This is a genomic window from Streptomyces sp. NPDC029041 (genome assembly GCF_040637515.1).
Classification (GTDB): domain Bacteria; phylum Actinomycetota; class Actinomycetes; order Streptomycetales; family Streptomycetaceae; genus Streptomyces.
In genome coordinates this window covers 1-112745 of the sequence record NZ_JBEZWO010000001.1, presented here as the reverse complement: position 1 = coordinate 112745, position 112745 = coordinate 1, and the positions used below count along the sequence as shown (strand labels likewise).

The window sequence follows — 112745 nt, the reverse complement described above, 5'->3', positions numbered from 1 at the left end:
CCTCTGGTACGAGAACTTCGACCAGCTGACGGACGAGGACGTCATGGAAGCGCTGCACGTGCAGCTTTGACCCGTTGTTCACCTGACAGGGGTGGCGGAAACCAGCCACACCGGACAAGGATGTCCCCTCCCCACACCTGCATCAGGAGTAACAAGTGAACGTCCCGCCGGCCGTGTGGCTGCTGACCGTGGCCGCCCTGTGCGTGCTCGTCGCCGTCGACTTCTTCATCGGACGCAAGCCGCACGACGTGTCCATCAGGGAAGCCGGGACGTGGACGGTGGTGTGGGTCGTCCTGGCCGTGCTGTTCGGCGTGGGGCTGTGGTTCGCCGGTGGGAGCGGACCCACGGGCGAGTTCTTCGCCGGGTACATCACCGAGAAGTCGCTCAGCGTCGACAACCTCTTCGTGTTCGTCCTGATCATGGGGAAGTTCGCGGTGCCGTCGCAGTACCAGCAGCGGGTGCTGATGATCGGCGTCCTGATGGCCCTGGTGCTGCGGGCGGCGTTCATCGCGGCCGGGGCGGCGATCATCTCGGCCTTCTCCTGGGTGTTCTACCTCTTCGGCGCGTTCCTGATCTGGACCGCCTGGAAGCTGGTGCAGGACGCCCGCAAGCAGGACCACGACGAGGAGTACCAGGAGAACAAGCTGCTGAAGCTGGCGGAGCAGCGCTTCGGCGTGGCCGACCGCTATCACGGCACGAAGCTGTTCATCACCGAGAACGGCAAGCGGATCATGACCCCCATGCTGGTCGTGATGCTCGCGATCGGCTCCACCGACGTGCTGTTCGCCCTGGACTCCATCCCGGCCATCTACGGCCTGACGCAGGACCCGTACATCGTGTTCACCGCGAACGCCTTCGCCCTGATGGGCCTGCGCCAGCTGTACTTCCTCATCGGCGGCCTGCTCAAGAGGCTGGTCCACCTCTCCTACGGCCTGTCGATCATCCTCGGCTTCATCGGCGTGAAGCTGGTGCTGCACGCCCTGCACGAGTCGGGCGTGCACGTCCCCGAGATCGGCATCCCGTTCTCGCTGGGATTCATCGTGCTGGTCCTGGCGGTCACGACGTTCACGAGCCTGCGCGCGTCCCAGCGGCAGGAGGCCGAGGGAGGCCCGGCAGCCGAGTCCCGCTAGGGCGCGAGGGAGGGTCTGCCGTCAGACGACCCCGTCGGCGCGCAGGGCCGCCACCTCCTCCTCGGTGCGGCCCAGTTCGGCGAGGATCGCCCCGGTGTGCTCGCCCACCGCCGGCACGGGGTCCATGCGCGCGGGCAGACCCGCAAGGTCGGCGGGCGGGAGCAGCGCCTCCACGGTGGCGCCCGGCACCTCGACCTCGCTCCAGCGGTCCCGGGCGGCCAGCACGGGGTGGTCCAGGAAAGCGGCCACGTCGTTGACCCCGGCGCAGGCGATGCCGATGCGCTCCAGATCCTTGAGGACCTCGTCGGACCCGGAGCGGGCGCAGCGCTCGGCGACTACGGCGTTGAGCTCTTCGCGATGGGCGACGCGATCGGAGCCGGTGGCGAACCGCGGATCGTCGGCCAGCTCCGGACGCCCGAGGAACTCGGCGCACAGCGCCACCCATTCCCGCTCGTTCTGGATGGAGAACAGCACGTCCCTGCCGTCGGCGGCCGTGTACGTCCCGTACGGCGCGATGGTGGCGTGCTGAGTGCCCAGGCGCGGGGGCTGGGTGCCTCCGTACCGGGTGTAGTAGGCGGGCTGGCCCATCCACTCCGCGAGCGCCTCGAACAGCGACACCTCCACGGGGTGGGCCTCGCCGGTGGTGGCGCGGGTGTACAGGGCCGTGAGGACGCCGCTGTAGGCGTACATCCCGGCGGCGATGTCGGCGACGGAGATCCCGGTCCGGGCGGTGCCCTCGGGGGTTCCGGTCAGCGACACCAGCCCGGTCTGGCACTGCACGAGCAGGTCGTAGGCCTTGCGGTCGGACCAGGGGCCGGTCGTGCCGTAGCCGGAGATCGTGCACGGGATCAGGTTGGGCCGGCGGGCGGTGACGGCGGCGGCGTCCAGACCGAGCCGGGCGGCGGCGCCGGGGGCGAGGTTCTGCACGAAGACGTCGGCGCCGTCGAGGAGGTCGTGCAGGATCTCGTGACCGCGCGGGTCCTTGAGGTCGAGGGTGAGGGACTCCTTGGAGCGGTTGAGCCAGACGAAGTAGCTGGAGTGGCCGTGCACGGTCGTGTCGTACCGGCGGGCGAAGTCGCCGCCGCCCGGCCGTTCCACCTTGATCACCCGGGCCCCGAGGTCGGCGAGCTGCCGGGTGGCGTAGGGGGCGGCCACGGCCTGCTCCAGACTGACCACCGTGACCCCGGCCAGGGGGTACCGCTGCACGCTCATGCCTCAAGCTCCCGAATCGTGTACGGAGGGCGCTCGGACAGTCTGCCGCAGGCGGGGAGCGGGAGGGCGTGCCGCCGACGCGATCCGGATCACGCCGACGGCCGGTTTCGAAGGGCAGCGCTGTCGCTGACGTGCTGCTTTCCCAGGCGTTTCTCACCACTCGACTGCGTCATGCGGCCCGGCCGCCGCGCAGGGCCCGCCGCCGGTCACACCTATACCCTTTCCTATTACTTAAGCTGTTTGATGCGGTTTGACGGTCATCCGGCAGGGATGAGAATGCGGTGACGAGGGACCAGCAGACGTCCGGGCTGCCTGGCGCACACAGCGCGGAGCGGGTCGACGGGCTGCCGTTCCACACACGCGCCCTCGCCACCGCGCACCGGGTGGCCGGGGCCGCCGCCGTGCCGGCCGGCCTGCTGGGCCTGGTGGGCCTCATCGGATGGATCTCGGGGGCCGATGCCCTGAAGGAAGTGCTCCCCGGCGCGGTGGCCATGAAGGCCAACACGGCTGTCGCCCTCATGGCACTCGGCCTTTCGGTGTACGTGGCCGTGCGAGGCGGCGCCCGCCCGGGGGCGCTCGCTGTCTCCCGCGTGGCGGCGGTCCTCGTCGCCCTGCTCGGCGGGCTCACCCTCATGGAGTATGTGACCGGGGTGGACCTGGGGATCGACGAGCTGCTCTTCGTGGACGACACCGCCCACCAGGGAACGGGACCGCCGGGCCGGATGGCGCCCCACACGACCGTGGCGCTGATGGCCGCGGGGGCGGGTTCCGTCTGTGCCGCTGCGCCCCGGGTTCCCGCCTGGGTGAGTCAGGTCCTGGGACTGGTCGTCGGCGCTCTCGGCATGCTGAGGCTGTACGGGGCCGCCTACGCGGTGCCCGAGCTGGAGCAGATCGGCCCCTACTCGGGCATGGCCCTGCACACCGCGGTGGCGCTGGTGCTGCTGGGGACGGCACTCTTCCTGGCCCGTCCGGGAGAGGGCTGCGCGGGGCTGCTGCTGAACGCGGGGACGACGGGCGCGCTGGGACGATGGCTGTTCGTCACCGTCCTGGTCGTGCCGCCGCTGCTGGGTCTGGCCACCCTGGCGGGTGAGGACGAGGGCGTGTTCGGGTCCCGGCTGGGCACCGCGCTCCTCGTCTGCGGCCATGTGGCCGTGTTCACGGCGGTGATCTTCGCGACCCTGGCCGTGGGCCGTCGTGTCGAGGTCGCGCACGGTCGTCTCGAGTGGCAGGTCCGCCAGAACGCACTGCTGCAGGCCTTCATGGACCACACGCCCGCGGTGGTGTTCATCAAGGACCTGGACGGCCGCTACCTGGCGGTCAACACGACGTTCGAGGAGAGCTTGAACCTGTCCCGGGACCAGGTCCTGGGACGCCGGGACGTCGACGTCATGCCGTCCGACCTCGCGCGTCAGGTGCGTGCCGCCGACCACGCGATGCTGGCGGCGGGCAGGCCGGTGCAACGAGAGGAACGGCTCGCCCTGCCGGCCGGTGCCCGAGATGTCCTCTCCACCCTCTTCCCGCTCAGGGACGCCTCCGGCTCGCCCTACGCCCTGTGCGGTGTCGTCACCGACATCACCGACCGGGTCGCGGCGCAGCGCGAGGTCCAGCGGTCGCACCGGCGGTTCCTCGCGCTGCTGGAGTCCGCTCCCGACGCCACCCTGATCACCGACGGCGACGGCACCGTCCTCATGGCCAACCCGCAGGTGCAACGCCTGTTCGGGCGTGTGCCGGGCGACCTGGTCGGCACCGATGTGATCGGCCTGGTGCCCGCCGCCCGGCGCAGACGGCACGGCGCCCTCCTGGACGCGTACTTCCGCCGGCGCGCTCCGAAGCCGACGGTCCTGGACACGGACCTGTTCGGGCTGCGCGGCGACGGCTCCGAGTTCCCGGTCGAGGTGAGTGTCAGCAGTCTGCGGTCCGAGCAGGAGACTCTGGTGGTCCTGACCGTCCGGGACATCACCGAGCGCAGACGGCTGGAGGCCGAACGCGCCGAGCGCTACGAGCAGCAGCGGCGCATCGCCTACACCCTGCAGCACAGCCTCATGGGGGAGCCGCCCCGTCTGGCCCACCTGCCGTGCGCCTACCGGTACCTGGCGTCCGTCCAGGACCCCGGAGTCGGCGGCGACTGGTTCGATGTCATCCCCCTCGACGAGCGCCGCACGGGCGTCCTCATCGGCGATGTGATGGGGCGGGGCCTGGAGGCCGCGGCCGTCATGGGGCAACTGCGCGCCGCCTCCCACGCCCTGGCCCGCACGGGTGCCACGCCCAGCGGGCTGATGAGGGCCCTCGACACGTTCGTCGGCGACCTGGCGGGCCAGCTGGTCACCTGCGTCTATCTGGTCCTGGACCAGATCAGGCACGAGGTCACGCTCTGCTCGGCGGGGCACCTGCCCGTCATCGTCCTGCCCCCCGACGGACCGGCCTGCCGGCTGACCTCGCCCGTCGGCGTGCCGCTGGGTGTCAACGACGCGGCCTCCGGGGTGCCGTTCGAGGAGGCGACCAGGCCGCTGCCGCCGGGCAGTGCCCTCGTGCTCTACACCGACGGGCTGGTCGAAAGGCCCGGCACCGACATCGAGGCGCAGATCGACGTCCTCACCCGCACCGTCGACCTCGCGCTGAAGGGCGCTCCCGTGGACGACCCGGGCACCCTCGACCAGGCAGCGGACCGCCTGGTCGGGACGCTCATCGCGGACACGGACATCTCAGACGACGACGTGACGCTGCTCCTGCTGGGTGTGCCCGGCACGGACGCGAACGGGCACCGAGCCTGAGCCGGGCGTCACCGGAGCGCGCCCCGGTCGGTACCACCGCGCCTCTGTCACGGTCCGGGCACGCCTCGCGCACGCTTGTGGCCACGCAACCGCAGTGGCCGAAAAATGTGTCTCCGAACGTGGCCGGCCGCTGGGGAGCGGCTGCCTTTGGGGGGATGGACATGAACACATGGGCGGTGCCCGGATACACCGAGTCGCTCGAACTCGGGTCAGGGGCAAGCGGCCGGGTCGTCCTCGCCGTGCACGAGGAGACCGGCCTCCCGGTCGCCGTGAAGTACCTCAGCGACTCGCTGCGCACCCGGCCCGGGTTCGTGCGCGACTTCCGGGCGGAGGCACGGCTGCTCGGCGGGCTGGAGAGCCCTCACGTCGCCGTCCTGTACGAGTACGTGGAGAGCCCGGACGGCGCGGCCATCGTGATGGAGCTGGTCGACGGCGTCCCGCTGCGCACGCTGCTCAGGAAAGAGGGCCCCCTTGCTCCCGAGGCCGCGCTCGTCGTCCTCAAGGGGTCGCTGCTCGGCCTGGCCGACGCGCACCACCTCGGCGTCGTCCACCGCGACTACAAGCCGGAGAACGTCCTGGTCGCGCCGGACGGGTCCTCCAAGCTCGTCGACTTCGGCATCGCCGTGGACGCGGGCACCAGCGCCGGCGTGGCGGGAACCCCCTCCTACATGGCCCCCGAGCAGTGGACCGGCGCACCCGCCTCGCCCGCCTCCGACGTCTACGCGGCCACAGCCACCTTCTTCGAGTGCCTGACGGGTCACAAGCCGTACGACGGCGGCAACCTAGCGGAGCTCGCGCTGCGGCACCTCGACGCGCCCGTCCCCGCCGAGGAGGTCCCCGAGGCGGTGCGGGAGCTGGTGCGGCGCGGCCTGGCCAAGGACCCGGCGAAACGGCCCGCACAGGCCGAGACGTTCGTCGTCGAACTGGAGTCGGTCGCCGGCGCCGCCTACGGCACCGACTGGGAGGAACGCGGCCGGGGACGGCTCGCCGCGCTGGTGGCCCTGCTCCCCCTGCTCCTGCCCTCGGCCCGCACGGCTCCCCGGAGCACCACGGACACCGCCCGCACGGTGCTGAGCCGGACGCCGGGCCCCGGCCGGGCCCACCCCTGGCTGCCCGGCCGCGCCGGAGTGCTCGTGTCCGCAGCCGCGGTACTGCTCGGTGCCCTCCTGACGTACGGGCTGCCGTACGAACCCGGGACCGCGGCGCAACGGGCGGCCCAGGCCCTGGCCACCACCAGCGCCGGGTCCGGTGCGGGCCCGGCGGCATCTGCCAGCCCGGCCGGCTCCTCCCCGTCCGCCGCCCCCACGGCCTCGGCCACTCCCTCGGCGTCCCCCACCCTGTCGCCCTCGGACCCGGCGACCACCGCCGCCGGTGCGCCCCCGGCCTCCGCCGCCCCTCCCGGTGGCGAGGAGCCAACCGCTTCCGCCGCGACGACCACCGCACCCCCCACCGCGACGACGCCGACGACCACGGCCCCGGCCCCGCCCATCGGGCCCGCCGTCAAGGACGTCACCGTCTCGGCCTTCCGGCAGACGGGCCCCACGACCGCTACGGCGACCCTCGGCGTCACCACGGACGGCACCGGCCCGGTCTCCATCACCGTCTCCTGGTTCACGGGCGACACCGCGGGGCAGCCGGGCACGGCCGACGGCGCGTCCGAGACCTTCGAACGCAGCGGCGCCACCCAGTACACGCTCAGCGTCGACCACACCTTCCGGAACCTCGGCTGCTACTGGACGGTGCAGGCCACCACGACCCCGGCCGCCGCCGACGGCGGCGCCTCGCAGCAGCTCCTCACCAGGCGGTGCGACCTGCGATGACCGCACACGACGACGACCGCACGACCGAGTCGACCGACGACGAGCGGACGGCGGTGCTCGGTCGCGCCGGCGAGCAGACCGTGGTGCTCAGCAGCGCCGGCGAGCAGACCGTGGTGCTCAGCAGCGCCGATGAGCAGACCGCCGTGCTCGGTCGTGACGACGAGCGGACGGCGGTGCTCGGTCGCGCCGGCGAGCAGACCGTGGTGCTCAGCAGCGCCGACGAGCAGACGGCCGTGCTCGGTCGTGACGGCGAGCAGACGGCGGTGCTCAGCAGCGCCGACGAGCAGACCGCCGTGCTCGGTCGTGACGGCGAGCAGACCGCCGTGCTCGGTCGTGACGGCGAGCAGACCGCCGTGCTCGGTCGTGACGGCGAGCAGACGGCGGTGCTCAGCAGCGCCGACGAGCAGACCGCCGTGCTCGGTCGTGACGGCGAGCAGACGGCGGTGCTCAGCAGCGCCGACGAGCAGACGGCCGTGCTCGGTCGTGACGGCGAGCGGACGGCGGTGCTCGGTCGTGACGGCGAGGAGACCACCGTGCTCGGGCACTCTCGCGGCGGTGAGCAGAGCGAGGTGCCGGGGAGGACCCCCGACCGTACCCGGACGCTGGGAGCCGATGCGGAGTACAGCGCCACCGTCCTCGCCAGCCACTGGATCCAGCGGCCCGAAGCCGACGAGGCCACCGCGGAGCAGGCGGCGGAGGCGTCGCCTGCCCGGTCGGCATCCCCCGACCGGGTCGGAGGAACCGTGCTGCGTTTCGGCCCGGGCGTGAGCGCCGTCGTTCACCACCGCAGCCACCGGACGCTCCCGGCCGTCCCGTCGCCTTCCGCACCCCGGGAGCGACGGCTGCGCAGACATGCCCTGCCCGCACTGGTTGTGCTCTGCGTCCTCGCGTTCCTCGCCTGGCAGCGCCTCGGGCCGCCCCTGGCGGTGAGCGCGGTGACGGTCACGGCCCGGCCGGCGTCCCTCGGCTGCGACGGCACCGCGGACCTGGTCGCCCTGGTCACCACCAACGGCCGCCCGGGCACGCTGTCCTACCGCTGGTCCCGGAGCGACGGCACCGCCTCGGGTGTGCTCAAGGAGGTACTGGCCCCGGGACAGCGGCAGGCGCGCCTTCACCTGCGCTGGACCTTCCAGGGCACGGGACACCGGACGGCCCGGGCCGAACTGCGCATCCTCTCCGGGACGCCGCGCACGGTCACCGCCGGCTTCACCTACGACTGTCCCTGACCTCCGGCAGCCGCCCCCACGCGCAGCCCGTCCATGACGAAGTCCAGCAGGCGGGTGGCGCGGGGCTGCCAGTCGGTGCCCGGGGGCAGCGTCCAGAGCCCGCCGATGAGGAGGAAGAGGTCGTCCGCGGTGATCCCCGGGCGGATGGTGCCGGCCCCCTCCGCGGCCCGCAGCAGCAGCTCGGCCGCCTCGGTCACCGGCGCGTGCCCCGGCTTCGCCGGCTGCCCCGGTGCGCTGGTGGCCTGCCGGAGTGCGTCGGCCAGGCCCGCCTTGGCCAGGGCGAACCGCGCGAGCCGGTCCATCCACTCGCGCAGCGCCCTGTCGGGCTCCCGGCTCTCCAGCAGCGGCGCCGCGGTGTCCGCGACCTGCTGCATCTCATGCCGGTAGATCTCCAGCACGAGGGCCTCGCGGGTGGGGAAGTGGCGGTAGAAGGTGCCCTGCCCGACGCCCGCCTTCTTGGCGATCGTGCTCAGCGGGACGTCCGCGGAACGGGTCAGCTCCTCCAGCGCCACTTCGAGGATGCGCTCGCGGTTGCGCTGCGCGTCCGAGCGCAGCGGGGCGTCCTTCTTCTGCCGCACTCGTACTCCTCGCGGGCCGCGGCCTGAACCGGACCTTGCTAAGCGGACAGCTGTCCGTTACGTTTCCGTGGGAGCGGACAGTTGTCCGCTTGTTCCATCGTATCGGCGGGCCACCCCTGCGGACAGACGCCGGACGCGCCGCGCGCGGGCGCGCCCTCGCATCCCGCCCGGTCGCTGACCGGCACGACCACCCGCAGCGCTCCCGCCCCCTCATCCGGCGATGTCAGAGAGAAGGCTTCCATGCCCCCATCGACGTCCAGCGACCTCACCCTGTCCGTCAACGGCGAGAAGTACACGCTGACCGTCGACCACCGCACCACCCTGCTCGACGCGCTGCGTGAACGACTCGACATGACGGGCACCAAGAAAGGCTGCGACCAGGGCCAGTGCGGTGCCTGCACGGTCCTGCTCGACGGCCGCCGCCACCTGGCCTGCCTCCAGCTCGCCGTGGCCGCCGAGGGACGCGAGGTCACCACCATCGAAGGCGTGGCCGACGGCGAACGACTGCACCCCGTGCAGCAGGCGTTCCTCGACCTGGACGGCTTCCAGTGCGGCTACTGCACGCCGGGCCAGATCTGCTCGGCCATCGCCGTGATCGAGGAGCACGCGGCCGGCTGGCCGAGCGCGGTCACCGGCGACGTCCGGCCCGAGGCGGGACCACCACCGCTCACCCCGGAGGAGATCCGCGAGCGGATGAGCGGCAACCTGTGCCGCTGCGGCGCCTACGTGTCGATCGTCCAGGCCGTGGCCCGGGCCGCCCGGGAGACGAAGGGAGCGGTGGCATGAGGGAGTTCGGCTACCAGCGGGCGTACGACGTCTCCGGCGCCGTGGCGCTGCTCGACGGCGACGGGGAAGCCCGGTTCCTGGGCGGCGGCACCAACCTCGTCGACCTGATGAAGACCGGCGTCGAACGGCCCGCCCGGCTCGTGGACATACGCGAACTGCCCCTGAACCGCGTCGAACCGACCGAGGACGGCGGACTGCGCATCGGAGCGACCGTCACCAACAGCGACCTGGCCGCCCACCCCGAGGTCCGGCGCCGCTACCCGGCGCTGGCGCAGGCGGTGCTGGCCGGAGCCTCCGGGCAGCTGCGCAACATGGCCACCGTCGGCGGCAACCTCCTCCAGCGCACCCGCTGCGGCTACTTCGCCGACATCGACTCCCCCTGCAACAAGCGTGATCCCGGCAGCGGCTGTCCCGCCATCACGGGCGAGCACCACAATCACGCCGTCCTGGGCGCCTCCGGGCACTGCGTGGCCACCCATCCCTCCGACATGGGTGTGGCGCTGGCCGCCCTCGACGCGAGCGTGTCGTACGAAACGGCGGCCGGACCGGGCGAGTTGGCGCTCGGCGACTTCTACCTTCCGGTGGGGGAGAGCCCGCATCTGGAGACCGCCCTGCCGCCGGGCGCGCTCATCACCGGCGTGACCCTCCCCGCCACCGCCACGGCGGCCAACTCCCGCTACCGCAAGGTGCGCGAGCGGGCCTCCTACGCCTTCGCCATCGGCTCCGTCGCCGCCGCGATCGACGTCCGGGACGGCCACGTCCACGACGTGCGGCTGGCGTTCGGCGCGGTCGCCTCCCGCCCCTGGCGCGCCCGCACGGCCGAACGGGTCCTGACCGGCGCCAAGGCCGACGCCGGGAACTTCGCGGCCGCCGCGGACGCCGAGCTGGCGGCCGCCCGGCCCCTGCCCCACAACGGATACAAGGTGACCTTGATGCGCAACCTCGTCGTGGCCGTGCTGAGCGAACTCGCCGAGGAGGCCACCCGATGACCACCGCGACCCGGGGCGGCACCGGCACCGCGCACACCCGTGTCGAAGGCCGCGACAAGGTCACCGGCGCGGCCCGCTACGCCGGCGAGATCCCCTTCGCGGACCTCGCCCACGGCTGGCTGGTGCTCTCGACCGTGGCCCGCGGCCGCGTCCGCGCCCTGGACGCCGACGCCGTGCTCGCGATGCCCGGCGTCCTCACCGTGCTCCATCACGGCAACGCCCCGCGCGTCGACACCGCCTTCACCGGCATGATGGGCGTCCCGCCGGACCCGAGCACCGGCCTCCTCCAGACCGACCGGGTGCCCCACATGGGCTGGCCGGTCGCCCTGGTCGTCGCCGAGACGTCCGAGCAGGCCCGGGAGGCCGCCGGCGCCCTCGTGGTGCACTACGACCGGGAGCCGCACGACGTCGCGTTCTCCGCGCGGCGCGAGTCCGAGGCCTACCCGCTCGACGGACACATGCCGGCCGTGGTGGAGAGGGGCGACCTGGAGGCCGGAATGGCGGCGTCCGCCGTCGTGGTGGACGCGGAGTACACCACTCCCGAGGAGCACCACAACCCGATGGAGCCGCACGCGGCGGCGGCCCGGTGGGAGGGCGGACGGCTGGAGGTCGTCGACTCCAACCAGGGGACGGGCTGGGTCGCCGACGAGCTCGCGCACCTCTTCTCCCTCGACCCGGCCTCCGTGCGGGTCCGCTCCGAACACGTCGGCGGCGGCTTCGGCAGCAAGGGCACCCGGGCGCACCAGGTGGCCGCCGTGATGGCCGCGACCGTGCTGCAGCGCCCCGTCCGGGTCGTCCTGACCCGCCGGCAGATGTTCTCCCTCGCCGGCCACCGCAGCCCCACCGCCCAGCGGGTCAGGCTCGGCGCCGACGCCGACGGGCGGCTGCGCGCCCTGGAGCACCGGTCCCTGAACCAGACCTCGACCGTGCACGACTTCGTCGAGCCGAGTGCCGCGGCGAGCCGGTCGATGTACGCCGCCGACGCCCACCACACCGCCAGCCGGCTGGTGAAGCTCGACGTCCCCACCCCGACCTGGATGCGCGCACCCGGCGAGGCACCGGGCTCGTTCGCTTTGGAGTCGGCGCTCGACGAACTCGCCGAGCGCTGCGGCGTCGACCCCATCGAACTGCGGGTGCGCAACGAGCCCGCGGTCGGCCCGGTGTCCGGACTGCCGTTCGGCAGCCGCAACCTGATCGCCTGCTTCCGGGAAGGCGCCCGCAGGTTCGGCTGGGACGGGCGCGATCCGCGTCCCGGGGTGCGCCGGGAGGGCCGCTGGCTGCTCGGCACGGGGACCGCGGCTGCCTCCTTCCCCGTGATGGCCATGCCGTCCACCGCGGCCGTGACCGCACAGGCGGACGGCACCTTCACGGTGCGGATCAACGCCGCGGACATCGGTACCGGCGCGAGGACCGCGCTCACCCTGATCGCCGCGGACGCCCTGGAGGTGCCCGCGGACCGTGTCCGGGTGCGGATCGGGGACAGCGACCTCGGCCCCGCGATGATCGCCGGCGGCTCGGCGGGCACCCGCTCCTGGGGCTGGGCCGTCACGGCGGCCGCCGGGGAGCTGCGCCGGAGCCTCGCACCCGGCGCCGACCTCCCGCCGGAAGGCATCACCGTACGGTCGGACACGGCCGAGGCCGTCGGCGCCCTCGCCCACAAGGAGCGGCACGCTTTCGGCGCGCAGTTCGCCGAGGTCGCCGTCGACCCCGCCACCGGGGAGATCCGTGTCCGGCGCATGCTGGGCATCTTCGCGGCCGGCCGGATCGTGAACCCGCTCACCGCCCGCAGCCAGTTCGTGGGCGGCATGACCTGGGGGATCTCGATGGCCCTGCACGAGGAAGCCGTCCGCGACCGGGAGAGCGGCGGCCTCTACGGCGCCGACCTCGCCGGATACCACGTCGCCGCGCACGCCGACGTTCCGCACATCGAGGCCGACTGGGTCGACGACCCCGACCCGGACGACCCGGTGGGCATCAAGGGCATCGGCGAGGTCGGCATCGTTGGTGCTGCCGCGGCGGTCGCCAACGCCGTCTGGCACGCGACCGGCGTACGCCACCGGAACCTGCCGATCCGGCCCGACCGCGTGCTGGCGGGCGGCGATGCTTGATCTCGCAGGGCCCCTGCACGAGTGGATCGAGGAGGGCCGGGACTTCGCCGTCGCCACGGTGGTCGCCGTCGGTGGCAGCGCCCCGCGCCCTCCCGGCGCCGCACTCGCCGTGTGCGCCGACGGCACGGCCGTCGGCTCGGTCTCCGGGGGCTGCGTGGAAGGAGCCGTGTACGACCTGTGCCTCCAGGCCCTCCAGGACGGCGAGATCGTGGTGGAGCGGTTCGGCTACGGCGACGAAGACGCCTTCGCGGTAGGACTGACCTGCGGCGGAACGATCGACGTCATGATCACACCGTTCCGGGGCGGTCGTCCGGCCGAGACGGCTGCCCTGGCAGCCGCCGCCCGGCGGGACCCCGTGGCCCTGGCCCGCGTGGTCCGCGGCCCGTCCGGCCTTCTCGGCCGGGCCCTCCTGGTCCGCCCCGACGGCTCGTACGACGGCGGTCTCGGCGGCACGCCGGACCTGGACCGCGCCGCGCTCGACCGGGCCCGCGCCCTGCTCGCCACCGGGCGCACCGGCACGGTGGAACTCTCCGAGGACGGGACGCACTGCCCCGGCGGTCTCACCCTGCTCGTCGAGTCGGCCGCCCCCGCGCCCCGCATGATCGTCTTCGGCGCCATCGACTTCGCGGAGTCCCTGGCACGGATGGGGAAGTTCCTCGGCTACCACGTCACCGTGTGCGACGCCCGCCCCGTCTTCGCGACCCGGGCCCGCTTCCCCGAGGCCGACGAGATCGTCGTCGACTGGCCCGACCGCTACCTGCGGCGCACCGGGACCGACGGGCGCACGGTGCTGTGCGTGCTCACCCACGACGCGAAGTTCGACATCCCCCTGCTGACGGAGGCGCTGCGGCTGCCCGTCGCCTACGTCGGCGCCATGGGCTCACGCCGCACCCACGAGGACCGCCGACGGCGACTGCGGGACGCGGGCGTGAGCGAGCGTGAGCTGGCCCGGCTCAGGTCCCCGATCGGTCTGGACCTCGGCGCCCGTACGCCCGAGGAGACCGCCGTGTCGATCGCGGCGGAGATCGTCGCGGTACGGCACGGCGGCACGGGGGAACCGCTCACCGGCTCGGGCAGGCCGATCCACCGGCCTATCCACGAGCCACAGCCCCAGCCGGTGTGAGTGCGAACCGCAGCCGTGGCCGTTCCGGTGTGAGTCGCAGCCGGCCGGAGCGGCTGCGGCCGATGTGGATGTGTTGGAGGGCCGGAGCCGTTTCCGGCTCCGGCCCTCCGTGGGTGCAGGCCGAGGCGTCAGGCCGCCGCGGGCTCCGAGGCGTGACCGTGCAGACGGGCGATGACCTCGGTCAGCTGCTCGGCGACCTCGGCGTCGTCGGCCGGGTGCGTCTCGGCGAAGCGGGTCATCGAGCCGGGGATGGACAGCTTGACGTCCTCCAGGACCTTGCCACCGGCCACGCCCACGGACTTGCGGGTCTCGTCGTGCGCCCAGACACCGCCGTACTGACCGAACGCGGTGCCCACCACGGCGACCGGCTTTCCGTTGAGGGCACCGGCACCGTACGGGCGGGACAGCCAGTCGATGGCGTTCTTCAGCACGGCCGGAATGGTGCCGTTGTACTCGGGAGTGAAAAGGATCAGGCCATCGGCGGCGTTCGCGGCCTCGCGCAGCCGCGCGGCGGCGGCCGGGACGCTACCCTCCACGTCGATGTCCTCGTTGTAGAAGGGAATCTCGGCCAGACCCTCGAACAGGTCCACCTCGGCCCCTTCGGGGGCGAGCTTCACGGCCGCCTCGGCGAGCTGACGGTTGTGCGAACCGGCGCGGAGGCTGCCGACGAGGGCGAGGATACGAACGGACATGCTGACTCCCACATCTGAGGCACTGCTCTGACAGACTGCTGAGGATCCGGACCGGGGTCCGTTTAACTTTCTAGCACCTTAACCGGACCGCGGTCCAGTTTTCTTCCCGATGCTTTACGCTGGCTTCATGTCCACCGCCCCGCCCCCCTTCCCGACGCCCCAGGAGCCCGTCGGTCATCCCGAGCTGCTTCAGCTCGGCACCGCCCTGGAGGGCGACGAGCCGTGCCTGCGGGCCGACGCCGCGCGCAACCGTGCCCGGCTGCTGGAGGCCGCCGGGCGGCTGGTGGCGGAGCGTGGCGCGCAGGCCGTCACCATGGAGGCCGTGGCCGCCGAGGCCTGTGTCGGCAAGGGCACGGTCTTCCGCAGGTTCGGCGACCGTACCGGCCTGCTGACGGCGCTGCTCGATCACTCGGAGAAGAAGTTCCAGGCCGCTTTCCTCGGCGGACCGCCGCCGCTCGGACCCGGAGCGCCGCCCGTGGAGCGGTTGCGCGCGTTCGGCTGCGCCATGCTGCGCCGCTCCGCCGACGACCTGGAGCTGCAGCTGGCGGCCGAGCCCGGCGCGGACCGCCGCTTCGTCGCCCCCGCCCGCCGTGTGCTGCGGCACCACATCGAGATGCTGCTGCGCCAGGTCGTCCCCGACGCCGACTGCGATCTCCTCTCCCACGCGCTGATGGGTCAGCTGGACCCGGCGCTCGTCCACCACCTGACCAGGCAGTGCGGGACCCCCCTGGCCCGGCTGGAGGCCGCGTGGGTCGACCTGGTCGACCGGGTGACCGGCGCGGGAACCGCCTGCCGGTAACCCGCCCGCTGCACCCCGTGAGCGCTCACGAGTTTCTCACAACTCCCCCGCCGGACGGGCGCATTGGGGCTTCTGCCAAGATGCCGTACGTCATGGTGCAGATACCGAAAACGCCCGCGCCCCCGTCCCCCGCACCGTCGCGCTCCGTGCCCACGAGCGCCGATGTGGCCCGCCTGGCCGGCGTCTCGCGCGCGACCGTCTCCTACGTCCTCAACAACACCAGCGCCGTACGGATCAGCGAACCCACCCGCCGCCGCGTGCACGAGGCCGCGAGGGAACTCGGGTACGTGCCCCACGCCGCGGCCCGCAGTCTGCGCGCCGGGCACAGCCGCATGGTCCTGATCCCCGCGCCGACCTTCCCCGTCGGCCCGCTCTACAGCCGGTTCCTCACCGACCTCCAGGGATCGCTCGCCGCCCTGGACTACACGGTCGTGCAGCACGGAACCGGCAGCCCGCACGGCGACGAAGCCGCCCGGTCCTGGGCCGAGTTGCGGCCCGTGGCCGTGCTCGTGCCCGGCTCCGGCCTCGGCCCGCGCGGGGTGGCGGTGCTCAAGCGCTCCGGAGCGCGGGCCGTGGTCACGCTCGGCCCCGAGACCATCGAGGGCGCGCACGCGCTGCTCATGGACCACGACGTCGTCGGCCACAGCGCGGGCGCCCACCTGTACGACCGCGGCAGGCGCCGGATCGGCGTGGTCGTCCCTCAGGACCCCGGCCTCGAGGCGTTCTCCGCACCCCGTCTCGACGGCGTGCGCCAGTCGGTGCGCGGCACGGACGCCACGGTGACCGAACTGCCCCTCGCCTACGACGAGGAGGCCGCGGCGCGTCTCGCCGGCCGCTGGCGCCGGCTGGGCCTGGACGCGGTGTTCACCTACAACGACGAGTACGCGATGCTGCTGATGCGGGCCCTGCTGGACGAGGGCATCCGCATCCCCGAGGAGACGGCCGTGATCGGGGCCGACGACCTGATGCTCGGGCGCTTGCTGAGGCCCCGGCTCAGCACGGTCCGCCTGCACCTGCCGTCCGGGCGCGAACTCGCCGAACTGGTGGACCGGACGGTGCGCAATCCCGCCACCGAGCCCGAGGCGCACAAGGTGCTGGGGGCGACGGTGCTGCACCGGGAATCGAGCTGACCCGGTGGGTGTGACGCTCCGTCAGGTGTCGGGTGCCGTAGGCCGGACGGCACCGACACCGGCTGAGGGCGAGCGTCGGGCGCCGGGTGCGGGACGTCGTCGCCGATCGGCAAAAGGCCCTGGGCGAAAGGCGATTCGCGGAACGGCAATCGGCAGGCGGTCCGGTCGGCGTGCGCGGCATGGCTAGGATGTTGCATGCTCAACAAAACGGGGACGCGTTCCTGCGCGGGCCGCGGCGCACACCGCCGTGCCCGCTCGGTGCGTTCCGCCATGTGACCGCCGAACCGGCCGCGCACGCACGGGAGTTCCGCTCGCCCGTCAGCCGGTGACCGATCGATCGGAGAGCCGCCATGCCGTTGCTCGACACGAAGACCTGGCAGCCCCGCAGCCTCGCGGGGCCCGGGTACACCGTCACCGAGCCCGCCACCGGCCAAGCCCTCGGCACGCTCGCCCTCGCCGGCCCCGAGGACGTGGAAGCCGCTGCCGGGCGGGTCGCCACCGCCCAGCCCGCGTGGGCACGCGCCCCGCACTTCGCCCGGGCCGCCGTGCTCCGCAAGGCCGGCGACCTGTTCACCGAGCACGCCGCCGAACTGCGCGCATGGCTCGTCCGCGAATCGGGTTCCGTCCCCGGCAAGGCCGACTTCGAGCTGCACGTCGCAGCCCAGGAGTGCTACGAGGCCGCCGCGCTCGCCTCCCGCCCGGCCGGCCAGGTGCTGCCCAGCGAGGCGCCGCGCCTGTCCTACACGCGGCGCGTCCCGGCCGGCGTCGTCGGCGTGATCTCGCCGTTCAACGCACCCCTGATCCTGTCCATCCGCTCCGTCGCACCGGCCCTGGCGCTGGGCAACGCGGTCCTGCTCAAGCCGGACCCGCGCACGGCCGTCTGCGGAGGGCTGTCCCTCGCCGCGGTCTTCGCCGCCGCGGGCCTGCCGGAGGACCTGCTGCACGTCCTGCCCGGCGGCCCGGACGCCGGACAGGCCCTGGTCGCCGACCCGCGCGTGCCGATCCTCTCCTTCACCGGATCCACCGCCGCCGGACGGGCCGTGGGCGAGGCCGCCGGCCGTCACCTCAAGCGTGCCCACCTCGAACTGGGCGGCAACTCGGCCATGATCGTCCTGGAGGACGCCGATCTCGACGCGGTGATATCCACGGCCGCCTGGGGCTCGTTCTTCCACCAGGGACAGATCTGCATGACCACCGGACGTCATCTGGTGCACGCGTCCCTCTACGACGAGTACGTCGAGCGGCTGGCCGCCAAGGCGGACTCGCTCGCCGTGGGCGACCCGCACCGGGAGCAGGTCCACCTCGGTCCCATCATCGACTCCGGCCAGCTCGCCAAGATCAGCGGCCTGGTCGAGGCCAGCACGGCCGCGGGCGCCAAGCTCGCCGCCGGCGGCACCCACGACCGGCTCTTCTACCGGCCGACAGTCCTCGCCCACGTCGACGACCGCACCCCCGCCTACGCGGAGGAGGTCTTCGGCCCGGTGGCGCCCGTCCGCTCCTTCCGCACCGCCGACGAGGCGGCGGCCCTGGCCGCGCAGAGCGCCTACGGCCTCTCCCTGGGCATCGTCACCAGGGACCCGGCCCGCGGCCTGGACCTGGCCGAGCGCATCCCGACCGGCATCGTCCACATCAACGACCAGACCGTGAACGACGAGGCCGTGGCGCCCTTCGGCGGCGTCGCCGCCTCCGGCACCGGCGCCCGGTTCGGCGGCGAGGCCAACCTGGAGGCGTTCACCGAACTGCGCTGGACGACGGTACGCGGAGACGTCGCCCCGTACCCCTTCTAGGGCTCCACGTGCGCGGGGGCGGGTCCGGGAGGCCCGGTCGTCCGGGCCCCCGGCTCGGGTCACTCGGCCCAGGCTGCCGGGTCACTCGGCCGACTGCTGGGCCTGCTGCTCGGCGACCGCCTTGCGGACCTCGTCCATGTCGAGGTTGCGGGCCTGCCCGATGACGTCCGTCAGGGCGGCCTCGGGCAGGGCGCCCGGCTGCGCGAACACGGCGACCTGGTCACGGACGATCATCAGGGTCGGGATGGACTGGATACCGAAGGCCGCGGCCAGCTCGGGCTGCGCCTCGGTGTCCACCTTGCCGAACACCAGGTCCGGGTTCTCCCCGGCCGCCTTCTCGTACACCGGGGCGAACTGCTTGCACGGCCCGCACCAGTCGGCCCAGAAGTCGATCAGGACGAACTCGTTGTCCGTGACCGTCTGGTCGAAGTTCTCCTTGGTGAGCTCCACGGTGCTGCTCATGGCGTACATCCCTACTTCCTGGTGTGGGGTCAAGCCGTCGGCACAACACGGCCGACCGGACACGTATTCCGCGCCCCTACCCATGTGGCCAGGGCGCACACCACCCACCAGACTGACCCCATGACGGAAACGGAAACCAACGCGTACGACGTCGTGGTGCTCGGGGCCGGGCCCGTGGGGGAGAACGTCGCCGACCGCACCCGGGCCGCCGGACTGACCACCGCGGTCGTGGAGAGCGAGCTCGTCGGCGGCGAGTGCTCCTACTGGGCGTGCATGCCCAGCAAGGCCCTGCTCCGGCCGGTCATCGCCCGCGCCGACGCCCGCCGCGTGCCGGGTCTGCGCCAGGCGGTCCAGGGCCCCCTCGACGCGGCCGCGGTCCTCGCCCACCGGGACTACTACACCTCGAACTGGAAGGACGACGGTCAGGTCGGGTGGCTCGACTCCATCGGCGCCGACCTGTTCCGCGGCCACGGGCGACTCACCGGCCCCCGCACGGTGACGGTCACCGGCCCCGACGGCGGCGAGCGCGTCCTGACCGCCCGGCACGCCGTCGCCGTCTGCACCGGCAGCCGGGCCGCCCTGCCCCGCCTGCCCGGTCTCGACGCCGTCAAGCCATGGACCAGCCGGGAGGCCACCAGCTCCAAGACGGTGCCCGGCCGGCTGATCGTGATCGGCGGCGGCGTGGTCGCCGCCGAGATGGCCACGGTGTGGCAGGCCCTCGGCTCGCAGGTCACCCTGCTGGTCCGCGGCAAGGGCCTGCTGCCCCGGATGGAGCCCTTCGCAGGGGAACTGATCGCCGAGGCGCTCACGGAGGCCGGCGCGGACGTCCGTACGGGCACCTCGGTGGAGTCGGTGACCCGGGAGAACGGGACGGTCGTGGCCGTCACCGGCACGGGGGAACGCATCGAGGCCGACGAGATCCTCTTCGCCACCGGCCGCGCCCCCCGCACCGACGACATCGGGCTGGAGTCGATCGGCCTCGACCCCGGCTCCTGGCTCCCGGTCGACGACAGTCTCCGCGTGTCCGGCCACGACTGGCTGTACGCGGTCGGCGACGTCAACCACCGTGCCCTCCTCACCCACCAGGGCAAGTACCAGGCCCGCATCGCGGGCGCGGCCATCGCCGCCCGGGCCACGGGGGAGAACCTCGCCGCCGAGCCCTGGGGCGCCCACGCCGCGACCGCCGACCACGCCGCCGTCCCCCAGGTCGTCTTCACCGACCCGGAGGCGGCGGCCGTGGGCCTGTCCCTGGCCGAGGCGGAACAGGCGGGGCACCGGGTGAAGGCCGTCGACGTGGACCTGTCCACCGTCGCCGGGGCCGGCCTGTACGCCGACGGCTACCAGGGCCGCGCCCGCATGGTCGTCGACCTCGAGGAAGAGATCCTGCGCGGCGTGACCCTCGTCGGGCCCGGCGTCGGCGAACTCATCCACTCCGCGACCATCGCGGTCGCCGGCCAGGTCCCGGTCGGCCGCCTGTGGCACGCCGTCCCGTCCTACCCGACGATCAGCGAGGTGTGGCTGCGGCTGCTGGAGGCGTACCGGGACGCCTGACCGCGCGGGCCGGCGCCCGACGGCGCCGGCCGGCCTCATGCGTGCGCGGGCACCACCAGCTCCCGGTAGTCGTCGTCCCACAAATCCTCCTCGGCCTCCGGAAGCAGCAGCACCCGGTCCGGCCGCAGCGCGTCCACGGCGCCCTCGTCGTGCGTGACCATGACGATCGCGCCCGGATAGGTGCCCACCGCGGCCAGGACCTCGGCGCGGGACGCCGGGTCCAGGTTGTTGGTGGGTTCGTCGAGGAGCAGGACGTTCGCGCCCGAGTGCACCAGACCCGCCAGGGCGAGCCGCGTCTTCTCGCCGCCGGACAGGACGCCGACCGGCTTGCCGACGTCGTCGCCGGTGAACAGGAACGCGCCCAGGACCTGGCGGACTTCACCGTCGGACAGGTGCGGCGCGGCGCCGGCCAAGTGCTCGCGGACCGTCGACTCCGGCTCCAGGGTGTCGTGTTCCTGTGCGAAGTAGCCCAGGCGCAGACCGTGTCCGTGGACCACCCGGCCGCCGTCGGGCCGGTCCTGCCCGGCCAGGATGCGCAACAGGGTGGTCTTCCCGGCGCCGTTGGGACCGAGTACCACCAGCCGGCTGCCCCGGTCGACGGCCAGGTCGACACCCCGCAGCACCTGCTGACCGCCGTACGACCTGCTCAGGCTCACCGCGCCGAGCGGGATGCGGCCGCAGGGCGCCGGCTCGGGGAGCCGGATCCTGGCCGTCCTCTCGGTGCGCCGCGCCGGTTCGAGGTCGGCGAGCAGCCGGTCCGCACGGCGCGCCATGTTCCGCGCGGCCACCGCGGTCGACACCCGGGCCCGCATCTTGCCGGCCTGGGCGTGCAGCGCCGCCGCCTTGCGCTCGGCGTTCGCCCGTTCGCGCGCCCGCCGCCGCTCGTCGGCCTCTCGCTGCGCCAGGTAGGCGTCCCAGCCGGTGTTGTGGACGTCGAGCGCGGCCCGCCCCGGGTCCAGGTGGAAGACCCGGTTCACGGTGCCGGCCAGCAGCGACGTGTCATGGCTGATCATCACCAAGCCGCCCTGATGACTCGTCAGGAAGGCGCGCAGCCAGGCGATCGAGGCAGCGTCGAGATGGTTCGTCGGCTCGTCCAGCAGCAGGGTGCCGTGCCCGGCGAACAGGATACGGGCCAGCTCCACGCGACGGCGCTGACCGCCCGACAGCGCGCTGAGCGGCCGGTCCATCACGTCCGTGGGCAGGCCGAGCCCGGCGGCGACCCGGGCGGCCTCCGCCTCGGCCGCGTAACCGCCGCGCGCCTGGAACTCGGCCTCGGCCCGCACATAGGCGTTCATCGACCGCTCCGTCCCGTCGGCCATCGCGGCCTCGGCGCCGCGCAGCGCCCGCACGGCCAGGTCCAGGCCGCGCGCGGACAGGATCCGGTCGGCGACGGTGACCGACTGGTCGGCGGCGCGGGAATCCTGCGGAAGATGCCCGACACCGGCCGCGCGAAGAACCGAGCCGGCGGCGGGCCGCAGTTCGCCCGCCAGGGTGTGCAACAGGGTCGTTTTCCCGGCGCCGATGGGGGTACCTCCCTGCTCGAGCGAAGCCGAGAGCTTGGGGGAGGCCGACCAGGCCGATGCGGTCGCCGGGGGAGACGTGGAAGGAGACGCCGGACAGCAGCAGACGCGCGCCCACGCGCACGTCGACGTCACGAACGGTGATCATGAGAAAACGCTCCGAACAAGCAAGAGGACACACGGGTGGCGTGGAAGCGGGTCCTCGGCTAGGAAATTCGGGGCGTAGACATGCGGCCACGGTAACGGAGGCACCGCGCCGGGCGCCTCCGAATTTCTGGGCCACCAGGTCGGAAGGCCCGCGGGCCTTCCTGGCTACGGCAGCGGGAAGCCCAGTGCCCGCGCCGCCTCCTGTGGTGTCGGCTGGCCCCAGCGTTCCGCCATCGCCTGGCTGGAGGCCAGCGACCGTGGCTCGGCACGATCCAGGTAGAGGACGCCGTCCAGGTGGTCCGTCTCGTGCTGCACGATCCGCGCCGGCCAGCCCGTGAACACCTCGTCCAGCGCCCGTCCGTGCTCGTCCTGCCCGCTCAGCCGCACCTCGGCGGGCCGCGCCACCACCGCCTGCCAGCCCGGAACGCTCAGGCAGCCCTCGAAGAACGCGGCCCGCGCGTCCCCGACCGGCTCGTAGGAGGGGTTGACCAGCACGCGGAACGGCTGCGGCACCCGCCCACGGATGAGCCGCACCTCCTCCGGCACCGGCGCCGGATCCTCGATCACCGCGATCCTGAGCGGCACACCGACCTGCGGCGCCGCCAGGCCGACCCCGGGCGCCGCGCGCATGGTGACCCGCAGGGCCTCGATGAACCGGGCCAGCAGGGCGGGCTCCAGCTGACCGTCGTACGGCACCGTGCCCTGGCGCAGCACCGGGTCACCGGCCGCGACGATGGCCAACGGGACTCCCCCGTCGAGGAGTTGCCCGACCCGCTCGGCCAGGGGTGCGCGATCGCCCGTTGTTCCCATCGCGTCAGGATGACACGCCACCCCCCACCCTCACGTGGCGCACATCACACCTGCGCTCCGGGAACTGAACGCGCCGCCGTCCCGACTACTGCACCGCAACGGCCACCGCTCACACCGCAACGGCCCAGAAGACCTCCCCGGAGAAGCCCGCCGATGACCACCGCTCCCTCGACCACCACGGACGAGGCCCCGCAACCAGCCGCCCCGGCACCGCCGAAGAACGGCTGGGCCTCCCTGCGCCCGCTGATCCTCCGTCTGCACTTCTACGCCGGTGTGCTGGTGGCGCCGTTCCTTCTCGTCGCCGCCGTCACCGGTCTGCTGTACGCGGGCTCCTTCCAGGCCGAGAAGCTCGTGTACGACCACGAACTGACCGTCCCCGTGGGCGAGAAGAAGCTGCCGATCAGCGAGCAGGTGGCCGCCGCCCGCAAGGCCCACCCCGAGGGCACCGTCTCGGCCGTACGCCCCTCACCCGAGGCCGACGCCACGAGCCGGGTGATGCTGTCCGGCGTCCCGGGCGTCGGCGAGGGCCACGCGCTCGCCGTGTTCGTCGACCCGTACACCGCACAGGTGCGCGGCTCCCTCGAGCAGTACGGCTCGACCGGCGCGCTGCCGCTGCGCACGTGGATCGACGAGTTCCACCGGGACCTGCACCTGGGGGAGCCGGGGCGGCTGTACAGCGAACTGGCGGCCAGCTGGCTGTGGGTGATCTCGGCGGGCGGGCTGGCGCTGTGGTTCTCCCGGCGCCGCGCCCTGCGCAAGGTGCGAGGGACGAAGGGCCGGCGCCGCACCCTCGGACTGCACGGCACCGTCGGCGTCTGGGCGGCGATCGGGTTCTTCTTCCTCTCGGCTACCGGCCTGACCTGGTCCGCCTACGCGGGGGCCACCATCGACGAGCTGCGGACCTCGCTCGGCCAGGCCACCCCGTCGGTGTCGGCGGCGGCCGGCGGTGAACACGCCGGCCACGGCTCCGCCGCCGGGCAGGCGGGCGACGCCGCGCACGGCGTCGGCCTGGACAAGGTCCTCTCGGCGGCGCGGGCCGAGGGGCTGGGCGACCCGGTGGAGATCGTGCCGCCCGCTGACGCGAGCTCGGCGTACGTGGTCAAGCAGGTGCAGCGCAGCTGGCCCACCCGACAGGACACCGTCGCGATCGACCCGGCCGACGGCCGGGTCATCGACGTGGTGCGCTTCGCGGACCACCCGGTGCTCGCGAAGCTCACCCGGTGGGGCATCGACCTGCACACCGGCGTCCTGTTCGGCCTGGCCAACCAGATCGCCCTGATACTGCTCGCGGCCTCCCTGATCCTGCTGATCGTCTGGGGCTACCGCATGTGGTGGCAGCGCGGCCGGGGCACCTCCTTCGGCCGTCCGATCCCGCGCGGTGCCTGGCAGCAGGTCCCGCCCCAGATCCTCGTGCCACTGCTGGCGGGCATCGCCGTACTCGGCTACTTCCTGCCCTTGTTCGGCATTCCGCTGGCGGCCTTCCTCGCCGTCGACATCCTGCTGGGGGAGATCGCCCACCGGCGGGGGCGGCGGTCGTACGGGACGCCGGTCGCGTAGCGGGACGGCAGACGACGGCGATGCCCGGCTCCGCACGGAGCCGGGCATCCTCGGGTGCGGCGCGGGTCAGCGCTGGTCGAAGTCACCCGCGAGTGCCGAGGCGATCCGCAGGTGCGACTCCGCCTCCTCGTGCCGGTTCTGCCGCTGGAGCGTGCGGCCGAGCATCAGCCGGGCGTAGTGCTCCACGGGGTCGCGCTCGACGATCGTCCGCAACTCGCCCTCGGCGCGCTGCAGTTGAGCCGAGTGGTAGTAGGAACGAGCCAGGAGCAGCCGGGGCCCGGTCTGCTCGGGCACCTCCTCGACCAGCCCGACCAGGACGCGCGCGGCGGCGGCGTAGTCCTTGGCGTCGAAGAACAGCTGCGCGCGCTCCCAGCGCTCGGCCGGGGTTCCATGGGCGTAGTACGTGGTGTCCTGGGTCGTGTTCACTCGGTGCCTCCTTCGAGGCCGACAACCAGGCCCGTCGGCCGGATATTCCGCTGGTCGGACGGGGGCGCGACTATCGGGTCAGGGCGGCCGGCTCGGCACCGGCCCGCTCGGTGATCAGGCTCAGCACCCGGCCCGTGACGGCCAGGTCTTCCGCCGGGATGCCGTCGTAGATCCGGGCCGTGACGGGAGCCGTCTCGCCGGAGGTCGTGGCGTACAGCTCCCGCCCGGCGTCCGTGATCCGCACCTCCGCCGCCCCGTCCGGGGCCAGCCACTGTGCGGCGATCAGCTGGTCGAGCACGCCGTGCACCTCCGAGGCGTCGATCTTCAGCGCGCCGGTGACACCGTCGACGAGCTGCTCGCGCGCGACCGGGCCGTCGGCGAGTGCGGCGAGCCGGAGGGTGACGGACTGCTGGAAGGTGATGCCGTGCCGGGCGAGCACGTTCTCCAGGAGGGCCCGGCCGGCGTAGTGGGCCAGGGCGATGACGCGGGGGTCGACGAGGGTGGTGGTCATGGCTGCTCCGTCTCGGTCTCGTTGAAGGGATCAAGGGGTGCGTCGAGCAGGGCCGTCAACTCCCGGGTGAACGCGCGGGTGCGCTCGCTGCCGAGGCCGCCGAGCGGGTCGAGGAGCTGCCCGAGGAGTCCGTGGACGACTTCGATCGCCCGCCGGGTGACGTCGAGGCCCCGCTCGGTGAGGGCCAGCTGCACGGCGCGCGGGTCCCGTGGATCCCGGCTGCGCTCCAGGAGGCCGGCCGCCTCCAGGGCGCGGGCGAGCTTCGACACGTAGAGCGGTTCGAGCCCGGTGTGGTCGGCGAGGCGGCGCTGGCTGGGCCGCTCGCCGGAACGCTGCATGCCGTGCAGCGAGGCGACCAGCGAGTACTGCGCGTGCGTGAGCCCGAGAGGGGCCACCGCACGGTCGACCGCGACCCGCCACTTCATCGACAGCCGCCACACCAGGAACCCGGGCGTCGCGCCCTCGTATCCGTCACTCATGGCGATACTGTACATAGCTACTATGTACATGGCTACTGTTCGCTCGCCGTTGTCCGCCCGCCGCCCCCGAGGCGCCCTCGCGCCACGGCCCGAACATGACGCTGACGCAAGGCCGTGCGCCGGACTAGGTTGTGCGCCATGAGCAATCTTGAGCGCGAAGCGGCCCCCTCCCTGTGCGGCGGCCGTGGCTTCGTGGTGGCGGAGCCGGTGCGCGAACTCCTGAGCCCTCGCAGGGTGAAGCTGGGCGAGTCCAGCGAGGTCCGCCGGCTGCTGCCCAATCTCGGCCGCCGCATGGTCGGGGCCTGGTGCTTCGTCGACCACTACGGTCCCGACGACATCGCCGACGAGCCCGGCATGCAGGTCCCGCCGCACCCTCACATGGGTCTGCAGACCGTGAGCTGGCTGCACGAGGGGGAGGTGCTGCACCGCGACTCCACCGGCAGTCTCCAGACGATCCGCACGCGCGAACTGGGACTGATGACCTCCGGCCGGGCGATCAGCCACTCCGAGGAGAGCCCGCGCTCGCACGCCCGCTTCCTGCACGGCGCGCAGCTGTGGGTCGCGCTCCCCGACGGACACCGCCACACTGACCCGCGCTTCGAACACCACGCCGATCTGCCGGTCGTCACGGCCCCCGGCCTCACCGCCACACTGATTCTCGGCGACCTCGACGGAGCGACCTCACCCGGCACCGCGTACACCCCGATCGTCGGCGCCGACCTGGCCCTGACCCGAGGCACGGACGTCCGCCTCCCCCTCGAACCGGACTTCGAGTACGCCGTCCTGTCCATGTCCGGCGAGGCCCACGTCGACGGCGTCCCCGTCCTGCCCGGCTCCATGCTCTACCTCGGCTGCGGCCGCCGCGAACTGCCCCTGCGGGCGGAGTCGGACGCGGGCCTGATGCTCCTGGGCGGCGAACCGTTCGAGGAGGAACTGATCATGTTCTGGAACTGGATCGGACGGTCGCAGGAGGAGATCGTACAGGCCCGGCGGGACTGGATGGAAGGGTCGAGATTCGGGGACGTGAAGGGGTACGACGGGGACCCGCTGCCGGCCCCCGAGCTGCCGTCGACGCCTTTGAAACCGAGGGGAAGGGTGCGTTGACCTGCGGAAACGAATGATCCCTCGCCGCCAACAGGTTTTATCCCCTGAGGTCGGCCCCGTGCCCGCCGGGATGGTCCGACGCCCGGCTCCTTGCAGGTGTGGTGCAAATCGGCAGTGCTCGCGGGAGTGCCGAGCGTCCCCCGCGAGCGCGGGGCCGACAAGGATCGTTCTCAAGGGCTCACCGAGTCAGCCATCAAGTTCGCCCAGCACCACCAGCTCATCACGGCGTGGCGGACTGGCTGGTCCTGGTGCCGCACGGGACGGGCCGTGGTGATCGTCGGATTCACCATCGCGGAGTTCACCCTCCGGCAGAGCGTTGCCGTTTGGGCGGGAGCGGCCTGACACAAGCCGCTGTTGTGAAGATCGGCATCATCTGCGCGGGCGATACCGGTGGCAATCTCGCCCGGCGGCTGACCGCGCTTGGCCAAGGAGACAGCGCAAGGCAGGTAGGGGTCGAGGAGGGCCGCGTGGTGCCTGCCTAATCCGGACACCGCCACTATCGTGAAGAGTGGGAGGCGCCTGACCTGGGTGTGTCCGCGGGAGCCGGTCGGAGGCGACGATGAGCGGGGAACGGCGCGGGCGGTCCCATCAGCACCTGCCGAAGCTGCGACTGGACGAGTTGCTGGACGAACTGCAGGCGCGGATCGACGCGGCGCGGGGCGCCCAGGATCGCGTGCACAGCCTGTTGGAGGCAGTGCTCTCCGTCGGGCGGGAGCTGGATCTCGCGCAGGTGCTCCGGCGTATCGTCGAGGCGGCTGTCGTGCTCGTGGACGCCGAGTACGGGGCCCTGGGAGTCATCGGTGACGACCGCATGCTCTCCGAGTTCCACACCGTCGGCATCAGCGACGAGCAGCGGGCCCTGATCGGGGACCTGCCCAGCGGGCACGGCATCCTGGGCGAGTTGATCCGGCATCCGGAGCCGCTCCGGCTGCCGGAGATCTCCGCGCATCCGTCCTCGTACGGCTTTCCGTCGCACCACCCTCCGATGCACTCCTTCCTCGGTGTCCCCATCCGGGTGCGTGACCAGGTGTTCGGCAACCTGTATCTCACCGAGAAGCGCGGCGCCGTGGAGTTCGACTCCGAGGACGAGTCGGTGCTTTCCACGCTTGCGGTGGCGGCGGGTGTGGCCGTGGAGAACGCCCGCCTGTACGAGGAGACGCGGCTGCGCGAGCGCTGGCTGGGGGCGAGTTCCGAGGTCACGCGTGCCCTGCTGTCGGGCGCCCCGAGCACGGAGGTCCTGGGGCTGATCGTGGAGCAGGCGCGGCAGATAGCCGACGCCGATGCCGGGATGATCGCCGAACGGGTGCCCGAGGAGAACGCGCTGCGGCCGATGCTCGCCGTCGGACTGGACGCGGAGCGGCGCAGCGGTCTGGTGATGTCGGGGGAGGACGGGTTCGTGGCCGCTGTTCTCACCACGGCGGAGCCGGCGGTGAGTGTCGACGTCCAGGAGGATGCCCGGACCAGCGGGGACGCGGCGCAGTGGGCTGGGCTCGGACCCGTGGTCGGTGTGCCGCTGGAGGCCGGTGGCAAGGCGGGTGGTGTGCTGCTGCTGGGGCGAGCGGCGGGGCGTACGCCGTTCACGGATGCCGACACCCGTCCCCTGCTCGGGTTCGCCGGGCAGGCTGCGCTGGCGCTGGAGCTGGCCGAGCGGCGCCGGGACGCCGAGCAGGTTGCGCTGCTGCGAGACCGTGACCGGATCGCACGTGATCTGCATGACCTGGCCATTCAACGGCTGTTCGCGGCCGGGATGACGCTCCAGAGTACGCAGCGGTTCGTCGACCATCCGGAGGCCGTGGAGCGGCTGTCGCGGACTGTGGACGACCTGGACGAGACCATCAAGATCATCCGGTCCACGATCTTCGGATTGCGGGCACACGGCGGTGGGGCGAGGGAGGGCCGCGGTCTGCGGGGCCGGGTCTCGGAGGCGGTGACGGCGGCTACCTCGTCGTTGGGCTTCGCTCCGGCGGTGCGGATCGAGGGGCTGGTCGACACCGAGGTGCCGGGTGATGTCGCTGATCACGTGCTTGCGGTGCTCGGCGAGGCCCTGAGCAACGTGGCCCGGCACGCGGCAGCTGGCTCGGTCGACGTGCATCTGCGATGCGCCAAGGGAGAGCTGACCCTCACGGTGACCGATGACGGTCGCGGAATACCGGAGGGTATCGCGCGCAGCGGGCTGAAGAACTTGGAGGAGCGGGCGGTCGCGCTCGGCGGGGAGCTGCGGATCGGTGAGCGGCCGGAGGGAGGCGGTACCCGGATGCTGTGGAGGGTGCCGGTGCGGTCGCGGCAAGGATGACCGCAGTCGGCTTGCCGCTGAGTCGGGCTCAGCGTGTCGGGCGCTCGCTCGCCTCCGGGTGCTCAAGGTGTGACGCGAGGACAGCGGCCTGGACACGTCGCTGTACGCCGAGCTTGGCCAGGAGCCGGGAGATGTGGTTCTTGACGGTCTTCTCGGACAGGTAGAGCTTCTTGCCGATCTCGCGGTTGGTGAGCCCGTCGCCGATCAGGGCGAGGATGTCCCGCTCCCGTGGCGAAAGGCTCGCCAATTCGGGTGCGTCGGCCGGTTCCTCGGAGGGATCGGCGCGCAGCGAGCGCATCAGCCGGCCCGTGGTCTCCGGGTCGAGCATGGACTGTCCCGTGGCCACCGTGCGCACCGCCGAGACCAGGTCGGAGCCCCTGATCTGCTTGAGTACATAACCGGCGGACCCGGCCATGATCGCGTCGAGCAGCGCCTCCTCGTCGTCGAACGAGGTCAGCATCAGACAGGCCAGCTCGGGCATGCGGCTGCGCAGCTCGCGGCAGACGGTGATGCCGTCGCCGTCCGGCAGGCGCACGTCGAGAACAGCCACGTCGGGGCGGAGCGCAGGGCCCCGGGCGAGCGCGTGCTGGACGTTCTCGGCGTCCCCGACCACCGAGATATCGGGTTCGGCGTCCAGGAGGTCCGTCAGACCGCGCCGCACGACCTCGTGGTCATCGAGCAGGAAGACCCGGATCGGGTGCTCCTTGGTGAAGGTGCGCGGCTCTGTCATCTCGACCCCTCTTCCCCGGAACGCCGGTAGGGCGTACTGCGGACTGCCCCTGACAACGATCGTTACGCGCCGGGGCCGAATGCACCAGGGCCGATCGGCCCCAGTCGTGCCGGGGGGGCCGGTCGGTCCCTGCAGGGGACCTCTGGCCAGCCGCCGCTTCCGGTTCGCCGTGCTGACGCCCGCCGCCCGCCGTCGGGCCGCGAAGGCGACGGCGCGCACGGCCGGTCAGCTCATGAGCACGCCGCCGGTCACCATGCACGCCGACTACACCATCATCGAGGCCGCGCGGACCATGGCCGGCGGCACGTCGAGCGGTTGCCGGTGCTCGACGAAGAGGATCGGCTGGTCGGCATCGTCACCCGGTGCGGTCTGCTCCAGGTCTTTCTGCGGCCCGACGCGGAGATCCGCGACGAGGTGATCGACGAGGTACTGGTACGTGCGTTGTTGCAGGCACCGAGCAGCATCGACGTCTCCGTCACCGAAGGCGTGGTCACGCTCGCCGGCCAACTGGAACGCAAGAGCGAGACGGCCATCGCCGCTTCCATGACCCGGCAGATCGATGGCGTGATCGCCGTCGTCGACGAGCTCACCTGGCGCCTGGACGACACGCATCTCCGATCGGACGAACAGGCGCTGCACGGCGTCCGACGACTGGCTGCACAAACTGTGAGAGGAGACGGACCACCATGCTGACGAATGTGCTGGTCTCCTACGGAACAACGAACGGATCCACCGCGGAGATCGCGGAGGTCATCGCCGAAGTCCTGCGCAAGGACGGGCTGACGGGCGACGCCCTCCCGGCGCGGTCCGTGCCGAATGCCGCGCCCTACGACGCCGTCGTGGTCGGCGGGCTGTACGCCGGTCGCTGGCACAGGGACGCCCGCCGCTTCGCCCGGCGCCACGGCAAGGTCCTGGCCGAACGCCCGCTGTGGTTCCTCAGCAGCGGTCTGCTCGCCCCCTCGGCATCGGAGCGGGACATCCCGCCCGTGCCGGGGGTGAAGAAGGCCATGGTCCGGCTCGACGCCAGGGAGCACGTCACCTTCGGCGGCTGCCTGCGGGAGGGCGCGAAAGGATGGGTCGCCGGGAACGGAAAGTGCGGGGATTTCCGGGACTTCGACCAGATCAAGGCATGGGCGGCGTGGATCGGCCAGGAGCTGACGAGTTGACGGGAAGGGCTGCGGCCGGTCGCTGGGGCTGAGCCCTACCCGAAGCTCAGCCCCGGCCCCGTCCTGGCGGTCAGCGGAGCCCTGGGACCGGTCGGCCCGCCGTGACATTGTCAGCTTCGACGGCCGACGTATCAGCCACGTCATCGGGCAGACACGGGAGCACTTCGAAGACGCCCGCCAGACCGGCGTGCCGGAGGGTCCACCGCAAGAAGGTGCTGTCGGTGACCAGACGTATTCGGCCGTGCCGAGCCATGACCCTGTTCCGTGCCCGGCACAGGACCCCCAGCCCGGTGCAGTCCATGAACGACACCGGGCTCAGGTCCAGTACCAGGTCGGGGCACGGGTCGGCGGTCAGTATGTCGAGGCGTGCCGCCAGGCCCGGTGCCGTGAGCAGGTCGATCTCGCCACGCACTGTCACGACGGTGGTCCCGCCGACCGTGCGCTCCGTGGGATGCGGAGTGGACCCGGTGCAAGTGTCGGACATGGTCCCAGCAAAGCCGGGTGAACGAGGCGTGCGATAGGGCCGACCGGTCCTGGTGCCCGGGGCCGGTAGGGCCTTCGACAGTGCGGTCGCGGACCGGCCGCCGGAAGAGTTGACCATGGCACCGCGCTCCTCAGCTCCGTACGGCAGCTGTGTGGGCTTCGTCCTTTCCAGCGTCGGACGGTCGTCCTGGTGAGGGCTGGTGCCGCTCGGCCCTCCCGGTGGGCCGGTAGGCCCAAGCGCGCACAGTGCCCGGTGGAAGACGCTGTTGTTGGAGAAGAGGTGAACGAAATGACCGGCACGATCGAGCGGCTCCCCGGCCTGCCAGTGCTGTCCGCCCCGACCGATTGGGCGAGGCAAGCTTCCCTGTGATGGACACCGTTCCCGAAACGCACGGCATCCACGTGGAAGAGCGCCTGACCGACGGGACGTATGTGCTGCTGGCCGGGCTTCCGGGAGTCGACGCCGATGACATCGAGATCACTATCACAGGAGGTGTCCTGACCCTGCGCGCCCAGCGCAGCGTGGTGACCGCCGAGAAGCAGTTCGTCTACGGCCACTACACTCCGCTGCCGACCGGGGCGAAGGGCGACGAGGCCACGGCGGAGTACCAGCATGGCGTCCTGACCATCACGATGCCGGTGCTGGAGACGGGGCCCGGCACCCGAGTCGCCCCGGTGCGGGAGCCTCTGAGCATGACAGTGCCCTGAGTCGCACATGAATGTGCTGCGAGTCGCACAACGGGTTGGCAGCGGATCCGCCCTTCTGCGGTGGACCCTCGTGTTTCCGGGAGCTGCCGGCCCCCCCGGGCGGGAACGGCGGTTGAGTAGTTGTGGCCCCCCGAGCGGCTCATTCGCCATGCGGCCTTGCGCCCGCCCTCTGGCCAGTCACGGGCGGGCCTGACCGCTGGGCCGAGCGTCCCCGGCGGGGACCGAGCAGCCCCTCGCGACCGGCTGTTCCGGGTGTGACGGTGAGTGAGAGTGAAATGCAGACTGCCCGACAGTGAGGCGGTGGAAACGATGAGGCCGGACCTGCCCTTGGTCGTGGGCGTGGACGGATCGGACGGTTGCCTGGCGGCGCTCGACTGGGCGGTGGATGAGGCCGCCCGGCACGGACTTTCGCTGCGGCTGGTGTACGCCTCCCTCTGGGAGCGCTACGAGGGCATCACCCCGTCACTCAGTACCGGACGCCCGTCGGAGCAGGTGATGGCCGACCACATCGTCGCCTCCGCGGCGGAGCGGGCCCGGCGGCGCAACCCCGACGTGAAGGTGTCCACCGACGTCCTCCCGGCCGAAGCGGCGGACGCGCTTCTGCGGGAGAGCAACAACGCCTCCGCCCTGGTCACCGGTTCGCGGGGCCGTGGCGAGCTGAAGGGACTGCTGCTCGGTTCCGTCGGGCTGGCCGTCGCGGCCCGCGCGCACTGTCCGGTGATCGTGGTCCGGGGCGACAAGGTCGGCTTGGCAGGTACCCATGAGCGGATCCTCCTCGGGGCTGGGGACCCCGCTGCCAGCGGGGAACCGGCGCGGTTCGCCTTCCGTGAGGCCGAGGTACGTGGGTGCACCCTCGACGTGGTCCGGGCCTGGCGTCGCCCTGCGCACGAAACCGCCGATGTGGCCGCGCTTGCCGAGAAACCCGCCCCGTACCACGCGGAGCAGGCCCGAGCCCAGCTGGACGAGCTGCTCCGCGACGCGGTCCCCGACCGTCCAGCCGTGCGGGTGCGCCGTACGACGGTGGAGGGGCCGGCCCGCAAGGTGCTGGTGGACCGCTCAGCCGCGGCCGACCTCGTGATCGTCGGAGCGCGGCGACGGCAGGACCACTTCGGGCTCCAGCTCGGCCGGGTGGCCCACACACTCCTGCACCACGCCCAGTGCCCTGTTGCGGTCGTGCCGCAGCACGCATGAGTACTGCGGCGTCGGCAGCCGCGCAGACGTCACTCAAGGGTCATGGCCCGTCAGCTTTCCCGCTTTCGGCCACGTACTACGGCGACGGGGCAGTGCGCGTGGTGCAGCAGTGCCTGGCTGACCGAGCCGAGCAGCAGTCCCGTGAAGCCGCCGCGGCCGCGGGCACCGGCCACGACCAGCTGTGCCTCGCGGCTGGCCTCGATCAGGGCCGGGCGGACCCGGGAGCGGACCAAGTGCCGTTGTACGGTGACACCGGGATGGCGCTCTTGCCATGGAGACAGCGTGTCGTCCAGCAACCGCTGCTCCTCCTCGCGGAGCCGCTCGATGTCCACCACCACGTTCAGAGGATCACCAGGACCCTCGTAGGCCCGCTCGCTCCAGGTGTTCCACACGTGCAGGGCCACCAGGTCCACGCCGCGCAGAGACGCCTCGGCGAAGGCGAACTCGACGGCTTTCTCGCCCGCCGGTGAGCCGTCGACCGCCAGCAGCACGGGACCGCTCGGGTCCGGCCGACCGCGCACCACCAGCACCGGGCAGCGGCCGTGCGCGGCCAGGTGCACGGCGGTGGAGCCCAGCAAAAGGCTGCCGAACGCGCCCAGTCCCCGGCTGCCGACCACGACGAGCGTCGCGGAACGCGACTCGATCTCCAGCACCATCAGCGGCTCACCGACGGTGACCTCTCGCGTTGTCTCCACGTGTGGCGCTGCTCCGCGGGCCCGCTGCTCGGCCTCGATCAGTGTGCCGTCCACCAGCTCACGCACCCCCGCCGCAGCCGGATTCCACGGATGTCCGCCGGGCGGTACGTGCATCGACGGCCACCCGAAGGCGTGCACGAGCCGTAGGCCCACGCCGCACAGGCCGGCCTCGAGTGCCGCGACCTCCACCGCGTGCAGGCTCGATGGCGAGCCGTCCACGCCCACGACGACCGGATTAGCCACGACAGATTCTCCTTCTCACCTGGCGGCCGGTTCTGACCGCCGCAGGGGTCGGCCGGCACGCGTGCACCGCCGCCTTCCTTCCAGCCTTCACCAGCCTGCGGCACCCCGCATCGTGCGGTGGAAACAGACGAGCCAACAGGCCACGCGCCCGCGCAGCCGTGGCGTGGCGGCACCCGACGGCAGGGGTGAGGCTGGAAGAACAGTGAACGGACGGGTGGCGGGGAGATCCCTGGAGGTGCCATGACTGGTGCGGACGGGCGTCGGCCGATCGTGGTGGGCGTCGACCCGGACCCTTCGAAGCGATTGGCCCTCGCCTGGGCCGCCGACGAGGCGGATCGACGTCACCTGCCTCTGCGGCTCGTCCACGCCCAGGGTGTACCGACCGGCGGATACCGGTCGGGGGAGGCGCGGCCGTCCTGGGAGGAGTGGAACCGGGCGCTGCACGGGCTGGGTGAGCAGGTACTCAAGGAGGCGGTCGCCTTTGTCGAGTCCCGGCGTCCGGCGGTGGAGGTGTCGACGCTGCTGGCGGAAGGAGAGCCGGCGTGGGTCCTGCGCGAGGAGGCTCGGGGCGCCGCCCTGGTCGTGGTGGGCTCCTGGCACCTGAGCAGGCGGCGCGAGATGTCCTCCTCCGCCTCTGTGGTGCTCCCGCTCACCGCCCACGCTCCCTGCCCGGCCGCGATGGTGCCGGAGCCGGAGCACGTCACCCAGCAGCCCGCGTACTTCGTGGTCGGTGTCGACGGCAGCCCGCATTCGGCCGCGGCGGTGGATGTGGCGTTCGAGGAGGCGGCCCTGCGCGGAGCGCTCCTGAGGGCCCTGTACGTCTGGCATCCGCCGCTCCTCGGTGTCCTCGATGAGGAAGCCGCGGTGCGGGAGTGCCGCCGGGTGCTCTCGGAGACGGTCGCGGGCCGCACCTCGACGCACCCGGAAGTGGAGCTGCACCACGAGGTCGTACGCGGGCACCCAGTGCAGGTCCTGACGGAAGCCTCGGAACACGCTCTTGGCCTGGTCGTGGGAACCAGGGGGCACGGAGGATTCACCGGCATGCTGCTGGGCTCGGTCAGTCAGGGAGTACTGCACCACGCCCGCTGCCCCGTCATCACGGTCCCGGCGTGAGGCAGCGAACGGCCCGGGACCCGTCTCCCGGACGGCCCTGTCCTCGCCGGCCGACCCGTCACATGACGAGAGAGCGCCGCCGTTCATGAGCGGCGAACAGGCGAGCACGGACCCGCTGGTACCGGATCTCCCCGCTGGTGAGGTCTTCTCCGTGCTGGGCACCTCACGGCGCGGCCTGCCGGCGGCTCAGGCACGGGCCAGGCTGGAGAAGTACGGGGCCAACGAACTGCCGCGCGCCGGGCGTCGCGCCGTGTGGCGGCAGTTGGGTGCGCAGTTCACGGATCTCTTCGCGGTGGTGCTGATCGTCGCCTCGGGGATCACCTTCCTGGCGTACGCGCTGGAAGAACCGCGTGACATCGGCACCTTCCAGCTTGCGGTGGCGATCCTGGGCGTCGTGGTCCTGAACGCCGCCATCGGCTTCGCCCAGGAGTACTCGGCCGAACGAACGGCTCAGGCCCTGGAAGCGATGGTGCCCCACACATGCCGCGTGCTGCGAGGCGGTGAACGGCTGGAGCTGCCCGCCCGGGAGCTGGTGCCGGGGGACGTGGTGGTGCTGGAGGCCGGGGACGCCGTGTCGGCGGACTGCCGGGTGGTGGAGGCGCACGAGCTGGCTGTGAACAACGCGCCGCTGACCGGGGAGAGCAACGCCGTGGGCCGCACAGCCGAACCGGTGGCCGCCGGACCGCCGTTGGAGGCCCGCAACTGCGTGTTCATGGGGACCGACATTGTCGCCGGCTCCGGGCGGGCCGTGGTCTTTGCCACCGGCGCGGCGACCGAGTTCGGACGGATCTACCGGCTGGCCGCGGCCGCCCCGCGGCAGAAGACCCCGCTGCAGCTCCAGGTGGCTTCGATGGCACGGCGGGTGGCGGGGGCGGCCCTGGCGATCGGTGCCCTGATGTTCGCCGTGCGACTGCCCACCGGGGAGTCCGCGGTGACCCTGTTCGTGTTCGCGCTGGGTGTGATGGTGGCGCTGGTGCCGGAAGGGCTGCCCGCGACGCTGTCGGTGTCGCTGGCGATCGGCGTACGGCGGATGGCACGCCGCCACGCCCTGATCAAACAGCTGCTGGCAGTGGAGGCGCTCGGGTCGACCACGGTCGTGTGCACCGACAAGACCGGGACGCTCACCCAGGCGGAGATGACCGTCACACAAGTGTGGGCGGGAGGTGCGCCGCACCCGGTGAGCGGTGTGGGGTACGAGCCGAGCGGCGAGGTCGCCGACGCCGCGCCGGTGCGTGAGCTGCTGCGGGTGGCGGGCCTGTGCTGCAACGCCCGGCTTGTTCCACCCACGGGCCCTCGGGAGCACTGGCGGGTGCTCGGCGACACCACGGAGGGGGCGCTGCTCGTCGTCGCGGCCAAGGCCGGTCTGGATCTGGGCGCGGAGGAGGCGGCGGCGCCGCGAGTGACGGAATTCCCCTTCGACTCGGACCGCAAGCTGATGAGCACGGTGCACAAGACCGGCGCGGGCTACCAGGCGTGCGTCAAGGGGGCGCCCGGAGAGCTGCTGGCGCGGTGCACCGACGTGGAGTGGGACGGGCGGCATGGGCTGCTGACTGCGGCGGACCGGGCGGCGGTCGTCGCGGCGGGTGACGCGCTGGCGTCGCAGGGGCTGCGGGTGCTGGCCGTCGCGTGGCGGGAGCTGGACGGGCCCCGCCCGGCGCAGGAGGAGGCGGAGTCGGCGCTGACGCTGCTGGGACTGGTCGGCATGCTGGACCCGCCGCGTCCGGAGGTCACCGACGCGGTCGCCGTCTGCCGCCGGGCCGGCATCCGGATCGTCATGGTCACCGGCGACCACCCGCTGACCGGGGAGGCCGTGGCCCGTCGGGTGGGGATCGTGCGGCGGCCGGACCCGCTCGTGGTGACGGGCGCCCGGCTCGACGCGATGGACGACGAGGCGCTCGACGCGCTTCTGGCCGAACCGTCCGAGCTGCTGCTGTGCCGGGTCAGCCCCGAGCACAAGATGCGTGTTGTCACCGCCCTCCAGCGGCGGGGCGAGGTCGTGGCGGTCACCGGGGACGGCGCGAACGACGCACCAGCACTCAAGCACGCCGACATCGGCGTGGCGATGGGAGCGTCGGGGACCGATGTCGCCCGGGAAGCGGCCTCGATGGTGCTGCTGGACGACTCGTTCGCGTCCATCGCAGCGGCGGTGCGGCTCGGCAGGTCCGTCTACCAGAACATCCGCAAGTTCCTGATTTACGTCTTCAGCAGCAACATCGGCGAGCTCGGCCCGATTCTGGCGGCGACCTTCGTGGGATTCCCCCTGGTCCCGATCAGCGCGGTGCAGATCCTCGCCATCGACCTGGGGTCGGACGTGATGCCGGCCCTGGCGCTGGGTGCGGAACGGCCCGAGCCGGATGTGATGGACCGCCCGCCGCGCTCCCGGCGCGAGCGGCTGTTCTCGGCAGCCGTGGTGGGGCGCATCCTGTTCCTGGGCGGCATCCAGGCGCTCGGCGTGTGCGCCGTGTTCTTCTGGCACATCCATTCCTCCGGCATCCCGTTAGACGACTTCACCGAGGACCACCCCGTCTACCGGGAGGCCGTCACGCTGGCCCAGGGCGGGATCGTGCTCAGCCAGTTCTTCGTCTCCCTCGCGGTGCGCACAGAGCGTCAGAGCATCCTGAAAGCAGGTCTGCTGTCCAATCCGGCCCTGCTGGCGGCAGGCGGCTTCGGTGTCGCCGTCATGGTCGCGATCAGCTATCTGCCGCCGCTGCAGGCCGTCTTCAACACCGCCCCGATTGACGCCGCCGACTGGGCGGTCCTCGCCGGGCTCGGCACCCTGCCCCTGCTCGCGGACGAAGCCCGCAAGGCATGGCTACGCCGGAGCGCCGCCCGCCCCCAAGGAGGTCCACGGTGAAGGTCATCGTCGTCGGCTGCGGACGGGTGGGCTCCACCCTCGCCGGTCTGCTCGCCGCGGAAGGGCACGACGTGCAGGTCGTCGACCGGCGTCCCAAAGCGGCCCGGCGGCTGCCCGACAGCGCTCGTATACGCTTCCAGGAGGGCAACGGCTACAGCCGCGCGGTGCTCGAGAACGCCGGGATCGAGCACGCGGACGCCTTCGTGGCCGTCACCTCCGGGGACAACAGCAACATCGTCAGCGCACGGACGGCGAAGGAGACCTACCGGGTGCCGATCGTCCTCGCCCGCATCTACGATCCCCGGCGTGCCGACATCTACCGCGAACTCGGCATCCCCACCATCGCCAGCGTCCGCTGGACCGTGCACCAGATCCACCGGATGCTGCTGCACCGCCATCTGAGCCCCGAACTCAGCTTCGGCAATGGAGAGACCCTGCTCGTCCGATCCGAGGTGCCCGACTACCTCATCGGGCGGCGGCTGACCGAGTTCGACGTCGACGGCGAGATCCGCGTCGTCGAGGTCACCCGCGCGGGCCGTTCCCTGATCCCCGCGCACAGCACGTCCGCGCAGGCGGACGACCTGGTCACCTTCGCCGTCGCCGCCACCGCGCTCGGCAGGCTGCGCGGGTTTCTCGACAAGGAGCTGGGGACGTGAACGTGCTCATCGCCGGCGCGGGGCGGCTGGGAACCCAGATCGCCCAGGTACTGTCCGCGGCACGCAACGAGATCACGCTGATCGACATCGACGACGACCGCGTGGCCGAACTGGGGAGCCGCCTCCCGGGAGTGCGGCTGGTCACCGGAGACGCGTGCGAACCGGCCCTCCTGGAACACTCCGGCGCCCTGGCCGCCGACCTTGTCATCGCCACCACCGGTGACGACGAGGACAACCTCGTCATCAGCCTGCTCGCCAAACGCCAGTTCTCGGTGGCTCGCGTGGCCGCCCGCGTCAACGACGCCGACAACGCCTGGCTGTTCGACGGGCGCTGGGGCGTCGACGTCGCCGTACCCGCCGCCACCCCGCTGATCTCCCTCATCGAGGAGGCCACCGGGGCCACCGACACGGTCGCCCTGCTGCGGCTCAGCAAGGCCGGCGTCGACGTCATCGAAACGGCCATCACGCCCCAGTCCAGGGCGGTGGGCCAAGCTCTGGGCGATGTCAGGTTGCCCGAAGGGACGGTTGTCGCAACGATCGTCCGTGATGGACAGCCCACCGTGCCGGATCCGGCGATCCGCCTGAGGGCCGGGGACGAACTCCTGCTCGTCTCGCACTCCGCGACCGAGCAGGAGATCCACGCGGCGTTCCAGTGAGCCGGGCCCGGACCAGGAGTATCCGGGGCACGGTCACACCTCGGTGTTCGGAGCGATCCAACGCCCGCTGCCCAGGCACCGAGCTCCGTGACCGGCGTCCTCAGTGGCGCTCTACCGCTCCCCGCACCACAGCCACCGGGCAGTGTGCGTGGTGCAGCAGGGCCTGGCTGACCGACCCCAGGAGCAGCCCGGCGAAACCACCGCGCCCCCGGGCACCGACCACCATCAGTTGAGCGGACCGACTCGCCTCGATCAAGGACTCGCGCGTACCGCCGTGGACCACCTTGTGTTCCACCGGCACACCCGGATAGCGCTCCTGATGGCCGGCGAGCGCCTCGAACAGCAGCCGCTCCTCCTCTTCGGCCAGTGCTCCCGGCGGGTTCGCGTACGGCATCGACTTGTCCCGCGGGGCGGGCATCGGCGCGTTCCACGTGGTCCAGGCGTGCAGCGCCACCAGCGGCGCATCGCGCAGGGCGGCCTCGGCGAAGGCGAAATCAACGGCCTTCTGTCCCGCGGCCGAGCCGTCGACGCCCAGCACGATCGGACCGTCGGGGTGCGGCCGCTCGCGTACCACCAGGACCGGACACGAGCCGTGGGCCGCCAGATGTACCGCCGTCGAGCCCACCAGCAGTCCGACGAACCCGCCCATGCCCCGGGACCCGACCACCACCAATTCGGCGGCACGCGACTGCGCCTCCAGAACCGTCAACGGCTCAGCGGTGACCACGACGTGACTGGTATCGACGTCCGGCGCCACCGCCCGTGCTCGCTCGACCGCCTCTGTCACCAGGCGATCGACCATGTTCCGCAGCCCGCCCTCCGACGGCCCCAGCGGCGACGGCTCCAAGGGCACGTGCATTGCGGGCCAGACGAACGCATGCACCACCCGCAGCCCGGCACCCCGCAACCGAGCCTCCCGTGCTGCCACCTCCACCGCGGCGAGACTCGACGCCGAACCATCCACGCCCACGACCACGAGACCACTCACCATGCCTCCTTCAGACAACACCGATACCTCTCACCTTCAGGTTCACCCGGGCCGGGCCCCACCGCCTCGGGGACCGAGCGGAGCAGTCGGGCGTGGAGCGGTCACCGTCCGGCCGCCCATCGCCGCCGGACGCTGTCCTCGTGTTCGGCCTGTTCCAAGGCCAGATCGGCCCGGTCGAGTGCCTCTCGCAACCGGGGGATCCAGTGGCGTCGCAGGGCACGGGCCCGGTGCCGGGTGCTGACGACCTCCGCGCCCACGAGTTCTGCGGCGGCGTGTGCGGCCGCGTACTCGGCGGCGGCACGCACAGCACGGCCGTAGGCCGCCTCGGAGTGCACGAGGGCCGTGTTGGTGGGAGCGGCGGTGGTCGGCGAACGGGCAGGTACGGACACGGCAACCGACGCCGGATGGCGTACCCCCATGGAGGTGGTCCACTGAACCGTGACATCGGTGGGGCCGATGCCCGCGGCGGCCGAATCCAGGGACTGTTCCCCGCCCAGGAGCAGTCCCCGCAGCAGCCAGCTCTCGGCCTCGGCCAGCAGATCCCGCCAGGCGTGGGTGGCTGCCTCCTCCGCGCGTAGCAGCCGCTGGTGCTCGGAGCGGAGGATGCGGAGCTTCTGCTCCAGCAGATCGGCTCCGCGCTCGGCGACGTCGAGGCTGTGCCGCAGCCGCAGTCGTCCCGCACGACCGGGCGGCGTACGGCGGGTGCCGGTCACAGGGAGGCCTCCGTGTCCGGGGCGTCCTTCGCGCCATGGGCATCGAGGAGGCGGGCGGGGAGCATGGAGAGCTGGCTGCGGGGCAGGGTGAGCAGCGCCCGCCAGCCGCGTTCCAGCGAGGTGGCGAGGTCACGCGGTTCGTCGCTGCGCTGGTCGGCGAAGTCCCGCAGGAACGCTTCCTCGAAGGCCAGGTACCTGCGGTCGGTGGAGCTCAGGGCCGCCTGACCGACCAGGTCCGCGAGGTCGCGAACCTGCCGGGCCCGGGCCAGGGCGGCCAGCAACTGGGCCGCGACGTCGAGGTGGTCGTCTCGGGTGCGGCCCGGGCCCGCACCCTTGCGCATCAGCCGGGAGAGAGAGGACAGGGCGTCCAGCGGCGGGTACACGCCGCGCGCCTGCGTCTCGGGCGAGAGCACGATCTGGCCCTCGGTGATGTAGCCGGTCAGGTCCGGCACGGGGTGGGTGATGTCGCCCGCGGGCATGGTGAGCACCGGCAGCACGGTGACCGAGCCGGGACGGCCCCTGACCCGTCCGCAGCGTTCGTACAGGGAGGCCAGGTCGCTGTAGAGGTAACCGGGGTAGGCGCGGCGGGCGGGGATCTCCCCCCGGGCGGCGGAGACCTCGCGCAGGGCCTCGGCGTACGTCGTCATGTCGGTCATCACGACGAGGACGTGCCGTCCCTCGGTGAAGGCGAGGTGTTCGGCGACGGTGAGCGCGATCCGCGGGGTGAGGATCCGTTCGATCACCGGGTCGTCGGCGGTGTTGAGCAGCAGGACCAGTTCTCCGGCGGCGGACCGTTCTTCCAGGGCGGCGCGAACGAAGGAGGTGTCGGCGTGGGTGAGACCCATTCCCGCGAAGACGACGCTGAACGCCTCACCGCCGGCGGTGGCCTGTGCGGCGATCTGGGCGGCCAGTTCCAGATGCGGCAGCCCGGCCACGGAGAACACCGGCAGCTTCTGCCCGCGTACCAGCGTGGTCAGTGCGTCGACGGCCCCGACTCCGGTGAGCACCGGCTCGGACGGCGGCTCGCGCCGCACCGGGTTGATGGGGGCGCCGCCCACATCGGCGTCGTGGGCGCTGAGAACGGGCGGGCCGCCGTCCAGGGGCGCTCCCCGGCCGTTGCAGACGCGGCCCAGCCAGTCCGTGCCGACCGGTACGCGCAGGGGGCTGCCAGAGAAGGCTGCCCGGACACCCTCCGGATCCATGCCCGCGGTGCCCTCCAGCACCTGCAGGACCGCCAGGTCGCGGTCGGCGTCCAGGACGACGCCGTGGCGCCGTTCGCCGGAGGCGAGGGTGACGCGTACGTACTCGTCCCAGCCGACCCCCGAGACGCCCTCGACGATCACGATCGGCCCCCTGAGCTCGCGCACTGTCGTGTACTCGATCCCACCGGGCAGACTCATGACCGCACCTCGTCCAGCCTGGAGAGCATGGCGTCCCGGCGAACCAGCACACCGGCGCTGTCGTGGGGGCCGGTGTCCTCCCTGGCGCGCAGCAGCGGACCGAAGTCGAGCTCCTCGACCGAGGCCGCCGGGACACCGGAGTCCACCAGCTCGTGGCAGCGGCCGGCGACCGCCAGGACGGCGTCGGCCAGCGCGGCCGTCTTCTCCGGCCCGCAGTATGCGTCCCGCTCCGACAGCGCGCTCTGCTGCAGCACACCCTCGCGGACCAGCCTCCCCGCCAGCACGCTGATGCGCTCCCGCGCGGGCAGGGCGGCGATGCCGATCAGGTCCACCAGATCGGCCAGCCGGTCGGCCTCCGCCAGCACCGCCCCCACCCGTTCGCGGTGCCGGGCCCACGCCGGATCGCCGGCCAACCTGTGTCCGGCGGCCAGCACCGGGACGTCGCGAGAGAAGGACCCGGCCCAGGACACCGCCGGGTAATGGCGGGCGTAGGCGAGGTCGCGGTCGAGGGTCCACAGGCAGCGGACGAAGCGTTCGGTGTGCGCGGTCACCGGTTCCGTCATGTCCCCGCCCGGCGGCGACACCGCGCCGATCACGGTCACCGAGCCGCGGTCCCCGCCGAGGGTGGTCACTGCGGCGGCACGCTCGTAGAAGGCCGCGACGGCGGAGGCCAGCCCGGCCGGGTAACCCTCCTCGGCGGGCAGCGCGCCGGTACGGGAGGCGAACTCGCGCAGCGCCTCGGCCCACCGGGAGGTCGAGTCGGCGATGACCACCACGTCGAGGGCCATGTCCCGGAAGTACTCCGCGACCGTCACCCCCGTGTAGACGCTCGCCTCACGGGCCATCATCGGCATGTTGGAGGTGTTGGCGATCGTCACTGTGCGGTCCGCGAGGCGTCCGCCCGTGCGCGGGTCCTGGAGCTCCGAAAGCTCCGTGATGACATCGGCCATCTCGTTGCCGCGCTCACCGCAGCCGACGTAGACGATGACGTCCGCGTCGCACCACTTGGCGATCTGCTGCAGCAGGACGGTCTTGCCGGTGCCGAAGCCACCGGGCACTGCCGCCGTACTGCCCCGGGCCACGGGGAAGAGCAGGTCGATCACCCGCTGGCCGGTGCTCAGGGCCTCGTGGCTGTCGACCCGCTCGCGTACCGGGCGCGGCCGGCGCACCGGCCACAGAGCGCCGACCGTTACCGCGGTGTCGCCCACCACGGCCACCACCGCGTCGCGCGCACGCTCCGTCGCGACGCTGACCTCCGTGACCGTTCCCCGGCAGCCGGGTGGCGCGAGGACCTTCATCGGCACCGGCCCCGCGCCGCGGATCGTCCCGATCGCCTGCCCCTCGGCCACGTGCTCGCCCCGCGCCACCATTGGAGAGAAGGACCATGTGCGTGTTTCGGCCGCTGCCCGCCGCGAGCCGGGCAACAGCCAGTCGCCCGCACCGGAAAGAGGGCGCAGCAAGCCGTCGAAAATCCCGCCGAGCAGCTCCGGACCGAGCCACACCGACAACGGACGCCCCTGCGGCAGCGCTGTCTGCCCCGGGGCGAGGCCGCCGGTGTACTCGTACGCCTGGACGGTGACCACGTCACCGCTGATGGCCACGACCTCGCCGGGCAGCCCGGCGAGGCCGAGCGAGACCAGGTCGTACATCGCGATGCCGCTCGTGTACTCCATCTCGACCAGCGGTCCGGTGACGCGCAGGATCCGGGAGGCCGGCTGCCGGTCAGTCGGCCGTCGGCGTGTCTCAGCGGCTTCCGTCACGGCTCCCACAGGCTCCGCACCTCCGCTCCCATGCGCTCCAGTGCGCGGTCGGCCAGCGCGGTCAGCGAGAGGTCGACCCGCCTTCCCGGCGCCCGGGCCACCACGCCCCCGTCGGCGTGCTCGCTCACCTCGGCGGCGGGACCGAGGAGGACACGGGCCCGGTGTTCCAGCCGTTCGCGCAGGGACGCGTAGCCGTTGGCCCGGCTTAGGTTTCCGGCCCGTTCGGCGGCCTCGCGGCGCAGTTCGTCGTACGCCTCCCGGCGGGCGGCGAGGGTGCGTGACCTGGCCTCGCGCCGGGCCCTGACGAGGAGGTCGCGGGCGGTGTCCGCGCCGTCGGCCTCGCCCTGGCGCCGGGCCTCGTCGAGGATTCCCCCGGCTTCGGCGCGGGCCTGGTCGAGCACGGCGGCGACCTCTTGCTCGGTGCGGGCCAGGAGTGCTTCCGCGTCGGCCTGAGCGGCCCGCAGCAGCTCCGCCCGGACCGGGTGGAGCGCGTCCGTCGTCTGGTCGGGGGCCGGAGTCGTCATGGCGGCATCACGGCGGTCAGCGGGCGGTGGCCTCCCGGCGCCGCTGGGTGCGACTCCAGCGCTTGGGCCGCGGCAGGGGTGAGGATCACCAGGTCGATGCCGTCCGGCAGGTCGCGCCAGACCCGGCGCACGGTTTCGGCGTCCTCCGCGACGAGGACGGCTGCTCCGGCAAGGGCCAGACCGGCCACACGGGTCCGCTCTCCGATGGCGGCGACGCGTCCCATGATCATGCCTTCCCGATGAGGATGACCGCGACGACCAGCCCGTAGATGGCGATGCCCTCGGCCAGGCCGACGATGACCATCGCCCGGCCGAAGAGTTCGGGCCGCTCGCTGAGTGCCGCGAGGGCCGCCGCACCGGTGTAGGCGACGGCGATGCCCGCCCCGATCGTCGCCCCGGCCACCGCGATCGCGGCGCCGATCAGGGCGGCGGATCCGGAGCCCGAGTCCTGTGCGGCCGTGGTCGCGGCCTGCGCGGATCCGCCGCTGAGCGCCAGGGTCAGCACCACGGTGGCGGCCACCAGGAGCACGGCGTCGGCGGCGACCATCCACCACAGGGCCGTGCGCCCCGAGCGTCGCAGCACAAGGCGTACGGCGACGAATCCCGCGAGGATGACGGGCAGGGCCAGGAACCAGGTGATCACGATCACTCCTCCCTCGCCGGGTCTTGCCGGACGGCCTGCGCCGCTGCGGGCGGCCCGGCGGCAGCGGCTGAACCCGGGGCGTGCTCCACCGGCAAATGCCAGGGTTTGAAGGGGCGGCCCTGGCTCTCGAAGAGCCGGGAGAACAGTTCGTAGAACTCCAGCCGCAGCGCCTGGACACCCGCCACCAGCGCCTCCAGGCAGAAGGCCAGGGCATTGCCGAGCAGGAAGACGAGAACCGCCGCGACGATGCCCACCGGGCCCCGGCCCGCCAGAGCCGTCGTACCGTCCCAGACGATCGCGCCGAGCGCCGCATGCGTCAGGCCGAAGGCCGCGAGTCGTGCGAAGGACACGACGTTGGAGCCGATCCGGACCACCGCGTCGAACAACTGAATGCCGGTCTGCACGGCGCCGCCCGGACCGCCCGCCGTGGTCGCGAAAAGCCCTGCCCCGGCCAGCGCCAGGCCGACCGCCGCGATCACGGCCCCCACGACGCCGTACAGCGCCTGGCCGAGCCAGACAGACCCGGCGATGATGGCGAGACCGAGATAGAGCGCCGCCCCGGCGATCCCGGTCGTCGCGTACAGGGCCGCCGCCGGTCCGCCCTCCCGCCACCGGTTGGCGATTCCCGCGGCGTAGGCGACGGCGAGCAGCACCGCGCCGAGCCCGACGGCGACGGCCAGCAGCCGCATGGGCTCCTCCAGCGGCTCCAGCCACAGCACCGGCAGCACCCCGGTCGGGCCGAAGAACTCGCCGTACGCCACCCCGGCCAGAGTGGCGGCCAGCCCGGCCCCGGCGACGAAGGGCCACAGCGGACGCAGCGCCGCAACCCGGTGTGGCCGTCCCGCCCGAAGCAGGAGCGCGATGGCGACCAGCAGCAGCCCGTGACCGGCGTCGCCGAACATCAGGCCGAACATCATGACGTAGACGATCCCGGCCGCCATCGTCGGGTCGAGGTCGGCGTAGGGCACGGTTCCGTACGTCGTGACCAGGGGTGTGAAGGAGCGCCGCACGGTCGCCGCGGAGCCCGGAGGCACCTCGCCCGCTCCGGTCAGCAACGTCGGCGGGTCGACGCCACGCGGGGCTCGCAGCGGCACCAGCGCACCCCCGGCACCGGCGATGCGCGCCGCCGTGGCGCCCACGTCCGTCTCGGGGCACCAGCCGGCCAGTGCCGCGACCGCTCCGTGCCGGACCGCGCTGCCGAGCCGTTCCTCCAACTGCGCCTCTCCCGCCAGCAGGTCCGTGCGGCCCTCGCGCTCCAAGGCGTCCAGGTCGGGGGGCGCCGCCCCGAGAGCGGGACGGGCCGGCTCGGCGCGCAGCCGCGTCAGGCGCGCCGCCGCCGGTCCACGGATGTCCGGCCCACCATCGCCGGCCAGATCTATCTCGACGCAGCCCGCCTCAGCGATCCGCACGAGGCTCTCCCGCAGCGCCTCCTCGGGGGCCACGATGGCCACCCTGCGCATACGAACGGGGACCGCGGTCTCAGCCCGGAGCATCGAGCACCTCCGCCGGCCAGTCCCCGGGGCCGCCGCCCCGGCCTGCCAGTTCCAGCGCGCCACGGGTCCGCCAGGCGTCGGCGGACAGCACGGCCACGGTCCCCACCACCGGCCGGGGCCCGAAGTGGGACCGGCGCAGCAGTTCCCGGCCGTCCCGCTCGACCGCCTTCCACCACCCTGCCTCGGCCCGCCACAGGTCCGCCGGCTCGTCGACGTCCTCCAGCAGCCATCTCGCGGTGGCCGGCAGCGCCTGCCGGAAGTCGGCGTACGATCCGGCGCTCACCGCCCGCGGGCCGAGCAAACGGGCCGCCCGGCGGGTGGAGACGTCCGGCATCCGCCGGCCGACGACGAACACCTCGCGGCCGAACAGCAGGGCGAGCCGGGCCGCCGCCCAGCGCGCCGCGTCGGGAACGGTGGTGGCGAGCCGTAGGGCGGCGGAGACCCGCATACCGGTGGCGACCGCTGCCGAGGAGTCGCCCCCGGGGTCGCCCCAGACGGAGGCCGCGAGAGCGTTGCGCAGCTCCGACGGCGTACGGGTGCGGGCGAGCCGCGTCCAGGCGATCGCCAGCGCGCCCAGGCGGTAGGGCGGGACGTGGGGGCGTGGGCTCAACGCTCGAGGGTCGGCCGCCAGAGCCCTCAGATGGTGTTCGGTGTTGGAGATCTCGAATCCCGCTGCGAGTGCCCGGATGGCGTCAGCACCGGTCGCCGGTTGCCAGCCGGCGAGGACCCGCAGATGCCACAGCAGTGTCGCCGAGACCGCCCGCTGGCCTTCGGCCGACGTGGCGCCGGGGGTTACGTCGTGCCGATAGGGGGTGGCCGCCAGGTAGCGCAGTGCATCATCGAGGGTGGGGGACGCGGCCACCTCCCCGATGCCCTCGGCCCCGAGGCATCTGGTCCGCAGGGCGCGTGCCCGGGTCACACCGGCCACCCAACCAGCGCTCATCATGGACCACCCTCCCGGGGCGTCCACTGGCCGGGCGACCGATGCCCCTCGGCTGACGGGGGAGTCGGCTGCTCCGCCGCGACGTCCTCCCTGACCAGTGCCACCACTCCGTCGGCGAGCCCGGCCATCCGGCTCCTGGCACGGTCGCGTACGGCGGCGGCCTCGCGTGCTGCTTCGGCGAGCAGTGCCGCCGCCTCGGCCTCGGCGGCCCTCAGTACCTCCTCGGCAGTGCCCGCCCGTACCCGGTCGGCCTCCTGACGCGCCTCGGCCACGATCTGCTCGGCCTGCCGCTGTGCTTCCCGCAGGCGTGACGCGGCGGCCGTGTCGGCCCGTCCTCGCAGGGCACGGGCTTCCGCCTCAACCTGTTCGAGCAGGGCCAGGGGCGGTGAGAGTTCCGCACGAAGCTCGGCGGAACGGTCCGAGGGGACACCACCTGGCGCGGCCCGGCCGGGCGATGCCGCCGGCCGGAACCGCGTCAGAAAGTCCCGGAAACCCGTCACGAACTCTCCTTCGGAGGGACCAGGCCCCGCTTCCAGTCTCCGTGCCAGGCGCTGGTGTGTCGCGCCGCGCCGGGCCACCTGTCCCACTGGAGTGGCGGTTCGGCCCGGAGGCCGCGCCGGCCGAACGATGCGAGACTGACCGCACAGGCGGACGGCATCCACGGGAGGCGGCCGTGAGCGACTTCGAGCACCGCTCCACGGAGAAAGAAGCCCGCGGTAGCGCGCCGGGCCGCTCTTGGACACCTCGGGAGGAACCGCGCCAGGACGCGCTGCGCCGCTACCTCGCGGCAGTCGCCGCCGCCGCGACGGCGAGAGGCGCCGAGGAGCCCGGGCCCGGCGAGGAGAGGCCGGAGACGCCCGTCGCTGCCGCACCCGAGTCGTCCGCCCGGGAACCGGGGACCCTCCGTGTGCGGGACGTCATGCAGGTGCCGGCGGCTTCCGTCCAGGGCGACCTGGCGTTCCTGGACGTGGCGCACACACTCGCCCGCGAGCAGGTGAGCGCTGTTCCTGTGGTCGACGCGGAAGACCACGTGATCGGTGTCGTCTCGGAGTCCGATCTGCTTGCGAAGGCTGCCGTCATGGCGGAACCACATCGGCACGGGCCTGTCGGCAGGCTGCGGCAGCACCGCTTGTACGAGAAGAGCCACGGCGAGACGGCGGCCACGTTGATGACCTTCCCGCCGGTCACCGTCCACCCGGCGGAGCGTGTGGCGGACGCCGCGTGGACCGCCGCCCACGCGCGGTTGAAGCGGCTCCCCGTGACCGATCACCGCGGTCGGCTGGTCGGTGTGGTGAGCCGGCGCGAGCTGCTGCTGGCCCTGATCCGTGACGACGCCGAGATCCGGACCGAGGTCGATTCCCTGGTCGGTCGGCATCTGCTGGATCCACGCGCTGTCGAGGTGACCGTGGAGAACGGCGTGGTGACCATGGCGGGGAGACTGGACAAAGATCTTGTCCCCGAACTGCTCGCGTCGGTGAGGGACATCGATGACGTGGTGGAAGTCGTCGACGACATAGAGGCGGTCTGAGCCGTAGTCGCTCACGGGACGCGTGTCACTGCGCGTGGACCGCTACTGCGTGCGGGCGACGAGGAAGTCGGCGCTGCCGGCGAGTGTGGTGAGCCGGGTCGTGTCCTCGTCGTCGATGCGGACGCCGGACCGTTCGCTGAGGACCTCCACGAAACTCAGGAAGTCCAGCGAGTCCATCTCCAGCACGTCGCGGAATGCATCATCAGGCCCGAGAACGGTGACGTCGGCGTCGGGGATGACGGTGGAGATCGATTCCCTGACCATGTCCAGTGCATCGGTCCGGTTCATGTTCATAGTTGCTCCGGGTTCTGCAGGAGGCGGGTCACCGCCGTGAGGTAGCGGGCGCCGACGGCCCCGTCTGTCGCCCGGTGGTCGGCCGAGAGGGTCACCGTGACCACGGGGCGCACACCCAGCAAGCCGTCGACGGCGCACGGCCGGTCGACCACCCGACCGAAGCCGACCAGGGCCACCTGCGGCGGGTAGATCACACCGAAGACGGTCTCCACGCCCTGATCGCCGAGGTTGGTGACCGTGATGGTGGCGTCGGACACCTCGGAAGCGCGCAGCCTGCCGGTACGGGCCCGGGTGACGAGGTCCTTCAGAGCGCTCATCAGCTGCGGGAGCGCCAGGGCGTCGGCGTGGTGCAGCGCGGGGGCGACGAGCCCGCCGCCGCGCAGGGACACGGCCACGCCGAGGTGCACGCCCTCGCCCGCCGTGAAATGGTCGTCGGTCCAGAAGCCGTTGAACTCCGGGACCTCAGTGGCCGCCAAGGCCGCGGCCTTGAGCAACAGGGCCGCGGGCAGCAGCCGTTCACCGACCGGGCTGCGTCGGTTGTGCTCAAGCAGCCAATCCATCGCTGCGGCCATGTCCACAGTGGTGGAGAGGTAGTAGTGGGGGATGTCCCGGTTGGCGCGGGCCATGAGGCCGGCGATCGCCTGCCGCATGGCCACCGTCCGGTTTTCAGACGGGCGTGCCACAGAAGGACGAGCCACAGCAGGGCGTACAGCGGAAGGACGGTGGGGCCCGGCGCCTGCGGGCGGGGGCGGGGCCGAAGGGCCGGGGGCTGTATGACGTACGTCCGCCGCACGGACGGCCGACTCCCTGCCCGTCCCCGTCACCGTGGCCAGATCCACGCCCAGTTCGGCGGCGAGGCGCCGGGCGAGGGGAGTGGCCCGCACCCGCGGTGCCTTGGTGCCGGCTCGGGTGGCGGCCGCATGCTCGACGTCGGTCCGGGTGACGCGTCCTCCTGGTCCGGAGCCGTGCAGTGTCTCCAGGTCGACGCCGCTGTGCTCCGCGAGGTGCCGGACCAGGGGACCCGCCTCGATGTGGCCGCTCGGGCGAACGGCGGACGTTACTGGAACCGGGGTGGGTTCGGGTGGTGGGGAGGGGCGCTCGAGGGTCGGGCGCCTTCTCTGTGTGTGACGGACCGGTCGCCGCTCCTTGGCCTCCTCGGCTTTCCCCGGGCTCGCGGACTTCCGGGGCTTCGCCGGTTTCTCGGGTGCCTCCGGCTTCCCGGGTTTCTCCCCCTTCGGTCCGATGAGCGCGAGGGGCGTCCCCACCGGCACCGTCGTACCGGGCTCCACGAGCAGCTCCGTCATGGTCCCGGTTTCGAAGCACTCCACCTCGATGGTCGACTTCGCGGTTTCGACGACCGCGACCGGATCACCCTTGTGCACGGTGTCACCGGGCCCTACCAGCCATTCCAGGAGCATGCCCTCATCCATGTCCGCGCCGAGGGACGGCATGGTGAACTCGGACATGATCAGTCCACCGCCCGGTGCGTGGCCGCGACGATGTCGGCGGTCTGCGGCAGAGCGGCCTCCTCCAGTTGCCGGGCGTACGGCATGGGCACCTCCGCGCTGCACACCCGCTCGACGGGAGCGTCCAGGTCGTAGAACGACCCTTCGGTGATGCGTGCGGACACCTCGGCGGCGAGGCTTCCCGTGCGCCATGCCTCGTCGACGACCACGGCACGGTGAGTACGGGCCACGGAAGCGGTGATGGCCGCGTCGTCCAGGGGACGGAGCGTGCGCAGGTCGATCACCTCGGCGCTGATGCCCTCGGCTGCCAGTTCGTCCGCCGCCGCGAGGGCCTTGGGCAGCGAACCGCCGTACGTGATCAGGGAGACGTCGGCGCCGGGTCGGCGGATCGCGGCGTGGTCCAGGTCCACGGGTTCGGTCGACGGCAGGAGTTCGCCGGAGACGTTGTAGAGGCTGCCGTGCTCGAAGATCAGTACGGGATCGGGGTCGGCGAGCGCCGCTGCAAGCATGTGGCGTGCGTCCTCCAGGGTGGCGGGTGTGAGGACGCGGATGCCGGGGATGTGCGCGTACCAGCCTTCCAGGCTGTGGGAGTGCTGGGCGCCGAGCTGCCGTCCGGCGCCCGTGGTCATGCGGATGACCAGCGGCACGGGCAACTGCCCGCCCGACATGTGCAGCAGGGTGGCGGCGTTGTTGAGGATCTGGTCGAGGGCGAGCAGGCTGAAGTTGACGGTCATGATCTCGACGATGGGCCGCAGCCCGGCCAGGGCGGCGCCGATGCCGGCGCCCACGAACGCGGACTCCGACAGGGGGGTGTCGCGGACGCGTTCGGGGCCGAACTCCTCCAGCAGGCCGAGGCTGACGCCGAAGCATCCGCCGTACCGGCCGACGTCCTCGCCCATGAGGAAGACGCGGTCGTCGGAGCTCAGGGCCTCCCGGAGCGCCTCGCGCATCGCCTCGCGGTAGGTCGTCTTCACGTCCTGCGTCGTGTCGCCGCCCATGGTCAACTCCCCGCCTCCGCAGAGGAACTGGTGACGTGGCGGAGCAGGTGCCCGACCGGCTCCTCGGGTGCCTGCTCGGCCGTTTCGACGGCGTGGTCGATCTCGTCGGCGATCCGCTGCTCGATGCGGGCGAGCTCCTTGTCGCCCAGCTCGGAGTTCTCACGCATGCGGTCCATGAGCAGGCTCACCGGGTCCCGGGACTTCCACTGCTCGATCTCCCCCTTGTGGCGATACCGGTCAGGGTCGTACATCGAGTGGGCGCGGAAGCGGTACGTGCGCAGTTCCAGGAAGTGCGGTCCGGTGCCGGCCCGAATGCCCTCGACAGCCCGTCGGGCGGCCTGCTCGACGGCTTCGGCGTCCATGCCGTCCACGGCCCAGGCGACCATGCCGTAGGAGGCGGCGCGCATGGCCAGGTCGGTCTGTGCCTCATGCCGCTCCAGGGCCGTGCCCATGGCATAGAGGTTGTTCTCGCAGACGAGCAGCAGAGGCAGCTTCCACAGGGCCGCCAGGTTCGCGGTCTCGTGGAACTCGCCCTCGGCGAAGGCTCCGTCGCCGAAGAAGCAGCAGGTGACATTGGCCCGTCCGCGCATGCGGTCGGCGAGCGCGAGGCCGGCGGCCAGGGGGAGTCCGCCGGCGACGATGGCGTTGCCGCCGTAGAAGCGGCGGCTCGCGTCGAACAGGTGCATGGATCCGCCGCGGCCGCCGCTGCATCCCGTCGTCCTGCCGTACATCTCGGCCATGACGGCCTCGGCCGTGATTCCACGGGCCAGGGCGTGGCCGTGTTCGCGGTACGTGGAGACGACCGCGTCCTCGGGCGTCAGTGCCTCGTTGACGCCGACGGCCACGGCCTCCTCGCCGATGTAGAGGTGGACGAAGCCGCGGATCTTCGCGGCGCTGTACAGCTCGACGCACCGCTCCTCGAAGCGCCGGATGCGCAGCATCGCCTCCAGCAGATCCGTCCGGTGTTCTGGGCCCGTTCGGCCGGCCGGAGGCCCGGTGCTCGCGTTCCGCTGGGCCGACTTGGTCGGCGCGGCCTTCTTACCGGCCTTCGGGCGCGCCGGGTCCTTGCGCGTACGGGCGGGGCGGGCCACGCTCATGTGGATCCCTCCAAGGTTGACAAGTCGCCCGTAGGCAGGCCCAGTTCACGGGCGCGCAGCAGACGGCGCATCACCTTCCCGCTGCGGGTCTTGGGCAGGTTCTGGTCGAACGCGATCTCCCTGGGAGCGACGGCGGGACCCAGCTTGCGGCGGCCGAACGCCAGCAGCTCCCGCTCCAGATCCGCGGTCGGCTCGACATCCGGCCGCAGCGACACGAACGCCTTGACGACGTTCCCGGCGACCGGGTCCGGCCGCCCGATCACGCCGGCCTCGGCCACCGACGGGTGCTCCATCAGCGCGCTCTCCACCTCGAACGGGCCGATCAGATGCCCCGCCGACTTGATGACGTCGTCGGCGCGCCCCACGAACCAGTACCAGCCGTCCGCGTCCCGCCGCACCAGATCCCCGGTCAGGTACCAGCCGTCCGCGAACGAGGCGTCGTAACGCTCCTTGTCGTGCAGATAGCCGCGGAACATCGACGGCCAGCCCGGCCTCAGCGCCAACTCGCCTTCGACGCCGGGGGCTTCTACCTCGGTGACCCTGCCGTCGGCGACCAGCGCCCGGCCGTCCTCGCCCTGCTTCAGCACGGTCGCCTCGACGCCGGGCAGCGGCCGTCCCATCGAACCGGGACGGATCTCGCAGGCCGCGAAATTCGCGATCATGATGCAGCCGGTCTCCGTCTGCCACCAGTTGTCGTGCACCGGCAGACCCAGCACGTCCCGGCCCCACACGACGGCCTCCGGGTTGAGGGGCTCGCCGACGGACGCGATGAAGCGCAGGGCAGACAGGTCGTAGGAGCGGGGCAGGTCGTACGGGCCCTGTCGCGGAGTTGCGCGCATGAGCATGCGCAGAGCCGTAGGGGCGGTGTACCAGACGGTGACCCGTTGTTCGCCGAGGATCCGGTACCAGCGCCGGGCGTCGTAGTCGCCCTCGTCGACGACGACCGTCACGCCGTGGACGAGCGGGGCGATGATGCCGTACGACATGCCGGTGACCCAGCCCGGGTCGGCGGTGCACCAATACATGTCTTCGGGGTGCAGGTCGAGCGCGTGCGCGGCCGTGGCGTAGTGGGCGATCACCGCCTCGTGGACGTGGACCGCGCCTTTGGGGGTGCCGGTGGTTCCGCTGGTGAAGTGCAGCAGCGCCATGTCCTCGGGGGACGTCGGCGGGGTGGTGAAGGTGTCCGGGGCGGCGGACATCAGGTCGTCGAAGGATGCTGTGCCGGGCAGGTCCTCCGCGCCGGGCCCGACGATCAGGATGTGCTTCAGTCCGGGAACCGATGCGCGGCGCTCGGCGACCTTGCGCCGGTAGAGGGCCGCAGTGGTCACCAGGACTTGCGCGTCGCCCAACCGCAGCCGCTGCTCGACCGGGTCGGGACCGAAGGCGGAGAAGAGCGGGCACAGCACACTGGTGTTCTGCAGCGTGCCCAGCACCGTGGTGTACAGCTCGGGGCAGCGGCCCAGCAGCGTGAACACCCGGTCTCCGTGGCCGACGCCGAGGGAGCGCAGGACGTTCGCGAAACGGGCGGTACGGTGGGCCAGTTCCACGTAGGTGACGCTGGAGACTGAGTCGTCCCGGGCGATGCAGCGGAGCGCGGCCTTGTCCCCGTGATCGGACGCCGCGTGTCGCTCGACCGCCTCGTGGGCCATGTTGAGGCCGCCCCCGGGAAGCCCGTCCAGGTTGGTGCGCGCCTGCGACCAGCTGAAGGCCGAGCGGGCCTGGTCGTAGTCGGCGAGACGGGGCGGGACGACCGGTGGGGCGTCCTTGTGAATGGTTTCCCAGTGCATCGGTGCTCCTCCCGGCACTGCCCCCGCTTTCCAGAGTCGCGGAGCCCGGACCGCGCCGCACTTCGGCGGAAGGGCACGGTCCGAAAGGGCGGGCGCCGACCTGAGGCCGACGTCATGGGAGCCGGGGGCCGCCCGCTTCTTGCGGGCCCGAATCACACGGTGCGCGGCTCTGGTCCGCTTCTCCGTGCCTCCTGTGGCCCTCGGCTCAATTCCATGGCACCACTCATCACCGGCGGGCTGTAGAGCCGGACGGCCCCGACCTGGGGACCGTTCGGCCCCTGCCGGCCGGTCTGTCACTCGCGGTGCAGTACGACCTTGAGAGCGCCCGTGGTGATGCCGCCGGCGAACGCCTCGTAGGCATCCTCCATCCGGTCGAGGGGGAGGGTGTGGGTGACCAGTCCGGAGATGGGCAGGTCTCCGTACCTCACCAGCTCCAGCAGCCACCGTGTGGAGGACGTGTCCACCTGCCCGGTGCTGATGGTCAGGTTCTTGCGCCACAGGGACTCGAGATGCAGCGTCACCGGCTTGCCGTGCACCCCGATGTTGGCGATGTGCCCTCCGGTACGGACGGCGCGGGTGGCCAGAACGAAGCCGTCCGGTTCGCCCGATGCCTCGATGACCACGTCGGCACCCGGCCCCTCGGACAGCTCGGCGATCATCTTGCCGGGCACTTCGGCGGCATCGGCCCCCACACCGGCGGCGGCTTCGAGCCGCGCGGCGGACAGGTCCACCACGATGATCCGCCGGGGCGAGTACAGTCGCGCGATGACCACCGAGGCGAGACCGACGGGACCCGCCCCGACCACGACCACGGTGTCGCCCGGGCTCACGTGGCCGTTCCGTACCCCGACCTCGTAGGCCGTGGGGAGGAGTTCGGAGAGCAGGACCGCTTCCTTGAGTGGGACCTTCCACGGCCGCCGGTGGGTGGAGTGGTCGGCGAAGGGAATCCGCACCAGCTCGGCCTGGGTCCCGTTGATCAGATTGCCGAGAATCCATCCGCCGCCCCCGCTGCACTGCCCGAGCTTGGTGTCATGGCATTCCCGGCAGCGGCCGCAGGCCGAGACGGCCGACACGATCACCTGGTCCCCGGGACGTACGTGGTGGACGTCGCGCCCGACCTCCAGAACCTCACCGACGGCCTCGTGCCCGAGGACCGTCCCGGGCTTCACCTCGGGGAGATCGCCCCGCAGGATGCGCAGGTCACTGCCACAGACGGTGGCGGCGTCGACGCGCACGATCGCGTCGGTCGGCTCCTCGATCGCGGGGTCCGGGACGGGGTCCCAGGAGATCTGTCCGGGGCCGTGGTAGACGAGCGCTCGCACGATACTCACTCCCTCGCTCCCCCACTCCACGGTCACTCCCGAGGGATGTGCGGGCAACTGCAATCATCGGCCCGTCTGACCGCCGGCACGGCGGGTTCCGTCGTCTCATCGTCGGCTGGTGTTGCATGACCGCATGGATGGAGCTGCCGCTGCGCCGATCAGCGAGAACCGGCCCGTCAGTCCGGCCGGGTCGGCGGCGCAACATCCCGCCGCGACATTCTGGTAGCGCCCGGCACCCGGTCCCGGATCTACGAGGGTCCACCCGCCCATTCAGTCCGGCTCCATATAGGGGCGGCGGAAGACCGGGGCCTGGCCGGCGCCCCACGGGCGTACAGCTGTCAGCGCCCGGGCGACGGCGGACTCCAACGGGCCGCTGGTGTCGACCGCGACCGCCTCCGGCCATGGCGGTTCCCCGGCCGCCATGGCGGTGGCGATGTCGAGGTCGGCGTCGGAGACTCCGGAGGCGCGCGTGGTCAGGCGGGCGGCCGTCACGTCGCCCGGCACGTGGCAGTGCAGGGCCACCAGGTCGGCGCTGGTGCGTTCGGCCAAGTGCAGTGCCGCTTCGCGCTGTCCCGCGTGGGACCAGGTGGCGTCCAGCACGACGGACTCGCCGGAGGACAGCAGGGCGGACGCGCGGTCGAGCAGGGTGGCGTAGGTCCTGGCCGTCCACTCGGGGGTGTACAGGCCCTCGCCGTAGTCGGCGGCCGCGGGCTGCTCGGCGGGGATGCCCGCCATCTCCTTGCGGAGGCGGTCGCTGCTGAGCAGAGTGACCCCCAGCCGGTCGGCCAGAGCTCCGGCGAGGGTGGATTTCCCGCTGCCCGGCAGCCCGCCGACGAGCGTCAGGCCCACGGCGGAGGCGCGCAGATGGCGCAGCGCCGTCGAGACCAGCCGTCGTGACGCCGTCTCCGCGTCCGGCGCGCCCTGGCGTGCCTGGATCAGGGAGACCTTGGCGCGGACGAACGCGCGGTAGGCGACGTAGTGGTGCCACAGGGAAGGAGGTGCGGGGTCGCCGGAGTACTCGCTGTACTGGGCGAGGAAGTACGCGGCGGCCTCCGGGGCGCCGAGATGTTCCAGGTCCATGGCGAGGAAGGCTGCGTCGTCGAGACCGTCGACGTAGCGCAGGTGGTCGTCGAACTCCAAGCAGTCCAGGACGCGAGGACCGTCGTCGAGGCTGAAGACGTCCTCGGCGAGCAGGTCACCGTGACCGTCGACCACCCGACCCTGCTCGATACGTGAGGTGAACAAACGCTCGCGCCCGGCGAGATAGCGGCGCACAAGCCGCTCCACCTCCGCAACGCCCTCGGGCACGAAGCCGTCGGTAGCCAGCGCGCGGACCTGCTCGAAACTGGCCTCCCAGCGGGACGACAGCGCATCCCGCGTGCCCTGTTCGTCCACGTCCCGGCCGCGGGGGGCCTCCGCGTGCCAGGCCGCGACCTGCCGGGCGAGGCCCCGCAGGATGTCGTCGACGGCGGCCCCTTCCCGAACCAGCCGGGAGAGGCGGCGATCCGCGGGCATGCGGCGCATCACCACGAGCGGTTCGGGCGCTTCCGCGTCGGGGCTGCGGATCTCGCCCAGACCCAGGTACACGTCGGGGGCGAAGCGGCGGTTGAGAGTGACTTCGCGCCCGCACGCGGCTCGGCGGGACGCCAGCGCGGTGTAGTCAAGAAATCCCAGATCCACGGGCTTCTTGAGCTTGTAGGCGTGGTCGCCGACGAAGAACACGACGGAGGTGTGCGTCTCGCACACCTCCGCGCGCGCCAGCGGCTCGCCAGGGTGCCGGGCACCGGAGCGGGGCACTGAGGCGTCGTCCGGCGACACCGACCGAACCGATGTCTCGCTGCGGCCAGGCTCAGTCATGAGGGACGACGGCGACGGGGCAGCGTCCATGGTGGATGGCGGCCTGGGCGACGGGTCCCAGGTGCGGCGCCAGACCCGGTCGGTGTTCGCGTCGGCCGACGACCAGCAGCACGGCGCCTTCGGCAGCCTGTACGACGGCCTTGGCCGGGCTTGCCAAACGGATGCTGTCGGCCACGTCCACCTGCGGATACTTCTCACGCCAGGGTCGGAGCGCCATGCTCAGGTGCTTCTGCGCGTCCCGCTTCATCTCCTCGGTGACGTCATGGTCCACACCCCAGGGCACGCGGGCATGGAGTGGCACGCTTCGACCGTGGACGGCCAGAAGAGGCACGCCCCTGGCCGCAGCCGTATGGAAGGCGAAGTCGAGCAGACTTTCCGAGGAATCGCGCAACTTCAGCCCCACGACCACGCGGCTCACGGGTGCCGGCACCGGCTCCTCCTCCCCGGTGTCGGCACGGACCAGCACCACCGGCCGCTGGGCCCGTGCCACGACCGGCATGCTGACGTCGCCCAGGAAGTAGCTCGCGACGGACTCCAGCCCTCGTGAACCGAGCACGAGCGCCTCGGATTCCGAGGCCGCTTGCACCAGAGCGTTCTCGGCGTCTTCGGCGACCAGGCTCCCGCTGATGGACAGGTCCGGATGACGCGTCTGAAGCTCCGCCTGTGCGGTGTGGACGAGACGCTTCGCCCAGTAGTTCTGATCGACTTCCGCGGGGACGTGGGCCGGTTCCGGCGCCAGCATCGGCCACGCGTGCAACAGGCGCAGGGTGAGCTTGCGCTTCTCGGCCTCGTCGGCCGCCCAGCGGGCTGCCGCAAGGCTCTCGGGTGAACCGTCGAGGCCCACGGTGAGGACTGGTTGCATGGCACCGGCCTCCGTCTCATAGCAAGCTGGACATGACGGCTGACGAGTCCGATTGCCGGACTGTTCGGGTGTTGCCGACATGCCGAGCGTGGCGCGTTCCTCATTCGAGGAGTACCCCAATCCCTTCCACGGCGCATGTGCACCGCAAGGGAGGGGCCGGAGGCGGGCCGGCCGGAGAGGAGGCAGGGGCGATGACGATTCCCCTGGTGGTCGGCGTCGACGGGTCCGAGGCGAGCCTGGAGGCGGTGGACTGGGCCGCCGACGAGGCGGTCCGGCACGGAGTGCCACTCCACCTCCTGCACGCGGCGCCGCGGGATCACGAGGCGTCCGACGTCATCGGTCACGCCTCGGAACGTGCCGTCAAGGGGGCGCCCACGGTGCGGCTGTCGAGCGAGGTGCTGCACGACGACGCGGCCTCCGCCCTGGTCGACAAGGGCCGCAACGCCTTTGCGCTGGTGCTCGGCTCCAGGGGGCTCGGAGACCTCGCCGGGATGCTCCTGGGGTCGGTCAGCCTCGCCGTGGCGGCACGCGCGGACTGCCCGGTCGTCGTGGTCCGCGGCGGGGCGGAGCACCGGAATGCCCGGTTCGGAAGCGTGGCCGTAGGTGTCGAGGAGGGCGAGGGCAGCGGCACGGCCGTGCAGTTCGCCCTCCGCGAGGCTCAGGTGCGGCGCTGCCGGCTGGTCGCTGTACATGCCTGGAGCACACCGGTGGGTGCCCTCACCACAGCTCAGGCCCCCTCGTGGTACGCCCTGGAAGCACACCGCCGGTCGCCGGCGCAGGTGCTCGATGACGCCCTGCGCACCCCGGATGAGCAATACCACGGCGCCCAGGTGAGCCGACGGGTGATCGAGGGGCCGGCACGCCAGGCACTGCTGGAAGCCGCGTCGGAGGCGGATCTGCTGGTCGTCGGCGCCCGCAGACGACAAGGGCACCTGGGCTTGCAACTGGGCCTGACCAACCACGCGCTACTGCATCACGCGCCATGCCCGATCGCGGTCGTTCCCCGGATATGACCGCAGCCGGGGCAGGGACGGATCACGTCGACGGTCGGACCCAACCGGGCCGGAAGTCGGCCCAGCAGGGACCTTCGGCCCTGTGACCGAAAGTCCGCAGTTGTCCGATGGTGGATACCAAGCGGTGGGGAAACGGGACCAGCGACCTGCTGGAGGCCGACTAATGAGTGCACAGAATTCGCCGTACGCGTCCGGTCCATCCCCGTCGCGCAGGGAACTGTCGCCCAAGGGGACGAACCCCCTGCTCCGTCCGTCCGACAGGTTCGAGACCTGGATCCGCCGCTTCCTGATGCTCGTTTTGGTCCTCGGACTACCGGTGGCAGCATTCAGCGCGGGGCTGACAGCGTACGAATCGTCGATGCGCACCGTGCAAGCCCAGTCGGCGGAACGGCAGCAGGTCACCGCCCGGCTGACGTCGAACGTCAAGGGCGTCACCACGGACGGGAAACAACAGGTGCAGGTCCGCTGGACCGACGAGAACGGCACGGTGCGGACGGGAACGACCCTCGTCAACTCGAGGACGCCCGAGGGGGCCACCGTGCCGGTGTGGCTGGACCGGCAGGGAGCCATCACCAGCCCGCCGATGACGACGCTCACCGCGAGGACCAACGGCTGGTTCGTGGGCGGCATGGCCGCGGTCGGAGTGGTCGGCGGGTTCTTCGGGGCGCGAGCGGGCATGCACCGCGTGCTGGACCGGCGAAGGCACGCGCAGTGGGACGCCGAGTGGGATCTGGTGGAGCCCCTGTGGTCCGCGCGCTTTCGCCGGTGACGGGCGGAGACCGGACGCGCACGAGGAGGCGACGTCGATGTCCGAAGCGACGACCACCGATCTGTACGAGGTGACGATGGCCATGTCCTACCTGCGGGAGGGGATGACCGGCCCTGCCACCTTCAGCCTCTTCGTCCGCGACCTTCCTCCTGAGCGGGGCTTCCTGGTCGCCGCAGGACTGGAGTCGGCCCTGGACTACCTGTCCGGCCTCCGAGTGGGCCCCGAGGACGTCGACGCCTTCGCTTCCGCGCTGCACCGGCCCCCGCGGGATCTTCAGCCCCTGCTCGGTCTGGCATTCACGGGTGACGTGCGGGCCGTACCGGAGGGCCGGATCGTGCTCGCGGGAGAGCCTCTGCTGGAGGTGACCGCGCCGCTTCCGCAGGCGCAGTTGGTCGAGACGTACGTGCTCAACCAGCTCAGCCACCAGACGGCGATCGCCTCGAAGGCAGCGCGTTGTGTGCTCGCGGCGGCCGGGCATCCGGTCGTGGACTTCTCCCTGCGGCGCGCCCACGGCCCGCAAGCCGGGTTCCAGGCCGCCCGGCTCGGTGCGATGGCCGGCTTCGCCGGAACCAGCAACGTGGCCGCGGCCACGGCCCTCGGCATCCCCGCCGTCGGCACGATGGCCCACTCCTACGTGGAGGCGTTCGCCACTGAGGAAGAAGCGTTCCGCGCGTTCGTACGCTGCCACCCCGGCCCCGTGACGTTGCTGGTGGACACCTACGACACCGAGGAGGGCATCCGCGTCGCGGCGCGCGTCCTGCGAGACGTCGACCACGCGGCCCGCGGTTCCGGCTCGGCCGTACGGCTCGACAGCGGCGACCTCGGTGCCCTGGCGGCCCGGGCACGCTCCATCCTCGACAGCGTCGGCCTGCCCGAGGTACGGATCATCGCCAGCGGCGGACTCGACGAGTACGCCGTGGACGATCTGGTCCGCTCCGGAGCGCCGATCGACACCTACGCCGTCGGGACCCGGGTCGGGGTCTCGGCCGACGCCCCGTACCTGGACTCCGCGTACAAGATGGTGGAGTACGACGGGCGCCCGGTGATGAAGCTGTCGTCGGCGAAAGTGACCGCACCCGGCCCCAAGCAGGTGTTCCGCCGCACGGCATACGCCGACGTGATCCGTCTCGCCGACGAGCAGTCGCAGGGCGACGGCACCCCGCTGCTGGAGACGGTGATGTGCGGTGGGCAGCGCACCGGCAGCAGGCCCACGCTCGACGCGTGCCGGGAGAGACTCGCCGCCGATCTGGCCGGTCTGCCACCGGCCGCCCGCCGGATACGGAACCCGGTCGCGCCCCGCGCGACGGCCTCCGAGCACCTGAGCGCACTCGCCCGCCGCGTCCGGCGCCACATCGACGAACAGACGTCGGCTCCCTACGCACGGCCCGCGAGCCCATGACGGGCCGCATCCGGATCGCAGTGAGGAGAAAAGTGATGCCACATACGGTGGAATGGAAGGTTCGACTCCACCTCTTCGAGGACGACGAGGGAGCGACGAAGGCACATGTGGTGCTGGACACCGGCACCACGGAGCTCACCGGCCATGGAACCGCACACCGTCATCCGGCGGACACGAACGTGCCGGAGATCGGCGACGAACTGGCGGCGGGCCGGGCCATGCGAGAACTCGCCCAACAACTGTTGGACATCGCCGAGCGCGACATCGAGGGCGTGGGGGTGTCCCGGCCGAGCACCCGTCCGTCCGTCGGCTGGCGCTTGTGACCGACGGCGGCAAGCAAGTCAAGGTACGCAGGCATACCCGCCGCATCGGGCAGTTCGACTACCGCACTGAGCCGGCTGCGTGGCCAGTCACCGGGACGCGTCCGGGGGCCGGCAGGTTCCCGCTTGTTTCCGGAGGGCCGGCGGTCCTGGCGTCGGCCCTCCGCCCGACCACGTTTCCGCGGGGCTCAGCCGTCGGCGGATGAAGGGCGGGCGTCGTCGTTCCGGTAGTCGATGTGGCCGGTGACCGAGACCACGCCGTCGACGCTGCGGCACAGCCGCTCGATGACGGGAATCAGGCTCCTGAACTCGACGGAGCCACCGAGTTCGACCCGTCCGTCGCGCACCTCGGCCGTCACCTCCGAGGGAGCAAGGCCCATCGTGCGCCACAGCACGTCCTCGGTGATCTCGTCGCGGATGGCGTCGTCCCGGCGCAGGAAGATCCGCAGCAGGTCACCACGGCTGACGATGCCCAGCAGCCGGTCCGTCTCGTCCACCACGGGCAGCCGCTTGATGTGATGGACCTTCATCAGCCGGGCGGCCTCGACCACGCTCCACTCCGGACGTGCGCACACCGCGGGAGCCGACATCAGCTCCTCCGCGCGGGACCCCTCCGCCTTGGCCCGCTCCCATGCCTCGAGGTGTGGAACCGGGCTGCGACCGGACGGGTCGGCCTGGTCGGCGCTCTTGCGCAGTAGATCGGCTTCCGACACCACACCCGCGGGACGGTCCAGATCGTCCACGACGGGTACGGCGGTGACGTCGTTCTCCGCCAGCAGTCTGGCGATCTCCTTGAACGGCGTGTCACGCCGCGCCCGGACGACGTCCCGGGTCATGAGTTCCGCGACCGTTCGGTGGCGCATGTCGGCTCCCATCCGGTACGTGACAGTCAGTCATCTCGGCCCACCCTGCGGATAGGGACCGGTCGGCCCATGCGGTGGCTTGTCGCGCGTGGCACGTTGGTTACAACACCATTCTGAGGAGAGGGCGGCGATCATGCGAGCTCACCTCGGCGACCACCTCGTCATCGAAAGCCCGGCGACCGGCGCCACCAGGCGTGACGGCGAGATCGTCGGACTGCACCACGAGGACGGAACACCTCCCTACGACGTGCGCTGGTCGGACACGGACGAAGTGACGCTCTTGTTCCCCGGCCCCGACGCGCACCTCCACCACGTCGAGCACGCACAGCAGCCCGGGACTGCCCAGGGGGCTCCCCAGCCGGACACGGTCGAGCCGGGGCCCGTCTCCGTGGCAGCCCCGCCGACCGGGACTCCCAACCCTGGCGACATCGGTCGGCGCGTGGCCGCGGAACGCCACAGGTGTGGGCTCAGCCTGGGAGAAACGGCCCGCCGCGCCCGCATGTCGCCCGACTACCTGGCGTACCTGGAGGATCAGCCCGCCGACCCGAGTCTGGCTACTCTCATCAGGCTGGCCGACGCGCTGGGCACCACCGTCGCCGCCCTGCGCGGGGGCGGCATCGATCTGCCTCCCGGCCAAGGCCAGGCGCTCCTGCACCCGCAGCTGAGGGATCTCAGCCCGCAGGAGTGCCGCACTCTGCTCTCCACGCACGGTGTGGGGCGCATCGCGCTCCCTACGTCCGACGGTCGCCCGGCGGTGGTCCCGGTCAACTACGAGGTCGTCGACGACGCCATCGTTTTCCGGACGGCGCCCGGCTCGGTGCCGGCAGCGGCCGTGGGGAAGGAAGTCGCCTTCGAAGTGGACCATGTGGACGAAGCCATGAGCCAGGGCTGGAGTGTGCTGGCAGTCGGCCCGGCGCACGTCGTCACGGAGCCCGACGCCGTGCACGGGCTCACCCGACGCGCCCACACCACGCCCTGGGCAGGCGGTGAACGCGAGATGTGGGTGTCGATCCGGCCCGCGAGTCTCACGGGCAGGCGCATCACACCTGCCGACGAGTGAGCCACCGCAGGACCGGCCCCCTCCTGGCCTGCCGCCGATCCGCGAGAGGAGACTCCGGTGAGCGGACAAGAACCGTCCGACGAGCGCCTGACGGACCTGGTCCACGACGCTGCCGCCGCCCCGTCGATGCACAACGCACAGCCCTGGCGCTTCCGCTACGTCCGGCGCAGCCGCACGTTCGAGATGCGCGCCGACTTCGAGCGTGCCATGCCCCGCTCCGACCCCCGTACCCGCGGCCTTCACATCGGCTGCGGCGCCGCCCTGCTGAACCTGCGGGTCGCCGTGGCACACGAGGGCTGGCATCCGGAGACCCGGCTGCTGCACGACCCGTCCGATCCGGCGCTCCTCGCGAGCGTGCGGCTGACCGCACCCGGAATCGGGGAAACCGACCTCGGCACGCTGTATCCGGCGATCCACGAACGGCACAGCAGCCGCTTCCCGTTCGACGAGACGGAGATTCCCGATGCCGTGCGGGAGGCGCTCAGGGAGGCCGCCCGGCGTGAGGGAGCCGAGCTGACGTTCCCCACCTCATGGCATCTGCAGGAAGTGCTGGAGGTGGTCCGGGAAGCCGAGGCGCGCAACGTCACCGACCGCGGCAGTGACCAGGATTTGGCCGAATGGACCCGTATCGACGCTCCGTCGGCGAACATGACCGACGACGGAGTCCCGGAATACGCCTTCGGGCCGCGCAAGCGCGGGGGCAAGGCTCCCATGCGGGACTTCGCGGGCCCACGGCAGGTCGCGGGACGGGACGCCGCGGACTTCGAGCAGAGCCCTCAGGTGGCCCTGGTCAGCACGAGCCACGACCGTCCGGAGGACTGGCTGCGCGCCGGCCAGGCCATGGAACGCGTACTGCTGCTGGCCACCCTGGAGGGCTTGTCCAGCTCCTTCGCCACCCAGCCCCTCGAATGGACGGACCTGCGCTGGCCGCTGCGTGATCCGGTCACCGGGACGGGCTACACGCAGATGCTGCTGCGCTTGGGATACGGCCCCAAAGGCCCCCGCACGCCGCGCCGGCCGGTGTCGGAAGTACTCGACATCCGGCCCTGACCTGCCCGAGGGACCGCAGCCCGTCGGTGCCGGGCGGCGGCCGGTACACGGGTCACTGACCGTTCTCGGGCCTGTCCGGACCGGCTGACTGCCCGTTGAGCTGCGGCTCGACGTCCACGACGCCCTCCACGGCGCGCACGAGGCGCACGGCGACCGAGATGAGCGAGGTGTCGCGGATGTGTCCGCGGAGGGTGACGACTCCCTCGTGCACGTTCACGTGGATGGCGTGGCTGAAGGCCGGAAAGAGGTAGGACACCACGGTGCGGCGGACCTCCTCCTCGATGTCCTCGTCCGACCGCAGGAAGACCTTCAGCAGATCGGCACGGCTGACGATGCCCTGGAGCATGCCCACCTGGTCGACCACGGGCAGCCGCTTGACGTGCCGGACGGCCATGATCCTTGCGGCCTGGGCCAAGGTGGCGTCGGGGTGGACCGTGACAGCGGGGGTGCTCATGAGTTCCTCCGCCGTCACGCCCCCGGCCTTGGCGACGTCGGACAGGCGCCGGCGCTGCTCGAAGAGGTTCGGGTCGCTGTCGCGGAACTCCTCCTTGGGCAGCAGGTCGGCCTCGGACACGACGCCGATGACGCGCCCTTCACCCTCCAGGACCGGCATGGCACTTACCTTCCACTGCTCCATGGTCCGGACGATCTCCTTGAACGGCGCGTCGCGTCCCACGGCCACGACCGTCTGGGTCATCACATCGCTCACGATGTGCGGGGTCTCGGACACCGCGAACCACCTCGTCTCGCCTCGTCAGGGCACCTCGCCCGCGCCGTAGGGCGCGTACAGGTCGAGCAGCCGAACCCGCGCGGACCTGAGCCGCCCCGCGATCACTGCGGCGACATAGGCCAACAGTTCCTGCTTCAGTTCCGGGTCCTTCCCGCACAGCTCACCGACCGCGGCCGCGTCGAACTCGTAGGCGCGCACCGGGCTGGTGGCCTGGGCCCCCAAGTGCCAGTGATGGGGAGGGACCAGCCAGGACCAGCCCAGCAGTTCCCCGGCACCGAGGGTCTCGATGACAGCTGCCCGGCGGCCGGGAACATGGACGTCGAGAGCGACGGTGCCCGTGTGGATGATCCAGAAGCGGTCGGCTTTCGCGCCCTCGTTGAAGATCCGCTCGTCGATCGCGAACGACACCTCACGAGCGAGCGACATGAGCTGCTCCTGATGCTTCTTGGTCAGGGCGCCGAAAGCGCCGGTCCTCACCACCACGATCGTCTCCCTTCACCGTGACCTCGGCGCGGAGCGGGCCCTGTCCGGCCGACGAGACGGCCGTGGCTGAGATGGCAGGAGCGGCACCCGTTCCTTCTCTCGGCCACCTGACTCCACGATCGTCGCAAATCGGCGCAGTGCAACCTGGACGTGGCTGCCCCTGCCAAGGGTCGGTCCACGTGTCGCGACGGGCCGAGGGCGGTGCGACGGTATTCACAGGAACTTCCCGCAGTGCCCGGGGCAGGAAGGTGATGGTGACCATGGAACTCCCGCTGGTCGTCGGTGTCGACGGATCGGAGTCCAGCCTGCAGGCCGTGGACTGGGCGGTGGACGAGGCGGCACGTCTCGGGCTGTCTCTGCGGCTCGTCCACGCCTCTTTGTGGGAGCGGTACGAGGGTCGCCTCCCCTCCTTCAGCACCGACCGTCCGGCCGAAGAGGTTCTGGCCGAGCACATCGCGGCGTCCTGCGCGGAACGCGCCCAACTGCGCAACCCGCAGGTGAAGGTGTCGAGCGACGTGCTGCCCGACGACGCCGTGTCCGCGCTCCTGCACGCGGCTCACGAATCCTTCGCCCTGGTCGTGGGCTCCCGCGGTCGCGGCGAGGTCGCCGGGTTGCTGCTGGGGTCGGTCAGCCTCGCGGTGGCCGCCCGTGCGGTGTGCCCGGTCTTCGTGGTCCGCGGCGGGAAGCGGAACCAACACGGCACCTTCGGCAAGGTCATGGTCGGCGTCGGCGATTCGACGGAGGGGTCGGCCGCTGTGCGGTTCGCCTTCCGCGAGGCCGAGGCGCGCGGCAGCGCCCTGCAGGCGGTACGGGCCTGGCGCCGTCCCGCCCATGAGCACGTGGACCATCCCCTGGTCGCGGACGACGCGGTTGGTGCCCACGAGGAACGGGCCTCCGCGCTCCTCACCGACGCACTGCGCGACGCCGTACGGGACCATCCGCAGGTCGATGTGCATCGCCGAGCGGTCGAAGGACCCGCACACAAGGTCCTCCTGGACGCCTCGACCGAGGCCGATCTGGTGGTCGTGGGCGCATTGAGGCGGCACGGTCACTTCGGTCTGCAGCTCGGCAGGGTCGCCCACACTCTGCTGCATCACGCCGAATGCCCGGTGGCCGTCGTCCCGCAGCGGGCCTGATCCGGCGCGCGTCTCACGCTCCCGCACATCTCGTCGAGCGAGAAGGGGAGGGCGCGGATGTCGGACTGGACATGGGAGTACGAGGGCTACGACCCCACGGCCGAGCGGTTGCGCGAATCACTCTGCACACTGGGCAACGGCTACTTCGCCACGCGTGGCGCGGCGCCCGAGTGCCGGGCGGGCCTGGTGCACTACCCGGGGACCTACGTCGCCGGGTGCTACAACCGCCTGGAGTCGACCGTGGCGGGACGGCAACTGGTGAACGAGGACCTGGTCAACCTTCCGAACTTGCTGCTTCTGCGGTTCCGTGTGCGCCGCGCCGGGGGAGCGTGGTGCCCGTGGTTCTCTCCTGACACGAGCGCGCTACTGGACTACCGGCACGTCCTGGACCTTCGCCGGGCCACGCTCACCCGCACGCTTCGTTTCCGGGACGACGATGTGGGCGTGCTCGGCGTCCGGCAGACCCGCCTGGTGCACATGGGAGACCCTCATCTGGCTGCCCTGCGGACGGTCTTCACGCCCGAGGACTGGTCGGGGGAGATCGAGATCGAGTCCGGCCTCGACGGTGACGTGATCAACGGCAATGTGCACCGCTACCGCGCTCTCAACGGGAGCCATCTGACCCGTGTGCGGACGGGGGCACAGGAGCCCGACACGGTCTGGCTGAGCTGCCGCACCAGCACCTCGGGCATCGGTGTCGCCATGGCCGCCCGGACGGTCGTCGCCGGCCGATCCGCGGCCTCTTCGGAGTTGCGTCCCGCCCGGCGCCGAGCCGTGCACCGCCTGGTGGTCCCGATCGCTCCGGGGCGGCCCGTCGACGTGGAGAAGGCAGTGGCGCTGTTCACCTCCCGCGACACGGCGATCAGCGACCCGCTCGAAGCAACACTCGACCGGGTGTCCACGGCGGGGGGCGTCTCGGAGCTGCTGGAGTCCCACATCGCCGCGTGGGAGCGGTTGTGGCGGCGCGCGGACATCCAAGTGCCCGGCCGGGCCGGCCGCGTCCTGCGCCTCCATCTCTTCCACGTCCTGCAGACGCTCTCGCCGCACACCGCGGACCTGGACGTCGGAGTGCCGGCCCGGGGCCTGCACGGTGAGGCCTACCGGGGCCATGTGTTCTGGGACGAACTGTTCGTGCTGCCGTACCTCAACCTGCACTTCCCCGAGGTCTCCCGGGCCCTGCTGAACTACCGCTACCGACGCCTCCCACGAGCGTGCCGGGCGGCCGCCGCCATCGGCCGGGCCGGGGCGATGTACCCGTGGCAGAGCGGCAGCGACGGCCGCGAGGAGACTCAGGTGTGGCATCTCAACCCGCACTCGGGGCGCTGGCTGCCCGACCACTCCCGGCTTCAGCACCACGTGGGCTCGGCGGTCGCTTACAACGTGTGGCAGTACTGCGAGGCCACCGGCGACACGGAGTACCTGCACACCAAGGGCGCGGAGATGCTGCTGCAGATCGCCCGCTTCTGGGCTGACCTCGCCGACTTCGACCCCGGCACGGGCCGCTACCGCATCCGCGGCGTCGTCGGCCCCGACGAGTACCACGATGGCTACCCAGGTCTCACCACGCCGGGGCTGGACGACAACACGTACACCAATGTCACCGCCGCCTGGGTCCTCACCCGTGCCCTGGACCTCCTGCGGCGCCTTCCCGCCTGGCGCCGGGAAGAACTGCTTGAACGCGTCCGGCTGGGCGGCGACGAACTGCCCAAGTGGGAGGAGGTCTCCCGGCGGATGCGGGTGCCCTTCCACCAGGGTGTCATCAGCCAGTTCGAGGGATACGACGACCTCGCCGAGCTGGACTGGGACGCCTACCGGGCGCGATACGACAGCATCCGGCGCCTGGACCGGATCCTGGAGGCCGAGGGCGACACGGTAACCCGCTACAAAGCGTCCAAGCAGGCCGACGTCCTCATGCTCGGCTATCTCTTCTCGCCCGCCGAACTGCGGGATCTGTTCCGGCGCCTCGGGTACGACCTGGACGACGAGGTCTGGCGCAGGACCGTCGACTACTACCTTCGGCGCACCAGCCACGGCTCCACGCTCAGCGGGCTCGTCCACGGCCTGGTCCTCGCCCGCGCAAGACGAGCCGAGGCATGGAAGTACGTCCAGGAGGCCCTGCAGGCGGACATCGCCGACATCCAGGGCGGCACGACCGGCGAGGGTATCCATCTCGGGGCCATGGCCGGGACCCTCGACCTGGTTCAGCGCGGTCTGACCGGACTGGAGACGCGCGAGGACGCCCTGTGGCTGGACCCGGTCCCCCTCCCGGCACTGTCCGAGTACGGATTCTCGCTGCGCTACCGCGGTCACTGGGGTGTCGCCGTACGCCGCCGGAGAGGGCAGTTGGGGATCGGTGTGCCCGACTCGGAGGAATCGCCGATCCGCGTGGTGCTGGCCGACCGGGCTGTGACCGTCGCACCCGGGGAGACCTGCACGCTCGAGCTGCCGATGAGTTGATCAGCGCACATGGGCGTGCCGGGTCCCGCGGCTGCCGCATGATCCACCACACAGGCCATAGGCTCCGAGAAAGCGGGTTCCGCTTGAGGCGACAAGGGCCGTTGGAGACGTGGATGAAGTGGCTGGTCTCGCTGGTCGGTGCCGGGCTCGTCATGATCTCCCTGCGGGACCTGTTCCACACCCTCTGGCACCCCACCCGCCACGGTGGCCTGAGCCGCCTCGTCATGACGGCGCTGTGGCGACTGGCCCGGCGCTTTCGTGCGCGTAGGCGCGTGGTCGGGCTCGTGGGACCGCTCGCCATGGTGACGGTGGTGAGTATGTGGGCCGTCACCGTCATCCTCGGCTGGGCCATCGTCTACTGGCCCCACATGCCCGGGGCGTTCACCTTCTCGCCCGGTTCCGAGGCGGCGAAGGAGCCGGCGCTGCTCGACTCCGTGTACCTGTCGCTCGTCACGGTCGCCACCCTGGGCCTGGGGGACATCGCCCCCGCTGAAAGCTGGCTTCGCCTGGTCTCACCGCTGGAAGCCCTCGTCGGCTTCGCCCTCCTGACGGCCACGGTCTCCTGGGTGCTGGAGATCTACCCGGCGCTGACCCGCAGAAGGGTCCTGGCCATCCGGCTCGCGCTGCTGCGCGACTCGGACCCGACGACGCAGCAGATCGACTGCACGGCGGGGGCGCTCCTCCTGGACAGCCTGGCCACCGAGGTCGTACGCGTCCGCATCGACTTCACGCAGTACGCCGAGGCGTACTACTTCCACGACGGGGAGGACCACTCGTCGCTGGCGGCCATGGTCGGTTACGCCGATGCCCTTGCGCGACGCGGGCAGGCAGCGCGGCGGCCGGAGGTGCGCCTGGCCGGTGACCTGCTCGCCGGTGCCCTGAGGGACTTCGCCGCCATCCTTGACCAGCGCTTCCTCCATACGGGCGGAACGCCGACGGAAGTGTTCGCCGCATACGCCGACGACCACGGCCGCAGCCGCGCGCAGCCTTGAGCAAGGGTGCACTCTGAGAAGGCGGGGGTACGTCCCGCGAGTCGGTGGCCGGGTACACGACGGGAGCGGTGGATGGCAGCCCACGCACGGAACAGCCCGGACGCGGCTCTGTCACGGACATGAACCGGCGGGAGGGAGGCCGCAGACCCACCGCGAAGGTCGACCGGCTCCCGGGCACGACGCCCGCCACGGGGCTGTCGTCGGTCGAGGCCGCGCGGCGGCTGGCTCTCCACGGGCCCAACGAGATCCCCGCGGAACCGCGGACCCCGGTGTGGCGGCGGGTGCTGCAGCAGCTGCGCGATCCGCTGATCCTGGTTCTGCTCGTGGCGGCCGCCCTGACCATCGGGACGGGCGATCTCTCCGACGCCGCGGTGATCCTGTTCGTGATCATCGTGAACACCGTGGTCGGCGTCGTACAGGAGGTACGGGCGGAACAGGCGGTCATGGCCCTGTCCGCCATGAGTGCCCCCGCCGCCAGGGTGGTGCGGGACGGTGAGGAGCGCTCCGTCGCGGCAGCCGAGGTGGTGCCGGGAGATGCGGTCCTGCTGGCCGAGGGGGACATCGTCCCTGCGGACGGAGAAGTGCTCGTCGCTGCATCGCTGCTGGCGGACGAGTCGTCACTGACGGGCGAGTCGGTTCCGGTGGAGAAGGTCCCCGACAGCGGCGAAGCGCACGGGGCGGTGTCGGCGGGCACGGTCGTCGTCCGCGGCCACGGACGGGTCGTGGTGACCGCGACCGGGGCCGACAGCGCGCTCGGCCGGATCGCTTCCCTAATGGGCGGTGCGCCCGGCCTCACCCCGCTGCAACACCGGCTGGTGAAGTTCGGCCGGACGCTGGCGGCTGTCACGGTGGCGCTGTGCGCGGTGGTGCTCGCTCTCGGGCTGGTGCGCGGCCAGCCCGTGGAGCTGATGATCGTGGCGGCGATCAGCCTCGCCGTCGCCGCCGTTCCGGAGTCTCTTCCCGCCGTGGTGACGCTCGCTCTGGCGCTGGGAGCACGGCGGATGGCGGACCGGCACGCCATCGTCCGCAGGCTGCCCGCGGTGGAGACCCTGGGCTCGGTGACTGTGATCGCCACCGACAAGACGGGCACCCTGACCGAGGGCCGGATGGCGGCAGAGCAGCTGTGGACGTCCCTCGGTGAGGCATCGGTCGTGGGGACCGGCTACGAACCCGAGGGCCGGGTCGTCCGCGACGGCGAGGCGGTGACCGCGGGCGGCGCGCCCGACCTGTCGGCGCTGCTGAGCGTCGCGATGCTGTGCAACGACGCGGCGCTGGAGCCCCCGTCGGACCACTCCCCGGAGTGGAGCGCGCTCGGCGATCCCACCGAAGCCGCCCTGCTGGTGGCCGGGGCCCGCCTCGGGCTGGACCGGGCGGCGCTGGAGAGCGAACTGCCGCGCCTGGAGGAGATCCCCTTCGACAGCACCCGCAAGCGCATGACGACCGTGCACCGCCGCCCGTACGGCGGGGTGCGCATCGCGTGCAAAGGAGCGCCGGAATCCGTGCTCCGCCCGCAGATTCTGGCCGACAACCCTGAGACGGTCGCCCGAGCGGCCGCACAGGCGGAGGCCTTGGCACGCCGTGGATACCGCGTGCTCGCCGTCGCCTCGGCCGACCACGACGGCCGGGCGCAGCCACCCCCGACCTGGGAATCGAGCTTGTCGCTCCTCGGCCTCGTCGGCATCCTGGACCCGCCCCGCAGCGCGTCCGAGCCGACGATCAACGCCTGCAAACGGGCCGGCATCGTCCCCGTACTCATCACCGGCGACCACCCACTGACCGCGCGGGCCGTGGCCGGGCGCCTCGGCATCGCCACCCGGGACGACGAGGTCACCACAGGTGACCGGATCCGGACCGGCACAGCGGGCGATCTGACGGGCGTACGCGTCTCCGCCCGGACCACTCCCGAGCAGAAGCTGGATATCGTCCAGGCGTGGCGCGGGGCCGGGCACGTGGTGGCGATGACGGGAGACGGCGTCAACGACGGCCCGGCCCTGCGTCAGGCCGACATCGGCGTCGCGATGGGCCGGCGCGGCACCGAGGTCGCGCGCCAGGCGGCCGACCTGGTGCTCGCCGACGACAACCCGGCCACGATCGTGGCGGCCGTCGAGGAGGGACGCCGGGGCTACGCGAACGTACGCCGGTTCCTGCTCTACGCGCTCGCCGGGGGCACCGCGGAGATCCTGGTCATGCTCCTCGGCCCCTTCCTGGGGATGCCGCTGCCGCTGCTGCCCGCACAGATCCTGTGGGTCAACCTGCTCACGCACGGCCTGCCCGGTGTCGCTCTCGGTGCGGAACCCGTCGACCCGGACACGATGCGCCACCCGCCCCGGCCTCCCGAAGAGAGCGTGCTGGGGGCCGGTCTGTGGCCGCGGATCCTGTTCATGGGGGCCTTCGTCGCGACGGTGACCCTCGTGGTCGGCGTCTGGGCCCGAGAGACCGGACGTCCCTGGCAGTCCATGATGTTCCTGGTACTGGGGGCGACCCAGCTCGGCGTGGCGCTCGGCTCTCGGGCCCGCCCGGGCACCCTGACCAACCCGTTCCTGCTGGTGGCCGTGGGAGTGGCACTGAGCCTCCAGGCGGCCGGTGTCTATCTGCCGCCCCTGCGGGACCTGCTGGGTACGGAGCCGCTCGCGCTCACCGACCTGGCGATCGCCTGCGTGCTGTCAGGCCTCGGCCATGTCGTCATGCGACTCCAGGCGCGACTGAGACCGGAACGCCCGCCGCGCTCGGGCCTACCGGTAGCACAGGGACATTGAGTGACGTGGGCGCGTGTTCCCGGCATGCGCACGGGAGGTGAGGAATCCACACTGGTCTGGAGGGGCACCGGCCTGGGTGGGCCATGTCGTCGAGATCATCTGGGCGACCCCTTGACCGACCTGTTGTCCTTCGGCCTGCGGCCCTTGAGACCAGACATGGCATGCCGTCGCGCTGAGTCCGCCGCTGCCGATGCCGCACTTACGCATTTTCGTCGAAGCAGGTTCAGGAGGTCATGATGGGACGTCTGAACGAGCGGGTGGCGATCGTCACCGGCGGAGCCAGAGGGATCGGCGCCGCTGTGGCGCGGATGTTCGCGGCCGAGGGCGCGAGCGTGGTGGTCGCGGATGTCCTCGACGCCGAGGGGGAGAAGCTGGCGGCGGAGCTCGGTGGCCCGGCCCGCTACGCGCACCTTGACGTCAGCACCGAGGATGGCTGGCAGACGGTTGTCGCGGAGACGGAGCGGGACCTCGGCCCGGTCTCGGTGCTGGTCAACAACGCCGGGATCCTCGAGTGGGGGACCGTCGAGGAGCAGAGCCTCGAATCCTTCCGGAGGGTCATCGACGTCAACGTCCAGGGCGCCTGGCTGGGCATGAGTACGGCGGCACCGTCTCTTCGCCGGGCCGGCGGAGGCGTGATCGTGAACATCTCCTCGATCGCCGGCCTCACCGGCTACGCCGGCATCGGAGCGTATGTGACCAGCAAGTGGGCTTTGCGCGGGCTGACCAAGGCCGCGGCTCTGGAACTGGCCCCGGACGGGATCCGTGTCTGCTCGGTCCACCCCGGTGCGGTGCGTACCGCGATGACGGCCGACTTCGACGACTCGTTCACCGCCGGACAACCCCTCCCACGGTTCGGCGAGCCAGAGGAGGTCGCCCGCATGGTCCTCTTCATCGCCGCCGACGCCACCTTCTCGACCGGAGTGGAGTTCGTCCTGGACGGCGGTGTCACCGCCGGCCCGCCCACCGTCCTGACTCCCGCCGACTGACCTGGGAGCCAACAACATGCCGTGCGTGGTGGGACCGATGCGGAGCTGCGACGCTGAAGACATGAGCGAGCACCGGCCTGGGGCCGGGCGACGTCCACTCGGTGTGGCGGCCGCCGCGCTGGCCTTGTACGGAGTCTTCCTGCGACCACGGGTGCTGACCTGGGGCACAACACACGACGAAGCCGACCGTGACCTCCCCGGCGATGGCCTCATCCCCGATGCCGACGGCACCTCGACCATGGCCACGACCCTGCCGGCGCCGCCCCAAGAAGTCTGGCCCTGGCTGGCACAGATGGGCTGCAACCGCGGCGGCTGGTACAGCTGGGACCGCCTGGACAACGGCGGACGCCCGAGCGCGGAACGCATCGTCCCGGCGTGGCAGCGCCTGCAGCAGGACCAGCACCTGGACTCCCTGCCGAGCGGCGACGCCTGGTTCACCGTCGCGGTCCTGGAGCTGGAGCGGACCCTGGTGCTGCGCTCGCAGACGAAACTCCCCTCGGGACGCCCCTTCGACGTGCGGTACGAGCCGCTGCCCAAGGCGTACATCGACTCGATCTGGGGCTTCCACCTCCGGCCGGAGCCCGGCGGAAGGACCCGGCTCATCGTCCGCGCGAGGGGGCGCAGCCGCCCGCGGCCCCTCACCCGGACCATGGACATGCTGTTCTGGGAACCCGCCCACCTGATCATGCAGACCCGTCAGTTCCGCAACCTGCGCAGGCGTGTCAGTGCGACGGCATGAATCCAGGCAGGACGCCGTGGCACCCCAAGCGAGGACCGACCTCGTGCGGGTCCTCGTCGAACAGGCGATCCGCACGCCGTCCTCTGCGCCGGATTCATATGGCGGGCGGGCCTGGACTGTTCGCTTCTTACGAGCGCCGGGTTGATGCGTGCGGGACGGCGATCGCCTGTTTGTACACGTGGTGCGCCCACACCTGCAGGCCGAGACTGGCCTCCACGAAGGCGCGGGCGGCAGCCACCCCCTCAGCGGCATGCTCCTTCAGCGCCATGGCCCGGCCGTGACGCTCTTCCACCTGCTCACGGATGATCCCGCAGAGTGCCACGGCCAGTTCGTCCGCTGAGCCGGCATCAAGGGCACGCTCAGCAGCCGGGATCACCGGCCCCACATCGAGCCCGGCCGGCTTCAGTCCCGTGAAGGGAGCGCCTTCTCTGGCGCGGTGGACGCGGACGACCGTCTCGAAGAACCAGCGGTCGGCCACTTCCTGTGCGTCCCGGCCGAACGTGCGCGCCTTGACCGTGAGACTGAACGCCTCTCGGACCTCTGGTTCCCCTTCTTCGGGTACGTAGGGCAGGACCTGGTCGACATCGCCGCCCTCCAGGGCTTGGCGCGCGGCCGTGACGACGGGACCGTCGAGAGAATCACAGTGCGGTGGCATCGCCGGTCACCTCCTTTGCGGCTCACCTCCATCATCGACCCGCCAAGCGCGAGCGGGAGAGTGCTGCCGTCGCAGCCGTGCCCCCGGACGCCGACCGAGGTTGCGGCACGGACCACGCCGCCGGAGCCTGGAAGTGTTCCGCAGACATGGCATGGCCTGGCTGATTCCTCATCGATCGAGAGGAGGCAGGCCGCTATGACCAGCATCGCCCACCGCATGGCCGCCCTGTTCCGGATCAAGGCGAACAAGGCCCTGGACAAGGCCGAAGACCCGCGCGAGGTACTGGACTACTCCTATACCCAGCAGCAGGAGATGCTGCAGAAGGTACGACGCGGTGTGGCGGACGTGGCCACCAGCCGCAAGCGCATCGATCTGCAGATCAATCAGTTGCACCAGTCCGGCGGCAAGCTGGAGGGCCAGGCCCAGCAGGCGCTCGCCGCCGGGCGCGAGGACCTCGCCCGCGAAGCCCTGAGCCGGCGCACCGCCGTGGCCTCCCAGCTCACAGACCTCCAGACCCAGCAGGCGACGCTGCAGGCCGAGGAGGAGAAACTCACCCTGGCCTCACAGCGCCTCCAGGCGAAGGTGGACACGTTCCGCACCAGCAAGGAGACCATCAAGGCCCGCTACACCGCGGCCGAGGCCCAGACCCGCATCACCGAGGCGGTCACCGGCATCGGCGAGGAGATGGGCGATGTCGGCCTGGCCATGCAGCGCGCCGAGGACAAGACCGAACACCTGCAGGCCCGCGCCGGAGCACTGGACGAACTGCTCGCCTCCGGCGCCTTGGAGGACGCCACCTTGCCCGCCGGTGGAGACGACATCCAGGCCGAACTCGAACGCGTCACCGCGGGCCAGGACGTGGACAAGGAACTGGCCCGGATGAAAGCCCAACTGCCCGCGTCCGCCACCCCGCCAGCCGTCGAAGGCAAGAGCACCGAGCAGGGCCCCCCGGACCAGGAGGCGACGTCATGATCATGCGGATTCTCGGCGAGGGCCAGTACGAGATCACGGAAGATCACCTCGACCGGCTCAACGAGCCGGATGCCGCTCTGCAGTCCGCGGCCGACGCCGACGACGACACGCTGTTCGCCACCGCTCTGTCGGCTCTGCTGGACGCGGTACGCAGCTATGGCACGCCTCTGCCGGCCGGGACGATCAGGCCGTCCGACCTGGTCCTGCCCGACGAGGACACCAGCCTCACACAGGTGCGGGAACTGCTCTCCGACGAGGGCCTCATCCCGGGGTGACGGCGATGCGCGGCCCATTCGAGCCCGACCGGCAGCTCACCGCCCGGCCCTCGATGGGGGCCTGCCCCAGACGGCCACCGGCTTCACCCCGAACGGAGCGAGTTCGGTCCGCTTCGCCTGCATCGACGGCGGTGCCTTCGCTGAAGACCAGCAGGACGTACGGGACCTGCTGGGCGCCGACTCCGAACGCAGCGATATGCCCGTGGAGTTCAGTCGCGACGACTACGGCCACTGATGTGGCCGGACGACACGTGAGCGGCGCGCCGTCCGGCCACTGGGGGTCATGCTTGGTAAGCGACGTTTGTCATCATCCCGGCCTCGCCGTGGTAGGCGTTGTGGCAGTGCAGCATCCACTGGCCGGGGTCGTCGGTCTCGAAGAACACGGACAGCTTTTTCTTGGGCAGCACGATCGCGGTGTCCTTACGGAGGCCGGAGCGGCCGAGCTGGAAGGTGTGGCCGTGCAGGTGCATCGGATGCCACATGGTGGTGGTGTTGACGAAGTCCAGCCGGACTCGCCGACCCTCCTTTACCACGATGGCGTTGGCGTCCGGATCGGCCATGTCGAACGGCTTGCCGTTGATGGCCCAGTTGTAGTGCATCATGCCGCCGGTGAGTTCGATCCGGTGCGTGACGTCGGCCGTGGCGGACTCCAGTCGCACGTCGTCGGCCGCGCGGAGCCGGGACGCGGTCATGACCGTGCCGTCGAGTTCCCTCGGGCGTACGGCGGCCGTGGGCGCGCGGCCGGAGCCCGTGCGCACGAGGGCCAGCCCGCTGGTGTTCTTCCCCTCGGCCAGGGCGACCAGCGGGAAGACGCCGTCGGCGAGGGTGACCAGCACGTCGTAGCGCTCGCCCATGCCGATCAGGAGCGCGTCTGTTCGCTGGTGCTGGACGGGGAAGCCGTCGGTGTGCGTGACGGTCATCTTGTGGCCGCTGAGGGCGACCCGGTAGGCGGTGTCGCTGCCCGCGTTGATGATCCGCAGTCGCACCTTGCGGCCGGGCTTGCCCATGTAGACCTCCGGGTCGTCCGGCACACGGCCGTTGACCAGGTGGTAGGGGTACTTCACGTCGCCGGCGTCGCCGCCCAGCAGGTTGCTCTCCGCGCCCATGAGCAGGAATGTGTTGCCGCCCATGTCCATGCCGCCCATGCCCTGCTTGAGTTCGGCGAAGACCTCGTCGGGGGTGCCGGTGACACCGTCGGTCCAGTCGTCCAGGACGACCGCCCATTCGTCGTCGTAGGCCAGCGGCTCGCGCGGGTCCTCGACGATCAGCGGGGCGTACAGGCCGCGGTCGAGTTGGACGCCGACGTGCGGGTGGAAGAAGTAGGTGCCCGGGGCGTCGGCGACGAACCGGTAGGTGAAGGTGGAGCCGGCGCGGACGGCGGCCTGGGTGGTGGGGGGCATGCCGTCCATGTCGTTGCGCAGGGCGATGCCGTGCCAGTGGATCGAGGTGGTGGCCTTGCCCGGCAGCTGGTTCGCGAGTTCGGCGACCAGGGTGTCCCCGGCGGAAAGCCGGATCTCCTTGCCCGGGGTACGGCCGTCGAAGGCCCAGGTGTTGGCCTTGACGCCGCCGCCCAGGTCGACCCTGGCGGGCGCGGCGGTCAGTGCGGTCTTGTGCTGCCTGCCGGTGCCGCCCCGCCTCTTCTCTGCGGCGGCGACGGCGGAACCGGATGGGCTGACCAGGGCAGGGGCGCTGCCGGAGTCGGTGCAGGCGGCGAGTGCGCCCGCGCCGGCGGCGCCGAGTCCGGCGAGCAGGATGGAGCGGCGGTTGATGCTGTTCACGATGGGAGTCCTGTTCTTCAAACTGGCATGGGGCGCGGCGAGGACGGCACACGGGTGCCGTGATCGCGGCCTAGATGCGCAGTCGGGAGAGGACCGACAGGTCGGGTGGCGCGCGGCCGACCGTGCCGGCGGGCCGGGGGCTGGGCTGTGCCTGGTATGGGTCGGCCGTCTGCACCGGAGTGCCCCGTGACGGCACGGGGAGCTTGAGCACCTCGACGTTTCCGCTGGTGCAGTGCTGCATGCCCAAGACGGCGCAGGTGCTGCCGCCGTCGACGCCGTGCGCAGGTGCAAGTGCACCGAAACTGTCCGCGTGAGTGGGGTCGGAGACTTGCCGTACAACAGCAGCGGACGAGGACGCCATGCCCGGCATGGCGTGCCCGATGTGCGTAGAGCGCGTGGCGTGTTGCGCCGGAGCGTTCGAGACAGCGGCCGTCTCGTGGTGGATCAGTACGGCCAGCGCGGCGAGCAGGGCGATGACGGCGCCACCCGCGCAGTGAATGGCATGGGCGCGGACTGTCGCCGTCGCCATCGCCTCCGCTCGGACCTGTCTCACGCAACGGCCCCGTGGCGGGGACTCACTCTTTGCGAATTTACCCCCGTGGGGTTTGACCGGCTCGTCGTCGTGGAGGCGGTCACAGGTCGTCGAACCCTGCCCTCGGCCTTGTGTAACCGAGAAAGACGATCGCCCCCCCGCATCGCGGAGCCGCTACCCAGCCGATGCCGGTCATGCCGCGTGGCGGTCGGCCGGCGGGACGACGTGCGCGGACTTCGCCCCGGCGGCAGGGGACACACGGCCCTGCGACAGGGCCGTCCGGCCCGAGCGAAGGCCACCACTCTGGTCAAAGATGGATTCATGGGGTCTCCGGCGCGCTCCGCGCCTGCCCCAGTCATCCGACGACGTCAGGCCGAACGGCCGGAGGACCAGGAAGGAACGGACATGAAGGGCTTCGTTTTCCACGGCGCCGGGCAGTCCGCATGGGAAGAGGTCCCGGACCCAGGCCTCAAGGATCCCACCGACGCCATCGTCCGGGTCGACGCCGTCACGATCTGCGGGACGGACCTGCACATCCTCAAGGGCGACGTGCCGGAGGTGCCTTCCGGGACGGTGCTGGGACACGAAGCGGTCGGCGAGGTCGTCGAGACCGGCAGCGACGTGCGGACTGTCCGTCCGGGCGACCGGGTCCTCGTCTCCTGTATCACCGCCTGCGGCCGTTGCCGCTTCTGCAAGGAGGGCGCGTACGGGCAGTGCCAGGGCGGCGGAGGCTGGATCCTCGGCCACCTGATCGACGGCACACAGGCGGAGTATGTGCGCGTGCCCCATGCCGACCTGTCCGTGCACCCGCTGCCGGGGGCGCTTGAGAGCCAGGACGCCGTGCTGTTCGCGGACATCTTCCCGACCGCCTATGAGGTGGGCGTGATCAACGGGGGAGTACGGCCCGGTGACACGGTCGTCGTCGTCGGGGCCGGCCCGATCGGACTCGCCGCGATCCTCACCGCCCGGCTGTACTCGCCTGAGCGGATCATCGCCGTGGATCTCGCCGACTCCCGGCTCGAGGCCGCCAGGCGGCTCGGTGCCGACGCCGTCGTCCCCGTGCGGGACGAGCCGGAGCAGCTCGTCGCCGACCTCACCGACGGCCTCGGCGCCGACGTGGTCATCGAGGCGGTGGGAGTGCCGGAGAGCTTCGAGATGTGCACCCGCATGGTGCGGCCCGGCGGCCGGGTGGCCAACGTAGGCGTGCACGGCAAGCCCGCGACCCTGCATCTCGAAGACCTGTGGATCAAGAACGTGACCATCACCACCGGGCTGGTGGACACGTCCTCCACACCCATGCTGCTGAGGATGGCGGCCTCCGGGCGGGTGCCCACCGCACCGCTGGTCACCCACACCTTCCCGCTGGACCAGATGGAAGAGGCGTACGAGGTGTTCGCACACGCTGCCGACACCGGCGCGCTCAAAGTCGTTCTCGGCGGGCAGCGGCACGACGAGCTGGCCGTTCCGGCGGCGTAACCCGAGGGGCGGTGTGGTGCACGGTCAGCGCCTTGTTCCCCGAGAGGCGTCGCAACAGATACCGATTCAGGGAGTGGTCAGCATGCTGGGTTACATCATGGTAGGCCTTGACGGCTCGTCCGAGAGCCGGGCGGCCGCGGAGTGGGCGGCTCGTGAGGCGAAGCTGCGTGGACTGCCGCTGCGGCTGGTGCACGTCTGGGAGCCCGTCCCGGAACCGATGGCGCAGGCCCCGCTTCTCGGTCCGGAGACTCTGCAGCACTGGAGCGAGCGGATCCCGCGCGAGACAGCTGAGGGGCTCCAGTCACGTCATCCGGGAGTGGACGTGAACGCGGTCCACCTGACCGGGCTGCCGGGCGATGTCCTGGTGGACGTGGCGAGGGACGCCGAACTGCTGGTCCTCGGCTCCCGCGGCCTGAGCGGGATCGGAGGATTCATGGTCGGCTCCGTGAGCCAGGCCGTGATCGCGCGCACCGAAGTGCCGGTGGTACTGGTGCGGGCCGGTGAGCAGGCAGTGGACGAGCACACCATGGACCCCGCCGGCATACCGTCCGCGGCGACCCCGTTCCGCGCGGTGCTCCTCGGCCTCGACACCCGCAGCCTTGACGACACGGTCATCACATTCGCTTTCGAGGAAGCCGCCCGTCGCGACACGGCCCTGCGCGTCCTGCACGCCTGGAGCCCCCCGCCGTACAACATCTACGGCCTGTCCGACCATGTGAGCCTGTACGACGAGCTCGCCCGGGAGCATGCGGCCGAACTCACCGAGGCACTGCGTCCCTGGCGGTACAAGTACCCGGCCGTCGAGATGATCGAGGCCTCCCGGGCCGGCAGTGCCGCGGACCAGCTGGCGAACGCCTCCCGCGATGCCTCCCTGGTCGTCGTGGGCCGGCGGATCCGGCGCAGCCGGCTCGGCGTGCACATCGGCCCCGTCGCCCATGCCGTCCTGCACCACGCCGTCGCCCCCGTCGCCGTGGTGGCACACGCCTGACAAGCCGGAATGGTCGTACCAGGAGCGGTCAGCCTTCGGGCACCGCCAGGTCCCGGGCCACCATCGTTGCCCAGGTGCCGATCTGCTCGAAGTCGCGATAGTCGCCGCCCTTTCCGGACTTGACGATCATCCGGGCGACGCGCCCCTTGACGTCACCCTCCAGCCGTCCCCCGAAGGTGGCGTGACCACGTGGGCCGATGCGGTTCATCACCCGCTGTACGCCGGGCGCCGGGGGGATGTCCCGCTCGGACGCCGAGGGGTCGAGGGGCCCGCTGCTGAACAGCCACACCGGCCGCTCGGCCAGGGCCTTGCGGTGCTGCCGTGCGAAGCGTCGGGTGTCGCGATGCCAGCGGCCCCCGTAGAGTCCACCGCCGAGGACGACCGCGCCGTACGACGCGAGGTCGGTGATGTCCGAGGCGGGCCGCACGTCCACGGCCAGCCCTCCCTCGGCCAGGACCTCACCGACGTAGTCGGCGATCTCGGCCGTCGATCCGTTGGTGGAACCGTAGGCCACCAGAACCTTCTCTTTCATGATCGTCAGGCCTCCTCACGGCTTGCGCTGCCAGTAGTAGGGGAGCCCGTGCAGGGTCGGCTCCTCTGGCGACAGCCGGGAGTCGTCGAAACGGTAGGTGAGGTGGTCGACGACCGCGACCACACCGTCCATCCGGCGGCACATCTCCACCGCCGAGGTGGTTTCCACACGCCGCTCCAGTTGTCCGGTGAGCGTGACGACGCCCTCGCGGACGTCCACGTCGACGGCATCGGACGGCAGCCACAAGGCCCGCCCCAGTACCTCGTTCCTGATCGCCTCCCGGATCTCCGTGTCGGGGCGCAGGAAGACCTCGAGCAGATCGCGGCGGGTGACGATGCCGACGAGCCGCTCCTCGTCGTCGACGACCGGCAGCCGTTCGACGCGGTGCTGCGCCATGACGCGGGCCGCCTCGACGACGGTCGCGTCGCTGTGGACCGTGATGGCCGGACGGGACATGAGCTGTCCGGCCGTCAGGGCTTGCGCCTTGGTCCGGCGAGCGCGCGATCCCGGCGTCCAGCGCGGCCGGCGGAGCAGCCGTCGTGGCTCGGACGGGTCGCGGGTCTCCGCCTGCCTGGCCATCACGTCCGTCTCGGAGATCACCCCGAGGACCTTTTCGTCGTCGTCCACCACTGGCAGACCACTGATCCGGCGCGCGGCGAGCAGCCGGGCCACCTCCTTGAACGGCGTGCCGTACTCGGCACACACGACGTCGGCCGTCATCAGTGCGCCGACCTTGCTGTGCTTCATCGTTTTCCGCCTCCTTCGGCGGTGCGCGGACCCGCGGTTCAGCGGAGCCGGCGCAGATAGGGGTCGTGGCCGCGGCGCGGCAGCAGCCGGATCCGCGCGTCGAGAGCGGTGATGTGCTCGGGCCGGGCGAGGACCGGATTGAAGTCCGCCTCCGCCAGCTGCGGCAGGTCGCTCGCCATCCGGGACAGTCGCAGCAGCAACTGCTCAAGACCTGGGAGATCGACCGGACCGGTGCCGTCACGCCCGAAAAGGAGGGGCGCGCAGCGCGGTGCGGTGATCAGTTCGTGCACGTCTGTGTCCGTCAGGGGGGAGAGCCGCGCCGCGTGGTCGGCCAGGACCTCCGTCGCCGTGCCACCGAGGCCGAACAGGACCAGCGGCCCGAACACCTCGTCCTGGACCACGCCCGCGAAGAGTTCGATGCCGCGCGGGGCGAGCGGCTGGACCACCGCCCCGGTCATGACGTGGCCGAAGCGGACATCGAAGTCCCGGAAGGCGGCACGCACCTGGGCGTCCCCGCGCAGGTCCAGATGGATCGCGTGCTGGGCCGTCTTGTGTACAAGCCCCGGCCAGTAGGCCTTGAGGACGACGTGCCCGTCCGGCCCCTTGAGCCGGTCGGCGGCCCACACGGCCTCGTCCTCGGTTTCCACCCAGGCCCACTGCGACTGCGGGATGCCGTAGCAGTCGAGGAGTTCGGCGCAGGTGCGCGGGTCGAGCCAGGCGCCGTCGGGATGCTGCTTCAGGAACCGCTCCACCAGGGTCCGGCCGCGCGAGGTGTCGATGCCTTCCAGAGCCGTGACGGTGCCGGGCGGCCGGGCCAGCCATCGGGCGCGTTCGGCTGCGTGGGCGAGGGCGCGGGCCGCCGCCTGCGGGTCGGCGTACGCCGGCACCCGGCCCGTGTCCGACGGCAGCAGCCGCACCGGTACGTCCTGGTCCAGGAGAACGGCGGCGATCGTGCGGGAGCGGCGTGCCGGGGCGTGGGTGAGGGCATTCACCAGGACGTCGCCGGTCGCTGCCGCGACGGCGGTGGGTACCAGTGCTACGAGTACCGCGTCGACGCACTCGTTGGTGGCGAGCCGGTCAAGGCAGGTGCGCAACTGCTCCTCGGTGACCGCCGCCGTCGCGTCGACGGGGTTGGCGGTGCTCGCGCCCGGCGGGAGAACGGTCAGCAGGTCGTCGACGAGGCCGGGCGGCAGTGGCGGCAGGTTCAGTCCGGCCTCCGCACACGCGTCCGCCGCCAGCACACCGGCGCCGCCCGCGTTGGTGACGACGACGACCCGGTCGGCGGCGGGCAGCGGCTGGGAGTGCAACAGCGCAGCGGTTTCCAGCAGTTCGGGGATGGCGCGGGCGGTGGTGATCCCGGCCTGGGCGAAGAGCGCGCGCCGCGTCATCGTCGTCGTGGCGGCCGCCGCGGTGTGCGAGGCGGCGGCCCGTCGGCCCGCCTCGGTACGGCCCGCGTCGACGGTCAGGATGGGCATGCGGCGGGTGACGCGGCGGGCGGTACGGGAGAAGGCACGCGGATTGCCGAAGGACTCCAGGTGCAGCAGCGCCAGGTCGGTGCGCCCGTCGGACTCCCACCACTGGAGCAAGTCGTTGCCACTGACGTCGTACTTGTCGCCGAGCGAGACGAAGCTGGAGACACCGATGCCGAGTCGCTCCAGCCCGCCGAGCAGGGCGATGCCCACCCCGCCGGACTGTACGGCGACCCCGGCGCTGCCCCGTGCGGGGTGGGCGGCGGCGAAGGTGGCGTCGAGACGGAGCCCCTCCTCGGTGTTGGCCAGGCCGAGGCAGTTCGGGCCGACGAGACGCATGTCGTGCTCACGGCACGCTGCCAGAAGTTTCCTGGACTGGTGGGCGTCGAGCCCGGAGGAGACCACCAGCAGAGCCCGGACACCGAACCGCCCGCACTCCTCGGCAACCTGTGCGACTCTCTCGGCAGGCACGGCGATCACCGCCAGGTCGGGGATCATCGGCAGGGCACTCACGCCCGGGTAGGCGCGGACGCCGAGGATCGACGTGGCCGCCGGGTTGACCGCGTACAACTGGCCCGTGAACCCGCCGGTGGTCAGGTTGTGCAACACGGCCCGGCCCACCGAGCCCGGCCTTCGGCCCGCCCCGACGACCGCGACGCACCCGGGCCGCAGCAGCGGCGCCAGGCTGGCCACATCCGCGGCCTGCCCGCGGCGCTCGACGCTCCGGCGGTAGTCCTCCGTGTCGTCCAGAGGGATCACGCAGTGCACCTCAGGCCCGTCGAAGCGCCGTTCCGCGCGCAGCCCCAGGTCGGCGAAGACCTTGAGCACCTCGTGGTTGTCGGTGAGCGCGTCCGCGGTGAACGTCCTGACGCCGTGAGCGCGGGCAGTGGAGATCAGGTGCTCCAGCAGCAGGGTGCCCACTCCGCGGTGATGGCGTTCGTCCCCCACCGCGAGCGAGATCTCGGCGCTGCCCGCCGTTTTCCCGGCATCGATCTGGTACTCGGCGATGCCGATGATCCGGCCACCGCGCTCGGCGACCAGCGCCCGGTAGCCGGAGTCCTCCGGCTGGGCGACCCTCGCGGCGGCCTGCTCGCCGGAGCGCCGGCTCACTGAGAAGAAGCGCAGCCGCAGGTTCGCGTCCGACATTTCCGAGTACAACCGGAGGACGGCCTTCTGGTCGTCCGGCCGTGCGGGCCGTACGCACACCGTCGTGCCGTCGGTGAGAAGGGCGTGCACCCGTTCGCCGGATGCCGGGGTGGCGCTCATGGCATGCCTTTCGTCGCCGGTCCGCACTTTCAGTCTCGCTCTAGGAAGGCCGCGAGCCGATGGGCCGGACGGGCATGTGAAGGGTCCGACGGTCCCAGGTAGGCCCCTCACGGCAGCGGCTCGCCCGGCTCCGTCTCCATGGCGCCCGCCATGGGGCGCGTAGGACGTCGACGGCGCGCAGCGCCCGCGCCGCGTCCACGACCACGGCCAGACGGGCGCCTTCTCACAGTCCGATGAGGCGGGCGAGCCACCGTCGCGGGCACTCACCACGGTCTCTGGTGGAGGGGCCACCCCGGCCGCTGTTCCATGGCCGTACGGCCCTCACCGGCGGGTCGTACCGCCCGCATGCGGGAGCGACCGTGTCGACCGAGACTTGGCGTAGGGGCCGGTCGGCCCTCCGCGAGGACATGGCGGCCCCTGCACGGCGCCCGGCCTCGGCCCGTGACGCATGGCAGCGAGGAGCACATCGAGCTCAGGAGGTGCGCGTCATGGTTGCGCCTGTCATCGCCGGAGTCGCGGAGAGCCTGGGCGCCGCCCAGCGCGACGAGCTGATCGAGGGCCCGGCCGCCCCTGGGTCGGATGAGAGTCGCCGAGCAGTGCGAAGCCCGGGTGCTGGGCTCACACGGCCTGAGCGATTTCACCGGGTCACCGATCGCACGATGGGTCCGCACCTGGTTCCGTCACCCACGCCGTCGTCCACCAGGTCGGCTGACCCGTGGCCGTCGTGCCGCACGAGTGAGAGACCCGATGCGAGATGAGCACACCGACCCAGTACGTGTACGAGTTCGCCGAGGGCAGCCGGGAGATGGCCGCCCTGCTCGGCGGCAAGGGTGCCGGCCTGGCCGAGATGACTCGGCTCGAACTGCCGGTGCCGCCCGGCTTCACCGTCACCACGGAGGCGTGCCGGGTGTATCTGGAGACTGGTCAGGAACCGCCGGAGCTCGGCGTGGAGGTGGCCCATGCGCTTGCGAACCTGGAGCGTGCCATGGGGCGCGATCTCGGGCAGGCCGACGATCCGCTGCTGGTGTCCGTTCGTTCCGGAGCGCGTTTCTCTATGCCCGGGATGATGGACACCATCCTCGACATCGGTCTCAACGACGACTCCGTGGCCGGCCTTGCCAAGGCATCCGGACGGGAGCGGTTCGCCTGGGACTCCTACCGCCGCCTGCTCCAGATGTTCGGTCACAGCGTGATGGGGGTGGACGCCGGGCTGTTCGAACGACTCGTCGGAGCTCATAAGACCGCGCTGTCCGTGACCGAAGACCACGCCCTGGACGCGGAGGAACTGGCCCACGTCGTCGAGGAGTTCAAGGGCATCATCCGCCGCGAGACGGGAGAGGAGTTCCCGCAGGACCCCTTCGAACAGCTCTACCGGGCCGTCCGCGCGGTCTTCGGCTCCTGGAACAGCGAACGCGCCCGCGTCTACCGCCGCCGCGAACACATCCCCGACGACCTCGGCACCGCAGTGAACATCCAGGCGATGGTCTTCGGAAACCTCGGCCCCGACTCCGGCACCGGCGTCGCCTTCACCCGCGACCCCGCCACCGGGGAGCGTGGCATGTACGGCGACTATCTGCCCGACGCCCAGGGCGAGGACGTCGTCGCCGGCGTGCGCAACGCCGTCCTGCTGGCCGAGCTGGAGCACCTCGATCCCCGGGCGTACAGACAGCTCGGCGATCACCTGCGCACTCTGGAGGCCCATTACCGTGACCTGTGCGACGTCGAGTTCACAGTCGAGCGCGGACGCCTGTGGATCCTGCAGACACGGGTGGGCAAGCGCACCGCCGGAGCAGCCTTCCGTATCGCGCACGAGCTCGGCGAGGCGGGCACGATCACGCCCGACGAGGCGCTGGCCCGCGTCGACGGCACGGAACTGACCCGGCTCATGTTCCCCCGCTTTGCCACCCGCACCTCCGACGTGCCCCTCGCCCATGGGGTGCCCGCCTCGCCCGGTGCGGCGGTCGGCGCCGTGGTGTTCGACTCGGACGCCGCCGTGCGCCGCGCTGCCGACGGACAGCACACCGTCCTCGTCCGCCGCGAAACCACCCCCGAGGACCTGCCCGGCATGATCGCCGCACAGGCGGTCCTGACCAGCCGGGGCGGCAAGACCAGCCATGCCGCCGTCGTCGCCCGCGGCATGGGCAAGGTCTGCGTCTGCGGCGCCGATGCGCTGGTCATCGACTCCGCCGCCCGGCAGTTCACCACGTCGGCGGGTGCCGTGGTGCGCGAGGGCGACACCGTCTCCGTGGACGGCACCGCCGGAACTGTGTACCTGGGCACGGTGCCGCTCACCGCCTCCGAGGTGAGCGGGTCCCTGGAGACAGGCACGGCGACCGGACCCTTGACGCAGGCCGTCCTCGATCTCCTCGACCACGCCGACTCCGTCCGGCGTCTCGAGGTCCGCGCCAACGCCGACACGCCCGAAGACGCCGCACGTGCCCGAAGGCTGGGCGCCCAGGGCATCGGGCTGTGCCGCACCGAGCACATGTTCCTCGGCGACCGCAGGGCCCTGGTCGAGGCGATGATTCTGGCCCACGACGACACCGCACGCGAAGCGGCCCTGGCCGCATTGCTGCCGCTCCAGCGCGAGGACTTCACCGGCATCCTGAAGGCGATGGACGGACTGCCGGTGACGATCCGGCTGCTCGACCCGCCGCTGCACGAGTTCCTGCCCGACCGCACGGACCTGGCCGTCCGCATCGCCTCCACCGCCCACCCCGATCCGCACGACCGCGAACTCCTCACCGCCGTCGAGCGGATGCACGAACAGAACCCGATGCTCGGGCTGCGCGGGGTACGCCTCGGCCTCGCCGTGCCCGGCCTGGTCGCCATGCAGGTCCGGGCGGTCGCCGAGGCCGTCGGCCAGCGGCTGCGTGACGGAGGTCGGCCCCGCGCCGAGATCATGATTCCGCTCGTGGGCACGGTAGAGGAGCTGCGGCTGGCGCGTGCGGAGGCGGAGCGAGTGCTCGCTGAATTCGCGATGGAGACGGGGTCCACCCTGGACTGCCCGATCGGCACCATGATCGAACTACCCCGTGCGGCACTCACCGCCGGCCGGATCGCCGAGGTGGCCGACTTCTTCTCGTTCGGCACCAACGACCTCACCCAGACGACCTGGGGCCTGTCTCGCGACGACGCCGAGGCGTCCTTCTTCCCCCTCTACCTGGACAAGGGCGTTTTCACCACCTCCCCCTTCGAGACTCTCGACCAGGAGGGCGTGGGCCGGCTCGTGGAACTCGCCGTCGAGGCCGGCCGCGCGGTCGACCCCCGCCTGGAGACGGGCGTATGCGGCGAGCACGGCGGCGATCCGGAGTCCATCCACTTCTTCCACCGGGCCGGGCTGGACTACGTCTCCTGCTCGCCGTTCCGGATCCCGGCGGCGAGGCTGGAGGCGGGGCGGGCGGCGCTCGTCGGTGCCGTCGGCAGTGACAGCAAGTGACGTCCGTCAGCCGTACCGCCTGATCCTCGGCGCGAGGCACTTCGTTCCTCGGGGAGGTCGGATGCCGCATGCCTGCGTCGGTGTCACCCGGCTCACCACACAGGGGGCCTGCGGTTTTGCACTCGCCGAGTGGCCACCGCCGACGGAGCCGGGGGAGGCTGGAGGGAGGCGGCGATCCACGTGCCCCGGCAGCCGTCCCCGGTCGCGACGAGGGCCGCGACCGGACAGGGTGTGCATCGGATGGGAGAAGACCCATGAAGGTCGGAGTACTGACCGGTGGCGGTGATTGTCCCGGCCTCAATGCCGTGATCCGCGCCGTCGTCCGCAAAGGCGTCCAGGAATACTCATTCGATTTCGTCGGTGTGCGGGACGGCTGGCTCGGATTGCTCAAGAACGACGTCGTTCCACTCGACATCTCCAGCGTTCGGGGAATTCTTCCCCGCGGCGGGACCATCCTCGGGTCCTCCCGCACGAACCCGTTCAAGCACGAGGAGGGGCTGCGACGAGTGGGGGACACGCTCGCAGCGCATGATGTGGACGCGCTTGTCGTGATCGGCGGGGAGGACACGCTGGGGGCGGCCACGGAGCTCAGCCGACAGGGGATCAATCTGGTCGGCGTGCCGAAGACCATCGACAATGACGTCTCGGGTACCGACTACACCTTCGGCTTCGACACCGCCGTCGGTATCGCGACGGAGGCCATCGACCGCCTTCACACCACCGCCGAGTCACACATGCGCGCCCTTGTGGTGGAGGTGATGGGACGGCATTCCGGCTGGATCGCCCTGCACGCCGGCATCGCCGGCGGCGCCAACGTGATCCTCATCCCGGAGCGGCCGTTCGACATCGAGCAGGTGTGTGAGCAGGTGAAACGCCGGTTCCAGATCAACTACGCGCCGATCGTCGTCGTGGCCGAAGGGGCGACCCCCAAAGAGGGGCAAATGATCGTCAAGGACCAGTCCCTGGACGAGTTCGGCCATGTGCGGCTGTCCGGCATCGGTGAATGGCTGGCCCAGGAGATCTCCGCACGTACCGAGAAGGACGCCCGCACCACGGTCCTGGGACACATTCAGCGAGGCGGTACCCCGAGCCCCTTCGACCGGTGGTTGGCCACCCGCTTCGGGCTGCACGCCATCGACGCGGTCAAGGAGGGGGACTTCGGCTGCATGGTCGCCCTGCGGAGCACGCGAGTCGTCCGTGTGCCCCTCGCGGAAGCCACAGCGGAGAACAAGGTGGTGGAGCCGTCGCTGTACGACGAGTTCGAGGCGTTCTACGGCTGACCCGTCATCCGGCGTGCGGTACGACCGCGACCGGGCAGCGGGTGTGGTGCAGTACGGCGTGGGTGACCGGGCCCAGTCGGCCTTCGGCCGCCTGCGGCTCGGTGCGGCGCCCCACGACGAGCAGGCCCGCACTCCGGGAGGCATTCAGGAGTGCTTCAGCTGGGTGGAGGAGCATGACGTCGGAGCCGACCGTCACACCCGGGTACTTTTGCTGCCACGGACGCAGGGCGTCAGAGAGCCGCAGAATCTCCTGGTCCTCCCAGGTGGCTCGATCCTCCTCGGTCACCACCAGGATGCGGGGTGAGACGGACTCGAAGGGAAGGGCCCAGGCCTGCACCACGCGCAGAGGTGCCGCGCTGGCCTCGGCGGCCGAGAAAGCGAAGTCGGCCGCCTCACCGACCGGCCGCTGCGCGTCGAACCCCAGCACGACCTGGCCGGTGCCGCGCACCGCAGACACCCCATCGGCGAAGGCGCCGGAACGGTGAGGGACGAGCACGACGGGGCAAGAGGCCACTGCCGCCGTCCGCAGGGCCACCGAGCCGACCGCCAGCCCCTCGAAACCGCCCGTTCCGCGGGTGCCGACAACGAGGAGTGCGGCATCACGTGCCGCGCTGCGGAGAACGTCAGCCGGGGAGCCATCGGCATGCTCGCCCTCCACTTCCAGGTCCGGGTACCGGTCGGCGAATTCCGCAGCCGTCCGCTGGACCAACTGGGCGCCCATCTCCTGCAACCGGTCCCGTGCCGGGCCAGGCACGACGGTCCCGGGAAGCTGGGGAGAGGCGTGGAGCAGTCGCAGCGGAACGCCGCGCAGCGCGGCCTCCCGCGCTGCCCAGTCGGCTGCCGCCGCGGCGCGCTCGGACCCGTCGATGCCCACCAGCACAGGGGGACGCATCCTGGCCTCCTTCGTCCGGCCCGAACCTTCGCGGGCGCCATGGGCCCATGACTCCTGTCCTCCACTGTTCCACGGCGGGACCGCTCCGGCGCCCGGGCCGGAAACGGAAGCCACAGGGGCTCCGGCAGCCTGTCCCGGCGCGGTCGTGGTGCTCGGCCTGAGGGCGATCCGTGTCACATGAGCCCGGTGGTCGGGGGAACCCGGGTGCCACCTGTCCCACGTCGCATTTCCCGACCGACCGAAGAGGCGAGCCGATGACCGACATCCAAGGCTTGCTGGGCGATGAGGCCGATGACCTGCTGGCCCACACCGCTCACGGGATCCCCAAGGAAGACCTGGTGCTTCCAGGCCCCGACTTTGTGGAGCGGGCCGTGGCCGTGTCCGACCGCTCCCCCCGGGTCCTGCGCAACCTGCAGTCTCTTTTCGACCATGGCCGTCTGGCGGGAACAGGACACCTGTCGATCCTGCCGGTCGACCAGGGCATCGAACACTCGGCGGCGTCCGCCTTTGCCGCGAACCCCCGCTATCTCGACCCCGGGAACATTGTCGAACTTGCCGTCGAGGGCGGCTGCAACGCGGTCGCGAGCACGCTCGGTGTGCTCGGTGCCGTGTCACGGCGCTATGCGCACCGGATCCCGTTCATCGTCAAGCTCAACCACAACGAGCTGCTGACCTACCCGAACCACTACGACCAGGTCATGTTCGGCGATGTCGAGCAGTGTTTCGACCTGGGCGCGGCCGGTGTCGGCGCCACCGTCTACTTCGGCTCTGAGCAGTCGGACCGACAGTTGCAGGAAGCCCGCGAGGCATTCGCGCGCGCCCATCAGCTGGGCATGTTCACCGTGCTGTGGTGCTACCTGCGCAACCCGGCGTTCAAGAAGGACGGCGTGGACTACTCGGTGTCGGCCGACCTCACCGGGCAGGCCAATCACCTCGGTGTGACGATAGAGGCCGACATCATCAAGCAGAAGCAGCCGGAGAACAACGGCGGCTATCTCGCGCTGGGCTTCGGCAGGACCGACGAGCGTCTGTACGACAAGCTCACCACCGATCATCCGATCGACCTCACGCGCTGGCAGGTGGCCAACTGCTACATGGGACGCGTCGGGCTCATCAACAGCGGCGGTGCGTCGGCCGGCAAAGGAGACCTGGCGCAGGCCGTACGGACCGCCGTGATCAACAAGCGGGCAGGAGGCACCGGCCTCATCACCGGCAGGAAGGCCTTCCAGCGTCCCACTGCAGAGGGCATCGCGCTGCTCCACGCCGTACAGGACGTCTACCTCGACGACGACGTCACCGTGGCCTGACCAGCAAACGGCGCCCCGCCGTGAACAGGCGCACCCGAGGGTCGGCTAGGGGGCGTCCTACACATTCGCGTACGGGTGTAAGGCATTCGGTAACGCGGGCATCGTGGCGCTCCAGCGGACCAGCTGTGAAGCGCCACCAACGACGCGCGCCCCCAGAGCAGTCAATGGCTCGACAGTGACCACGGCATGACTCACAACGACGTCGGGCACCACCGCCCGTGCACGTTCGACCGCCGGGGAACGTCGTGTCCGAAGCCTCACCCGCTGGCGCGGCTCAGACCGAGGGACGTCCGCCGCTCAGCGCAGTGAGAGTGGAATCGAGGTCGGTCGCCTTGGGCCGGTTGTACGGGAGCTTGGCGAGCAGGCGGGCCATGCCGCAGGTGTCGGTGACCGCGGAGAAGACCAAGCCACCGGCGACACCTGCGGAGATCCACCGCGCCCCCGGGCGGAGCCGTCCGGCGAGGAGGCCCGACAGGACGAGGGACCCGGCGGCCAGGCGGACCTGCCGTTCCATCGGCCAGGGTGCGCGGACGCCGGCGGGGCGGTGGACGTCGTGGCCGAGCTGGGTCCAGGTGCTGGTGCCTCCGGTGAGGGTGGCGGCTGTGATGCCAGCCTCGGCCAGTCGCCGGCAGGCTTCTACGGAGCGGGCGCCCGAGGCGCACACGACCAGGAGGTCGCCGCGCTCGGCGGCCACCTTGAGCGCGGGCAGGGCCGCGTCGAGGTGGTCGAGGGGGATGTTGTGGGCGTCGGGCAGGTGGCCGGTCGCGTATTCGCCGGGGGTGCGTACGTCGATGACGGTCAGCTCGTGAAGGCGGGCGCCGGCCTGGTCGGCGGTGAGGGCGGTGTGTGCCACGGGAATTTCCTTTGCTCTCTGTACGTCACCCCTTCGGTAGGATACCCACGGGGGTATCTGCGAAGGAGTGTGGGCTGTGGAACTGGTGATGGCGGCTGAGGAACTGAGGACGGTGGTCAACAGGTTGCGCCGGGCGCAGGGCCAGATCGCCGGTGTGATCAAGATGATCGAGGAGGGGCGGGACTGCGAGGACGTGGTCACGCAGCTCTCGGCCGCGTCCCGGGCGCTGGACAGGGCGGGCTTCGCGATCATCGCCACCGGCCTCCAGCAGTGCCTGGCAGACGGGGACATGGCGGCATCCGAAGACCGCGAGGTGATGCGGGCACGGCTGGAGAAGCTCTTCCTCTCATTGGCCTGAGGCTGTCCGGTCATGTCAGGGCGTCGGTGAGCATGAAGGCGGCCACTGCCAGCAGTACGACGGCGAACGTGCGTTGCAGCAGGGGGCCGGAGATCCTGGTGGCCAGCCGCTTGCCGTCCCAGGCGCCCAGGATCGCGGCCCCGGTGAACGGCGCGATCACCGTCCAGTCGACGCCCGCCGTGGTGGCGCCCCGGGTGGCCAGGGAGGCGAGCGAGTTCGCGGAGATGACCAGCAGGCTCGTGCCGATCGCGGCCTGCATCTCGAACGCCAGCACCGTGACCAGAGCCGGAACGGCAAGAAAGCCCCCGCCGACGCCGAGCAGTCCGGTCAGCGCCCCCAGCCCCGCGCCGGCTCCGGCGGCCCGGGCCGGCCGTGTGCCCTGGGGCCCTGCGGGAAGGCCCCGGGCGGGGCGCAGCATGCGGACGGCCGCGGCAGCGGCGACGGCGGCGAACGCGGCGGTCAGCAGCGGCTGCGGCAGACGCCCTGCCAGGGCCCCGGCCACGGCGGCGGGCAGGAGACCTGCCGCCGCGAACAGGGCACCCGTTCGCCACCGCACGTTCCCGGCGCGGGCGTGACCGTACAGGGCGGTCAGCGAGGTCGCGACGACGATGAGCAGTGCGGCCGTGGTGGCCGCCGCCGGTGTAAAACCGAGCAGATAGATCAGCGCGGGCACCGCCAGGACGCTGCCGCCCCCACCGAGCGCGCCGAGCGCCAGCCCCACCACCCCTCCGGCGATCAGGGCCAGGACCAGCTCACTCACGCTATGACACCGCCACTGCCGTTCACGCCGGTGACCGGCAGGCCCTGCCGGGCCCAGGCGGTCATGCCTCCGGTGACGTCGGTGGCCTCAACGCCGACGGCGGCGAGGAAGTCCGCAGCCGTGCGGGAGCGGTTGCCGGAGCGACAGATGGCCACCACCCGCCTGCCCCGCATGGCGGTGGGCAATGGCGCTCCCGCCATCAAGCGGGTGAGAGGCAGGTGCAGCGCGCCGGGCGCGTGCCCGGCGTTCCACTCCTGCGTCTCGCGGACGTCGAGGAGGACGGCTTGCCCGTCGGCGACCAGCCGGTGGGCCTGTTCGGGGGTGACGCGGCCGGAGCCGCGTCGGAAGAAGGGCGACATGGTGCGTGTCTCCGTGCGGAAGGTGGGATGTGGTTCAGTCCTTGCCGGCAGGCCCGATGAGCGACAGCCCGGCTTCGCCGGCGGCGGTGAAGGCGTCGTCGACGGCGACCACCTCACGGCCGGCGGCGTCCAGCAGGGAGGCGGCGATCGCCGCGCGCATCCCGCCGGCGCAGTGCACCCACACCACACCTGCGGGCACCTCACCGAGTCGGCCGTGCAGCTCGTGGACGGGGATGTGCACCGAGCGGTCGACGAACCCGTCGGCCCGCTCGGAATCGCGGCGCACATCCAGCACCACCACCTGCTCACCCCTCTCGCGGGCCTCGGCAAGATCGGCGAAGCGGGCGCGACGGAACGAAGCCGGCCGCTCGCCTTCGCGGACCCAGGTGTGTGCCTCTCCGGTGGCGGCGGCGGCCGGACGGTCGATGCCCACGCGGGCCAGTTCCCGCTGCGCCGCAGTGATCTGCTCCGGCGTGGAGGCCAGCAGGGTGACGGGCTTGCCCCAGGGGATCAGCCACGCCAGGTAGGTGGCCAGTTTGCCCTCGCCCTCGAAGTTGAACGAGCCGGCCACGTGGCCCTCGGCGAAGGCGACACGGTTGCGCAGGTCCACCACCCACTCGCCGGCCGCCAGCCGGGAGGCGATCTCCTCGGCGTCGGCGGACCGCGGCGGGGTGAGGTCGACGGGCGCGGGGCCGGAGGCGTTGGCCGGACCCATGTGCGCGTAGTAGGCGGGTACGTCGTCCAGGCCGGCGAGCATCTCCGCGACGAAGGTGTCGACGTCCATGGTCAGGGCGTCGTTGTTCTTGCGCTCCGCGCCGATCGTCGTCGCGTCCCCCTCGGCCTGTGAAGAGGAGCAGAAGCTGCCGAAACCGTGCGTGGGCAGCACCCGCACGTCGTCGTCGAGGGTGTCGGCAAGTCGATGTGCGGAGGCGTGCTGGGCGCGGGCCAGCCGCTCGGTCAGCCGCGGCTCCACCAGGTCCGGCCGCCCGACGCTGCCGATCAGCAGTGATCCACCGGTGAAGGCCGCTACGGGCCTGCCGTCCTCCTCCAGGACATAGGACGTGTGGTGCGGAGTGTGACCGGGAGTGGCCATGGCGCGCAGCAGCAGCCCTTCGTCGACCGCGATCGAGTCGCCATCGGCGACGGGCGTGCGGTCGAAGGACACCGAAGCCCCGGCCGGCACCAGATAACGGGCCCCGGTCGTGCGGGCCAGCTCCAGGCCGCCGGTGACGTAGTCGTTGTGTACATGGGTCTCGGCCACGTACGTAATGCGCACCCCGCGGCGGGCGGCTGCCGCGATGACCTGATCGATGTCGCGCGGGGGATCCACCACGACGGCGGCATCCGGCCCGCCGGCCAAGTAGCTGCGGTTGCCCAGGCCCTCGACTTCCAGGGTGTCGACGAAGAACACGGATACGACTCCTCTCGCGACGGTGTACCCCGGGGGGTATCTGTCCTTCACCATAACAGAAATACCCCCGGGGGTATTTCGCGGAGGTGCCAGGGGCTCTCCCCGGGAGCCTCTCTGTGCCTGAAGCGCAGGTCATCAAGGCTGGGGGACATGGAAGGCGGCGCTGCGGACCGCGTCGCGAGCCGGAGGCGGCCCTGCTTGCGTCCGTGGCTCGTGTTCACACTCGGACGGGATGAGACGCCGCACCGATCAGCGTCAGCCAGTCGGTCAGCCCGGCCGGGTCGGCGGTCCCGCACTGGAAGCCGACATGCCCGTCCGGACGGACCGCCACCAGACCGCGGCCCGGGCTGTTCGCCAGCCGGAGGACGGTGACCTGGGAGCCGGCCACCACCTGCGGCGGCGGGGGAGCGGCGTTGCGCTGCAACAGCAGGTGCACGCCCGGGCCGGCCAGCAGTTCGTGGAGCCTCCGTGGAGCCGCTCCGAGGCTGACGGCCGCGTCCGGCAGGCGGTCTCCTGGGCGGGGAGCTCCCCGCAGGGGAGGTGTTCCCTGCACCGACAAGGGGCTGTGCCGGTAGTTCACCCGCAACTGGGAGATGACGCGGATGGCCTCGGCGACCAGCCTGCGCCGGTCCAGCAGGGCGGGCACGAGCGAAGCCGCGTACGGGGCGGCCACGCCGCGCAGCCAAGAGGGGATCCGCCCGGTCGACGCCTCTGCCCAGAACGCGATATGCGTGAGGACGATCCGGCGGTGGGCAGCCGGCCTGCGCTCCTGGTCGTAGGAGTCCAGCAGCATGTCGTCACCGGGGTCGCCTTCGGCATGCCCTGCCGCGAAGCCGAGTTTCCAGCCGAGGTTCACCGCGTCCTGGATGCCGGCGTTCATGCCCTGGCCGGTGGCAGGCGAGTAGTTGTGGGCCGCGTCCCCCGCGAGGAAGAGCCGCCCCTGGCGGAACCGCCGTGCGAGGCCACACCGCAGCGGCACCCTCGCGGACCAGGCCAGGCGCTCGATCCGCGCCGGCGTCCCCGCGTCGCTCAGAAGGCGCTGGAGCTCGGCTTGCGGGACGGCGGCGCCGGGCTGACCGAAGTCCCGCCCGGCTTGGCTGGCGGCCGCCCGCGTGGCCAGCAGGCGCCAGGCGGCCTGCTCTCCGAGCGGGAAGAGGAACACCAGCCCGTCACGCCCCGCGAACACTTGAGCACCGGAAGGACGGGGGCGACCCGCAGCACCCGCCAGATCGAGGTCGGCGAGGATCACCTCCACGGCATACGGCCTGCCGTGCCAGCCGATGCCGGCACGGGCCCGCACGGTACTGGCCGGGCCGTCGCAGCCGACGACGTAAGGACAGCTGATCTCCTCCGTGCCGCGCGGCGATCGCAGGATGGCCGACGCGTTGTGCCCGTCGTCGCGGACGGTGACCAGCTCGGTGCCACGTTCCACACGCACCCCGCGGTCGGCGAGCGCCCGCGTCAGCACTTCCTCGACGTCCGTCTGCCGGACGAGGGACAGATGCGGAAACGTCGTCTCAGGCAGCGCGAAATCGGCCAGCTTGGCTTCGACGACACGGGAGCCGAGACGGAGAACGGCCGCGGGGGCGGTGTCCGCCCGTTCCAGCACGGCGTCGGTGACCCCAAGGGGGCGCAGCACCTCCAGGGTGCGCGGATGCAGGATGAGGGCGCGGGAGGGTCGGAAGGACTCGGGCCGCCGCTCGACGATCCGGACCCGCGCCCCGTGGTCATGGGCCTCCAGCGCCAGGGTGAGGCCGGTCGGCCCCGCCCCGACGACCAGGACGTCCACCGTCATCAGCGCGTTCCGACCGCCACGCGCCACCAGTCCGGGGCCTGGTCCCGCGCCGCGCCCTCGACCAGTCCGGGGTCCGCGAGGACGTCGTCGCGGCGCAGCCGGGGCAGCACGGTGTAGCCGATGGAGCCGGGCACACTGACCAGGGCCAGTACCCGCCACAGAGAACGGGCGTAGTGCTCGGCGCGCTGCGGGTCGTCCCATTCGTACAAGCCGCGGTAACGGCCGTCCTCGTCGTGGGCCAGCCACAACTTCGAGGCGAAGCCGGGGAAACCGACGAACAGTGGAGTGTTCAGCAGGCTCTCCGCCCGGAACAGCGCGTGTCCGGGACCGCGGATCAGGCGCAGCCGGAAGACGACCACCAGCGTGCACGGATCCTTCGCCAGGCCGCTGCCGAGGCGGGTCTCCCGGTACACCCGGGCCGACGTGCCGTCGGCGAAGCGGATGCGCGTTCCCACCCGATCTCTCGGCAGGTGGACCCGGCGCCGGGCGAGCAACATCCAGGAGGCGAGGAAACATCCGGCGACAGCCCGCCATGCCTCCGGAGGGGCGAGCGGCCTTTGTTCGCTCATGGTGGTCTCCTCCCGCGAAGGGACCGGCCCCGTACCACCACCATGCGGGAACGTGCCACGACGCGCGACCCACGGACATCCGCCTGCACGCCCGGCCCCGGCAGGCGACGCCCCCGCTGATCGCGCCCTTCTGGCTGCGGGCGTGCCTTCACCGGGCCGTGGAGCTACTCAGAGTAGATCCGCTTGCACTCAACGACCGCTGTCGGGCGCGCTCGATGGATCACTGCAACGAGGCGAGGTTCGTGTTGAGGATTTGGGCTGCTTTGCTGATGGAGCCGGGCATGAGGTGGCGGTAGATCATACCGGATCTTGTACGGGTCAGGACACTTCGACCACCGCGACCGCGGATGCTCACACTCCTTGAAAAACGACCCCATCCCACGAACCAGGGCAGTGGAACTCACGGTTGCTGACTCCTCCGGCACCGATGCTGCAGTTTGCTAACCGTCGGCGGTCCGGAACGCCACTGACCTGCGCTGATGCGCGCAGGATCCACTATGTTCTGGAACTGGATCGGGCGATCGCAGGGGGAGATCGAGCAGGCGCGGCGGGACTGGATGGAAGGCTCCCGCTTCGGTGAGGTGAAGGGGTACGACGGGGCTCCGCTGCCCGCACCGGAACTGCCGGCGGTGCCGTTGAAACCGCGGGGGAGGGTGCGCTGACCTGCGAAAAACACGTCGGCATTGGTGGCCGCAAGGGGGAAGACGTTCGGGCCATTCTCGCTGTCTTCCGCCTGCTTTCCGGAAGGTGTCCGAACAGCCGGCCGGCTCAGGCCGGTGTGGCCGGTGTGGTTGGCGATTCCACGGGGCGGACCGTCCGGCGGCCGTTGCCGGCATGACGGTCGCGGCCGTCGGCACCATCCCGCTGAAACGGGGTGGGGGCCTCGGCGACGCGTTCACTGCGTGCGCCGTGGCGGCGGCTGTCGGTGCCATCGTGTCCTTGTGGCTCAGACAAGAGCAATCAGCCCTGGACGGCCCTCGGCGTTGGCGGCCGTCCAGACCGGCGGACGATGCGACGTCACGCGGGCGCGCCGAGCGGGGGGTGTTCGAGCACGCGGGGCTTGTACTCGACCAGCTGGATGCGGCCGTCGAAGGTGCGGTGCCCGATCATCTCGAGGGCGACGTCCGGATAGCCGTCATAGATGCGTTCTTCGCCCGTGGCCCCGGTGATCACCGGGAACATCACGACCCGGAAGCGGTCGACGAGTCCGGCTCGTAGCAGGGACCGGCACAGACTGAGGCTGCCGATCGTGCTGAGGAGGCCCGAGCCACTCGACTTCATGGAGCGGACCGCCTCGACGGCGTCGTCGCGGACGAGCGTGGAGTTGGCCCACGTCAGTGGCTCCTCGAGCGAGGAGGAGAACACCACCTTGGACGCTCGCGTGAGCTCGTCGACGGATGCCTCTTCCTCGGGCCTGAACTCGTCCTGGCCACTCGGGACTTCGCCGGCGGCGAAGCCCGACATCAGGCGGTAGGTGTTCGCTCCCATCAGGTAGGTGGCCTCGGGCTGCTCGCCGAGCCATGCGAGGTACTCCGGGCCCTCCAGGCCCCAGAAGCCGGGCCATCCCTCTCCCGATGCGTAGCCGTCGAGGGAGGTGATGAAGTCGACGAGAAGCTCCGACATGGCGGTGTCCTTTCCTGGGTGTCACCAGCTTGGACCGGCCGGGAACCCGAAACTCATCGGCCGCGCCGCAGCCGAGTGACTGGGCCTCTCCGCCGACGAGCTCATGGCCCGCCTCGTCGGCCGCGGTCGCGAGGACGGCGCGATCCAGCGGCTGCTCGCTGGTCACGGTGACCTTGCCCGACGGCAGGTCCACCTGGACGTCCTCTACCCCGGAGACACCACAGGACGTCTGGGGCGAAGTGTTCCCGAAGGTTCGGGCCCCGCCTCCCCGGCCGGAACCAGCCGGTCGCGCACCATAGCGAGGGGACGAGAACGGAGGTCGGGCGCGATGGACGCATGGCAGCCGATGCTGGTTCTTCTCGGCGTGGTCGGGGCCGGTCTGGCTGCCCTTTACGGGCTGAGCCTCTGGCTGGCGGCGGCCCGGGCTCCCCTCGAAACCGGTCCCTTCGCCGGGGGTCTCGAGCCGGGGGAGCACGCCGTGTCGCGCTTCCATGTGCGCTGGTACCCCGTCACCATGATCTTCCTGGCCTTCGACATGGAGATGCTCTTCATGTACCCGTGGTCAAAGGTCGTCTCGGAGGTGGGCACCCCGGCCGTCGTGGAGATGTTCCTCTTTCTCGGCATCCTCTTCGCGGCTGTGGCATACGCCTGGCGCGAGGGGGCTCTGAGGTGGACCTGAGAGGCGCTCTTCGGCGTACGGCGATGAACCGCCCGGCGGTGCTGGCGGTGACGTTGCCCGGAGCGACGGAGCTCCGGCTGGAGGCCGAGGCGGAGGTACGCCGGCGGGGATGGCCCGTCGTGAATGCTCCCGCAGCCGCGAATCTGCTGCTCGTCTGCGGCCCTCCGGCGCCCGGGGACGCGGAGTGGCTGGACGGCATCGAACGTTCCATGCCGGAGCCCGCCCGGCGCATCGTGGCAGGGGAGCGCGGGCGGATCGCCGCCGCGCTCGACGTGGCTCGCGAAGACCTGATGGACAGGACGGCGAATCGACGCGAGGCCGACGGTGCGGACGAGCCCGGTGCTCGTGAGCACGGCGATCGAAGGGGCCACGGTGACGGACACGGCCGCGGCACGCACCACGACAGCTCGCCGCCCGAAGCCCACGACGATCGAAGTCATGACCACCACCGCACGGACCACGGCCAGAGTGACCCCGGCGCTCGGCCCGGCCACGAGGAGCATGGGCACCACCGACCCGCCGACCACGGGGCGCACATGGACCATATGGATCACATGGGTCACGACATGCACGCCATGGGCGAGGTGGCAGGTCTTCCGATGGCCGGGAGGGGCGACGACCGAGATGCGCTGAGGCTCGACCAGCTGCACGTGCCGATCGGTCCCGCCCTGAGCGACTGGCCGACGGGGCTCGTTCTCCGTCTCACCCTGCAGGGAGACGTCGTACAGGTGGTCGAGGTGGACCACCTCACCGTGCCGCCCGGCCATCGGATGCCCTTCTGGGACGAGCCGTGGCTGCGGGCGGCGCAGGGCGAGGAGGTCACCCGGGGAAGTGCGGCGCGGCGGCGCTGTGCCGCGCATCTGGACAGCGTGGGACGGCTCCTTGCCGTCGTCGGCTGGGACGACGTCGCGGCGCGGTGCCGCCGACTGCGGGACGAGGTGCTGTCGGGGGTGTCGCGTGAGGGTGTCGGCGGTGATCTGTGCCGTACCGTTCGCAGAGTCGGGCGGTCCCGGGTGCTGCGCTGGTCGATGGCTGGACTGGGGGAGTTGCCGGCGGACAGGGCGCGGGCGGCCGGAGTGACCGGACCCGCCCTCGCTGCGGACGGGGACGCGTACGACCGGCTGCTGATGTGGCTGAGCGAGATCGAGCGCGGCCTCGAAGAGCTCGACGACACACGGCCGTTGGCGCCGGACGACCGGACCGGCCCGCGTGGCCGGCTGGACGGACCGCAGCCGCCGTCGCGGGCGCTGCTCGACATCCTCCCCGAACTGCTGACCGGCGCGGAGTTCGCCTGTGCTCGGATCATCGTGGCCAGTCTGGACCCCGACCTCGACGAGTTCGGGCTCGCGCCCGTTCCCGGAGCGGCCCATGCCTGATGCAGCGCCCCTCTGGGCGACGGTCGTCCTTCCCCTCGCCTTGGCCGTGGCGGCCGTGGCCGCGGCGGGGTTGGACGCGGTGCTGTCCGGGTCGGCCGAGCGCGGGCCCGCCGGGAGCGTCCGGAAGGCCGGGCTGCGGGCGCTGGCCCCCTTACGCGAAGCCCTGCGGCTGCTCGTCCAGCAGCCTCGCCGTACGACGGTGGCCGACCGTCTGCTCGGAAGGCTGGGCGTGGTGTTGGTCCCAGTGGCGGCCGTGCTCGCAGGTGCCGTACTGCCCTGGGGTTTCCGTGCCGTGAGCGATCCCTCCGTCGGCATCGTGTGGTTCAACGCGATGGAGGCGCTGGCCTGGGCGGCGGTGTGGATGGCGGGCTGGGGACCGAACTCGGCGCTGTCGCTGATCGGTGGGTACCGCTTCCTGGCGCAAGGCCTGGCGTACGAACTGCCGCACATGTTCGCGATCACCACGGCGGCCCTCGGGGCTGAGTCCCTGCGGGTCGGTGACGTGGTCGCGGCACAGGACGGGCTGTGGTTCGCGGTGTGGATGCCGGCCGCGTTCGTCGTCTATCTGCTGAGCGCGCTCGCGATGGCCTTCTGGGGTCCGTTCGAGTACCCGGTGTCGCGGGACGCGGCCGGTGGTGCGGCCGCCGAACTGGCGGGGGTGGACCGGCTGGTGTTCCTGGGCGGGCGGTGGCTGCTGCTGGTGGTGACCGCCGGTTTCAGCGTGCCGCTGTTCCTCGGCGGCGGACACGGCCCGTTGCTGCCGGGCTGGGCGTGGACGCTGATCAAGACCGCCGCCGTCCTGGCGCTGCTGGTGGCCGGGCGTCGGGCACTGCCCGTGCTGCGGATGGAGCGGTACATGGAGGTGGCCTGGATGGTGCTGGTACCGCTGACGCTGCTTCAGGCGCTGTTCGTGGCCGTCGTCGTGCTGAACCGATGAGGGGGAGGGGCGCCGCCGATGCTCGATGACGTGATCTTCTGGGTGCTGGCTCTGCCGGCGCCGGCCGCCGGAGTCATGGTGTTCCGGTTCGACTCCATGGCCCGGGCGACGTACGCGCTGCTGACCTCGCTGCTCTGCGTAGGTGGCGAGGTGCTGTTGCTCGGGCTCGACTACCTCGGCGTCGTGATCGTGCTGATGATGACCATCGAGATGGCCATCATGGCCGTGTTCATGGTGATGTACATGATGAACCCGGCCGGTCTCATGCCGATGACCATGGTCCACAACAAGAAGGGCGCGGCCGCGGTCTGCGCGGCCGTCTTCGCCGTCCTCGTCGCGGGGATCCTGCTCTCCCCGTGGCCGTCCCGGCGCGGCACACCGTCGGCCGATCCGACCATGGACCTGGGCCTTTCGTTGATGGGCCCTCAGATGCTCACCATGGTGACTCTCGGCCTCGCCCTGTTCGCCACGATCGTGGCGACCGTCGTGCTGGCCACTCGCCGAGGTCGCTACGACCGCTTCGGCGACGACCTGAAGGCGCGGACCGCCGACGACGCGGTACGCGGAGGGATGGGCCGATGAGCCTTGAGGTGTTCCTGCTGCTTGCCGCTGCGCTGTTCAGCATCGGCCTGTTCGGCGCGCTCACCCAGCAGTCGATCGTGATGCTGATGATGGGGCTGGAACTGATGCTGGGCGGCATCATCGTCGGCGCGGCGGCCGTCTGGCGCTACATCGCCCCGGCGGCCGCCGACGGGCAGGTGCTGGTCGTCCTGGCGGTCACGGTCATGGCGGTGGAGATGGCCATCGGCTTCGCCGTCGTCACCGCGCTGTTCCGATCCCGCGAGGTCGACATGACCGACATGGCGGCGGAGTTGAAGGAGTGAGCGCGCTGCTGTGGGGGCTCGTCGCGCTGCCGCTCACCGTGGGGACGCTGCTCGCGGTCGTCGGCCGCCCGGCGGACCGGTACGCCCCCGCCGTCGCCGTCGGCACGACGATCGCCGCCCTCGGCCTCGCCGTCGCGGTGGCGTTCGAGCACCCTCGGGCCGAGGCGCCGCTGCTCGAAGGGCTTCCCGCCGGACTCGCGGTCGACGGGCTGTCGGGCCTCATGGCCGTGACCGTCACGGCGGTGACCGCGGCCGTCCTCCTGTTCAGCGTCGCGGACATCGGACCGGGCGAGGCACGTGCCCGCTTCTTCGGGCTGATGCTGCTGTTCAGCGGCGCGATGCTGACGACGGTCACCGCCACCACACTGACGGTTCTGCTGATGGCGTGGGAGGTGATGGGCGCCACCTCATGGGCCCTGATCGGCTACTGGTGGCGCGACCCCGAGCGCGCCGGCGCCGCCGACACGGCCTTCCTCACCACCCGCGCCGCCGACCTCGGCCTCTATCTCGCCGCCGGGGCGGCGCTGGCGAGCGGGCAGGTCGGCTCACTCGCCCTCGCCGAGCTCCCGGACGCGACCGGCGCGTGGTCGGCGGTCATCACCGCCGGCGTCATCGCGGCCGCGTTCGGCAAGTCGGCCCAACTGCCGTTCAGCTTCTGGCTGTCTCGGGCCATGCAGGGACCGAGTCCGGTCTCCGCGCTGCTGCACTCGGCGACCATGGTGGTGGCCGGCGCGTATCTCCTGCTGCGGCTGGAGCCGCTGCTCGCGCAGTCCGGCTGGGGCGGACCCGTGGTGGCGTGGACGGGCGCGACGACGACGGTGGCGCTCGGCCTGGTCGCCGTCGCGCAGACCGACCTCAAACAGCTGCTCGCCGCCTCGACCTGCGCACAGATCGGCTTCATGGTGCTCGCCGCCGGAGCCGGTGCGGTCACCGGCGGAACCCTGCAACTGATCGCCCACGCCGCCGCGAAGAGCCTCGCCTTCCTCGTCGCGGGCGCCTGGCTGACCACCGTCGGCACCAAAGCGCTGCCCGCCCTGCGCGGCGCGGCCCGGCGGCACCGTACGGCCGGGATCACCTTCAGCGTCGCGGCCCTGTCTCTGGCCGGGGTCCCGCCCTTGGCGCTGTGGGCGGCGAAGGACGTTCTCCTCGCCGGCGCACTCGAGGACAACGTGGCGCTGTACCTCGTCGGGCTGGCCGGCGCGGTGATCTCCGCCGTCTACAGCGCCAAGACCCTCTGGTTCGTCTGGCAGCCCGCTCCCGTACCGGACGACCATGAGGAGCCGCTGCCGTACGCGACCCGGCTGCCGCTCGTGGCCCTGGCCGTCGCCTGCGCCGCCCTGACGGTCACGTCCTTCCCGCCCGTAAGGGACGCGGTGGAGCGGGTGCTCGGCAGCGAGGAGCAACCGAACCCGCATGCATGGGAGTTCGCTCTGTCCGGCGCGCTCGCGGTCGCCGTCTCGGCCGTGATCTGGATGCGTGGTCCTCAACTCCTCGGCCTCTCCAGCCGGATCACCGCGCCGACGTCGGAATGGCTTCGTCTGGAGACCGTCGCGCGCACGCTCCTCGTGCGGCCGGTACTGCGCCTCGCCGACGTACTGGCGGCCTTCGACGACCGGGTGCTGGACCGCGCCGTCGATGACACCGCCCGCGGATCGCTGCGGCTGGCCCAGTGGACCGACGCTCAGGCGGAGCGTCTCGTCGACGGCGTCGTGGAGGCCGTCGCGGGCGGTGCCGGCGCGCTCGGCCGCCTGGCGCGCCGGCCGCAGACCGGGCAACTGCACCAGTATCTCGCCCAGGCGGTCGCCGCCTTCACCGTCCTCGCCGTCGTCCTCGTCCTCGTGAGGTGACCGCCGTGCTCACGGCCATCGTCCTGCTCCCGACCGCCATGGCGGCCCTCCTGCTGTGCGTGCCGCGCAGCGCGCCCCGCACGCTGTTCCTCACGGCCTGGGCGGTGACCACTTCCGCGGAGCTGCTCCTGACGGTGATCGTCTGGGCGGGGTACCAGGCCGACGGCGGCATGCAGTACGAGACGCGGGCCCGATGGATCCCCAGCGCCGGCATCAGCTATCACGTCGGCGTCGACGGCCTGTCCCTTCCTCTGGTGGCCGTCACCTGCGTGCTGTTCCTCGCCTGCACTGCGTACGCGTGGCGTGAGACCCGACGGCCCCGGGAATTCGCGGCCCTGTTCCTCTTCCTCCAGACGACGTGCCTCGGCCTGTTCGTCGCCCTGGACCTGATCCTGTTCTTCGTCTTCTTCGACCTGTCCATTGTGGCGATGTACTTCATCATCGCCGGGTGGGGTCACAAGGGCGCAGCCCGCGCCGCCCTGAAGTTCTTCCTCTACACCTTCATCGGCTCCCTCGCCCTGCTGCTCGGCTTCATCGGCCTCTACCTGGCAGCCGACCCGCACACCTTCGACATCGTCGAACTGACCGCAGCCGACCCACTCGCCGGACGCGCGACGCACGGCGCCCTCGTCCTCCTCGCCATCGCTGCCGGACTGGCGGTGAAAACCCCGACCGTGCCCTTCCACACCTGGCTGCCACCCGCCCACACCGATGCCCCGGCCGCAGGGTCGGCGATCCTCGCCGGAGTGCTGCTGAAGATGGGCACCTACGGCTTCCTGCGCATCGCCATGCCCGCCCTGCCCGACGCCTGGCGCGAGTACGCCCTCGTCTTCGTGGTCGTCGGTGTGGTCTCCGTGCTCTACGGCGCTCTGGTCGCCCTCGCCCAGACGGACTTCAAACGCATGGTCGCGTACACCTCCGTCAACCACATGGGCTACATCATCCTGGCGATCGGAGCGGCCGGCGCGGTCGGCGCGAACCAGGAGGCCCGACGTCTGGCCGTCACCGGCTCGGTCTTCCAGATGGTCAGTCACGGGTTGCTGACCGGCGCGCTGTTCCTGCTGTCCGGCGTGCTGTACGAGCGAGGGCGCACGTACGAGATGTCCGCGTACTCCGGCGTGGCCGGGCGGGTGCCCGTCTTCGCCGCGCTGACCGGCGTCGCCGCCTTCGCCTCGCTCGGACTGCCGGGCTTCTCCGGCTTCATCGCCGAGTTCCAGATCCTCACCGGGAGCCTGGGCCCGGAGCCGGTCGCCACCGGCCTGGCCGTGCTCGGCATCCTGCTCACCGCGGGCCTGTTCCTGCGCGCCCTGCAGCAGATTCTCCTGGGGCCGCTGCGGCTGCCGGTTGCCGCGCCCGGCACCGACCGGCCGTTCCCGGACATCCGGCTCCACGAAGGGATCGCGATCGCCCCGCTGCTGATCCTGGGCGTGGTCCTCGGCCTCGCTCCCCGGTTCGTCCTCGACGTCATCGAGCCCGCCTCGCGCACCGTGCTGGAGCTGCTGGCGCGATGAACGAGATGACCGGGATGAACGAGAATCCCCTCGACCTTCTGCCCGAGGTCCTGCTCGCCGCCTCCGCCGTGCTCGGGCTCCTGCTCGGAGCCTGGCTTCCGCGCCGCCGGCAGTGGCTGACCGGTGCCCTGGCGGGAGCGGCCTGCACCGCGGGGATCGTGGCCGCCGGGATCGCCGCAGCCGGTCCCGTGGAGACGGCTTTCGGCGAGTCCTTCGCCCTGGACACGCTCACCGCCACCAGCCGGATCGTCATCCTCGGCGCCACGCTGCCGGTCCTCGTGCTCGCCATGCCGCGCCTGTACGCCGACCCGCGCGAGACGGAGTTCTACGTCCTGCTCCAGCTCGCCTCCGCAGGAGCCCTGATGATGGCCGGAGCCCAGGACCTGCTCCTCCTCGCCGCCGGTTATCTGCTGGCCAGCGTGCCCGCCTACGCGCTCGCAGGATTCCGCAAGGACGGCCCCGGCACCGAGGCGGCCTTGAAGTTCTACGTCGTGGGTGCCCTTCTCGGCGTCGTGATGCTCGCCGGCATCACCGTTCTCCTCGCCGCCGGGCGCGCCACGTCGTACCCGATGCTGCGCACCGAACTCACCGAGGCACCGCCGGGACTGGTCGCGAGCGGCACGCTCGCCCTGCTCGCCGGTGTCCTGTTCAAGGCCGGAGCCGTGCCCGGCCACTTCTGGGTACCGGACGCGGTTCAGGGCAGTTCGGCGCCGGTCGCCGCCTTCCTCACCACGATCCCCAAGATCGGCGCGCTGGCGGCGTTCTATCGGCTCGCCGCCGTGCCGCTCGTGGACGCCGGCCTGCCGTGGGCCGACCTGGTGGCGGTGCTCTCGGTGGCCTCGATGACCTTGGGCAACCTGGCGGCCTTCTTCCAGCAGGACGTCAAGCGGCTGCTCGCGTACTCCACCATCAGCCAGGTCGGCTACCTTCTGCTTCCGGTGGCCGTCGCCGGGCGCACCGGCCTCGACCAGGAGGCGCTGCTGTACTACCTGTCCGCGTACGCGTTGACGAACCTCGGCGCCTTCGCCGTCGTCTGCGCACTCCCCGACGCCCACACCATCGACGACTACCGCGGCCTGGCACGGGCGCACCCGGCCCTGCTGGCCTCGCTCGTCGTCTGCCTGCTCGGCCTGGTGGGCACGCCCCCGACCGCCGTCTTCCTCGGCAAGCTGGACGCCTTCAGCGCCGCTTTCGACGGCGGCTACGCATGGCTCGCGGTCGTCGCGGCCGTCAACACCGTGGCCTCCCTCTTCTACTACTTGCGCTGGATCGCCCCGGCGTTTCTCTCGCGCGGACCCATGGGTGATCCGGGCGCGATGTCGAGATCGGCCGCGGTCGTCGCCTACGGCACAGCCACCGGATCCGTCGCACTCGGGCTACTCGGCGGGGCCGTCCTGGACGTGCTGGGAGGACCGCTCGCGCGGTGACGGACCTGGTGGCTCGTCGGCCTACGGATGCGTAGCGGGGGCGGCGCCGCCGAGCACCAGGCGTGGGCCCGAGCACGTGGACACCCACCCGCTGAGCTGCCACAACCCGCGCATTCCCGACCGGATCGTGTTCGAGCACGTGATCGCCGCCCTGGTGCACGGGAACGGCTACGAGCGCACCGCCGGGCCCGGCTGTTCGGACCGCACCGACGGCGCCTCACATACGGGGCGCAGGGCCTGAAGCGCTCGGTGGCCTCCGAGGCCCGCGGCGTCCCACTCGGTCTGGTCTCAGCCGGGGCCAACCGGCACGACTCGCCCCTGCCGGCGCCGACCCTGGAAGCCGCGAAGACCCAGGTCGGCCCGCTGCCCGAGCAGGCAGACGTCAACCTGGACCGTGGCTACGCCAGCGACAAGACCCGTTGTGCCCTGGCGGAACTCGGCTTCACCGGCGAGAGCGCCATGCCCCGGACAGGATGACGGTCCCCGTGCGGCAGCGGGTCGCCGGCCTCACCCAGCCCTGGTACGGCGGCCCGTGGTTCCCCACGTCATATGTGAGGGACGCCATACCTGAAACTCGCACAACCTCCCGCCCTTCCCGGGGGTCTGGGTCGGCGGTGGGAAGGCACCGTCCTCCCACCGCCGACCCAGACCGAAGGAAGGCATGAACCGAGCCACTCGTGCGTCCGCCCTCGCCGCGACCACCGTCCTCGCGACGACCGGAGCCCTGCTCACGTGCACGTCCGTCGCCGGTGCCGCCACGGCGACCGTGACCTGTAAGTCACCCGTCTTCAAACGGCAGTTCTACGCGAACACGACCTTCTCCGGTACGCCGAAGAAGACCGACTGCGATGCGAAGATCGATCAGAACTGGGGCACCGGCGCCCCCGCCGCCGGGCTGCCCAGCAACTACTTCGGCGTGCGCTGGACGGTCACCCGGGACTTCGGCTCCGGCGGCCCGTTCTCGATCCCCGTCGCGACCCGCGACGGCCTGCGTGTCTACCTCGACGGCACGCGCAAGGTCGACATCTGGAGGAACGTCTCGACGACCCAGACGAAGACCGTCAACATCACCATCCCGTCCGGGACGCACACCCTCCGCTTCGACTTCGTCAACTGGACGGGCGCCGCGGACGTCAAGGCGGACTACCTGCCCCGTACGTCCGCCACCGTCGACACGGTCAAGCCCCTCGTGCCCACCGGCACCTCCCTCACGTACGACTCCTCGTACCAGGCCGGCTTCAGCTGGACGGCCAACAAGGAGATGGACCTCGCGGGCTACCGCGTGTACCGCCGGCTCCAGGGCACCTCGTACGGCACCAAGCCGCTGGCCACGACGACCTCCACCTCGTACACGGACACCACGCTGCCGAAGAACGGCGCGGTCTACTCCTACGAGGTCCGCGCCTTCGACAAGGCGGGCAACGAGTCCGCGGGTACGGCGGACAAGTCCGTCACCACCGTCGACAAGAGCGCTCCCGCGGCGCCGAAGGGGGTCGAGGATGCCTGGAAGCCCGACTACTCCGAGAAGGTCAGCCTTTCCTGGGGCGGGAACACCGAGGCGGACCTCGCCGGGTACAACGTGTACCGCTCCACCACCGGCAGGCCGGTCGCGCTCACCGCGGCGAACCGGCTGAACGGTGACAAGCCGCTCACCTCCTCCTGGTACCAGGAGTCGCTGCCGCTGACCGGGGACACGTACTACTACGTCGTCACGGCGGTCGACACGCACGGCAACGAGTCGGCGGCTTCCGGCACGGCGGAGTTCTACACGCGGGACAAGACGGGCCCCGTGGACACCGCGCACAACGCAACGGCGGTCGAGGACGAGCGCGGGGTCACGCTGACGTGGGACAAGTCCGAGACCACCAGCGAGGACTTCGTCGGGTACACGGTCCTGCGCTATGACAAGCCGCGCACGGAGCCCGGGCGCACGACCGTGGAGGTCGCCAAGGGCATCCGGGGCACGTCCTTCACGGACGCGGCCCCGCCGCCGGGCGCCACGTACTACTACTCGGTCGTGGCTGTGGACGACGCCGGGAACGGGGGCGCCCCCTCCGTCGAGATGCCGGTCGCGGTCGCCGGAAACAACACGCCGCCGTCCCCGGTGACGGGCACGACCGCCACCGCCCAGGAGAACGGCGTCTCGCTGAGCTGGGACGCCAGTGACGATCCCGGTCTCGACCACTACCGCATCCTGCGGGGCACCCTCGTCGACGGCGAGTGGGTCTACAAGCCGCTCATCGACGCCTGGACCCACAAGCCCAAGGAGTTCACGGAGACCCGCCACCTCGACCGTATGGCCGCCGACGGTGAGCAGTTCCGCTACAGCGTCATCGCCGTCGACCAGTACGGCAACCAGCTCACCGTCGAGACCGGGGCCCCCGTCCAGGACGTCACCGAGCTCGACCTGCGCCCCGACGCCGACGCGGGCCCCGCCGTGGGCGACACCCCGATCGGCCACCTCTACGGCGACGTGAACGGCTGGGTCGCCTGGTGGCTGGGCAGCGACACGGGCGTCAACGGCAGCAAGGTGACCGGCTTCACCGTCTACCGCTGGAACCGGTCGACCCACGTCTTCGACAAGGTCGACGTCCAGACGCGCGGTGACAGCACCAGTTGGTCGTACGTGGACACCGCCCGGCCCAAGGCGACGACCACGTACTACCGCGTGACGGCCACCCTCGCGGACGGCACGGAGACGGCCGCCCGCGAGATGGCGTTCGCCTCGGAGAGTTAGCTCCCGCCGGGGGAAGCAGTGGAGGCGCCCGGCCGGAGGGGGGGGGGCGGGGGCGCGCCGGGTGGTTGGGGTGTTTG

99 protein-coding genes and 5 pseudogenes (1 of these 104 running past the window's edge) are annotated in these 112745 nt (G+C 71.6%); 57 read left to right on the top strand and 47 right to left on the bottom strand.

Annotation, left to right across the window (positions count from 1 at the left end):
* Positions 1 to 70, top strand: the 3' portion of a protein-coding gene (locus AB0F04_RS00520) for a phosphoribosyltransferase family protein (RefSeq protein WP_362036171.1). The gene continues 575 nt to the left of window position 1, outside the view; only the last 70 of its 645 coding nucleotides appear in the window; the start codon falls outside the window, past its left edge; the stop codon is at positions 68 to 70.
* Between the two features lie 85 nt (positions 71 to 155).
* Complete coding sequence (locus tag AB0F04_RS00515; RefSeq protein ID WP_362036169.1) at positions 156 to 1130, top strand: TerC family protein; 975 nt, start codon at positions 156 to 158, stop codon at positions 1128 to 1130.
* A gap of 21 nt (positions 1131 to 1151) precedes the next feature.
* On the opposite strand, the gene AB0F04_RS00510 is transcribed toward AB0F04_RS00515, so the two are convergent.
* Positions 1152 to 2342 carry a CaiB/BaiF CoA-transferase family protein gene (locus tag AB0F04_RS00510; RefSeq protein WP_362036167.1) on the bottom strand — a complete coding sequence of 397 codons (1191 nt, stop codon included), beginning with the start codon at positions 2340 to 2342 and terminating at the stop codon, positions 1152 to 1154.
* A gap of 281 nt (positions 2343 to 2623) precedes the next feature.
* Between AB0F04_RS00510 and AB0F04_RS00505 the strand changes: the two genes are divergently transcribed.
* The 3 genes from AB0F04_RS00505 to AB0F04_RS00495 all read left to right on the top strand — a co-directional run bounded on the left by AB0F04_RS00505 (position 2624) and on the right by AB0F04_RS00495 (position 8159).
* Complete coding sequence (locus tag AB0F04_RS00505; protein ID WP_362036165.1) at positions 2624 to 5113, top strand: SpoIIE family protein phosphatase; 2490 nt, start codon at positions 2624 to 2626, stop codon at positions 5111 to 5113.
* Positions 5114 to 5274: 161 nt separating this feature from the next.
* Positions 5275 to 6933: a serine/threonine-protein kinase gene (locus AB0F04_RS00500; protein WP_362036163.1), complete on the top strand. Its 1659-nt coding sequence runs from the start codon at positions 5275 to 5277 to the stop codon at positions 6931 to 6933.
* Positions 6930 to 8159, top strand: a complete 1230-nt coding sequence (locus AB0F04_RS00495) for a hypothetical protein (RefSeq protein WP_362036161.1) — start codon at positions 6930 to 6932, stop codon at positions 8157 to 8159. Before AB0F04_RS00500 ends, AB0F04_RS00495 begins: the two co-directional genes overlap by 4 nt.
* Here AB0F04_RS00495 and AB0F04_RS00490 read toward each other — a convergent pair.
* Positions 8144 to 8737: a TetR/AcrR family transcriptional regulator gene (locus tag AB0F04_RS00490; RefSeq protein ID WP_362036159.1), complete on the bottom strand. Its 594-nt coding sequence runs from the start codon at positions 8735 to 8737 to the stop codon at positions 8144 to 8146. The genes AB0F04_RS00495 and AB0F04_RS00490 overlap by 16 nt on opposite strands.
* Positions 8738 to 8977: 240 nt before the next feature.
* Between AB0F04_RS00490 and AB0F04_RS00485 the strand changes: the two genes are divergently transcribed.
* The 4 genes from AB0F04_RS00485 to AB0F04_RS00470 are packed head-to-tail and all read left to right on the top strand — an operon-like array spanning position 8978 to position 13743.
* Complete coding sequence (locus AB0F04_RS00485; protein ID WP_362036157.1) at positions 8978 to 9523, top strand: 2Fe-2S iron-sulfur cluster-binding protein; 546 nt, start codon at positions 8978 to 8980, stop codon at positions 9521 to 9523.
* Positions 9520 to 10512: a xanthine dehydrogenase family protein subunit M gene (locus tag AB0F04_RS00480; protein WP_362036154.1), complete on the top strand. Its 993-nt coding sequence runs from the start codon at positions 9520 to 9522 to the stop codon at positions 10510 to 10512. The genes AB0F04_RS00485 and AB0F04_RS00480 overlap by 4 nt, the downstream gene beginning before the upstream one ends.
* Entirely contained in the window at positions 10509 to 12620 is a 2112-nt protein-coding gene (locus AB0F04_RS00475; RefSeq protein ID WP_362036151.1) for a xanthine dehydrogenase family protein molybdopterin-binding subunit, read from the top strand. Before AB0F04_RS00480 ends, AB0F04_RS00475 begins: the two co-directional genes overlap by 4 nt.
* Positions 12613 to 13743 carry an XdhC/CoxI family protein gene (locus AB0F04_RS00470; RefSeq protein WP_362036149.1) on the top strand — a complete coding sequence of 377 codons (1131 nt, stop codon included), beginning with the start codon at positions 12613 to 12615 and terminating at the stop codon, positions 13741 to 13743. Before AB0F04_RS00475 ends, AB0F04_RS00470 begins: the two co-directional genes overlap by 8 nt.
* Positions 13744 to 13871: 128 nt before the next feature.
* Here the strand turns inward: AB0F04_RS00470 and AB0F04_RS00465 are convergent, their stop codons facing one another.
* Positions 13872 to 14435 (bottom strand): NAD(P)H-dependent oxidoreductase, encoded by a 564-nt coding sequence (locus AB0F04_RS00465; protein WP_362036147.1) that lies wholly within the window; start codon positions 14433 to 14435, stop codon positions 13872 to 13874.
* A gap of 127 nt (positions 14436 to 14562) precedes the next feature.
* On the opposite strand from AB0F04_RS00465, the gene AB0F04_RS00460 reads away from it, so the two are divergent.
* From AB0F04_RS00460 to AB0F04_RS00450, 3 genes are all read left to right on the top strand, one after another.
* Entirely contained in the window at positions 14563 to 15234 is a 672-nt protein-coding gene (locus tag AB0F04_RS00460) for a helix-turn-helix domain-containing protein (protein ID WP_362036145.1), read from the top strand.
* A gap of 92 nt (positions 15235 to 15326) precedes the next feature.
* Entirely contained in the window at positions 15327 to 16364 is a 1038-nt protein-coding gene (locus AB0F04_RS00455; protein WP_362036143.1) for a LacI family DNA-binding transcriptional regulator, read from the top strand.
* A 350-nt stretch (positions 16365 to 16714) separates the two neighbouring features.
* Positions 16715 to 18151, top strand: coding sequence for a benzaldehyde dehydrogenase (locus tag AB0F04_RS00450; RefSeq protein ID WP_362036141.1), 1437 nt, complete (start codon positions 16715 to 16717; stop codon positions 18149 to 18151).
* An 81-nt stretch (positions 18152 to 18232) separates the two neighbouring features.
* Here the strand turns inward: AB0F04_RS00450 and trxA are convergent, their stop codons facing one another.
* On the bottom strand, positions 18233 to 18613 hold the full coding sequence (gene trxA, locus AB0F04_RS00445; protein ID WP_362036139.1) for a thioredoxin: 381 nt from the start codon (positions 18611 to 18613) through the stop codon (positions 18233 to 18235).
* 120 nt (positions 18614 to 18733) lie between these two features.
* Between trxA and AB0F04_RS00440 the strand changes: the two genes are divergently transcribed.
* Positions 18734 to 20164 (top strand): NAD(P)/FAD-dependent oxidoreductase, encoded by a 1431-nt coding sequence (locus AB0F04_RS00440; RefSeq protein ID WP_362036137.1) that lies wholly within the window; start codon positions 18734 to 18736, stop codon positions 20162 to 20164.
* A 35-nt stretch (positions 20165 to 20199) separates the two neighbouring features.
* Here the strand turns inward: AB0F04_RS00440 and AB0F04_RS00435 are convergent.
* A pseudogene (locus AB0F04_RS00435) lies at positions 20200 to 21832 on the bottom strand (ABC-F family ATP-binding cassette domain-containing protein).
* Positions 21833 to 21996: 164 nt separating this feature from the next.
* Positions 21997 to 22641 (bottom strand): peptide deformylase, encoded by a 645-nt coding sequence (locus tag AB0F04_RS00430; protein ID WP_362036135.1) that lies wholly within the window; start codon positions 22639 to 22641, stop codon positions 21997 to 21999.
* Between the two features lie 153 nt (positions 22642 to 22794).
* On the opposite strand from AB0F04_RS00430, the gene AB0F04_RS00425 reads away from it, so the two are divergent.
* Complete coding sequence (locus tag AB0F04_RS00425; protein ID WP_362036133.1) at positions 22795 to 24198, top strand: PepSY-associated TM helix domain-containing protein; 1404 nt, start codon at positions 22795 to 22797, stop codon at positions 24196 to 24198.
* Positions 24199 to 24264: 66 nt separating this feature from the next.
* Here AB0F04_RS00425 and AB0F04_RS00420 read toward each other — a convergent pair whose 3' ends face one another.
* The 3 genes from AB0F04_RS00420 to AB0F04_RS00410 form a co-directional block, all read right to left on the bottom strand.
* Positions 24265 to 24624, bottom strand: a complete 360-nt coding sequence (locus AB0F04_RS00420; RefSeq protein WP_362036131.1) for a tetratricopeptide repeat protein — start codon at positions 24622 to 24624, stop codon at positions 24265 to 24267.
* Positions 24625 to 24694: 70 nt separating this feature from the next.
* Positions 24695 to 25135: a MarR family winged helix-turn-helix transcriptional regulator gene (locus AB0F04_RS00415; protein WP_362036129.1), complete on the bottom strand. Its 441-nt coding sequence runs from the start codon at positions 25133 to 25135 to the stop codon at positions 24695 to 24697.
* Positions 25132 to 25614: a MarR family transcriptional regulator gene (locus tag AB0F04_RS00410; RefSeq protein WP_362036127.1), complete on the bottom strand. Its 483-nt coding sequence runs from the start codon at positions 25612 to 25614 to the stop codon at positions 25132 to 25134. Before AB0F04_RS00410 ends, AB0F04_RS00415 begins: the two co-directional genes overlap by 4 nt.
* Positions 25615 to 25752: 138 nt before the next feature.
* Here AB0F04_RS00410 and AB0F04_RS00405 point away from each other — a divergent pair, with 138 nt between their 5' ends.
* Positions 25753 to 26718, top strand: coding sequence for a pirin family protein (locus AB0F04_RS00405; protein ID WP_362036125.1), 966 nt, complete (start codon positions 25753 to 25755; stop codon positions 26716 to 26718).
* A 559-nt stretch (positions 26719 to 27277) separates the two neighbouring features.
* Positions 27278 to 29011, top strand: coding sequence for a GAF domain-containing protein (locus tag AB0F04_RS00400; RefSeq protein ID WP_362036123.1), 1734 nt, complete (start codon positions 27278 to 27280; stop codon positions 29009 to 29011).
* Between the two features lie 28 nt (positions 29012 to 29039).
* Here the strand turns inward: AB0F04_RS00400 and AB0F04_RS00395 are convergent, their stop codons facing one another.
* On the bottom strand, positions 29040 to 29741 hold the full coding sequence (locus AB0F04_RS00395; RefSeq protein ID WP_362036120.1) for a response regulator transcription factor: 702 nt from the start codon (positions 29739 to 29741) through the stop codon (positions 29040 to 29042).
* Between the two features lie 160 nt (positions 29742 to 29901).
* Here AB0F04_RS00395 and AB0F04_RS00390 point away from each other — a divergent pair.
* Positions 29902 to 30411: pseudogene (locus AB0F04_RS00390) on the top strand (CBS domain-containing protein); the annotation flags it as partial.
* 16 nt (positions 30412 to 30427) lie between these two features.
* Positions 30428 to 30907 carry a flavodoxin domain-containing protein gene (locus tag AB0F04_RS00385; protein WP_362036118.1) on the top strand — a complete coding sequence of 160 codons (480 nt, stop codon included), beginning with the start codon at positions 30428 to 30430 and terminating at the stop codon, positions 30905 to 30907.
* Positions 30908 to 30977: 70 nt separating this feature from the next.
* On the opposite strand, the gene AB0F04_RS00380 is transcribed toward AB0F04_RS00385, so the two are convergent.
* Complete coding sequence (locus tag AB0F04_RS00380) at positions 30978 to 31391, bottom strand: STAS domain-containing protein (RefSeq protein ID WP_362036116.1); 414 nt, start codon at positions 31389 to 31391, stop codon at positions 30978 to 30980.
* 368 nt (positions 31392 to 31759) lie between these two features.
* On the opposite strand from AB0F04_RS00380, the gene AB0F04_RS00375 reads away from it, so the two are divergent.
* Positions 31760 to 32098 carry an Hsp20/alpha crystallin family protein gene (locus AB0F04_RS00375; RefSeq protein WP_362036114.1) on the top strand — a complete coding sequence of 113 codons (339 nt, stop codon included), beginning with the start codon at positions 31760 to 31762 and terminating at the stop codon, positions 32096 to 32098.
* 309 nt (positions 32099 to 32407) lie between these two features.
* Complete coding sequence (locus tag AB0F04_RS00370; protein WP_362037286.1) at positions 32408 to 33289, top strand: universal stress protein; 882 nt, start codon at positions 32408 to 32410, stop codon at positions 33287 to 33289.
* Between the two features lie 50 nt (positions 33290 to 33339).
* Here AB0F04_RS00370 and AB0F04_RS00365 read toward each other — a convergent pair whose 3' ends face one another.
* Complete coding sequence (locus tag AB0F04_RS00365) at positions 33340 to 34227, bottom strand: universal stress protein (protein WP_362036112.1); 888 nt, start codon at positions 34225 to 34227, stop codon at positions 33340 to 33342.
* Between the two features lie 240 nt (positions 34228 to 34467).
* On the opposite strand from AB0F04_RS00365, the gene AB0F04_RS00360 reads away from it, so the two are divergent.
* From AB0F04_RS00360 to AB0F04_RS00345, 4 genes are all read left to right on the top strand, one after another.
* Positions 34468 to 35340: a universal stress protein gene (locus AB0F04_RS00360; RefSeq protein ID WP_362036110.1), complete on the top strand. Its 873-nt coding sequence runs from the start codon at positions 34468 to 34470 to the stop codon at positions 35338 to 35340.
* A gap of 85 nt (positions 35341 to 35425) precedes the next feature.
* The gene (locus tag AB0F04_RS00355; protein WP_362036108.1) at positions 35426 to 38194 is read left to right on the top strand and encodes a cation-transporting P-type ATPase; all 2769 of its coding nucleotides are present in this window, start codon (positions 35426 to 35428) and stop codon (positions 38192 to 38194) included.
* Positions 38191 to 38850 carry a TrkA family potassium uptake protein gene (locus tag AB0F04_RS00350; protein WP_362036106.1) on the top strand — a complete coding sequence of 220 codons (660 nt, stop codon included), beginning with the start codon at positions 38191 to 38193 and terminating at the stop codon, positions 38848 to 38850. The genes AB0F04_RS00355 and AB0F04_RS00350 overlap by 4 nt, the downstream gene beginning before the upstream one ends.
* Positions 38847 to 39506: a TrkA family potassium uptake protein gene (locus AB0F04_RS00345; protein WP_362036104.1), complete on the top strand. Its 660-nt coding sequence runs from the start codon at positions 38847 to 38849 to the stop codon at positions 39504 to 39506. The genes AB0F04_RS00350 and AB0F04_RS00345 overlap by 4 nt, the downstream gene beginning before the upstream one ends.
* Positions 39507 to 39606: 100 nt before the next feature.
* On the opposite strand, the gene AB0F04_RS00340 is transcribed toward AB0F04_RS00345, so the two are convergent.
* The 10 genes from AB0F04_RS00340 to AB0F04_RS00295 form a co-directional block, all read right to left on the bottom strand.
* Complete coding sequence (locus AB0F04_RS00340) at positions 39607 to 40494, bottom strand: universal stress protein (protein WP_362037284.1); 888 nt, start codon at positions 40492 to 40494, stop codon at positions 39607 to 39609.
* 101 nt (positions 40495 to 40595) lie between these two features.
* A complete protein-coding gene (locus tag AB0F04_RS00335; protein WP_362036102.1) occupies positions 40596 to 41207 on the bottom strand; it encodes a V-type ATP synthase subunit D in 612 nt (203 codons plus the stop codon).
* The gene (locus tag AB0F04_RS00330; protein WP_362036100.1) at positions 41204 to 42607 is read right to left on the bottom strand and encodes a V-type ATP synthase subunit B; all 1404 of its coding nucleotides are present in this window, start codon (positions 42605 to 42607) and stop codon (positions 41204 to 41206) included. The genes AB0F04_RS00335 and AB0F04_RS00330 overlap by 4 nt, the downstream gene beginning before the upstream one ends.
* Positions 42604 to 44367, bottom strand: a complete 1764-nt coding sequence (locus AB0F04_RS00325; RefSeq protein WP_362036098.1) for a V-type ATP synthase subunit A — start codon at positions 44365 to 44367, stop codon at positions 42604 to 42606. Before AB0F04_RS00325 ends, AB0F04_RS00330 begins: the two co-directional genes overlap by 4 nt.
* Positions 44364 to 44891, bottom strand: a complete 528-nt coding sequence (locus tag AB0F04_RS00320) for a V-type ATP synthase subunit E (RefSeq protein ID WP_362036096.1) — start codon at positions 44889 to 44891, stop codon at positions 44364 to 44366. Before AB0F04_RS00320 ends, AB0F04_RS00325 begins: the two co-directional genes overlap by 4 nt.
* Complete coding sequence (locus AB0F04_RS00315) at positions 44888 to 45115, bottom strand: hypothetical protein (RefSeq protein ID WP_362036093.1); 228 nt, start codon at positions 45113 to 45115, stop codon at positions 44888 to 44890. Before AB0F04_RS00315 ends, AB0F04_RS00320 begins: the two co-directional genes overlap by 4 nt.
* Positions 45116 to 45117: 2 nt before the next feature.
* The gene (locus tag AB0F04_RS00310) at positions 45118 to 45534 is read right to left on the bottom strand and encodes an ATP synthase subunit C (RefSeq protein WP_362036091.1); all 417 of its coding nucleotides are present in this window, start codon (positions 45532 to 45534) and stop codon (positions 45118 to 45120) included.
* Positions 45535 to 45536: 2 nt separating this feature from the next.
* On the bottom strand, positions 45537 to 46994 hold the full coding sequence (locus tag AB0F04_RS00305; RefSeq protein ID WP_362037282.1) for a V-type ATPase 116kDa subunit family protein: 1458 nt from the start codon (positions 46992 to 46994) through the stop codon (positions 45537 to 45539).
* A 19-nt stretch (positions 46995 to 47013) separates the two neighbouring features.
* Positions 47014 to 47970: a V-type ATPase subunit gene (locus AB0F04_RS00300; protein ID WP_362036089.1), complete on the bottom strand. Its 957-nt coding sequence runs from the start codon at positions 47968 to 47970 to the stop codon at positions 47014 to 47016.
* Positions 47970 to 48470, bottom strand: a complete 501-nt coding sequence (locus tag AB0F04_RS00295) for a hypothetical protein (protein WP_362036087.1) — start codon at positions 48468 to 48470, stop codon at positions 47970 to 47972. The genes AB0F04_RS00300 and AB0F04_RS00295 overlap by 1 nt, the downstream gene beginning before the upstream one ends.
* A 173-nt stretch (positions 48471 to 48643) precedes the next feature.
* On the opposite strand from AB0F04_RS00295, the gene AB0F04_RS00290 reads away from it, so the two are divergent.
* The gene (locus AB0F04_RS00290; RefSeq protein WP_362036085.1) at positions 48644 to 49498 is read left to right on the top strand and encodes a CBS domain-containing protein; all 855 of its coding nucleotides are present in this window, start codon (positions 48644 to 48646) and stop codon (positions 49496 to 49498) included.
* Between the two features lie 42 nt (positions 49499 to 49540).
* On the opposite strand, the gene AB0F04_RS00285 is transcribed toward AB0F04_RS00290, so the two are convergent.
* The 8 genes from AB0F04_RS00285 to AB0F04_RS00250 all read right to left on the bottom strand — a co-directional run bounded on the left by AB0F04_RS00285 (position 49541) and on the right by AB0F04_RS00250 (position 59181).
* Positions 49541 to 49786 (bottom strand): acyl carrier protein, encoded by a 246-nt coding sequence (locus tag AB0F04_RS00285; protein ID WP_362036083.1) that lies wholly within the window; start codon positions 49784 to 49786, stop codon positions 49541 to 49543.
* Between the two features lie 2 nt (positions 49787 to 49788).
* Positions 49789 to 51258 carry a 2-oxo acid dehydrogenase subunit E2 gene (locus AB0F04_RS00280; protein WP_362036081.1) on the bottom strand — a complete coding sequence of 490 codons (1470 nt, stop codon included), beginning with the start codon at positions 51256 to 51258 and terminating at the stop codon, positions 49789 to 49791.
* 2 nt (positions 51259 to 51260) lie between these two features.
* On the bottom strand, positions 51261 to 52256 hold the full coding sequence (locus AB0F04_RS00275) for an alpha-ketoacid dehydrogenase subunit beta (RefSeq protein WP_362036079.1): 996 nt from the start codon (positions 52254 to 52256) through the stop codon (positions 51261 to 51263).
* A 2-nt stretch (positions 52257 to 52258) separates the two neighbouring features.
* Positions 52259 to 53353, bottom strand: a complete 1095-nt coding sequence (gene pdhA / locus AB0F04_RS00270) for a pyruvate dehydrogenase (acetyl-transferring) E1 component subunit alpha (protein ID WP_362036076.1) — start codon at positions 53351 to 53353, stop codon at positions 52259 to 52261.
* Positions 53350 to 55140: an acetate--CoA ligase gene (gene acsA, locus AB0F04_RS00265; RefSeq protein ID WP_362036074.1), complete on the bottom strand. Its 1791-nt coding sequence runs from the start codon at positions 55138 to 55140 to the stop codon at positions 53350 to 53352. Before acsA ends, pdhA begins: the two co-directional genes overlap by 4 nt.
* Before the next feature lie 293 nt (positions 55141 to 55433).
* Positions 55434 to 56462, bottom strand: coding sequence for an alcohol dehydrogenase catalytic domain-containing protein (locus AB0F04_RS00260; protein WP_362037280.1), 1029 nt, complete (start codon positions 56460 to 56462; stop codon positions 55434 to 55436).
* A 270-nt stretch (positions 56463 to 56732) separates the two neighbouring features.
* On the bottom strand, positions 56733 to 58208 hold the full coding sequence (locus AB0F04_RS00255) for an AAA family ATPase (RefSeq protein WP_362037278.1): 1476 nt from the start codon (positions 58206 to 58208) through the stop codon (positions 56733 to 56735).
* Positions 58209 to 58311: 103 nt separating this feature from the next.
* Positions 58312 to 59181: a universal stress protein gene (locus AB0F04_RS00250; protein WP_362036072.1), complete on the bottom strand. Its 870-nt coding sequence runs from the start codon at positions 59179 to 59181 to the stop codon at positions 58312 to 58314.
* Between the two features lie 191 nt (positions 59182 to 59372).
* On the opposite strand from AB0F04_RS00250, the gene AB0F04_RS00245 reads away from it, so the two are divergent.
* The 4 genes from AB0F04_RS00245 (at position 59373) to AB0F04_RS00230 (ending at position 62685) form a co-directional block, all read left to right on the top strand.
* A complete protein-coding gene (locus AB0F04_RS00245; RefSeq protein ID WP_362036071.1) occupies positions 59373 to 60194 on the top strand; it encodes a universal stress protein in 822 nt (273 codons plus the stop codon).
* A gap of 358 nt (positions 60195 to 60552) precedes the next feature.
* The gene (locus AB0F04_RS00240) at positions 60553 to 60963 is read left to right on the top strand and encodes a hypothetical protein (RefSeq protein WP_362036069.1); all 411 of its coding nucleotides are present in this window, start codon (positions 60553 to 60555) and stop codon (positions 60961 to 60963) included.
* 37 nt (positions 60964 to 61000) lie between these two features.
* Positions 61001 to 62362, top strand: a complete 1362-nt coding sequence (locus AB0F04_RS00235) for a nicotinate phosphoribosyltransferase (protein ID WP_362036066.1) — start codon at positions 61001 to 61003, stop codon at positions 62360 to 62362.
* A 35-nt stretch (positions 62363 to 62397) separates the two neighbouring features.
* Positions 62398 to 62685, top strand: coding sequence for a DUF1876 domain-containing protein (locus AB0F04_RS00230; protein WP_362036065.1), 288 nt, complete (start codon positions 62398 to 62400; stop codon positions 62683 to 62685).
* A 185-nt stretch (positions 62686 to 62870) separates the two neighbouring features.
* Here the strand turns inward: AB0F04_RS00230 and AB0F04_RS00225 are convergent, their stop codons facing one another.
* Positions 62871 to 63545, bottom strand: a complete 675-nt coding sequence (locus AB0F04_RS00225) for a CBS domain-containing protein (protein ID WP_362036063.1) — start codon at positions 63543 to 63545, stop codon at positions 62871 to 62873.
* A gap of 133 nt (positions 63546 to 63678) precedes the next feature.
* On the opposite strand from AB0F04_RS00225, the gene AB0F04_RS00220 reads away from it, so the two are divergent.
* Together AB0F04_RS00220 and AB0F04_RS00215 are read left to right on the top strand one after the other, a co-directional pair.
* On the top strand, positions 63679 to 64605 hold the full coding sequence (locus AB0F04_RS00220; protein ID WP_362036061.1) for a pyridoxamine 5'-phosphate oxidase family protein: 927 nt from the start codon (positions 63679 to 63681) through the stop codon (positions 64603 to 64605).
* Between the two features lie 57 nt (positions 64606 to 64662).
* A complete protein-coding gene (locus tag AB0F04_RS00215) occupies positions 64663 to 65655 on the top strand; it encodes a nitroreductase family protein (RefSeq protein ID WP_362036059.1) in 993 nt (330 codons plus the stop codon).
* A gap of 52 nt (positions 65656 to 65707) precedes the next feature.
* Here the strand turns inward: AB0F04_RS00215 and AB0F04_RS00210 are convergent, their stop codons facing one another.
* A complete protein-coding gene (locus AB0F04_RS00210) occupies positions 65708 to 66385 on the bottom strand; it encodes a CBS domain-containing protein (protein ID WP_362036057.1) in 678 nt (225 codons plus the stop codon).
* 24 nt (positions 66386 to 66409) lie between these two features.
* Positions 66410 to 66811 carry a cyclic nucleotide-binding domain-containing protein gene (locus AB0F04_RS00205; RefSeq protein WP_362037276.1) on the bottom strand — a complete coding sequence of 134 codons (402 nt, stop codon included), beginning with the start codon at positions 66809 to 66811 and terminating at the stop codon, positions 66410 to 66412.
* A gap of 317 nt (positions 66812 to 67128) precedes the next feature.
* On the opposite strand from AB0F04_RS00205, the gene AB0F04_RS00200 reads away from it, so the two are divergent.
* The 6 genes from AB0F04_RS00200 to AB0F04_RS00175 all read left to right on the top strand — a co-directional run bounded on the left by AB0F04_RS00200 (position 67129) and on the right by AB0F04_RS00175 (position 75934).
* A complete protein-coding gene (locus AB0F04_RS00200; protein ID WP_362036055.1) occupies positions 67129 to 68004 on the top strand; it encodes a universal stress protein in 876 nt (291 codons plus the stop codon).
* A gap of 57 nt (positions 68005 to 68061) precedes the next feature.
* Entirely contained in the window at positions 68062 to 70461 is a 2400-nt protein-coding gene (locus AB0F04_RS00195; protein ID WP_362036054.1) for a glycosyl hydrolase family 65 protein, read from the top strand.
* Between the two features lie 113 nt (positions 70462 to 70574).
* The gene (locus tag AB0F04_RS00190) at positions 70575 to 71453 is read left to right on the top strand and encodes a potassium channel family protein (RefSeq protein WP_362036053.1); all 879 of its coding nucleotides are present in this window, start codon (positions 70575 to 70577) and stop codon (positions 71451 to 71453) included.
* Between the two features lie 119 nt (positions 71454 to 71572).
* Positions 71573 to 74209: a cation-translocating P-type ATPase gene (locus AB0F04_RS00185; protein ID WP_362036051.1), complete on the top strand. Its 2637-nt coding sequence runs from the start codon at positions 71573 to 71575 to the stop codon at positions 74207 to 74209.
* Positions 74210 to 74445: 236 nt separating this feature from the next.
* Positions 74446 to 75195: a glucose 1-dehydrogenase gene (locus tag AB0F04_RS00180; protein ID WP_362036049.1), complete on the top strand. Its 750-nt coding sequence runs from the start codon at positions 74446 to 74448 to the stop codon at positions 75193 to 75195.
* A gap of 61 nt (positions 75196 to 75256) precedes the next feature.
* Positions 75257 to 75934, top strand: coding sequence for a hypothetical protein (locus AB0F04_RS00175; protein ID WP_362036047.1), 678 nt, complete (start codon positions 75257 to 75259; stop codon positions 75932 to 75934).
* Between the two features lie 127 nt (positions 75935 to 76061).
* Here AB0F04_RS00175 and AB0F04_RS00170 read toward each other — a convergent pair whose 3' ends face one another.
* Complete coding sequence (locus AB0F04_RS00170) at positions 76062 to 76589, bottom strand: DUF6448 family protein (RefSeq protein ID WP_362036046.1); 528 nt, start codon at positions 76587 to 76589, stop codon at positions 76062 to 76064.
* Between the two features lie 195 nt (positions 76590 to 76784).
* On the opposite strand from AB0F04_RS00170, the gene AB0F04_RS00165 reads away from it, so the two are divergent.
* The 3 genes and pseudogenes from AB0F04_RS00165 to AB0F04_RS00155 all read left to right on the top strand — a co-directional run.
* Positions 76785 to 77561, top strand: coding sequence for a PspA/IM30 family protein (locus AB0F04_RS00165; RefSeq protein ID WP_362036044.1), 777 nt, complete (start codon positions 76785 to 76787; stop codon positions 77559 to 77561).
* Positions 77558 to 77836 (top strand): hypothetical protein, encoded by a 279-nt coding sequence (locus AB0F04_RS00160; protein WP_362036042.1) that lies wholly within the window; start codon positions 77558 to 77560, stop codon positions 77834 to 77836. The genes AB0F04_RS00165 and AB0F04_RS00160 overlap by 4 nt, the downstream gene beginning before the upstream one ends.
* A gap of 16 nt (positions 77837 to 77852) precedes the next feature.
* Positions 77853 to 78065 (top strand): annotated as a pseudogene (locus AB0F04_RS00155) (hypothetical protein); the annotation flags it as partial.
* A gap of 52 nt (positions 78066 to 78117) precedes the next feature.
* Here the strand turns inward: AB0F04_RS00155 and AB0F04_RS00150 are convergent.
* Complete coding sequence (locus AB0F04_RS00150) at positions 78118 to 79614, bottom strand: multicopper oxidase family protein (protein WP_362036040.1); 1497 nt, start codon at positions 79612 to 79614, stop codon at positions 78118 to 78120.
* A 70-nt stretch (positions 79615 to 79684) separates the two neighbouring features.
* On the bottom strand, positions 79685 to 80167 hold the full coding sequence (locus tag AB0F04_RS00145) for a hypothetical protein (protein ID WP_362036038.1): 483 nt from the start codon (positions 80165 to 80167) through the stop codon (positions 79685 to 79687).
* Between the two features lie 384 nt (positions 80168 to 80551).
* Between AB0F04_RS00145 and AB0F04_RS00140 the strand changes: the two genes are divergently transcribed.
* Both AB0F04_RS00140 and AB0F04_RS00135 read left to right on the top strand, forming a co-directional pair.
* Complete coding sequence (locus tag AB0F04_RS00140) at positions 80552 to 81622, top strand: zinc-dependent alcohol dehydrogenase family protein (RefSeq protein ID WP_362036036.1); 1071 nt, start codon at positions 80552 to 80554, stop codon at positions 81620 to 81622.
* Positions 81623 to 81704: 82 nt separating this feature from the next.
* Positions 81705 to 82610, top strand: a complete 906-nt coding sequence (locus AB0F04_RS00135; protein ID WP_362036034.1) for a universal stress protein — start codon at positions 81705 to 81707, stop codon at positions 82608 to 82610.
* A gap of 28 nt (positions 82611 to 82638) precedes the next feature.
* Here AB0F04_RS00135 and AB0F04_RS00130 read toward each other — a convergent pair whose 3' ends face one another.
* Genes AB0F04_RS00130 through AB0F04_RS00120 form a run of 3 tightly spaced genes read right to left on the bottom strand, consistent with a single transcriptional unit; the run spans position 82639 to position 86624 of the window.
* The gene (locus tag AB0F04_RS00130; protein ID WP_362036032.1) at positions 82639 to 83142 is read right to left on the bottom strand and encodes a flavodoxin domain-containing protein; all 504 of its coding nucleotides are present in this window, start codon (positions 83140 to 83142) and stop codon (positions 82639 to 82641) included.
* A gap of 15 nt (positions 83143 to 83157) precedes the next feature.
* On the bottom strand, positions 83158 to 83889 hold the full coding sequence (locus AB0F04_RS00125; RefSeq protein ID WP_362036030.1) for a CBS domain-containing protein: 732 nt from the start codon (positions 83887 to 83889) through the stop codon (positions 83158 to 83160).
* Positions 83890 to 83927: 38 nt separating this feature from the next.
* A complete protein-coding gene (locus AB0F04_RS00120) occupies positions 83928 to 86624 on the bottom strand; it encodes a GNAT family N-acetyltransferase (protein ID WP_362036028.1) in 2697 nt (898 codons plus the stop codon).
* A gap of 754 nt (positions 86625 to 87378) precedes the next feature.
* Between AB0F04_RS00120 and ppdK the strand changes: the two genes are divergently transcribed.
* Positions 87379 to 90063 carry a pyruvate, phosphate dikinase gene (gene ppdK, locus AB0F04_RS00115; RefSeq protein WP_362036026.1) on the top strand — a complete coding sequence of 895 codons (2685 nt, stop codon included), beginning with the start codon at positions 87379 to 87381 and terminating at the stop codon, positions 90061 to 90063.
* Positions 90064 to 90317: 254 nt separating this feature from the next.
* The gene (locus AB0F04_RS00110) at positions 90318 to 91343 is read left to right on the top strand and encodes a 6-phosphofructokinase (RefSeq protein WP_362036024.1); all 1026 of its coding nucleotides are present in this window, start codon (positions 90318 to 90320) and stop codon (positions 91341 to 91343) included.
* A 4-nt stretch (positions 91344 to 91347) separates the two neighbouring features.
* Here AB0F04_RS00110 and AB0F04_RS00105 read toward each other — a convergent pair whose 3' ends face one another.
* Positions 91348 to 92235 carry a universal stress protein gene (locus AB0F04_RS00105; protein ID WP_362036021.1) on the bottom strand — a complete coding sequence of 296 codons (888 nt, stop codon included), beginning with the start codon at positions 92233 to 92235 and terminating at the stop codon, positions 91348 to 91350.
* 254 nt (positions 92236 to 92489) lie between these two features.
* Here AB0F04_RS00105 and AB0F04_RS00100 point away from each other — a divergent pair, with 254 nt between their 5' ends.
* The gene (locus AB0F04_RS00100) at positions 92490 to 93542 is read left to right on the top strand and encodes a class I fructose-bisphosphate aldolase (RefSeq protein ID WP_362036019.1); all 1053 of its coding nucleotides are present in this window, start codon (positions 92490 to 92492) and stop codon (positions 93540 to 93542) included.
* A gap of 274 nt (positions 93543 to 93816) precedes the next feature.
* Here the strand turns inward: AB0F04_RS00100 and AB0F04_RS00095 are convergent, their stop codons facing one another.
* Positions 93817 to 94395: a rhodanese-like domain-containing protein gene (locus AB0F04_RS00095; RefSeq protein ID WP_362036017.1), complete on the bottom strand. Its 579-nt coding sequence runs from the start codon at positions 94393 to 94395 to the stop codon at positions 93817 to 93819.
* 76 nt (positions 94396 to 94471) lie between these two features.
* Here AB0F04_RS00095 and AB0F04_RS00090 point away from each other — a divergent pair, with 76 nt between their 5' ends.
* Positions 94472 to 94753, top strand: coding sequence for a metal-sensitive transcriptional regulator (locus AB0F04_RS00090; RefSeq protein WP_031133256.1), 282 nt, complete (start codon positions 94472 to 94474; stop codon positions 94751 to 94753).
* A 10-nt stretch (positions 94754 to 94763) separates the two neighbouring features.
* On the opposite strand, the gene AB0F04_RS00085 is transcribed toward AB0F04_RS00090, so the two are convergent.
* The 5 genes from AB0F04_RS00085 to AB0F04_RS00065 all read right to left on the bottom strand — a co-directional run bounded on the left by AB0F04_RS00085 (position 94764) and on the right by AB0F04_RS00065 (position 99647).
* The gene (locus AB0F04_RS00085; protein WP_362036016.1) at positions 94764 to 95513 is read right to left on the bottom strand and encodes a sulfite exporter TauE/SafE family protein; all 750 of its coding nucleotides are present in this window, start codon (positions 95511 to 95513) and stop codon (positions 94764 to 94766) included.
* A complete protein-coding gene (locus AB0F04_RS00080) occupies positions 95510 to 95872 on the bottom strand; it encodes a rhodanese-like domain-containing protein (RefSeq protein WP_362036015.1) in 363 nt (120 codons plus the stop codon). Before AB0F04_RS00080 ends, AB0F04_RS00085 begins: the two co-directional genes overlap by 4 nt.
* A 34-nt stretch (positions 95873 to 95906) precedes the next feature.
* Positions 95907 to 97283, bottom strand: a complete 1377-nt coding sequence (locus AB0F04_RS00075) for an MBL fold metallo-hydrolase (RefSeq protein WP_362036013.1) — start codon at positions 97281 to 97283, stop codon at positions 95907 to 95909.
* A 217-nt stretch (positions 97284 to 97500) separates the two neighbouring features.
* Positions 97501 to 99078, bottom strand: a complete 1578-nt coding sequence (locus AB0F04_RS00070) for an FAD-dependent monooxygenase (RefSeq protein ID WP_362036011.1) — start codon at positions 99076 to 99078, stop codon at positions 97501 to 97503.
* A complete protein-coding gene (locus AB0F04_RS00065; protein WP_362036009.1) occupies positions 99078 to 99647 on the bottom strand; it encodes a hypothetical protein in 570 nt (189 codons plus the stop codon). The genes AB0F04_RS00070 and AB0F04_RS00065 overlap by 1 nt, the downstream gene beginning before the upstream one ends.
* Before the next feature lie 497 nt (positions 99648 to 100144).
* Between AB0F04_RS00065 and AB0F04_RS00060 the strand changes: the two are divergent.
* Positions 100145 to 100309: pseudogene (locus AB0F04_RS00060) on the top strand (pirin family protein); the annotation flags it as partial.
* A 355-nt stretch (positions 100310 to 100664) separates the two neighbouring features.
* Here the strand turns inward: AB0F04_RS00060 and AB0F04_RS00055 are convergent.
* Positions 100665 to 101270 (bottom strand): dihydrofolate reductase family protein, encoded by a 606-nt coding sequence (locus AB0F04_RS00055; RefSeq protein ID WP_362036007.1) that lies wholly within the window; start codon positions 101268 to 101270, stop codon positions 100665 to 100667.
* A 328-nt stretch (positions 101271 to 101598) separates the two neighbouring features.
* Here AB0F04_RS00055 and AB0F04_RS00050 point away from each other — a divergent pair, with 328 nt between their 5' ends.
* The 10 genes and pseudogenes from AB0F04_RS00050 (at position 101599) to AB0F04_RS00005 (ending at position 112668) form a co-directional block, all read left to right on the top strand.
* Positions 101599 to 101949 (top strand): NADH-quinone oxidoreductase subunit A, encoded by a 351-nt coding sequence (locus AB0F04_RS00050; RefSeq protein ID WP_362036005.1) that lies wholly within the window; start codon positions 101599 to 101601, stop codon positions 101947 to 101949.
* A gap of 23 nt (positions 101950 to 101972) precedes the next feature.
* The gene (locus AB0F04_RS00045; RefSeq protein ID WP_362036003.1) at positions 101973 to 103325 is read left to right on the top strand and encodes a hypothetical protein; all 1353 of its coding nucleotides are present in this window, start codon (positions 101973 to 101975) and stop codon (positions 103323 to 103325) included.
* The gene (locus AB0F04_RS00040; RefSeq protein ID WP_362036002.1) at positions 103318 to 104262 is read left to right on the top strand and encodes an NADH-quinone oxidoreductase subunit H; all 945 of its coding nucleotides are present in this window, start codon (positions 103318 to 103320) and stop codon (positions 104260 to 104262) included. The genes AB0F04_RS00045 and AB0F04_RS00040 overlap by 8 nt, the downstream gene beginning before the upstream one ends.
* A gap of 18 nt (positions 104263 to 104280) precedes the next feature.
* Positions 104281 to 104844 carry an NADH-quinone oxidoreductase subunit J gene (locus AB0F04_RS00035; protein ID WP_362036001.1) on the top strand — a complete coding sequence of 188 codons (564 nt, stop codon included), beginning with the start codon at positions 104281 to 104283 and terminating at the stop codon, positions 104842 to 104844.
* Positions 104841 to 105146 carry an NADH-quinone oxidoreductase subunit NuoK gene (nuoK, locus tag AB0F04_RS00030; protein ID WP_362035998.1) on the top strand — a complete coding sequence of 102 codons (306 nt, stop codon included), beginning with the start codon at positions 104841 to 104843 and terminating at the stop codon, positions 105144 to 105146. The genes AB0F04_RS00035 and nuoK overlap by 4 nt, the downstream gene beginning before the upstream one ends.
* Positions 105143 to 106993: a proton-conducting transporter membrane subunit gene (locus tag AB0F04_RS00025; RefSeq protein WP_362035996.1), complete on the top strand. Its 1851-nt coding sequence runs from the start codon at positions 105143 to 105145 to the stop codon at positions 106991 to 106993. Before nuoK ends, AB0F04_RS00025 begins: the two co-directional genes overlap by 4 nt.
* 5 nt (positions 106994 to 106998) lie before the next feature.
* The gene (locus AB0F04_RS00020; protein ID WP_362035994.1) at positions 106999 to 108504 is read left to right on the top strand and encodes an NADH-quinone oxidoreductase subunit M; all 1506 of its coding nucleotides are present in this window, start codon (positions 106999 to 107001) and stop codon (positions 108502 to 108504) included.
* Positions 108505 to 108509: 5 nt separating this feature from the next.
* A complete protein-coding gene (locus AB0F04_RS00015; protein WP_362037274.1) occupies positions 108510 to 109931 on the top strand; it encodes an NADH-quinone oxidoreductase subunit N in 1422 nt (473 codons plus the stop codon).
* Positions 109932 to 109998: 67 nt separating this feature from the next.
* Positions 109999 to 110390, top strand: a pseudogene (locus AB0F04_RS00010) (IS5/IS1182 family transposase); the annotation flags it as partial.
* A 202-nt stretch (positions 110391 to 110592) separates the two neighbouring features.
* The gene (locus tag AB0F04_RS00005; RefSeq protein WP_362035992.1) at positions 110593 to 112668 is read left to right on the top strand and encodes a PA14 domain-containing protein; all 2076 of its coding nucleotides are present in this window, start codon (positions 110593 to 110595) and stop codon (positions 112666 to 112668) included.
* The last annotated feature ends 77 nt before the right edge of the window (positions 112669 to 112745 follow it).

What these genes read in the sequence shown, in the direction of transcription:
- AB0F04_RS00300 (WP_362036089.1), bottom strand. Translation starts at nt 47,970, where the DNA reads ATGAGCGCTGGTTGGGTGGCCGGTGTGACCCGGGCACGCGCCCTGCGG.
- AB0F04_RS00180 (WP_362036049.1), top strand. Translation starts at nt 74,446, where the DNA reads ATGGGACGTCTGAACGAGCGGGTGGCGATCGTCACCGGCGGAGCCAGA.
- AB0F04_RS00250 (WP_362036072.1), bottom strand. Translation starts at nt 59,181, where the DNA reads ATGCAACCAGTCCTCACCGTGGGCCTCGACGGTTCACCCGAGAGCCTT.
- AB0F04_RS00355 (WP_362036108.1), top strand. Translation starts at nt 35,426, where the DNA reads ATGAGCGGCGAACAGGCGAGCACGGACCCGCTGGTACCGGATCTCCCC.
- AB0F04_RS00190 (WP_362036053.1), top strand. Translation starts at nt 70,575, where the DNA reads ATGAAGTGGCTGGTCTCGCTGGTCGGTGCCGGGCTCGTCATGATCTCC.
- AB0F04_RS00125 (WP_362036030.1), bottom strand. Translation starts at nt 83,889, where the DNA reads ATGAAGCACAGCAAGGTCGGCGCACTGATGACGGCCGACGTCGTGTGT.
- nuoK (WP_362035998.1), top strand. Translation starts at nt 104,841, where the DNA reads ATGAGCCTTGAGGTGTTCCTGCTGCTTGCCGCTGCGCTGTTCAGCATC.
- AB0F04_RS00130 (WP_362036032.1), bottom strand. Translation starts at nt 83,142, where the DNA reads ATGAAAGAGAAGGTTCTGGTGGCCTACGGTTCCACCAACGGATCGACG.
- AB0F04_RS00450 (WP_362036141.1), top strand. Translation starts at nt 16,715, where the DNA reads ATGCCGTTGCTCGACACGAAGACCTGGCAGCCCCGCAGCCTCGCGGGG.
- AB0F04_RS00380 (WP_362036116.1), bottom strand. Translation starts at nt 31,391, where the DNA reads ATGTCCGACACTTGCACCGGGTCCACTCCGCATCCCACGGAGCGCACG.
- AB0F04_RS00280 (WP_362036081.1), bottom strand. Translation starts at nt 51,258, where the DNA reads ATGTCCGAGTTCACCATGCCGTCCCTCGGCGCGGACATGGATGAGGGC.
- AB0F04_RS00405 (WP_362036125.1), top strand. Translation starts at nt 25,753, where the DNA reads ATGAGCAATCTTGAGCGCGAAGCGGCCCCCTCCCTGTGCGGCGGCCGT.
- AB0F04_RS00225 (WP_362036063.1), bottom strand. Translation starts at nt 63,545, where the DNA reads ATGCGCCACCGAACGGTCGCGGAACTCATGACCCGGGACGTCGTCCGG.
- AB0F04_RS00410 (WP_362036127.1), bottom strand. Translation starts at nt 25,614, where the DNA reads ATGAGTGACGGATACGAGGGCGCGACGCCCGGGTTCCTGGTGTGGCGG.
- acsA (WP_362036074.1), bottom strand. Translation starts at nt 55,140, where the DNA reads ATGCACTGGGAAACCATTCACAAGGACGCCCCACCGGTCGTCCCGCCC.
- AB0F04_RS00240 (WP_362036069.1), top strand. Translation starts at nt 60,553, where the DNA reads ATGCGCACCGTGCAAGCCCAGTCGGCGGAACGGCAGCAGGTCACCGCC.
- AB0F04_RS00170 (WP_362036046.1), bottom strand. Translation starts at nt 76,589, where the DNA reads ATGCCACCGCACTGTGATTCTCTCGACGGTCCCGTCGTCACGGCCGCG.
- AB0F04_RS00195 (WP_362036054.1), top strand. Translation starts at nt 68,062, where the DNA reads ATGTCGGACTGGACATGGGAGTACGAGGGCTACGACCCCACGGCCGAG.
- AB0F04_RS00205 (WP_362037276.1), bottom strand. Translation starts at nt 66,811, where the DNA reads ATGTCGCTCGCTCGTGAGGTGTCGTTCGCGATCGACGAGCGGATCTTC.
- trxA (WP_362036139.1), bottom strand. Translation starts at nt 18,613, where the DNA reads ATGAGCAGCACCGTGGAGCTCACCAAGGAGAACTTCGACCAGACGGTC.
- AB0F04_RS00135 (WP_362036034.1), top strand. Translation starts at nt 81,705, where the DNA reads ATGCTGGGTTACATCATGGTAGGCCTTGACGGCTCGTCCGAGAGCCGG.
- AB0F04_RS00275 (WP_362036079.1), bottom strand. Translation starts at nt 52,256, where the DNA reads ATGGGCGGCGACACGACGCAGGACGTGAAGACGACCTACCGCGAGGCG.
- AB0F04_RS00005 (WP_362035992.1), top strand. Translation starts at nt 110,593, where the DNA reads ATGAACCGAGCCACTCGTGCGTCCGCCCTCGCCGCGACCACCGTCCTC.
- AB0F04_RS00065 (WP_362036009.1), bottom strand. Translation starts at nt 99,647, where the DNA reads ATGAGCGAACAAAGGCCGCTCGCCCCTCCGGAGGCATGGCGGGCTGTC.
- AB0F04_RS00055 (WP_362036007.1), bottom strand. Translation starts at nt 101,270, where the DNA reads ATGTCGGAGCTTCTCGTCGACTTCATCACCTCCCTCGACGGCTACGCA.
- AB0F04_RS00160 (WP_362036042.1), top strand. Translation starts at nt 77,558, where the DNA reads ATGATCATGCGGATTCTCGGCGAGGGCCAGTACGAGATCACGGAAGAT.
- AB0F04_RS00375 (WP_362036114.1), top strand. Translation starts at nt 31,760, where the DNA reads ATGGACACCGTTCCCGAAACGCACGGCATCCACGTGGAAGAGCGCCTG.
- AB0F04_RS00120 (WP_362036028.1), bottom strand. Translation starts at nt 86,624, where the DNA reads ATGAGCGCCACCCCGGCATCCGGCGAACGGGTGCACGCCCTTCTCACC.
- AB0F04_RS00315 (WP_362036093.1), bottom strand. Translation starts at nt 45,115, where the DNA reads ATGGGACGCGTCGCCGCCATCGGAGAGCGGACCCGTGTGGCCGGTCTG.
- AB0F04_RS00510 (WP_362036167.1), bottom strand. Translation starts at nt 2,342, where the DNA reads ATGAGCGTGCAGCGGTACCCCCTGGCCGGGGTCACGGTGGTCAGTCTG.
- AB0F04_RS00185 (WP_362036051.1), top strand. Translation starts at nt 71,573, where the DNA reads ATGAACCGGCGGGAGGGAGGCCGCAGACCCACCGCGAAGGTCGACCGG.
- AB0F04_RS00220 (WP_362036061.1), top strand. Translation starts at nt 63,679, where the DNA reads ATGCGAGCTCACCTCGGCGACCACCTCGTCATCGAAAGCCCGGCGACC.
- AB0F04_RS00475 (WP_362036151.1), top strand. Translation starts at nt 10,509, where the DNA reads ATGACCACCGCGACCCGGGGCGGCACCGGCACCGCGCACACCCGTGTC.
- AB0F04_RS00015 (WP_362037274.1), top strand. Translation starts at nt 108,510, where the DNA reads ATGACCGGGATGAACGAGAATCCCCTCGACCTTCTGCCCGAGGTCCTG.
- AB0F04_RS00305 (WP_362037282.1), bottom strand. Translation starts at nt 46,994, where the DNA reads ATGCGCAGGGTGGCCATCGTGGCCCCCGAGGAGGCGCTGCGGGAGAGC.
- AB0F04_RS00165 (WP_362036044.1), top strand. Translation starts at nt 76,785, where the DNA reads ATGACCAGCATCGCCCACCGCATGGCCGCCCTGTTCCGGATCAAGGCG.
- AB0F04_RS00110 (WP_362036024.1), top strand. Translation starts at nt 90,318, where the DNA reads ATGAAGGTCGGAGTACTGACCGGTGGCGGTGATTGTCCCGGCCTCAAT.
- AB0F04_RS00440 (WP_362036137.1), top strand. Translation starts at nt 18,734, where the DNA reads ATGACGGAAACGGAAACCAACGCGTACGACGTCGTGGTGCTCGGGGCC.
- AB0F04_RS00285 (WP_362036083.1), bottom strand. Translation starts at nt 49,786, where the DNA reads ATGAACCGGACCGATGCACTGGACATGGTCAGGGAATCGATCTCCACC.
- AB0F04_RS00175 (WP_362036047.1), top strand. Translation starts at nt 75,257, where the DNA reads ATGAGCGAGCACCGGCCTGGGGCCGGGCGACGTCCACTCGGTGTGGCG.
- AB0F04_RS00395 (WP_362036120.1), bottom strand. Translation starts at nt 29,741, where the DNA reads ATGACAGAGCCGCGCACCTTCACCAAGGAGCACCCGATCCGGGTCTTC.
- AB0F04_RS00045 (WP_362036003.1), top strand. Translation starts at nt 101,973, where the DNA reads ATGAACCGCCCGGCGGTGCTGGCGGTGACGTTGCCCGGAGCGACGGAG.
- AB0F04_RS00070 (WP_362036011.1), bottom strand. Translation starts at nt 99,078, where the DNA reads ATGACGGTGGACGTCCTGGTCGTCGGGGCGGGGCCGACCGGCCTCACC.
- AB0F04_RS00040 (WP_362036002.1), top strand. Translation starts at nt 103,318, where the DNA reads ATGCCTGATGCAGCGCCCCTCTGGGCGACGGTCGTCCTTCCCCTCGCC.
- pdhA (WP_362036076.1), bottom strand. Translation starts at nt 53,353, where the DNA reads ATGAGCGTGGCCCGCCCCGCCCGTACGCGCAAGGACCCGGCGCGCCCG.
- AB0F04_RS00455 (WP_362036143.1), top strand. Translation starts at nt 15,327, where the DNA reads ATGGTGCAGATACCGAAAACGCCCGCGCCCCCGTCCCCCGCACCGTCG.
- AB0F04_RS00245 (WP_362036071.1), top strand. Translation starts at nt 59,373, where the DNA reads ATGACGATTCCCCTGGTGGTCGGCGTCGACGGGTCCGAGGCGAGCCTG.
- ppdK (WP_362036026.1), top strand. Translation starts at nt 87,379, where the DNA reads ATGAGCACACCGACCCAGTACGTGTACGAGTTCGCCGAGGGCAGCCGG.
- AB0F04_RS00430 (WP_362036135.1), bottom strand. Translation starts at nt 22,641, where the DNA reads ATGGGAACAACGGGCGATCGCGCACCCCTGGCCGAGCGGGTCGGGCAA.
- AB0F04_RS00480 (WP_362036154.1), top strand. Translation starts at nt 9,520, where the DNA reads ATGAGGGAGTTCGGCTACCAGCGGGCGTACGACGTCTCCGGCGCCGTG.
- AB0F04_RS00360 (WP_362036110.1), top strand. Translation starts at nt 34,468, where the DNA reads ATGACTGGTGCGGACGGGCGTCGGCCGATCGTGGTGGGCGTCGACCCG.
- AB0F04_RS00370 (WP_362037286.1), top strand. Translation starts at nt 32,408, where the DNA reads ATGAGGCCGGACCTGCCCTTGGTCGTGGGCGTGGACGGATCGGACGGT.
- AB0F04_RS00500 (WP_362036163.1), top strand. Translation starts at nt 5,275, where the DNA reads ATGAACACATGGGCGGTGCCCGGATACACCGAGTCGCTCGAACTCGGG.
- AB0F04_RS00035 (WP_362036001.1), top strand. Translation starts at nt 104,281, where the DNA reads ATGCTCGATGACGTGATCTTCTGGGTGCTGGCTCTGCCGGCGCCGGCC.
- AB0F04_RS00050 (WP_362036005.1), top strand. Translation starts at nt 101,599, where the DNA reads ATGGACGCATGGCAGCCGATGCTGGTTCTTCTCGGCGTGGTCGGGGCC.
- AB0F04_RS00400 (WP_362036123.1), top strand. Translation starts at nt 27,278, where the DNA reads ATGAGCGGGGAACGGCGCGGGCGGTCCCATCAGCACCTGCCGAAGCTG.
- AB0F04_RS00100 (WP_362036019.1), top strand. Translation starts at nt 92,490, where the DNA reads ATGACCGACATCCAAGGCTTGCTGGGCGATGAGGCCGATGACCTGCTG.
- AB0F04_RS00105 (WP_362036021.1), bottom strand. Translation starts at nt 92,235, where the DNA reads ATGCGTCCCCCTGTGCTGGTGGGCATCGACGGGTCCGAGCGCGCCGCG.
- AB0F04_RS00320 (WP_362036096.1), bottom strand. Translation starts at nt 44,891, where the DNA reads ATGACGACTCCGGCCCCCGACCAGACGACGGACGCGCTCCACCCGGTC.
- AB0F04_RS00080 (WP_362036015.1), bottom strand. Translation starts at nt 95,872, where the DNA reads ATGTCGCCCTTCTTCCGACGCGGCTCCGGCCGCGTCACCCCCGAACAG.
- AB0F04_RS00330 (WP_362036100.1), bottom strand. Translation starts at nt 42,607, where the DNA reads ATGAGTCTGCCCGGTGGGATCGAGTACACGACAGTGCGCGAGCTCAGG.
- AB0F04_RS00470 (WP_362036149.1), top strand. Translation starts at nt 12,613, where the DNA reads ATGCTTGATCTCGCAGGGCCCCTGCACGAGTGGATCGAGGAGGGCCGG.
- AB0F04_RS00140 (WP_362036036.1), top strand. Translation starts at nt 80,552, where the DNA reads ATGAAGGGCTTCGTTTTCCACGGCGCCGGGCAGTCCGCATGGGAAGAG.
- AB0F04_RS00385 (WP_362036118.1), top strand. Translation starts at nt 30,428, where the DNA reads ATGCTGACGAATGTGCTGGTCTCCTACGGAACAACGAACGGATCCACC.
- AB0F04_RS00460 (WP_362036145.1), top strand. Translation starts at nt 14,563, where the DNA reads ATGTCCACCGCCCCGCCCCCCTTCCCGACGCCCCAGGAGCCCGTCGGT.
- AB0F04_RS00425 (WP_362036133.1), top strand. Translation starts at nt 22,795, where the DNA reads ATGACCACCGCTCCCTCGACCACCACGGACGAGGCCCCGCAACCAGCC.
- AB0F04_RS00495 (WP_362036161.1), top strand. Translation starts at nt 6,930, where the DNA reads ATGACCGCACACGACGACGACCGCACGACCGAGTCGACCGACGACGAG.
- AB0F04_RS00415 (WP_362036129.1), bottom strand. Translation starts at nt 25,135, where the DNA reads ATGACCACCACCCTCGTCGACCCCCGCGTCATCGCCCTGGCCCACTAC.
- AB0F04_RS00465 (WP_362036147.1), bottom strand. Translation starts at nt 14,435, where the DNA reads ATGTCCGTTCGTATCCTCGCCCTCGTCGGCAGCCTCCGCGCCGGTTCG.
- AB0F04_RS00235 (WP_362036066.1), top strand. Translation starts at nt 61,001, where the DNA reads ATGTCCGAAGCGACGACCACCGATCTGTACGAGGTGACGATGGCCATG.
- AB0F04_RS00200 (WP_362036055.1), top strand. Translation starts at nt 67,129, where the DNA reads ATGGAACTCCCGCTGGTCGTCGGTGTCGACGGATCGGAGTCCAGCCTG.
- AB0F04_RS00485 (WP_362036157.1), top strand. Translation starts at nt 8,978, where the DNA reads ATGCCCCCATCGACGTCCAGCGACCTCACCCTGTCCGTCAACGGCGAG.
- AB0F04_RS00230 (WP_362036065.1), top strand. Translation starts at nt 62,398, where the DNA reads ATGCCACATACGGTGGAATGGAAGGTTCGACTCCACCTCTTCGAGGAC.